The sequence below is a fragment of the Microbulbifer aggregans genome, from assembly GCF_020524005.1.
Taxonomy (GTDB): domain Bacteria; phylum Pseudomonadota; class Gammaproteobacteria; order Pseudomonadales; family Cellvibrionaceae; genus Microbulbifer; species Microbulbifer aggregans_A.
On record NZ_JAIVKK010000006.1, the window covers coordinates 57,672 to 173,014 of the forward strand.

85 protein-coding genes (2 of these 85 cut by a window edge) are annotated in these 115,343 nt (G+C 57.6%); 38 read left to right on the forward strand and 47 right to left on the reverse strand.

The window, feature by feature from the left end:
* A protein-coding gene (locus tag LC093_RS12495; protein WP_226665128.1) for a pyridoxal phosphate-dependent aminotransferase crosses the window boundary here: on the forward strand, positions 1–382 show its 3' portion. The gene continues 764 nt to the left of window position 1, outside the view; only the last 382 of its 1,146 coding nucleotides appear in the window; its start codon lies off the left edge, out of view; its stop codon occupies positions 380–382.
* A gap of 144 nt (positions 383–526) precedes the next feature.
* Here LC093_RS12495 and LC093_RS12500 read toward each other — a convergent pair whose 3' ends face one another.
* Positions 527–3,088: a TonB-dependent receptor plug domain-containing protein gene (locus tag LC093_RS12500; RefSeq protein ID WP_226665129.1), complete on the reverse strand. Its 2,562-nt coding sequence runs from the start codon at positions 3,086–3,088 to the stop codon at positions 527–529.
* A gap of 276 nt (positions 3,089–3,364) precedes the next feature.
* Here LC093_RS12500 and LC093_RS12505 point away from each other — a divergent pair, with 276 nt between their 5' ends.
* From LC093_RS12505 to LC093_RS12515, 3 genes are all read left to right on the forward strand, one after another.
* On the forward strand, positions 3,365–4,195 hold the full coding sequence (locus LC093_RS12505) for a DUF2884 family protein (protein ID WP_226665130.1): 831 nt from the start codon (positions 3,365–3,367) through the stop codon (positions 4,193–4,195).
* Positions 4,196–4,405: 210 nt separating this feature from the next.
* Entirely contained in the window at positions 4,406–5,545 is a 1,140-nt protein-coding gene (locus LC093_RS12510) for a hypothetical protein (protein ID WP_226665131.1), read from the forward strand.
* Positions 5,546–5,549: 4 nt separating this feature from the next.
* On the forward strand, positions 5,550–6,398 hold the full coding sequence (locus tag LC093_RS12515; RefSeq protein ID WP_226665132.1) for a hypothetical protein: 849 nt from the start codon (positions 5,550–5,552) through the stop codon (positions 6,396–6,398).
* A gap of 105 nt (positions 6,399–6,503) precedes the next feature.
* Here LC093_RS12515 and LC093_RS12520 read toward each other — a convergent pair whose 3' ends face one another.
* The 5 genes from LC093_RS12520 to tkt form a co-directional block, all read right to left on the reverse strand.
* The gene (locus tag LC093_RS12520; RefSeq protein ID WP_226665133.1) at positions 6,504–7,022 is read right to left on the reverse strand and encodes a peroxiredoxin; all 519 of its coding nucleotides are present in this window, start codon (positions 7,020–7,022) and stop codon (positions 6,504–6,506) included.
* A gap of 78 nt (positions 7,023–7,100) precedes the next feature.
* Positions 7,101–9,401: an Ig-like domain-containing protein gene (locus LC093_RS12525; RefSeq protein WP_226665134.1), complete on the reverse strand. Its 2,301-nt coding sequence runs from the start codon at positions 9,399–9,401 to the stop codon at positions 7,101–7,103.
* Between the two features lie 604 nt (positions 9,402–10,005).
* Positions 10,006–10,485, reverse strand: a complete 480-nt coding sequence (locus LC093_RS12530; RefSeq protein WP_319004927.1) for a tRNA-uridine aminocarboxypropyltransferase — start codon at positions 10,483–10,485, stop codon at positions 10,006–10,008.
* A gap of 8 nt (positions 10,486–10,493) precedes the next feature.
* The gene (gene gap / locus LC093_RS12535; RefSeq protein WP_226665136.1) at positions 10,494–11,498 is read right to left on the reverse strand and encodes a type I glyceraldehyde-3-phosphate dehydrogenase; all 1,005 of its coding nucleotides are present in this window, start codon (positions 11,496–11,498) and stop codon (positions 10,494–10,496) included.
* Positions 11,499–11,603: 105 nt separating this feature from the next.
* The gene (gene tkt / locus LC093_RS12540; protein WP_226665137.1) at positions 11,604–13,604 is read right to left on the reverse strand and encodes a transketolase; all 2,001 of its coding nucleotides are present in this window, start codon (positions 13,602–13,604) and stop codon (positions 11,604–11,606) included.
* 316 nt (positions 13,605–13,920) lie between these two features.
* Between tkt and LC093_RS12545 the strand changes: the two genes are divergently transcribed.
* The 4 genes from LC093_RS12545 to metF all read left to right on the forward strand — a co-directional run bounded on the left by LC093_RS12545 (position 13,921) and on the right by metF (position 19,040).
* Positions 13,921–14,886 carry a metalloregulator ArsR/SmtB family transcription factor gene (locus LC093_RS12545; protein WP_226665138.1) on the forward strand — a complete coding sequence of 322 codons (966 nt, stop codon included), beginning with the start codon at positions 13,921–13,923 and terminating at the stop codon, positions 14,884–14,886.
* Between the two features lie 461 nt (positions 14,887–15,347).
* Positions 15,348–16,568: a methionine adenosyltransferase gene (metK, locus tag LC093_RS12550; RefSeq protein WP_226665139.1), complete on the forward strand. Its 1,221-nt coding sequence runs from the start codon at positions 15,348–15,350 to the stop codon at positions 16,566–16,568.
* A gap of 121 nt (positions 16,569–16,689) precedes the next feature.
* On the forward strand, positions 16,690–18,066 hold the full coding sequence (gene ahcY / locus LC093_RS12555) for an adenosylhomocysteinase (RefSeq protein WP_413231508.1): 1,377 nt from the start codon (positions 16,690–16,692) through the stop codon (positions 18,064–18,066).
* Positions 18,067–18,203: 137 nt separating this feature from the next.
* Positions 18,204–19,040, forward strand: coding sequence for a methylenetetrahydrofolate reductase [NAD(P)H] (gene metF / locus LC093_RS12560; RefSeq protein WP_226665141.1), 837 nt, complete (start codon positions 18,204–18,206; stop codon positions 19,038–19,040).
* A gap of 89 nt (positions 19,041–19,129) precedes the next feature.
* On the opposite strand, the gene LC093_RS12565 is transcribed toward metF, so the two are convergent.
* Positions 19,130–19,753 (reverse strand): OmpA family protein, encoded by a 624-nt coding sequence (locus tag LC093_RS12565; RefSeq protein ID WP_226665142.1) that lies wholly within the window; start codon positions 19,751–19,753, stop codon positions 19,130–19,132.
* A 151-nt stretch (positions 19,754–19,904) separates the two neighbouring features.
* Here LC093_RS12565 and LC093_RS12570 point away from each other — a divergent pair, with 151 nt between their 5' ends.
* A complete protein-coding gene (locus tag LC093_RS12570; protein ID WP_226665143.1) occupies positions 19,905–20,642 on the forward strand; it encodes a hypothetical protein in 738 nt (245 codons plus the stop codon).
* Between the two features lie 46 nt (positions 20,643–20,688).
* On the opposite strand, the gene LC093_RS12575 is transcribed toward LC093_RS12570, so the two are convergent.
* The 6 genes from LC093_RS12575 to LC093_RS12600 form a co-directional block, all read right to left on the reverse strand.
* Positions 20,689–20,856: a hypothetical protein gene (locus LC093_RS12575; RefSeq protein WP_226665144.1), complete on the reverse strand. Its 168-nt coding sequence runs from the start codon at positions 20,854–20,856 to the stop codon at positions 20,689–20,691.
* Positions 20,857–20,896: 40 nt separating this feature from the next.
* A complete protein-coding gene (locus LC093_RS12580) occupies positions 20,897–21,556 on the reverse strand; it encodes an HAD family hydrolase (RefSeq protein ID WP_226665145.1) in 660 nt (219 codons plus the stop codon).
* A gap of 50 nt (positions 21,557–21,606) precedes the next feature.
* Positions 21,607–21,972: a hypothetical protein gene (locus LC093_RS12585; protein ID WP_226665146.1), complete on the reverse strand. Its 366-nt coding sequence runs from the start codon at positions 21,970–21,972 to the stop codon at positions 21,607–21,609.
* A gap of 33 nt (positions 21,973–22,005) precedes the next feature.
* Positions 22,006–22,743 (reverse strand): 16S rRNA (uracil(1498)-N(3))-methyltransferase, encoded by a 738-nt coding sequence (locus tag LC093_RS12590; RefSeq protein WP_226665147.1) that lies wholly within the window; start codon positions 22,741–22,743, stop codon positions 22,006–22,008.
* A 394-nt stretch (positions 22,744–23,137) separates the two neighbouring features.
* Positions 23,138–26,272 (reverse strand): efflux RND transporter permease subunit, encoded by a 3,135-nt coding sequence (locus LC093_RS12595; RefSeq protein ID WP_226665148.1) that lies wholly within the window; start codon positions 26,270–26,272, stop codon positions 23,138–23,140.
* A gap of 2 nt (positions 26,273–26,274) precedes the next feature.
* The gene (locus LC093_RS12600; protein WP_226665149.1) at positions 26,275–27,537 is read right to left on the reverse strand and encodes an efflux RND transporter periplasmic adaptor subunit; all 1,263 of its coding nucleotides are present in this window, start codon (positions 27,535–27,537) and stop codon (positions 26,275–26,277) included.
* A gap of 314 nt (positions 27,538–27,851) precedes the next feature.
* Here LC093_RS12600 and LC093_RS12605 point away from each other — a divergent pair, with 314 nt between their 5' ends.
* A complete protein-coding gene (locus LC093_RS12605) occupies positions 27,852–30,200 on the forward strand; it encodes a Tex family protein (protein WP_226665150.1) in 2,349 nt (782 codons plus the stop codon).
* Between the two features lie 96 nt (positions 30,201–30,296).
* Here LC093_RS12605 and LC093_RS12610 read toward each other — a convergent pair whose 3' ends face one another.
* From LC093_RS12610 to LC093_RS12620, 3 genes are all read right to left on the reverse strand, one after another.
* Positions 30,297–30,755: a hypothetical protein gene (locus LC093_RS12610; RefSeq protein ID WP_226665151.1), complete on the reverse strand. Its 459-nt coding sequence runs from the start codon at positions 30,753–30,755 to the stop codon at positions 30,297–30,299.
* 137 nt (positions 30,756–30,892) lie between these two features.
* A complete protein-coding gene (locus tag LC093_RS12615; RefSeq protein ID WP_226665153.1) occupies positions 30,893–31,555 on the reverse strand; it encodes an RluA family pseudouridine synthase in 663 nt (220 codons plus the stop codon).
* A gap of 23 nt (positions 31,556–31,578) precedes the next feature.
* Positions 31,579–33,717 (reverse strand): winged helix-turn-helix domain-containing protein, encoded by a 2,139-nt coding sequence (locus LC093_RS12620; RefSeq protein ID WP_226665162.1) that lies wholly within the window; start codon positions 33,715–33,717, stop codon positions 31,579–31,581.
* Positions 33,718–34,043: 326 nt separating this feature from the next.
* Here LC093_RS12620 and LC093_RS12625 point away from each other — a divergent pair, with 326 nt between their 5' ends.
* Positions 34,044–36,788, forward strand: a complete 2,745-nt coding sequence (locus tag LC093_RS12625) for a TonB-dependent receptor domain-containing protein (RefSeq protein ID WP_226665164.1) — start codon at positions 34,044–34,046, stop codon at positions 36,786–36,788.
* 124 nt (positions 36,789–36,912) lie between these two features.
* Positions 36,913–38,214 carry an alkaline phosphatase gene (locus tag LC093_RS12630; protein ID WP_226665165.1) on the forward strand — a complete coding sequence of 434 codons (1,302 nt, stop codon included), beginning with the start codon at positions 36,913–36,915 and terminating at the stop codon, positions 38,212–38,214.
* A gap of 82 nt (positions 38,215–38,296) precedes the next feature.
* On the opposite strand, the gene LC093_RS12635 is transcribed toward LC093_RS12630, so the two are convergent.
* Positions 38,297–39,103: a DODA-type extradiol aromatic ring-opening family dioxygenase gene (locus tag LC093_RS12635; RefSeq protein ID WP_226665166.1), complete on the reverse strand. Its 807-nt coding sequence runs from the start codon at positions 39,101–39,103 to the stop codon at positions 38,297–38,299.
* Positions 39,104–39,113: 10 nt separating this feature from the next.
* Positions 39,114–40,856 carry a phytoene desaturase family protein gene (locus tag LC093_RS12640; RefSeq protein WP_226665167.1) on the reverse strand — a complete coding sequence of 581 codons (1,743 nt, stop codon included), beginning with the start codon at positions 40,854–40,856 and terminating at the stop codon, positions 39,114–39,116.
* Between the two features lie 167 nt (positions 40,857–41,023).
* Here LC093_RS12640 and LC093_RS12645 point away from each other — a divergent pair, with 167 nt between their 5' ends.
* From LC093_RS12645 to LC093_RS12655, 3 genes are all read left to right on the forward strand, one after another.
* A complete protein-coding gene (locus LC093_RS12645; protein ID WP_226665168.1) occupies positions 41,024–41,230 on the forward strand; it encodes a ParD-like family protein in 207 nt (68 codons plus the stop codon).
* Positions 41,223–42,005 carry a type I methionyl aminopeptidase gene (map, locus tag LC093_RS12650; RefSeq protein WP_226665169.1) on the forward strand — a complete coding sequence of 261 codons (783 nt, stop codon included), beginning with the start codon at positions 41,223–41,225 and terminating at the stop codon, positions 42,003–42,005. Before LC093_RS12645 ends, map begins: the two co-directional genes overlap by 8 nt.
* Before the next feature lie 202 nt (positions 42,006–42,207).
* Positions 42,208–42,852 carry a hypothetical protein gene (locus LC093_RS12655; RefSeq protein WP_226665170.1) on the forward strand — a complete coding sequence of 215 codons (645 nt, stop codon included), beginning with the start codon at positions 42,208–42,210 and terminating at the stop codon, positions 42,850–42,852.
* A gap of 55 nt (positions 42,853–42,907) precedes the next feature.
* Here LC093_RS12655 and entS read toward each other — a convergent pair whose 3' ends face one another.
* The 12 genes from entS to LC093_RS12715 form a co-directional block, all read right to left on the reverse strand.
* Positions 42,908–44,167 (reverse strand): enterobactin transporter EntS, encoded by a 1,260-nt coding sequence (gene entS, locus LC093_RS12660; RefSeq protein WP_226665172.1) that lies wholly within the window; start codon positions 44,165–44,167, stop codon positions 42,908–42,910.
* A 183-nt stretch (positions 44,168–44,350) separates the two neighbouring features.
* The gene (locus LC093_RS12665; RefSeq protein WP_226665174.1) at positions 44,351–51,691 is read right to left on the reverse strand and encodes a non-ribosomal peptide synthetase; all 7,341 of its coding nucleotides are present in this window, start codon (positions 51,689–51,691) and stop codon (positions 44,351–44,353) included.
* Positions 51,688–51,945: an MbtH family protein gene (locus LC093_RS12670; RefSeq protein WP_226665175.1), complete on the reverse strand. Its 258-nt coding sequence runs from the start codon at positions 51,943–51,945 to the stop codon at positions 51,688–51,690. Before LC093_RS12670 ends, LC093_RS12665 begins: the two co-directional genes overlap by 4 nt.
* Positions 51,946–52,152: 207 nt before the next feature.
* Entirely contained in the window at positions 52,153–53,379 is a 1,227-nt protein-coding gene (fes, locus tag LC093_RS12675; RefSeq protein WP_226665176.1) for an enterochelin esterase, read from the reverse strand.
* The gene (locus LC093_RS12680) at positions 53,376–55,049 is read right to left on the reverse strand and encodes a PepSY-associated TM helix domain-containing protein (protein ID WP_226665177.1); all 1,674 of its coding nucleotides are present in this window, start codon (positions 55,047–55,049) and stop codon (positions 53,376–53,378) included. The genes fes and LC093_RS12680 overlap by 4 nt, the downstream gene beginning before the upstream one ends.
* Positions 55,046–55,381, reverse strand: a complete 336-nt coding sequence (locus tag LC093_RS12685) for a hypothetical protein (RefSeq protein WP_226665178.1) — start codon at positions 55,379–55,381, stop codon at positions 55,046–55,048. Before LC093_RS12685 ends, LC093_RS12680 begins: the two co-directional genes overlap by 4 nt.
* Positions 55,371–55,634: a hypothetical protein gene (locus tag LC093_RS12690; RefSeq protein WP_226665179.1), complete on the reverse strand. Its 264-nt coding sequence runs from the start codon at positions 55,632–55,634 to the stop codon at positions 55,371–55,373. The genes LC093_RS12685 and LC093_RS12690 overlap by 11 nt, the downstream gene beginning before the upstream one ends.
* 99 nt (positions 55,635–55,733) lie before the next feature.
* Positions 55,734–56,549 (reverse strand): 2,3-dihydro-2,3-dihydroxybenzoate dehydrogenase, encoded by an 816-nt coding sequence (gene dhbA / locus LC093_RS12695; RefSeq protein WP_226665180.1) that lies wholly within the window; start codon positions 56,547–56,549, stop codon positions 55,734–55,736.
* 3 nt (positions 56,550–56,552) lie between these two features.
* The gene (locus tag LC093_RS12700; RefSeq protein WP_226665181.1) at positions 56,553–57,425 is read right to left on the reverse strand and encodes an isochorismatase family protein; all 873 of its coding nucleotides are present in this window, start codon (positions 57,423–57,425) and stop codon (positions 56,553–56,555) included.
* Entirely contained in the window at positions 57,422–59,107 is a 1,686-nt protein-coding gene (locus LC093_RS12705) for a (2,3-dihydroxybenzoyl)adenylate synthase (RefSeq protein WP_319004928.1), read from the reverse strand. The genes LC093_RS12700 and LC093_RS12705 overlap by 4 nt, the downstream gene beginning before the upstream one ends.
* Positions 59,104–60,519, reverse strand: coding sequence for an isochorismate synthase MenF (locus LC093_RS12710; protein WP_226665182.1), 1,416 nt, complete (start codon positions 60,517–60,519; stop codon positions 59,104–59,106). The genes LC093_RS12705 and LC093_RS12710 overlap by 4 nt, the downstream gene beginning before the upstream one ends.
* A gap of 229 nt (positions 60,520–60,748) precedes the next feature.
* Entirely contained in the window at positions 60,749–62,674 is a 1,926-nt protein-coding gene (locus LC093_RS12715) for a TonB-dependent receptor plug domain-containing protein (RefSeq protein WP_226665185.1), read from the reverse strand.
* Positions 62,675–62,938: 264 nt separating this feature from the next.
* On the opposite strand from LC093_RS12715, the gene LC093_RS12720 reads away from it, so the two are divergent.
* Positions 62,939–63,358 carry an organic hydroperoxide resistance protein gene (locus LC093_RS12720; protein ID WP_226665187.1) on the forward strand — a complete coding sequence of 140 codons (420 nt, stop codon included), beginning with the start codon at positions 62,939–62,941 and terminating at the stop codon, positions 63,356–63,358.
* A 147-nt stretch (positions 63,359–63,505) separates the two neighbouring features.
* A complete protein-coding gene (locus tag LC093_RS12725) occupies positions 63,506–64,036 on the forward strand; it encodes a M23 family metallopeptidase (RefSeq protein ID WP_226665204.1) in 531 nt (176 codons plus the stop codon).
* Positions 64,037–64,073: 37 nt separating this feature from the next.
* Here LC093_RS12725 and ampC read toward each other — a convergent pair whose 3' ends face one another.
* On the reverse strand, positions 64,074–65,306 hold the full coding sequence (gene ampC, locus LC093_RS12730) for a class C beta-lactamase (protein ID WP_226665207.1): 1,233 nt from the start codon (positions 65,304–65,306) through the stop codon (positions 64,074–64,076).
* A 220-nt stretch (positions 65,307–65,526) separates the two neighbouring features.
* Here ampC and LC093_RS12735 point away from each other — a divergent pair, with 220 nt between their 5' ends.
* The gene (locus LC093_RS12735; protein WP_226665208.1) at positions 65,527–66,099 is read left to right on the forward strand and encodes an NUDIX hydrolase; all 573 of its coding nucleotides are present in this window, start codon (positions 65,527–65,529) and stop codon (positions 66,097–66,099) included.
* 117 nt (positions 66,100–66,216) lie between these two features.
* Here LC093_RS12735 and LC093_RS12740 read toward each other — a convergent pair whose 3' ends face one another.
* The 3 genes from LC093_RS12740 to hutI form a co-directional block, all read right to left on the reverse strand.
* Entirely contained in the window at positions 66,217–68,670 is a 2,454-nt protein-coding gene (locus LC093_RS12740) for a TonB-dependent receptor (RefSeq protein WP_226665210.1), read from the reverse strand.
* A gap of 471 nt (positions 68,671–69,141) precedes the next feature.
* The gene (hutG, locus tag LC093_RS12745) at positions 69,142–70,095 is read right to left on the reverse strand and encodes a formimidoylglutamase (protein ID WP_226665216.1); all 954 of its coding nucleotides are present in this window, start codon (positions 70,093–70,095) and stop codon (positions 69,142–69,144) included.
* Complete coding sequence (hutI, locus tag LC093_RS12750; protein ID WP_226665224.1) at positions 70,079–71,308, reverse strand: imidazolonepropionase; 1,230 nt, start codon at positions 71,306–71,308, stop codon at positions 70,079–70,081. The genes hutG and hutI overlap by 17 nt, the downstream gene beginning before the upstream one ends.
* A gap of 399 nt (positions 71,309–71,707) precedes the next feature.
* On the opposite strand from hutI, the gene hutC reads away from it, so the two are divergent.
* From hutC to LC093_RS12805, 11 genes are all read left to right on the forward strand, one after another.
* A complete protein-coding gene (gene hutC / locus LC093_RS12755) occupies positions 71,708–72,436 on the forward strand; it encodes a histidine utilization repressor (RefSeq protein WP_226665231.1) in 729 nt (242 codons plus the stop codon).
* Between the two features lie 342 nt (positions 72,437–72,778).
* A complete protein-coding gene (gene hutU, locus LC093_RS12760) occupies positions 72,779–74,452 on the forward strand; it encodes a urocanate hydratase (RefSeq protein WP_226665238.1) in 1,674 nt (557 codons plus the stop codon).
* Positions 74,453–74,581: 129 nt separating this feature from the next.
* Entirely contained in the window at positions 74,582–76,132 is a 1,551-nt protein-coding gene (gene hutH, locus LC093_RS12765) for a histidine ammonia-lyase (protein WP_226665241.1), read from the forward strand.
* Between the two features lie 480 nt (positions 76,133–76,612).
* Complete coding sequence (locus tag LC093_RS12770; protein ID WP_226665244.1) at positions 76,613–77,005, forward strand: MerR family transcriptional regulator; 393 nt, start codon at positions 76,613–76,615, stop codon at positions 77,003–77,005.
* 52 nt (positions 77,006–77,057) lie between these two features.
* Positions 77,058–78,227, forward strand: a complete 1,170-nt coding sequence (locus LC093_RS12775; protein ID WP_226665248.1) for an isovaleryl-CoA dehydrogenase — start codon at positions 77,058–77,060, stop codon at positions 78,225–78,227.
* Between the two features lie 208 nt (positions 78,228–78,435).
* Entirely contained in the window at positions 78,436–80,043 is a 1,608-nt protein-coding gene (locus LC093_RS12780) for a carboxyl transferase domain-containing protein (RefSeq protein WP_226665254.1), read from the forward strand.
* A 200-nt stretch (positions 80,044–80,243) separates the two neighbouring features.
* Positions 80,244–81,041, forward strand: a complete 798-nt coding sequence (locus LC093_RS12785) for an enoyl-CoA hydratase/isomerase family protein (RefSeq protein WP_226665260.1) — start codon at positions 80,244–80,246, stop codon at positions 81,039–81,041.
* A 266-nt stretch (positions 81,042–81,307) separates the two neighbouring features.
* On the forward strand, positions 81,308–83,308 hold the full coding sequence (locus LC093_RS12790; protein WP_226665265.1) for an acetyl/propionyl/methylcrotonyl-CoA carboxylase subunit alpha: 2,001 nt from the start codon (positions 81,308–81,310) through the stop codon (positions 83,306–83,308).
* Positions 83,305–84,225 carry a hydroxymethylglutaryl-CoA lyase gene (locus LC093_RS12795; RefSeq protein WP_226665272.1) on the forward strand — a complete coding sequence of 307 codons (921 nt, stop codon included), beginning with the start codon at positions 83,305–83,307 and terminating at the stop codon, positions 84,223–84,225. The genes LC093_RS12790 and LC093_RS12795 overlap by 4 nt, the downstream gene beginning before the upstream one ends.
* A 108-nt stretch (positions 84,226–84,333) precedes the next feature.
* Positions 84,334–85,590, forward strand: a complete 1,257-nt coding sequence (locus LC093_RS12800; protein WP_226665278.1) for a DUF945 family protein — start codon at positions 84,334–84,336, stop codon at positions 85,588–85,590.
* A gap of 441 nt (positions 85,591–86,031) precedes the next feature.
* Entirely contained in the window at positions 86,032–91,287 is a 5,256-nt protein-coding gene (locus LC093_RS12805; RefSeq protein ID WP_226665280.1) for a S8 family serine peptidase, read from the forward strand.
* A gap of 113 nt (positions 91,288–91,400) precedes the next feature.
* Here LC093_RS12805 and LC093_RS12810 read toward each other — a convergent pair whose 3' ends face one another.
* The 4 genes from LC093_RS12810 to alaE form a co-directional block, all read right to left on the reverse strand.
* On the reverse strand, positions 91,401–91,754 hold the full coding sequence (locus LC093_RS12810; RefSeq protein WP_226665284.1) for a DUF4870 family protein: 354 nt from the start codon (positions 91,752–91,754) through the stop codon (positions 91,401–91,403).
* A 96-nt stretch (positions 91,755–91,850) separates the two neighbouring features.
* Positions 91,851–93,287 carry a response regulator gene (locus tag LC093_RS12815; RefSeq protein ID WP_226665288.1) on the reverse strand — a complete coding sequence of 479 codons (1,437 nt, stop codon included), beginning with the start codon at positions 93,285–93,287 and terminating at the stop codon, positions 91,851–91,853.
* Positions 93,288–93,565: 278 nt separating this feature from the next.
* Positions 93,566–94,258, reverse strand: a complete 693-nt coding sequence (locus LC093_RS12820) for an Asp/Glu/hydantoin racemase (RefSeq protein ID WP_226665294.1) — start codon at positions 94,256–94,258, stop codon at positions 93,566–93,568.
* 33 nt (positions 94,259–94,291) lie between these two features.
* The gene (gene alaE / locus LC093_RS12825) at positions 94,292–94,870 is read right to left on the reverse strand and encodes an L-alanine exporter AlaE (RefSeq protein ID WP_226665300.1); all 579 of its coding nucleotides are present in this window, start codon (positions 94,868–94,870) and stop codon (positions 94,292–94,294) included.
* A 289-nt stretch (positions 94,871–95,159) separates the two neighbouring features.
* Between alaE and LC093_RS12830 the strand changes: the two genes are divergently transcribed.
* Positions 95,160–95,714: a PadR family transcriptional regulator gene (locus LC093_RS12830; RefSeq protein WP_226665304.1), complete on the forward strand. Its 555-nt coding sequence runs from the start codon at positions 95,160–95,162 to the stop codon at positions 95,712–95,714.
* A gap of 45 nt (positions 95,715–95,759) precedes the next feature.
* Here the strand turns inward: LC093_RS12830 and LC093_RS12835 are convergent, their stop codons facing one another.
* The 4 genes from LC093_RS12835 to acs all read right to left on the reverse strand — a co-directional run bounded on the left by LC093_RS12835 (position 95,760) and on the right by acs (position 99,678).
* The gene (locus tag LC093_RS12835; RefSeq protein WP_226665309.1) at positions 95,760–96,137 is read right to left on the reverse strand and encodes a VOC family protein; all 378 of its coding nucleotides are present in this window, start codon (positions 96,135–96,137) and stop codon (positions 95,760–95,762) included.
* Positions 96,138–96,225: 88 nt separating this feature from the next.
* Positions 96,226–96,642, reverse strand: a complete 417-nt coding sequence (locus LC093_RS12840; RefSeq protein WP_226665314.1) for a hypothetical protein — start codon at positions 96,640–96,642, stop codon at positions 96,226–96,228.
* Between the two features lie 63 nt (positions 96,643–96,705).
* Positions 96,706–97,557: a universal stress protein gene (locus LC093_RS12845; protein ID WP_226665327.1), complete on the reverse strand. Its 852-nt coding sequence runs from the start codon at positions 97,555–97,557 to the stop codon at positions 96,706–96,708.
* A gap of 183 nt (positions 97,558–97,740) precedes the next feature.
* On the reverse strand, positions 97,741–99,678 hold the full coding sequence (gene acs, locus LC093_RS12850; protein WP_226665329.1) for an acetate--CoA ligase: 1,938 nt from the start codon (positions 99,676–99,678) through the stop codon (positions 97,741–97,743).
* Positions 99,679–99,977: 299 nt separating this feature from the next.
* On the opposite strand from acs, the gene LC093_RS12855 reads away from it, so the two are divergent.
* Entirely contained in the window at positions 99,978–100,331 is a 354-nt protein-coding gene (locus LC093_RS12855; RefSeq protein WP_226665331.1) for a cupin domain-containing protein, read from the forward strand.
* A 57-nt stretch (positions 100,332–100,388) separates the two neighbouring features.
* On the opposite strand, the gene LC093_RS12860 is transcribed toward LC093_RS12855, so the two are convergent.
* From LC093_RS12860 to panC, 4 genes are all read right to left on the reverse strand, one after another.
* The gene (locus tag LC093_RS12860) at positions 100,389–101,315 is read right to left on the reverse strand and encodes a histone deacetylase family protein (RefSeq protein WP_226665333.1); all 927 of its coding nucleotides are present in this window, start codon (positions 101,313–101,315) and stop codon (positions 100,389–100,391) included.
* Between the two features lie 2 nt (positions 101,316–101,317).
* Complete coding sequence (locus LC093_RS12865) at positions 101,318–103,222, reverse strand: bifunctional acetyl-CoA hydrolase/transferase family protein/GNAT family N-acetyltransferase (protein WP_226665334.1); 1,905 nt, start codon at positions 103,220–103,222, stop codon at positions 101,318–101,320.
* Positions 103,223–103,549: 327 nt separating this feature from the next.
* Positions 103,550–103,939 carry an aspartate 1-decarboxylase gene (panD, locus tag LC093_RS12870; RefSeq protein WP_226665337.1) on the reverse strand — a complete coding sequence of 130 codons (390 nt, stop codon included), beginning with the start codon at positions 103,937–103,939 and terminating at the stop codon, positions 103,550–103,552.
* Positions 103,940–103,965: 26 nt separating this feature from the next.
* Positions 103,966–104,814, reverse strand: coding sequence for a pantoate--beta-alanine ligase (panC, locus tag LC093_RS12875; protein ID WP_226665339.1), 849 nt, complete (start codon positions 104,812–104,814; stop codon positions 103,966–103,968).
* A gap of 205 nt (positions 104,815–105,019) precedes the next feature.
* Between panC and LC093_RS12880 the strand changes: the two genes are divergently transcribed.
* The 7 genes from LC093_RS12880 to LC093_RS12910 all read left to right on the forward strand — a co-directional run bounded on the left by LC093_RS12880 (position 105,020) and on the right by LC093_RS12910 (position 114,985).
* Positions 105,020–105,652, forward strand: a complete 633-nt coding sequence (locus LC093_RS12880; RefSeq protein WP_226665342.1) for a DUF6515 family protein — start codon at positions 105,020–105,022, stop codon at positions 105,650–105,652.
* Positions 105,653–105,974: 322 nt separating this feature from the next.
* Complete coding sequence (gene speA, locus LC093_RS12885) at positions 105,975–107,897, forward strand: biosynthetic arginine decarboxylase (protein ID WP_226665344.1); 1,923 nt, start codon at positions 105,975–105,977, stop codon at positions 107,895–107,897.
* Between the two features lie 402 nt (positions 107,898–108,299).
* Positions 108,300–109,493 (forward strand): saccharopine dehydrogenase family protein, encoded by a 1,194-nt coding sequence (locus LC093_RS12890; RefSeq protein ID WP_226665346.1) that lies wholly within the window; start codon positions 108,300–108,302, stop codon positions 109,491–109,493.
* 134 nt (positions 109,494–109,627) lie between these two features.
* Positions 109,628–110,821 (forward strand): carboxynorspermidine decarboxylase, encoded by a 1,194-nt coding sequence (nspC, locus tag LC093_RS12895; RefSeq protein ID WP_226665348.1) that lies wholly within the window; start codon positions 109,628–109,630, stop codon positions 110,819–110,821.
* A 401-nt stretch (positions 110,822–111,222) separates the two neighbouring features.
* Positions 111,223–112,092, forward strand: a complete 870-nt coding sequence (speB, locus tag LC093_RS12900) for an agmatinase (RefSeq protein WP_226665351.1) — start codon at positions 111,223–111,225, stop codon at positions 112,090–112,092.
* A 231-nt stretch (positions 112,093–112,323) separates the two neighbouring features.
* Positions 112,324–112,962: a DUF6515 family protein gene (locus LC093_RS12905; RefSeq protein ID WP_226665352.1), complete on the forward strand. Its 639-nt coding sequence runs from the start codon at positions 112,324–112,326 to the stop codon at positions 112,960–112,962.
* A 205-nt stretch (positions 112,963–113,167) separates the two neighbouring features.
* A complete protein-coding gene (locus tag LC093_RS12910; protein WP_226665355.1) occupies positions 113,168–114,985 on the forward strand; it encodes an adenosylcobalamin-dependent ribonucleoside-diphosphate reductase in 1,818 nt (605 codons plus the stop codon).
* Between the two features lie 263 nt (positions 114,986–115,248).
* Here the strand turns inward: LC093_RS12910 and dnaB are convergent, their stop codons facing one another.
* Positions 115,249–115,343: the final stretch of a replicative DNA helicase gene (gene dnaB, locus LC093_RS12915; protein WP_226665357.1), read on the reverse strand. 1,348 nt of this gene lie beyond the right edge of the window; 95 of the gene's 1,443 nt are visible here — the last part of the coding sequence; its start codon lies beyond the right edge, outside the window; its stop codon occupies positions 115,249–115,251.

A 115,343-nucleotide genomic window follows, 5' to 3' on the forward strand; every position in this document is an offset into this window, starting at 1 on the left:
GGAAAAAATCAAGGAAATGGAACGCTTCGGTATCGGTTGGTACGGTCTCAACCAGGCAGGTCTTGCTGCGGCAATCGCCAGCTACGAAGACCACCAGTTTATGGACTACTGCCGCAGCAAGGTAAAAGAAGCGCGCGAGATGGTGTATGCCGCGGTGAAGGAAAATGGACTGAGTGCCCTGCCCTCAGTTACCAACTTTCTATTCGTGAACCTGGGTGAACTCAACGCCGAAACTTTCCGTGCCGAAATGGAAAAGGAAGGCGTTCTTATTCGCGGCATTTACCGCGATTACACCAACTGGTCACGGGTGAGCATGGGCTACCTGGAGGACGTACAGAAATACACTTCCGCCATGCCCAAGGTCCTGATGCGCATGTCCTGATTTCTCTTACTGCAATTTTTGCAGTCGCTCTACTTCTGGCCAGCTTTGCTGGCCATTTTTTTACGCTGGATAAAGGCCATAATTTTCAGATAAAAAAATCCCCGCAGAGCGGGGATCAAGTTTTATAGAAGACGATATCGTCTTTTAGAAATTGTGATTCAGGCCCATATAGTAATAAGCGCCCTGCCAATCCACGATACTGCCTGAAGGATAAATGGCCCCACAGCAATAATCGCCGAGCTTGTCCTCATCCGGGTATTCGTCGAAGATATTGCGGCCACCCACACTGACATTGGTAGAGTCACTCAGGTGATACTTGCCTTCCAGGTCGACCTGCACCACAGAACTGTAGTCCTGAATTTCGCCACCCTGATAGTTTTCGGAGCTGCCATACCAGTTGGCGCGAGCCATCAGAGCAACCGGTCCAAACTCGTGCGTAGCAGTTACCGCGCCACGCAGTTTCGGGTCAAAGTTCTCGAAGTCGTGCTGGTCTTCCTCGTTCAGGTAGTCACTGGGATCCGAAGCAAACTCGTGTTTGTTGTAGTTCAGAGAAGCTGTCAGGTTGGTCACGCTGTCCGTCGACCATTCCAGCGGATAGGTCGCAACTACGTCCACACCCTCGGTGCGGGTATCAAAAGCATTGGTGAAGTAGAAGACACCACCGATGGATTCGGCGCCCACAACGCCCGCATCAACCAACGCCAGATAGTTGGCGTAGGCTGCCGGATCAGAATCATCGGCCGAGACATCCAGTGTGGAAATCGCATAAGTGCGGTCATCCACATCGATACGGTAGAAATCTACGGTCAGGTTGAGCTTGTCGAAGTCGGCGGTAAAGCCGAAGGTAAAGTTAGTGGAGGTTTCCGGCTTCAGTGCCTCAGCACCAAGTGCCTGTGCAACGCTGCTGCTCGCCGGGAACAGGCCAGTGGCGACCGGGAAGCCATTGGGCAGTCGGGTAGACACGTTGGTGGTCCCCTGCTGACCCGGAGTCGGTGCACGGAAGCCGGTACCGATGGACGAGCGCAGGCCGATGTTTTCCGTGAGGTCATATTGCATCGCAAACTTGCCCACCAGCTCGGAATCGAAGTCGGAGTAGTCCTCGAAACGGGCAGCCGCCTGCACAAACAACCTGTCGGAAAGATCCGTGCTCAGGTCGCCGTAGATGGCATAGGAGTCACGGGAATAACTGCCGCTGTATTCCGGTGAATAGCCAGGAAAGCCATTGGATCCGACGCCGACGGCGGTATAAACAGGGTCATTTGGATCAGCACAGTTCAAGTCGTAGCCCGCATCGATAACGGCCTGACCAGCAGCGGTTTCCGTCGCCGTCGCGACATCAGGATCGGGGTCTCCCTCACAGAACCCCCAGGGGTCCTGGGTGGCGTAAGGACCCGCGGCATACGAATCCGGATCACCACCGCTCAGCTCGTAAGACTCATCCATATAGCTGAGACCGAAGGCGGCAACCACCGGGCTGTTCAGGCCCAGCTCCAACTCTTTGGAGAAGTCTGCCTGCAACTGCATTTCTTCGTTGGCGAGGGTACCCGGCTTGAACGAGGTAGGGCTGTCCGGTCCCATCGACGGGTTGATGGTGTTTTTCAGCGTATAGGCAACTTCCGAGAAACCGTAGCGGGCACTGATGTCATAGGTCACACCGGAGGACATTTCGCCCTTCAGCCCCGATACCAGCGAATAGTCGGTCACTTCACCAAAGAAGCGTGGGGTGAAGCCACCCGGGAATTTTTCCAGCGGGTTATAAATGGAGCCGTCTTCCTCGCGCAGATCCATAATGGTGCCATTGTTCGGATAGCGGTAATAGAAACTGCCGTCCGCTTCACTTTCCGAATAGTTACCGAAAGCATAAAGCTCCTTGCCACCACCCAGGTCATAACCCGCATTAAAGAACAGGCGCGCTGCCTCGGCATTTGGCTGCCCCCAGGGTTGCACCACGTCCCCCTCCAGCGAGGCATTTTTTGCGGCCTCGATAAAGTCGGCATCTTGGTTATCGAGACAGAACCAGGATTCACAGTACTGCTCGGAGCGACTGGTAAAATCCTGCTGAGAGACTTCACCGGAAATACTCAGAAAACCGTCGCTCCCCAGCGCCAGGCCGACGTTGCCCGCTGCAGTGGTCTGAAAACCGTCGCCTTCACTATACTCACCCGCGTTAACAGCAAAAGATCCACCTTCGGCATTGTCTTTCAGGATAAAGTTGATTACACCGGCGATCGCATCGGAGCCGTACTGAGCGGCCGCACCATCCCGCAAGACCTCCACGGATTTCAGCGCGGTGCTGGGAATCGTGGCAATATCCGGGCCCTGAGTGCCCGAACCGCCGATTTCGACCAGTGACGCGCGGTGACGCCGTTTGGAATTGACCAGTACCAGTGTCTTATCTGTTGGCATACCGCGAAGCTGTGCCGGACGAATGAAAGTACCACCGTCACTGATTGGCTGGCGGGAGACGTTATAGGAAGGCACCAGTGTCTTTAACACGTCATTGGTGTCGGTGTGGGATACGGATTCCAATGCCTCGCTGCCAAACACGTCTACCGGGACCGGAGAATCAGATACTGACCGCGGTTTACCCCGCACCCCCGTAACCGCGACCTCCTCGATCTCGTCGGCCATAACCGGTGCAACAGGTGCCAGTGCCGCTCCCGCGACTACTGCCATAACAGCACAACTCAGAGACTTCCGCTTCATAGGTTACCCTCTCTTTGGACAATTGCTTTATGAGTTATTTTTTTCAGGCAAAAGGATCCCGCACGGCGCACCAGAATGGGTTGCCACAGATAATTGAATAGTGCGGTTACGATTGCTTTTGGTGCAGAGAAACTGCGACTGCCGTTACCTGAAGTTGAGCAATAAGCGTGCCAGTCGTAAAAACCCGTCGACGTAAAAACTTTTTAAACTAGTGCATCTGAAGGCAGTTTCAGCGCGTCTTAAGCACAACTAAACCAATAAAGCGTTTTAAATCCCATGCAATATCGAAAGCTCATCGCCACGACCCTGCTCGCCTGCGCCCCCGCTCTGGCATCCGCAGACCAGGTTAGCCTGCACAGCAGCAGCGACCTGCAATGTTCGGTAAACCTGAATCATCAGGCCCGCATCGGTCCAACCAAGCTCGAGCTCATGAGCGAGAACAACAAAGAAACCCTACTCTACAGCCTGGAGAACCCAGCGGAGCTGTCGCTCAATGGCTCGACGCTTCCGCTGAACAGCAGTCAACAGGCTTTGCTGATGCGTTATCAGAGTGGCTTACATCAGTCCGCAAGAGATATTCACGCGATTACAATTGACGCCATTGATATAGCTATTGAAGGATTAGGCATCGCGCTGAGTACCCTGGCTGGAGAAGACCACCCTGATACTCTGGAGTTTTGGGAGGCAGCAAGCGAGCTTCGGCTACAAACCGAAAAGCGTCTGCTTAGCGCCGAAGACACCTATGTGATTGGCAACGACTGGGAGGGACATACCGGTCTGGAAATAGAGAAGGCCGTCAACGAACTGGTAGAAAATGAACTCGGGCCAAGAATTGAAAAGCTCGCCACCGCATCGGCAGGGACAATCGCCTGGCATGCACTCAAAGCTGTATTTACCGGTGGGCGCAGTATAGAACGGGATGCCGAAGCGGCAGCGGAGAAAGCCGAAGAACGCGTAGAGAAGCGCGCTGAAAAACTGGAATCCTATGCGGACGCGCTTTGTCAGAACCTGATTGCGCTGGATAGCACAGAGACTGAGCTGCAAGAGCAGATTCCGCAGTTCAAAAAACTGGACTTCATCGAAATCACTCAAGAGTCAGATGAGTGAAACTATAAACACCCCCCAAAGTGTTCGGCCGCGATTGCGGCCTTTTTTATCCCTCCCCTTCCATAATCGATTCGGCAAGCACCTAATAAGCACGCACGTACACAAAAAATTTTCTAATTACAAGAAATTACACCCATTTCACCATTCATCCACTGAATCGATAGAGATAAAATTACGCCTTTCGGATCAAACAACCATCAAGGAAAGATGATGCAGAAAGAAGTATCCCGGCGTTTCGACGAATACCTTTTCCTGAGCGATAAAACCGTCGGCAACGACGGTCGCAGGGTATTTATTAACCCGGATTTATTGGCCCCATTTTTGGAATTTGTACGGGAAGATTCTCTTCGTGGCCAGAAAAGTCTGAGCAATATGATTGGTCTGAAGAATTCAGCGGCCGGCCTTACCAGCCAATCCAACCAGAACAGTGCAAGCCAACACCGCTTAGATTGCGGTGGGGTGATAGTTACCTATTCAGTGCTTCAAGCAGGATCCCCCAACAGTTATGGTGAAGGGGTATATATCAGCCAAATACAGCAGGCGCTAAATGCTGGTGAAAAGCATGCACCCGGCCTTCACAAAGTACAGTACAGATCCGGAACTTGGATGCCATTTAAATCTCCGGACAATACAATCCAAGATACCGTGGCCACAGTAGGCGCCGAATATGAGGCAGAATCCCAAACTTACGACCTTAGGAATACCGCTGAAACCATTGGGGAATTTCTAGCAAAGAATATAAAAGGGAGTGATCTAGGAACAGAGTTTTCTCTTTACTTCAGCCCGACTTATATTATCGATGATATGGGAACTTGGAAAACACCCGAACAAAAAATAGAGTTCAAGAACTCAGGCTCCAGCGATCTAGCTGACGTGTTGATTGACACTCAAAAACAATACTGGGCTGACAGCGATAAAAAACATCTATGGTATGTTTTTGATCACGGAGCAAAACTCCTAGACGGAGCCTTAATGAAAGTAAAGGAAAAAGGAATAACCTCCCTGTCACAACATGAATTCAACTTCGTCAACCCCAGGGCAAATGTCGGCACAATACTTTCAAATATCGAAAAACTACAATCAACCTTCAAAAAAACTTTCAGCTTAGATGGATTTGGCTCCAGATATCATCAAGCAGCCAATATCAACGATACCATTTCTGGCCTACAAGCTCATGACAAGAGCTGGACAAAATTGGAAAGTCATCTTCGACCATGTTCTGAACTATTGTCTCGAGCAGAAAAACTCCAGGCGGAAATTGCCAGCAATCCACAAAATATCATGAATTATAAAAATCTAACTTTTACAAACCTCATCTATAAAGTTACATCCCAATTAAACTGGCAATAATCCGATGCTTGGCACTTCACCTGAAAATGTAAATATGAATATATGCTACACACCCTTCGAGGAAAGCCCAATTAGCTGCTTCAATTTATCAGGTACTCAACTAGTTTTTTCAGGGTTAAAAAAAGAAAGCGGCCCATTTAACAACCAAACCATCAGTTATCAAACCGACATATATGACCATAGAGTCTACGAACCATATATCTTTATCAACACTGAACGATCCTACAAAAATAATCGCCCTAAAATCAGCTATCTGAACATCTCAGAGCTATGGTGGCGCCATTTCTTGAGCTCTCGACAGGAAGCAATTGCCGTCGGCAACTGCTCGGTAAGAATACGAGTTATCTGGCCAGCACCAGATGCTTTTCCCGAAATCTCCAACTTCGAAGATTTCGATCAATTTGAAAAGGGCTGCTTTGAGGTATCAGCCTGTATTGATGAGGAATCGGAATATTTCTTATACCCGAAAGTGGCTAGCGACCTAATCCACCATGTAATTAACGAAAGAAAATGGATTCAGGCGAACCACGGAAGTTATTCAGTTGACAGAGAATATAGTTTTTATACGGCGATAACTCCCAGTCACTTACTGCATATTTCTTTTCGCCCACAGGGTTACTGGTCTCAAGGGGTCGAACCACCCAAACAGATACTAGACAAGGTATTCGCCAGCTTTTGGGACTTTATGGACAAGCTATCCATTATCGAAGATAAATCCCAGCAAACCAGAACTCCGGGCATTGAGTTGAGAGGAGAGATGCTTGAACGCCACCGGTTGAAACAGGAACAAGCTGCAAGCGAGCAACACGCAAGTGGCTGGGGAAGTGAGGATCACGAAATGAGTGGCTGGTAGTATTGCACGTCCAATACAGAAAAATGCTGCCACATAGCTCAGACCTTATTTATTCCGAACTAGTGGGCAGCAAATTTTTCTGTTCTTCGAAGACCAACAGCCAGCTCAGGACTTTTTATCCACCCCGAGCTCACCCAGAGTACGCGCCATATCTTCAGCACTGGTGGCAGGCTTGATATCACGATCGATCTTCAGAATATTGCCATCCTTGCCGATGTAGATCGTCACACGTTTCGCCATATTCAGCACCGGCATTTTCACATCGTAGGCTTCTGCAACCTTTCCGGTTGGATCACTCAGAAGCGGGAAATCCGCCTTTTGCTCATCCGCAAATTTTTTATTGTCTTCGACCTCATCGGTACTGGCCATAAAGTAAGCCACATCGTAGGCGCGGATGAGGTCGCCATTTTCCGCCAGTGACTTGCACTCGATTGTGCATCCCTTGGTAAACGCTTTGGGATACCAGGCAACCGCCACCGCCTGCTTGCCTTTGTAGTCAGACAAAGTGTAGGTCTTGCCATCCGAACCCTGCAGTGAAAACTCCGGCGCAGGATCACCCACTTCCAGCGCCATCGCCGGGGCGGCCAACAGTATCGCCGAGAAGAAAGCCAGTATCGTTCTCATATTTTCTTTCTCCCAAAATGAAAAAAACCATTGCCACCGGGTGGCAATGGTTTTCAAGGTTACACCTTTAGGCAGGGTTTAACCATTTTCGGGGGTCGGCAGTGTGGGGTAAGCTACAATACGCGTTTGAGCAGGGCTCACGGCACGATTGACTTCCGGGTTTGCCCAGTCGCGATAGATATTGATACGCGGCGGGAACAGTAGGCCTTCGAAGTCGCGGAAGGACTCACGCTCCAGGATGATGACCTCACCCTCTGACGCCTGCAGGCCCAGCCACTCACGCTTGCGACAAGCTTCGGTCGGACAGCGGGTTACTGTCAGCATATTGTCGGAGACAGTCCAAGTGCCCGGCAGGCGGAAATCCATCACTTCGGAGGTATTGCCGTCACCGTCTTCATCGCCCAGGTCGAAGTAGAACTGCACGTTGTTAGAGGTACCATCCTCGTTGAACTCCCAGCCAAAACCGGATCCCTCAACGTACTGGAATTCCCCGTCTTTCCAGAAGTCATTGATCCAGCCATTGACGAAGGTTGCCCAGTGGCGGCCGGCTTCGGTTACCAGTGTTTCCGGAGTCAATACTGCACTCTCGTCCTGCCAGGTACCGAAGTTGTAGCTGAAGGCGATCAGCTGGCCTTCGCTATCGAAGGTGCGCAGTGAAAATGCACTCAGCTCGCCCGCTTCGTCAATTTTTTGCGCGGCAAGCGTGGTGCCATCGTTAAAGGTAGCCTGTATCTCATTGTCCACCAGCTGCCAGTTAAAGGTACGTTCAGACAGGTGCGCAATGCCAGTACCGCCTTCGACGAATTCCAGCAGGTCACCAGCGTAGCTGGTTCTGGCCTCCGGGCCGTTGTAGGTAGACACTTGATACTCGTAGTAGCTGTCAACCGCCCAGCTACTTTCCAGGTCAGCAGCAACAATCGGCAACGCTTTGGACGCCGTCGCATCGCGCAGTAACTGCTGGCCACTGCTAACTTCGTCCGTTTTATCCGGAGCAGTAAGGCCGGTATCGAGCATATCGAAAGCGAGGTCGTAGATGCTCTCGAAAGAGACAGTATCGATAATCGCGCCGTCTACCAGACGAGTGAACTTGATGCCCTTGTCGCTGCGATTGGCACCGATCTGACCAGAACCAGTCACTTCCGACCACTGAATCGCCAACTCTTCACCCAGCAATTCTGCAGAAGCCGCGTAGTAGCCATAAGTCTCCAGCGGCTGGTCGTAGGTCACCACAATGGAGCCGTCTTCCAGGTCCCAGGAAAAGCTCTGCGTACCCTGTTCACTGGCGATGCTGCCGGTGCCATCGGTATTGAACTGGTAGCGATCACCGCCGCGGGACAGGAAGCCCGGTGCCGCTGCGAAAGTACCGTAATAAACATGGGCAAGCTTGTCAGCGGTGTAGCCTTGCACCAGCGCCGGGTCTTTTACGATCTGGTCCATGGCCTGGGTCAGGGCGTTGTCGTCCGGGTTTTCGCTGGTTACTTCGGCAACAAAGTTGTTGTACGCCTCGGTGTCTTGCACCAGGTCCACGACGCTTTCCTTGCCTTCCGGCAGGCTGTATTCCGGGTTGTCCAGAATGACCTTGATCACCGCGGCAATTTCCAACAGCACATCGGCGTCGATGGACTTTTCCGCTTCCGCCATCGCTTCGTCAGATGCGATTTCTTCACCGCCGTTGGCATCTACGGCCAGAACGTAACGGGCGGTGGTCACGTTGGTTACGTTGGCCTGGGTATCGCCTTCACCACCCAGGGTGCGGTCTTCGCCGGCGGATTCGATCAGGGTGCCGATTTCGCCCAGCAGGCTCACCAGCTCAATACCCTTGCCTTCGCTACCGTCGCCGCCAGTAGCGCTGACTTTTACGTAGCTATCCAGATCCAGAGTGGAGATCTCAAGGGTGTAGTTGCCTTCCGCATCTGCTACCGCCTGAAAATCACGGCCACCCAGGGTCACCGTCACGATTGCGCCAGGAATCGGCTCATCGACGACCTGGCCAGACAGGGATACCTGCTGATAGGCGTTGAAAGTGATGGAGCCGGACACATCGTCGGTGCCATCGGTCAGGGTAACGCTCACGGTTTCGCTACCGGCAAACGCGTCTGCCGGATCGTAGGTCAGCTCGAGACCATTGGCAGTCAGGGTGCCATTTTCCACGGAACCGATTGCTTTAATAGACAGCGCATCGCCATCCGCGTCACTGGCGTGCTCGGACAGATCCAGCTGCACAGCAGCGCCGTTCAGCGCATCGACGCTAACGGTGTTAAATACCGGAGCGGTATTTTGCGGAGTAGGGGTGATGCCCCCCTCATTGTTGCTGCCACTGCCGCCCCCACAGCCAGTGACAACGGCCGCCAGCGCGACGCTCAATATTCTGAGTTTCATTGTGCCCCCAATTCGCATGAACTAATTATTTTGCGGATAAAAAAGACGCAGCCCAAACGGAACTGCGTCACAAAACAAATGGTACACAAGTATCAGTTTTCAGCGCTAGTCTTTTAGGGCTAATTCGAGTGAATTCTTTTTTATTGGCCTTGCGATACCACATGGGCATAAAAATTAGCGCACAAAAAAAACGATTTGCATGCTTTTTATCTACGTATGGATTAGCAAATTAATGGCAGATTTATACAGGGAGTAAATCACTTCGCGGGGGAGAAAGAATCACGGGCTGGAAACATTTCAGGCTGCGATAGAAATAAATACCCAAAAACCCTACTGCAAGAAAAATAAATTATGAAATAAAGCTAAAAAACTCTGAAACGGAAAATATATTTCTAGTGCTTACAGTTATCGGCCACCGACGCCACATCATATCTTTACGAGCTGCTAAATCAGCTCATGTTGATGCCTACTGCTGATTAATTTTCTGCCACAGGATTCAGGGGGGACACTTTGGCGTTACCGTCACCCCAGGGAAAATGCAGCAAGCTCCTATAGAGGGGATGGAGGGGATGGAGGGGATCGTTCGTTATTGAAGATGACGAAATCAATTCGTGCGAATATTGAACTCGAAAAATTCAGCTTCAAGGGCGGCGGCGAGCGCCTGCTGTCCTTTCACACGCAAAATTTCCACAACACATTCTGCGGTGCAAAGGCCACCGGCCTTCTGATTACGCCGCAGCCGGTAACGGGAGCTCTGAGCAGAACCTAAACTGACACGGCTGACGCTTTGCAGATAAGGGCTTCGGTTGTACATTTTGCGTGCCTCCTGCCAGGTGCCGTCGAGCAAGATAAAGTTTTCACACTCTGCGGCATTGATCTCCTCTCCCTCAACCTCCGTAGTTGGATACAGCAGGCCGATGCCAGGCTTGTTCACGTCAGCCAGCAGCTCCTGGTCAGGAGCGGTACGGCTCCATACGATGCGCCGCACCAAGCCCACCCCGCCGCCGGCCACAGAGACTGCCAGGCTTCCGGTATTCGTCGGGCGATCTAGTTCGCGCTCATGTGTAAGCAGGATGATTTGCACAACCGTTGTCAGCAAAGTTTCCGAGAAACATCCAGCATACGATTGGCGAACCCCCACTCGTTGTCGAACCAGATCAGCACTTTCACCAGCTTGCCGCCGGCTACCCGGGTTTGGCTCGCATCAACGATGCCGGAACGCGGATCGTGGTTGTAGTCACAGGAAGCGAGTGGCTCTTCGGTATAACCGAGGACGCCGGCGAACTGGTTCGCGGCAGCCGTTTTCAACACGGAATTGATTTCTGCCTGAGTGACCTGTTTCTTTAACTGAACAGACAGGTCGATGGCGGAGACGTTGACCGTGGGTACACGCATGGCCTGGGCTTCGAATTTGCCGGCCATGTCGGGCAGGATGCGTTCAATACCACGGGCAAGTCCGGTATCCACAGGGATGATGGAATTCATCGCCGAGCGGGTTTTACGCAGGTCGGTATGGTGATATGCATCATTTACCGGTTGGTCATTCATCGCCGAGTGGATGGTCGTGATGACACCGGCTTCGATTCCGAAGGCTTTTTCCAGGGCCGCAATCACCGGTACGCTGCAATTGGTGGTGCAGGACGCGGCAGAGATGATCGCCTCGCTACCGGTAAGTGCGGTGTCATTAACGCCGTACACGATGGTGGCATCGACATCGCGGCTGGCGGGCTGGGAAAAGACCACCTTCTTCGCCCCGGCTTGCAGGTGCAGCTCTGCCCGCTCCCGCTCGCTGAAACTGCCAGTGCACTCCAGCACGATATCCACTTCGGTTTTGCGCCAGTCGAGATCTTCCAGGTCGCGATGGTGGGTCACCGCGATTTCATCCCCATTGACCCTGAGGCAATCGTTATGCACGGAGACGTCGCCGTGAAAACGACCGTGTACGGAATCGTATTTGGTGAGGTGGGCAATGGTGGCGCAGTCGGCCAACTCGTTGATGGCGACGATCTGCAATTGTTCGCGCAGGTTGGATTCGTAAAGGGCGCGAAGGACGCTGCGGCCAATACGGCCGTAGCCATTGATGGCAAGTCTTATCATAAATTCCGATCAGGGATTTGTCCCTGTAGGAGCCTGCTTGCAGGCGAATGAATCATTGTACAGATCTATTCGCCTGCAAGCAGGCTCCTACAAGGCGGCTACGGTTTACTTCACCAGGCTCTCAACCGCTTCAGCAACTTTCTCGGCAGTGATACCGAAGTGCTTCATCAGGTCGCCAGCCGGTGCGGATTCACCGAAGGTTTCCATACCAATGATCGCGCCGTCAAATCCGACGAACTTGTACCAGTAGTCCTTGTGACCGGCTTCTACCGCAACGCGGGCGCGCACGGAGGACGGCAGCACGGACTCGCGGTAGTCGGCGCTCTGGGCGGAGAAGGCTTCCGCACAAGGCATGGAAACCACACGCACTTTGCGGCCTGCCAGTTGATCTGCGGCGGCTATGGCCAGCTCCACTTCGGAGCCCGTGGCGATAATGATGGCTTCCGGTGTGCCATCGCAATCACGCAGGATATAACCACCCTTTTCGATCGCTGCCAGCTGGTCATCGGTGCGCGCCTGCGGGGCCAGGCCCTGACGGCTGAAGATCAGCGCGCTGGGGCCATCGTTGCGGGAAACCGCCATTTTCCAGCTTACCGCGGACTCGGTGGCGTCACAGGGGCGCCAGGTGTGCAGGTTCGGAGTCACGCGCAGGGCGGTGAGCTGCTCTACCGGCTGGTGGGTCGGACCGTCTTCGCCGAGGCCAATGGAGTCGTGGGTGTACACGAAGATCACGCGCTGCTTCATCAGCGCGGCCATGCGCACGGCGTTGCGAGCGTATTCCATAAACATCAGGAAGGTTGCGCCGTAGGGCACCAAGCCGCCGTGCAGGGCGACGCCGTTCATGATGGCGCTCATACCGAACTCACGAACACCGTAGTACACGTAGTTGCCAGACGCGTCATCTGCGGAGACACCCTTGGAGCCGGACCAGATGGTGAGGTTGGAACCGGCGAGGTCAGCGGAGCCGCCAAGGAATTCCGGCAGCAGCGGGCCGAAGGCGTTCAGAGCATTCTGGCTCGCCTTACGGGAGGCGATTTTCTCGGCGTCGGCCTGGCATTGCTTGATGTATTCATCAGCTTTCTGCAGGAAGTCCGCCGGCAACTCACCTTTCATGCGGCGCTCGAACTCAGCGGCCAGCTCAGGGTGGGTTTCCTTGTAGTCTTCGAAGATATCGTTCCACTCATCTTCCTGGGCTTCACCCTTGCCGCGTGCATCCCAGGCGTTGTACAGCTCATCCGGAATTTCAAACGGCGCGTACTTCCAGCCCAGGGTTTCGCGTACCAGGGCGATTTCGTCAGCACCTAGTGGTGCACCGTGGCACTCTTCACGGCCCTGCTTGTTCGGCGAGCCGAAGCCAATCACGGTCTTGCAGCAGATCAGTGTGGGTTTGGAGGTCTCCGCGCGGGCTTCCTCGATCGCAGCCTTGATCGCCTGCGGGTCGTGGCCATCTACACCGGCAATCACGTGCCAGCCGTAGGATTCGAAACGCTTGGGCGTGTCATCAGTGAACCAGCCTTCCACTTCACCGTCGATGGAAATGCCATTGTCATCGTAGAACGCCACCAGTTTGCCCAGGCCCAGGGTACCGGCAAGGGAGCAGGCTTCGTGGGAGATGCCTTCCATCAGGCAGCCGTCGCCGAGGAAGCAGTAGGTGTGGTGATCCACCAGCTCGTAACCTTCGCGGTTGAACTGGGCCGCCATGACTTTTTCTGCCAGCGCCATACCTACAGCGTTGGTGATGCCCTGCCCCAACGGGCCAGTGGTGGTCTCAACGCCCGGCGCATACCCATACTCCGGGTGACCTGGGGTCTTGGAATGCAACTGGCGGAAGTTCTGCAGCTCGTGGATGGACAGGTCGTAGCCTGAGAGGTGCAGCAGTGAATACAGCAGCATGGAACCGTGGCCATTGGAGAGCACGAAGCGGTCGCGATCTGCCCATTCAGGATTGGCCGGGTTGTGTTTCAGGTAGTCGTTCCACAGCACTTCGGCAATATCAGCCATACCCATGGGCGCGCCGGGGTGGCCGCTATTGGCTTTTTGGACTGCATCCATGGACAGGGCGCGGATGGCATTGGCCTTTTCTGTGCGAGACGGAGTAGAAGACATAGGGAATTCTCGGTTTGGGGATCTTCGGTTCATCAGATGCGCTGCGGGCCCGGCTCTGACGGCCAGTTTGCCGCTGTCTCCATATTTGCCGTTTACGATTCGACCGGGCGGCAAAACGGGGGACGTATTTTCCCGTAATCCTCCCCTCGGCGCAAAGGCTCTCGGCCCAATTACCGGTTGGGGACAGCAACATTTTCCTAACAATGCGCAATCTGATCACTCAGATGTTGAATGCTTACACGTTCATCAAATATTTTTAATACACCTAAATCAAAATACTTTGATATAGGCAGGCGGCACTGCTAGACTCCCCGCCATGCCTGACTCCAGTAATGCCCTCTCGGGCCAACAACCGCTTCACCGCGACCAGATTCCGCAACTTGCGGCGACCCTCAAGGCCGCTGGCGATCCGTTGCGCCTGGAAATTCTGCGCCTGCTGGCCCAGGACTCCTACAGCGTGCTGGAACTGTGCCGTATCTTCGATTTACGCCAGCCCGCACTCTCGCACCACCTGAAGGTACTCGCGCAGGCGGGACTGGTCAGCAAGCGCCGCGAAGGCAATAACCTCTTTTACCGCCGCACGGCGGGCAGTGAGCTACTGCAGCAGCTGTTTGCCGGTCTCGACCTGTTGCCACTGCCGGAATTCCGCGCAGAGACGGTCGCTCTGATTGCCGCCGAACGCGCCGAGGCCTCGCGCCGTTTCTTCGCCGATTACGGCAACCGCTTCCGCGAACAACAGGAACTGATCGCCAGTTATAGCGTGTACGGTCCCCAGGTAGCACAACTGCTGAAACCGGGCCGTCACGCGCTGGAAGTGGGCCCTGGCGAAGGAGAGTTTCTGGAAGAGTTGGCGAGCCGCTTCGGCACGGTGACCGCGCTGGATCTGTCGGAGAACATGCTGGAGCGGGCGCAGGAATTTGCCGATGAGAAAGGCCTGCAAAATATTGAGTTTGTGTGCGATGACACCCGCGCCGCAGCATCCCGCCCGGAGAGTGCGGACTGCATTGTGGTGAATATGGTGTTGCACCACACGCCGGAACCCGCGCAGATTTTTCACGATCTGCAAAAGTCATTGAAAGTGGGTGGGCAACTGTTGATTACCGAGCTGCACGATCACACCCAGGACTGGGCCCGAGATGCCTGCGGCGACTTGTGGCTCGGGTTTGCGCCCCAGCAGCTGGTTGAATGGGCTGCGGAAGTTGGCCTGCAGAAGGGGCGCAGCGTACACAGTGCCTTACGCAATGGGTTTCAGATTCAGATTCAGGAGTTTGTTAAGTCCTGAGCTTCGCAGCCCTTTAGTGAAGAGCTCTGCTTTAGCTCCGGGCGCCTGATCACCGGGTAGACCTTTTCAGAACCGCTGTAAACCCATCCCTGGGAGCTGCGGCGCAAACATCCTGTTTGCGACGCTTCTGAAAAGGTCTACCCGCTGCTCAGGCTTAACGAACGACCACTGGACTATGTAAGCGGCTTTGTAAGCGGCTTTCGTCCCGGGGTGCGAAGTACAGCAGTACAAATAGAAGGTCGAGGGGCTGGTGAAAGGTTTTGGAACCGTCGGCGACAGGACGTCGCCGACGGAGCGTACAGGGACGTATCCACAGCGATTCCAAAACTTTTCACCAGCCCCTTGGCCGCCACAGAACCAGGATCAGTGCTCAAAGCCAAAAAGCGACGAAGCACGAGAAGTTTTATCACCGCCAGCAGCGGAATAAATGGAGCGCAGCAAGCGCAAAGGAGAAACTCACAATGAGTGAATACAGCATCTTTACCTCGGAGTCCGTTTCCGAAGGCCATCCGGACAAAATCGCCGACCAGATTTCCGATGCGGTTCTGGATGCCCTGCTGGCGCGCGACAAGAACGCCCGCGTGGCCTGCGAAACCCTGGTGAAAACCGGTATCGCCGTCATCGCCGGTGAAATTTCCACGTCTGCCTGGGTCGATCTCGAAGATCTGGTGCGTAAAGTCATCACCGATATCGGTTACACGTCCTCCGACGTCGGTTACGACGGCGAGACCTGCGGTGTTCTGAACGTCATCGGCAAACAGTCCGTGGACATCGCCCAGGGTGTGGACCGCGTCAAGCCGGAAGACCAGGGTGCTGGCGACCAGGGCCTGATGTTCGGTTACGCGACCGATGAAACTCCAACTTTCATGCCCTCCCCGGTTTACTACGCCCACCGCCTGGTAGAGCGCCAGGCGGAAGCGCGTAAATCCGGCCTGCTGCCGTGGTTGCGCCCGGATGCGAAAAGCCAGGTAACCTTCCGCTACGACGAAAGTGGCAAGCCCTGCGCCATCGACGCGGTTGTACTGTCCACCCAGCACAACCCGGAAGTGGGCCAGGAAGACCTGCGTGAAGCTGTGATGGAACTGATCGTACACCACGTGCTGCCGGCCGACCTGCTGCATGAAAACACCAAGTTCCACATCAACCCCACCGGCAAGTTCGTCATCGGCGGCCCGGTAGGCGACTGCGGCCTGACCGGCCGTAAAATCATCGTTGACACCTACGGCGGTTCCGCCCGTCACGGCGGCGGTGCTTTCTCCGGCAAGGACCCATCCAAGGTAGACCGCTCTGCAGCCTACGCTGGCCGTTATGTAGCCAAAAATATCGTGGCCGCCGGCCTCGCCAGCCGCTGTGAAATTCAGGTCTCCTACGCCATCGGTGTAGCCGAGCCGACCTCCGTATCGATCAATACCTTCGGTACCGGCAAAGTCAGCGACGAAAAACTGATTGAACTGGTGCGCGAAAACTTCGACCTGCGCCCCTACGCGATTTCCAAGGCACTGGACCTACTGCACCCGATGTACCAGCTCACCGCCGCCTACGGCCACTTCGGTCGCGAGCCGTTCGAGCACACGTACAAGTGGATCGACAGCAACGGTCACGAGCAGACTGAAACCTTCACTGCCTTCCCGTGGGAAAAAACCGACAAGGCGGAGACCCTGCGCGCACAGGCCGGTCTCTAGTCAAACCCCATACACGCAGTCGTCATTCCGGCGCAGGCCGGAATCCAGGTGCCACTAAACTGGATACCGGCCTGCGCCGGTATGACGATAATAAAATTCAGAGAATCAGGTAATGAACCAAATGAGCACCGAATTCAAAGACTTTAAAGTCGCCGACATCAGCCTCGCCGACTGGGGCCGCATGGAAATTGAAATCGCCGAAGGCGAAATGCCCGCACTGATTACCCTGCGTGAAAAATACCGCGCAGAGCAACCGCTGGCCGGCGCCCGCATCATGGGCTGTATCCACATGACCATCCAGACCGCAGTCCTGATCGAGACCCTGGTTGCCCTGGGTGCTGAGGTACGCTGGTCGTCCTGCAACATTTTCTCCACCCAGGATCATGCCGCCGCGGCTATCGCTGCCAGTGGTATCCCGGTCTTTGCCTGGAAGGGCGAAACCGAAGAAGAGTACGAGTGGTGCCTGGAACGCACCATCGGTGCCGATGTGGCCGGCTGGCAGCCGAACATGATTCTCGACGACGGCGGCGACCTCACCGAGCTGCTGCACCGCAAATACCCAGAGCTGCTGGACAAGGTTCACGGAATTTCCGAAGAAACCACCACCGGTGTGCACCGTCTGCAGGACATGCTGAAAGCGGGCACCCTCAAGGTTCCGGCAATCAACGTCAACGATTCGGTCACCAAGAGCAAGAACGACAACAAGTACGGCTGTCGCCACAGCCTGAACGACGCCATCAAGCGCGGTACCGATCACCTCCTGTCCGGTAAAAAAGCGCTGGTTATCGGTTACGGTGATGTAGGTAAAGGCTCTGCCGCTTCCCTGCGTCAGGAAGGTATGATCGTGAAGGTCACCGAAGTAGACCCGATCTGTGCGATGCAGGCCTGCATGGACGGCTACGAGCTGGTTTCCCCGTATATCAACGGCGTCAACACCGGTGAAGCTTCCTGCATCAACAAGGAACTGCTGGCCAACACTGACCTGATCGTCACCACCACCGGCAACGTCAATGTGTGTGACGCAAACATGCTGAAAGCGTTGAAATCCGGCGCGGTGGTTTCCAACATCGGTCACTTCGACAACGAAATCGACACTGCTTTCATGCGTGAAAACTGGGAGTGGCAGGAAGTGAAGCCGCAGGTACACAAGGTTGTACGCAATGCGGAAACCAACGATCACCTCTTGCTGCTCTCCGAAGGCCGCCTGGTGAACCTGGGCAACGCGACCGGCCACCCGAGCCGCATTATGGACGGCTCTTTTGCCAACCAGGTACTCGCACAGATCCACCTGTACAACGAAAAGTTTGCCGACCTGCCGGCGGACCAGAAAGTTTCCGCACTGTACGTAAAAGTACTGCCGAAACACCTGGACGAAGAAGTAGCCAAGTACATGGTGGAAGGCTTCGGTGGCGTGATCACCCGTATGACCGACAACCAGGCCAAGTACATTGGTGTTTCCGTGGACGGCCCGTACAAGCCGGAAAGTTACAAGTATTAATAACCCTGGTTGCTGGATACCGCCCCGGATCAAGTCCGGGGTGACGGTGAAAACACCGGCATGACGATGAAGAAACCTACACCGTCATCCCGGGCTTGACCCGGGATCCAGGCAGGCCGAGGGAATGGAACAGAGCAATGAGTGATTTACGTATCAGTTTCGAGTTTTTCCCCCCAAAGACCGAAGAGGGTCGGGAAAAGCTGTATAAAACCCGCGAAGAACTGCAGGCATTCAACCCTGAATTTTTCTCGGTGACTTACGGCGCGGGTGGAACTACCCGTGACACCACCGTCAATATCGTTACCGGACTGCGCAAGGATGGTATTTCCATCGCACCGCACCTGTCTTTTGGCGGCGATAATGAAGAGGCGGTACATGGATTACTGGACCGCTATAAAGAGGCTGGCGTAGACCGCATCGTCGCACTGCGCGGCGATATGCCTTCCGGTATGGGTTCGGTCGCGCAACTGGTCTATGCGAACGAGCTGGTAGCGTTTATCCGCCGTCACAGTGGTGATCACTTCCACCTGGAAGTGGCAGCCTATCCGGAAATTCACCCGGAAGCCGACAGCTACGACGATGATATTCGTTTCCTCAAGGGCAAGTTCGAAGCCGGCGCCAACAGTGCACTGACCCAGTACTTCTACAATCCGGATGCGTATTTCTATTTCATCGACCAGTGCGAAAAAGCCGGCATCGATAACCCCATTTACCCGGGTATCATGCCGATTACCAACTTCGCCAACCTGGCGCGCTTCTCCCGCAACTGCGGCGCGGAAATCCCGCGCTGGCTGAAGTACCGCATGGAAAGCTACAAGTCACCGGAAGATGTTAAAAAGCTGGGGCTGGAAGTGGTTACCGACCTGTGCGAGACCCTGCTGGACGGCGGCGCACCGGGCCTGCACTTCTACACGATGAACCAGGTGGAACCGACAGCGAGCATCCTCAACGCACTAAACCTGGACAGCGAATAATCGCTCTTCTCACCTAAAAAAGGCCCGCGTAGTTGCTGGCCTTTTTTATTACAGCCTTTCTTATTCCAGCACAGCCTTTCTCGCAGTCGCTATTGCGCTGTCGACCGCCCTTCTGACAGTTTTTCCCGCTGGCGTTTCAGGTGGACATTAATGGGCTTGCCGGCATAGTTCACAATCCGCACGACCAATCGGCGATTTTTTTCTCGCCCTCGTTCCGTGGCGTTATCGGCTATGGGAACGCTGTCACCCAGGCCTTCAGCCGCAATCCGGTTATCCTCAATCCCGCGCTCGAGCAAAAACTGTTTTACCCAGTTTGCCCGCCACTGCGAGAGCTTCTGATTTTTCTGGGCATCGCCTGCGTTATCCGTGTGCCCCTCAATGGTGATTTCGAGGGATGGGAAATCGCGCATAACAATTAGCAGTGCTTCCACATCACCAATCGTATCCATCACCGGTGCGAAGCCACCGGGCTCAAAATCGACCCGCAGGATAAACTCATCGCCGCCACTGCGGGACTTTCCGAGCAGATAGCGCACCAGCTCATCACCGAACGGCGCAGCGGCGCGCGCAGATTGCTCATCGAGGCCATTGGCTACGAGGGCACGGGGGTCCAGTGAGTATTTCTTCATAGGGTCCGGGCAACCCGCAAGCAGCAGCGCGGCAATGGGTAGAAGTGCACGGACCAGGACGGGCTTTCGCCGAACGGTGGACATGTAGCGGGTTGCCTCCGTCAGAGCAGTCGTCGGATTGGCGTTTAATTCATTGTAGACCAGTTCCGCAGAGTGCAAGGGCTGTGAGGTTTTTCTCCACCCCCGATCACGCTAGCATTGAGTCAATTCGATACCCGATTACCTGGAGAACATTGTGGCCAGAAAATTCTTACAAATGCTGGGCCTTTCACTGCTGGTGACTGCCGGTTCCGCAGCTGCACAGCAGATCGTCACCGTCGACCCCGGCGATGCCTGGCTCAATGCCAGTGATGGCTACCGCGAGGAAATCACCTGGCGCGTTGCCAGCCGCGGTGGCGCTGCGTCACCACGGGGAGTGTTCGTAAATCTGGACAACAACAAGGAACTCGCGGCGGTAGACAAGATTCTGGAATTCAGTGGTGACCGCGGGGAAGTCACCGAGGTGCTGCGGATCTCCCCCGAGCAGGTACGGCAATGGCATCGCCAGGGCGTACGCCGGGTTGGTTACCGGCGAATATTTGCCGGTGCAGCGGGCAGTATCTCCAACCACATCCTGTTTGACCTGGATTCCAGCGGCCGCCTTGCCCAGGTGGAAGCAAGCCCTCCGCAACAGACCCTGACCGGTAAATCCCGGCAGATGATGATGTCGTGGAACCTCGATGGCGATCTCGGCAGCATCAGTGCCTACTCCGTCAGTGGGCAGTTTCTGGTTGGTGACCGGGTCGTCTACGAGGTACCGGAACCGATCATCGCCAAAGCCGGCCAGCCCATGCGCGAAACCGTAAAGCTGCCTGAAGGGCTGGTCAGTGAGCTGGTTGCCAACGGCATCTACAAGGTGCGCTACACACGTACCTTTGTGGATGACAAAGATACTCGTCGCAGCGCGTCAGTGGAGCTGAACCTGACGGAATAGCACCGCACCGGGAATAGAGCGTGAAATTTGCGAAAACGAGGCGCGATCAGCGATTGTGATTGCGCCGCCGGGTCAACTGGAACCAGAACATACCTTCCAGCAACATGCCTAACACCAGAAAAATGGCTCCGCCGACGGGAATACCGAATACGTAGCAGGCGATGGCGGCGAACAGGCAGGTAAAGGCTATAAGCAGCCGTTTCAAAAGATGCATAACAAATTCCCTCTCATTTTAAGCCTACGTAATTCCTGAATCAGAAGTAATCCAGCAACAACTGCATATCATGGATCACCCGCGCACCTTCGGCTTCCAATTGCCGCGCGCGGTTGCCATTGTGACTGTAGCCGACAACCGGCATCCCGGCCGCCACCGCAGCTTTTACTCCAGCGATCGAATCCTCCACCACCAGACAGTGCTCCGGGGCCACATCAAAATGGCGCGCGCTGTGCAGGAACAAATCCGGCCAGGGCTTGCCACGCCCGACATCATCCGCACTGAAAATGCGCCCATCAAAATAATCCCACAGACCGGTTTTATTCAGCGTGATCTGCATTTTGGCGTGGGGACCGGATGACGCAACACAGGTTTGCAGGCTGGTATTCTGCAGTTTCTCCAATACTTCGCAGATACCGTTCACCGGCTCCAGTTCGCTGTGAAAGGCCTCGCGAATACGGCGTTCAGTATTGTGGAAGTAGGCTTCGGGCAATGGACCACCGTAGCGCGCCTCGATATCCATAATGCAGTCTTTTGACGGACGGCCACTGAACTGCTCATCCAGCTCGTCGACCGTCGCCGGCATGCCCAGCTTGGTCATCTCTTCCGCGAGTACCCGGCAGACGATGGTTTCGCTGTCCACCAACACCCCGTCGCAGTCAAAAATGACCAGCCGGGTAGATCCATTAAGTTTTACCATCTTACTTCCCAGTCCCGATTTTCCGATCCTATATCACTCAGCTGGATCACTCAGCTGGCGGAAATTAGCAGTATTCCAACCAATACACCCACGGCTCCCGCGACTCGCAGCAGGTTTTCGTCGCCGTGCACGATTCTCAACACCAGCTCCCGCGTGCGCTCATACCCCATCTGCAACGCATAGGCGCCGATCACCACCAGGAAAATACCCAGCACATTGAACAGCGTTGACCAACTGCGGGTGTCCGATACCAACAGGAACACAATGCCGATGACGACCCGGGCCCAGGCGCCAAAGTAATACATCTGCGGGTTCATGCGCTCAGAAAAATCGCGTGCGACTTGCGGCTTGAGGATCACGATAATCGACATCGCGGTCACCGCGACGCCCAACAGCCAGACAATGGTTTTGACCATGATGAAATCCCTTTGAGTGACGAGAGTGCGGGGCTAGAAATCACCCCATTGAAACTGCAAGACCGACAAAGCGGCAACCGGTGCGGTCTCCGTGCGCAGCACCCTCGGCCCCAGCCGCAGCGGATGGAATCCGCGGTTTAACGCGAGCTCGATTTCCTCCGCGGAAAGGCCGCCTTCCGGCCCAACCAACAACAGCGCTGACTGTGGACGCCCGAGTTTCTGTTCAAGCTGCGGCAGTGTTTCTTCGGTACGGTGATGCAGTACAAGGTTCATTGTGTCATCACCGGCACGATCAAGAAACTGCGGGAACTTCACCGGTTCCAGAATCTGCGGCACCCGGTTGCGCGCCGACTGCTCACAGGCGCTAACGGCGATCTGCTGCCACTGCCCAAGTTTTTTCTGCAGGCGCTCCCCAGACAGCTTGACCTCACAGCGCTCGGTAAACAATGGCTGGATATCCGTCACCCCCAGCTCAGTGGCCTTCTGGATCACCCAGTCGAAACGGTCCCCACGGGAAATACCAATGGCCAGGGTAATCGCCAGCGGCGACTGGCGGTCGTCCGCCGAGAAGTCACTGATACTCACCCGCACTTTCTTGCCCGCTTCCAGTAATTCCGCGGAGTACTCACCGCCCTCGCCATCAAAGAGGATTAACGGGCGGCCCGGCCCCAAACGCAGGACCTTGACCAGATGGCGGGAGGCGGCTTCGTCCAGTTGGACCTCGGATTTACCCGCCAGTGCTTCGGCGGAGAAGATACGGGGAATACGCAATGATTAGTCCTGAATACGGAAACAAGATTGCGTGAAGGGTAATACAGGCGGAGAAGAAGTTGTAGGCCGGAAGTGCCTTGTTCAGAGCACAGTGGCGGTGGCGCGCCGTGGATTCGTTTTCAAAACCGCGGTGAACCCATCCCTGGGCGCTGCGGCGCAAACATCCTGTTTGCGACGCTTTTGAAAACGAATCCCCGGCACTCCACCTTCAATTCAACTAAATCACTTCGTAAGCACTTGGCGCGTTGCCAATAAATACGAAAGCCAGATGCAAAGCGCCCTTATCGGGCCGGGGTGATTCGGTGCGAAACGATTGCCGACAGGTTGTTGAGTACCGGATTACCCCGGCTCGATAAGGGCGCGCCACCGGGCCAGCCGATGGCACGCTACACAATCAGACCTTCTCGAAACTCACCGGCAGCTCGTCGTGGATCTTGTCGCCTTTCACCTTGATACGCAGTGTCTCGATCACCTTGTACAGGTTCGGTACCAGCACCAGGGTCACGAAAGTCGCACACAGTACGCCGAATGCCAGGCTCACCACCATCGGGATCAGGAACTGCGCCTGGATCGAGCGCTCGAACATGATCGGTACCAGGCCCACAAACGTGGTAATGGACGTCAGGATGATCGGGCGGAAACGGTCACGACCGGCCTGCACCACCGCATCCATCACCGCCATGCCCTCGGCACGCAGCTGATTGATACGGTCCATCAATACCAGGTTGTCGTTCACTACCACGCCCGCAGCCGCCAGGAAACCGAGCATCGACATGATGCTGATGTTATATCCCATCAACAGGTGTCCCAGGATCGCACCGAAGAATCCAAAGGGAATCGCGGTGAGAATCAGCAACGGCTGGGAATAGGAGCGGAATGCAATCGCCAGCAGCGCGTAGATCGCAAACAGCGACAGGATGAAGAACGACAGGATCGCGGAACCGAACTCCTCCTCTTCCTGCATTTCGCCGGCCGTCTTGAGACTGAAGCCCGGGAACTGCGCTTCCCATTTTTTCAGGTTTTTATCCCGCAGCTCTTTCAGAATCTCGTGCGCCGGCGAAGTCCCCGGAATCAACTCTGCTGTAATCTGTACCGTACGCTCGCGGTCATTGCGACGGATAGTGGTATAGCCAGGTACATATACGGCTTCAGCCACGGCACTGAAAGGAACCTCCCCTTCGCTGGTGCGCACACGAATACGGTCGATCTGGTCTTCGTTGGCACGCTCTTCCTTTGGATAGCGCACCATCACACGCACATCCTCGCGACCGCGGGGAATACGTTGGACCTCTTCGCCATAGAAGCCCTGGCGTACCTGCTTGGCAACATCTGCCAGGCCGATGCCCATGTTGGTGGCGTGGGGCTTGAGCTGGATTTCGATATCCTGGCGCGCGCTGATCAGGTTGTCGCGGACGTCATACACCCCGGCAAAGCTATCCAGCTCGTTCTTGACGGCATCGGCCGCACGACGCAGCTCGTCCATTTTGCCCGACGAGGTACTGAGGTTCAGGGACATACCCTTGCCACCATCATTGATGGTGTGCTGGATATTCATTTCCTCAACACTCGCGGGCAACTCGCCAATGTACTCGCGCCACTTGATCGCCAACTGCTCCGAGGTCACGTCACGGAACTCGCCATCGGTGAGCTGCAGCATCACATTCACGTTGCCACGGTACAGGAACACCATCGTGTTCTGTACGAAGTCCTCTCCGCCGTTCAGTGCCAGCATCTCGGGGTCTTTCGCCAGCATCTCACCGGCGCGCTCGAACTTCTCCAGCACCCTGCGGCTTTCTTCGAAGGACTCCCCCTGCGCCATGGTGGTTCTCAGTTGCAGCAAATCGGAGGGCACTTCCGGCGAGAAGGCGGTACCGATATAGCCACCCTTGAATACGGCAATAGACAGCACCAGAGCCATGAAGAAGATCATCACCGTAGCGCGGCTGTTGCTCAGGGATTTCTCCAGTAGCGGCATGTAGTACTTGTCGCCAGCCACTTTCATACCGGAGGCGAACTTGCCGCGGATATTCTGCAGCTTGCGCCCAATACCCGAGGTGGCTGGCTGTTCCGGCTTCAGGTGCACCAGGTGCGCCGGCAGGATCAGCAGCGATTCAACCAGGGAGAAACTCAGGCTCAGCAGCACCACCACCGGCAGTGCCATCATCATCTGCGAAGTGGCACCGGGCAGGAACAGCATCGGCACGAAGAACACCATCGTCGACACCACAGCGAAAATCACCGGCGCGGATACGTTTTTCACACCTTCTTCTGCGGCCTTGAGGCCGGTAATGCCACGGTCATGGGCGGCGTGCACCGCCTCGCCGACGATAATCGCATCGTCCACCACAATCCCGAGAATCATCAGGAATGCGAACAGGGAGAGCATGTTCAGGGTGACACCGGTGATCGGCAGTAACCAGAAGGCACCGAGGAATGCGGTAGCAATACCGATGGTCACCCAAACCGCCAGCGCCGGGCGCAGGAACAGCATCAGCAGCACGAATACCAGCGCCAGACCGCCCACGGCGTTCCAGAACAGCATACTCATGCGGCTTTCATAGGCCTCGGAAAAATCGAACCAGGTTTCGAACTGCATACCCGGTGGCAGGGTTTCCCGCGCCTCGGCCATGAACTTGTTAATCGCCTCTGCAGTCGCCACCACATCCAGTGGTTCGCCCTGCATCACCCGCAGGTTCATGGCTGGCGAGCCATTGAAGCGGATAATCGACCCTTCTTCCTCAAAGCCGTCATTGATCTGGGCAACATCCCCCAGTAGCAGCCGGGTACCATCTTTGCGGCTCACCAGCGGGATACGAGCGAAATCATCCGCGTTGTAGGCCTGGCCGCGTGTCTGTACCTGAATGTCACCGCGCTCGGAACGCACCATACCCGCCGGCAGGTCCAGCGAGGAACGGCGTACTGCGCTGGCGACGTCATCGAAAGAAAGGTTGTAACGACGCAGGTTGACCTCGGAGACCTCGATCGAGACCTCGTCATCGCGATCGCCCCATACATCCACCCGGCGCACGCCCGGCAGTAGCATCAGCTTGTCGCGGAGATCCAGAGCCGTGTCCTTGAGCTGGCGCGGAGAGACGGGACCGCCAATGGCGATCATCATCATCTGCTGCTCCCACTCCTCCAGCGCAACGACCGGGCGTTCGATATCGGACGGGAAGGTGTTGACGGAATCCACCTGCACCTTGATGTCGTTCAGCAGGCGCAACTCGTCATAACCATCTACTGCCTGAATACGCACCGTACTGTGGCTGCGCGCGGACCAGGAGTTGATTTCCTTGATGCCTTTTACTTCGGAAATGGCCTGCTCTACCCGCAGGGTCACCTGCTGCTCGACTTCCGCGGGCCCAGCACCGGGGTAACTGATATCGACTTTCACCACACCCGGGTTAATGGCCGGAAACACCTCACGACCGACATGAGAGATACCGAACAGGCCACCGATGATGATCATGATCATCAGCAGATTGGCGCCCTTGCCGTTGCGAACGAACCATCCAATGATGCCCTGCATGATCAGAAGGCTCCTTTGGCTGACGCGGTGGAAGACCCGGTGGACTCTTCAGCGACTTCGGCTTCGTCCTCGGCGCTTTCCCCGGTATTGCTGTCACCAAAGATCAGCCCTGAGGGTTTCTCGTTCAACGGATTGGGGCTGAGCACCATGCCCTCGCGGGAGTAACCCAGGCTGGAAACAACCACTTTCTCACCACTGGCGATATCGCCGCGCAGCCACACCTGGTCACCCACAGCCTGAAGCAGCTCTACCTTTTTGAAGCCGAGCTGGTTTTCTTCGTTCAGCACCAGGATGTGATCACTCTCATGCAACGCCTGGCGCGGCAACAGAGTGATATCGTCGTAGGTCTTACCAGCAATCTGCGCTTCAACAAACAGGCCATTGATCAGGGGTACTTCGCCCTGGTAGGGGTTTTGAACCTGTGCCACGGCATAGATAAAGCGGCTGTTCGGATCGATCGCCGCCTCGGTGCGCACGATCTGGCCGCGCCATTCACGCTCGGCACCGGCGAGGTTGGCCGAGAAGCGTACGGCCGGGCCGTTTTCAATCCCGCGGCCCAACGGCAATTGCAGCAAAGACAGCTGATGGTCAGTCAGGGGCAGGCGCACTTCCGCCACACCCACACTGTGAATACTTGCCAACTTGGTACCTGCGGTCACGTACTGCCCCAGGTCCACCAGAGTTTCCACGACGCGACCGGCAAACGGGGCCTTGACCGCGGTGCGCTCCAGATCCAGCCTGGCCTGGTCGCGATCGGCTTTGGCCGCTGCCAATCCGGCTTCCGCGGCGGCCAACTGCGGTTTGCGCAGGAACAGGTCGTTGGCGGTTTTGGTGCCCAGGTCGCGCCACTCGCGCTTGGCCTGCTTGGCCACTCCCTGCTCCTGGGCCAGGGTTGCAGCGGCATTGGCGACCTGGGATTCGGTACGGGTCAATGCGTGGCGGTAGTCCGCCGGTTCGATCTGGATCAGTGAATCCCCCTGCTGGAAAAAGCCACCGGGGACGAAGGCGTCACTGACGCTCTCGATGACTCCACCAACACGGGCCACCACTTCAATTTCGTGGCGCGCATGTACGGAACCCTGACTGGGCACCAGCAATGTGTGGCGGCCCGGCTCGGCGTAGAGGACATCGGCCATGGGCGGCAGCGCTGCCTCGGAAACTTTTTCCTCTGGCTTTGGAGCCAGAGCACTAACTGCAACCACTGCAGCAACGCCTACGAGAACAACGATCCCTAAAACTTTATTTTTGCTTCTTGAAGGTTTCACTGACGCTTCCGTTGATCAAAATTTAACTAGTCGAGCATTCTACTGAAGTTCGACGCCAATTGAACTGTCCTTGGATGCAAGTTGTCGCAGCCAGATGCGCCTGAGCGCAAACGACAGTTACGGGCAGTGTTTCCCGTTCGCTGTCAATGTTGGTGACCGCCGCCGCTTGGCCCATAATGGCCGCCACTTTTTACACCGCCCAGCACCTGTGTTGGACATTTTTTGCTCGAACCCGATCGCCGCAGCCAACAAAAGCCACGTCATTTTTTCGTGCAGCAGGCGGCCAGAGATTTACCGAGGATGTAAATAACAAGATGTTGGATATCAACGCCCGTATCGCCGAAGAACTCAATGTGCGCCCACAACAGGTGGCCGCTGCCGTGGGATTGCTGGACGAAGGCGCCACCGTGCCGTTTATTTCCCGCTACCGGAAGGAAGTGACCGGTGAGCTCGACGACACCCAGCTGCGTACCCTGGAAGATCGCCTGCGTTACCTGCGCGAGATGGAGGAGCGCCGCGCCGCGATCCTTAAAAGTATCGACGAGCAGGGTAAACTTACGCCCGAACTGGCTGAACAGATCAATGCAGCCGATACCAAGAACCGCCTCGAAGACCTCTACCTACCCTACAAGCCCAAGCGCCGCACCAAAGGCCAGATCGCCATTGAGGCCGGCCTTGAGCCGCTGGCCGACGCCCTCTTCGGCAACCCGAGCCTGAATCCGGAAGAAGAGGCACAGAAGTACCTCAACAGCGACAACGAAGACGCCGCCCTGCATGTAAAAGACATCAAGGCCGCCCTCGACGGTGCCAAGTTCATCCTGATGGAGCGCTTTGCCGAAGACGCCGAGCTGCTGGGCAAGCTGCGCGATTTCCTGCACCGCGACGGTCTCGTTAAGTCCAAGCTGCTGGATGGCAAGGAAGAAGAAGGCGCGAAGTTCCGCGACTACTTCGAATACTCCGAGCCCTTCTCCAAGGTTCCGAGCCACCGCGCACTGGCCATTTTCCGTGGCCGCAACGAAGGCATCCTGGCCATCAACCTGGGCCTGGAAGGCGATGAAGAACGCACGCCAACCCAGGGCCACCCCTGCGAGGCCATGATCGCCCGCCATGTGGAAATCGAAGACCTGGGCCGTCCGGCCGACAAGTGGCTGGGTGAAGTGGTGCGCTGGACCTGGCGTATCAAACTGCTCACCAGCCTGGAAACCGACCTGCTGGGCCAGCTGCGCGAAATGGCAGAGGAAGAGGCCATCAAAGTCTTCTCCCGCAACCTGAAAGACCTGCTCCTGGCAGCGCCAGCTGGCCAGAAAGCCACCATCGGCCTCGATCCGGGCCTGCGTACCGGCGTGAAAGTGGCCGTGGTGGACGCCACCGGCAAGGTGCTGGATCACACCGCCATCTACCCCACCCCGCCGCAGAACCGCATTCAGGAATCCGCCGCGGTGATCGCCGCTTTCTGCAACAAGTACGACGTTGGCCTGATTGCCATCGGTAACGGCACCGCGAGCCGCGAAACCGACAAGTTTGTCGGCGATACCATCAAGCAATACAAGCTCACCGCGCAAAAGGTAATGGTGAACGAGGCCGGCGCCTCCGTGTACTCCGCCTCTGAATTCGCCGCGCGCGAGTTCCCGGATCTGGACGTAACCATCCGCGGTGCCATCTCCATCGCCCGCCGATTACAGGATCCGCTGGCCGAGCTGGTGAAGATCGACCCCAAATCCATCGGTGTTGGCCAGTACCAGCACGACGTATCCCAGACCCAGCTGGCGCGTTCCCTCGACGCGGTGGTGGAAGACTGTGTAAACGGTGTCGGCGCCGAGCTGAACTCCGCATCCGCACCGCTGCTGGCGCGCGTGTCCGGCCTCAGCCAGTCCATCGCCAACAACATCGTCACCTACCGCGACCAGAACGGTGCTTTCAAGAGCCGTGCGCAGCTGAAAGAAGTTCCGCGCCTCGGCCCCAAGGCATTCGAACAGGCGGCGGGCTTCCTGCGTATCAACAACGGTGAAGACCCCCTGGATAAATCCGGTGTGCACCCGGAGTCCTATATCGTGGTGAAACGCATCGCAGAGAAAAACGGCCGCGAGATCAACGGCCTGATTGGCGACTCCGGTTTCCTGCGCAGTCTGAACCCGGCGGATTACACCGATGACAAATTCGGTCTGCCCACGGTAAAAGACATCATCGCCGAACTGGAAAAACCCGGCCGCGACCCGCGCCCGGAATTCCGCACCGCCAAGTTCGAAGACGGCGTGGAAGAGATCAAGGACCTGCGCCCGGGCATGGTGCTCGAAGGTACCGTCACCAACGTCACCAACTTCGGTGCGTTTGTGGATATCGGCGTACACCAGGACGGCCTGGTGCACATCTCTGCACTGTCTGAGAAATTCGTGAAAGACCCGCACGAAGTGGTCAAGGCGAACGACATCGTCAAAGTCAAAGTGATGGAAGTGGACGTAGCGCGCAAGCGTATCGGCCTGTCCATGCGTATGTCTGACGAGCCCGGCGAACAGGGCAGCGGCGGCGTCAAAAAAGGCGACCACCGCGAGAGCCGCCAGGCGCAGCGCCACAACAACAAGAATCGCCAGCAACAGGGCGGCGGCAATGGCGGCCGCGGCAGCATGGGCGACCTGCTGGCAGCGGCGATGAAGGGCAAGAAATAAGCCTGGATCCCGCAAACGAAAATGGGCGGCCAGTGGCCGCCCATCTTTTGCCTGGGAATATTCCTTCGCCTGCGAGCAGGCTCCTACAACAAGCCCCTACTCGACAACAATAAACGGAATCTCTACCGTCGCTTCCGCCAGCCCCGGCACGCCACTGCAATACCCGTGAACCATGAGCCGCAGGCTGCCAGCTTTTATTCCCCGCACTTTACTTTCCGCTCCCCGCGTATCCACCAATTCCGGATCTTCATACAGACTGACCACCAGCGGCGCGCCCGGTACAAACCGGTTCTGCGCATCAAATGCGCGCACAACCAGCTGGTCCGGCTGCCAGGCATCGCCCACGCGTACTCGAATCTCATCAGGGTCCACTTCCAGCTGTGTAATTGACGGAGATTTCGCGCAGGCCTCCTGCCCCCTATAGATCGTGTACATACGCCCACCGGCTTCAATCGTGGCGTCATGAGTGACCGAGCTGCGACCCTCGGCGAGCACGCCCCCCCAGCCGGGAAGGCTCCACAGGCAGGCGCCTATACAGAGCAATGGGCGCAACATGTGATCCTCGAACTTTTACTGGGCAACGCCAAAGAGCCTAGCAGGTATCCAGGCTACACAGATGTGTCCCCCCACTTTCCGAGACGCCAGTTAAACACCTGTGTTCTGTGAGCCGTTGTGGCAAACCAGGCGGTCGGCTAAAGTTCGAATTCCGCGGCGGCGGGAGATGAAAACGCCATCCGTTGACCGGACAGCGGATGTTCAAAAGCCAGCTCGGTCGCGTGCAGTAACAGCCTCGATGCGGCAGCCAGCGCCTCGGGGTGGGCATAGAATGGATCGCCAAGAATGGGGTGCCCCATGGCCTGCATGTGCACCCGCAACTGGTGCGAGCGGCCGGTGATCGGGGTTAGCTCCAGCAAGCTCGTCTTTCCGTCTGTGGATAACTTCTTCCAGCGTGTGAGCGAAGGCTTGCCCACCTCCAAATCCACCTTCTGCCGCGGCCTGTTTGGCCAATCGCAAATCAGGGGCAGATCCACCTCGCCACTATCCTGCTCCAGCTCGCCCCATACCCGCGCCAGATAGGTTTTATCCACAGCACGCTGCTGAAACAGAGCACTGAGCTTGCGGTGCATATCTGCCCCCCGTGCCATGACCACCAGCCCCGAGGTATCCATATCCAGGCGGTGCACGATTAACGCGTCGGCATACGCTTCCTGCGCGCGGCTGGCAAGGCTGTCGCGGTGGGCGGGATCGCGGCCCGGAACAGAAAGCAGCCCGCTGGGCTTGTTCAGCACCAGCAGGGCATCATCGACATAAATGACGGAGAGGCGGGGATCCGCCGGTGGGTTATAGGGGCGCACGATATATTCGCATTCGACCGGGCTCAGTCATTGAGTTGGAACTGGTAAATATCGGACTGGTAGGGTTCCATCTGGGTAAACAGCAGCCAATTCTTTTCCGGGATATAACTGAACTCCCCAAACTTATCCAGGGAGTCCCGGGGCAACAGCGCCAGGCCGGATATCTCGCCGGTGGATAAATTCAGTTTCATGACTTTACTGTGTAAATCCGCATTCAGGTGAAAATACACCTGATCCCGATGGGCATCCCAGTTGTAGAGCGGGGAAAACTGATCGCCAGGCAGTATCTCGCGCGGATTTTTTAGCTCGGGGACACTGGGGTCGATTTCCGCCCGCCACAAGCCACTGCCCACAGCCTGGGTAAATAGAACCTCGCCTTTGCCAATAGGCCGTAGCTTCAATACCGGCATGTCTGCGATTGGCAGGCCTGTGCCCGCGTCCAGATCAAACTGGTAAGTCTGGTAGCCCTGGCCATCGGACACTGCCGCGTACAGATGGCTATCGTCTTCCGACCAGACCGGGCGGCGATAATCATGGTGTTTTGGCTGCACTTTCTGCACTTCGCGGGTTGCGAAATCAATGACCAGCAGCTGACTGCCCGCCGCAGAAGAATCGGCGGCAATAAATGCAATGCGCTCACCGTTATTGGACCAGCGCGGCATTTTCACCTCGCTCTTGAGGTTGGTGAGACGCTCACGCTGGCTGCCATCCAGATTGCTGACCCAGAGCTCCATAGCCCCAGACTCGTTCGAGCAATACACCAGCTTTTGGTGCTGGGTGGAATAATGAGCATTGCCCTGGTCGAAGTTCGCCTGCAATAAGGGGATAGCGGCCTTCAGGTCCCCCTCCAGGTCCAGGTAGCTGATGTAGGTATCCGTATTGCCTGCGCCAAATACAAAGGCGTCGCTGCCGGGTACCGGGTTGATACTGCTAATACCGGGCAATGCCAGTGGAGCGATCTTCCCCGACTGTAAATCCACCATCTGCGTCACGCGTTTTCCCGCCACTTCACTGGCGTAGACGATGCGGTCGTCCTTGCGGGACCACGCCAGCCCCTTGATATCACTTTCCGCGCTGGTGAGTTGCTGCTCTTCACCCGTCGCCAGGTCGCGTACAAATATGTTCTCCGACAGGAGGTCAGTACGGCGGGTCAGGGCGATACGGGATCCGTCATTGGAAAAAGCCATATCGCGGTCAGCGTAGCGGCACTCATCCCCGCATGACAGGCGGGTTTCGGGCAGTCCTTCGGCATCCGCCGCGGAAAAGACATCGCTGTCATCCAGGTCTACCAGGTAAACACCGCTGTTCTGAATACCCGGTCCAATTTTATTGACCGCCAGCGGGGAGCCAGATGGGTGAATCGCAAGGTGAGTATTCAGGTCGTAATAACAGTCGGTAATCGGCTTGCGTGTCAGTGTCGCGAGATCGAGGTGCTTCACCGCACATGTGTGCTGTGATTTGTCCCGCTCAACATAATAGAGACCCGCTCCATCCGCGGCCCATACCGGACCGTATTCGCTCTGCTCGGTAAAAGTCAGCTGCTTTGGCGGTGCATCACTTTTCAACGGGCGGATATAGAGGTCGGGGCTCTGATTCGGGCGCGCCCAGGTAAACGCCACCCAGTTGCGGTCAAAATCGACAATCGGGGTAAATTCACTGCCCGGGTAGTTGGTCAGGCGCGTAATAGAGGAAACCGTGTTAACCGGTGGGGAGCCTGCGACAAGGGCCTGAACCGCAAACCACGCCATTGGAAAGAGCACCGCAACACTCAGACCAAGCCCCAGCCACCTTGTGGCTGGCAGACTGCGGCCCTGTTCTGAATTGGCTTCAGGGACTCGCTGGACAGGCTCTACCGCCAGGCGATAACCGTGCCCCCGTTTTGTGACCACATATTGGACATCCGGATCCACTTCCGCCAGTGCTTTGCGGATATGCCAGATGGCGTTGTTGATCGCCTTGTCGCCGACAAAGTGGTTCCCCCCCCAGACCAGCTCGATCAGCTGCTCGCGGGTTACCCAGTTTGGATACTGCTCCACCAGGCACTGAAGTACATCAAAATATTTCTTCTGGGACAGCTCCAGACGCTGCTCGCCATGGGAAACGCTCTGCTCCTCCAGGTTTACCCGGACGCAGCCGATATCGTATTCCACATTGCTGGTCACTGGTTCACCCCTTTCCAAGTCACCCCATCCTTATTGTCATAGTCGCGATATTTGGGCAGGAATTATACCCAATGCCCCTGAAGGCAAAACCGGGAATAAAACCATAAAAGTGTGTAACTAATTGATTTTTGACCAAAAGATATTAATAGAGTTTGCGCAGACACTTAAAGACCCCCCTCTTCTTGTCCTCTTTTCTGCCCATCACATAAAAAGTCATTCCCATCTGATCGTCGCTCTGAGGCGCCCGTTTTCCCAGCGGCCAGACAGTCGATCCATTCGATGGCAGACAAATAACAACCAGGCAACAAACTTTAGGGGCAAACACTTTGAAAGCGAACAAGCTCGCGCTGATGATCGGTCTCAGCGTATCCGGTGCCCTGGGCACCATCCCAGCCAACGCCGCCCTGCAGGAAGCAGGCGCTGCCGCTCCCGCAGCAGAAGAGAACCTTTTGGAGCGGGTTGAGGTTACCGGCTCCCGCATCAAGCGAATCGACCTGGAGGGCGTAGCCCCGGTACAGGTGATTTCTGCGGTGGACATCGAGGCCAGCGGCCTCAACACCATCACGGAAGTACTGCAGACTTCAACGGCGAACTCCGGGGTCAACTTTACCGCTGACGGTTCCTACGTAGAGAGCGCCAGCTCGGTGAACCTGCGCGGCATGGGGGTCAACCGGACTCTGATCCTGGTCAACGGCCGCCGCCAGGCGTCCTTCCCCACCGCTTACGGCGGCTCCACCAACTTCACCGACGTTTCCGATATCCCCGCCAGTGCAGTAGAGCGCATCGAGATCCTTACCGGCGGCGCCTCGGCCATCTACGGTTCCGACGCGATCGGCGGTGTAGTGAACATCATCCTGAAAAAAGGCTACGAAGGTTCCGAGCTCGACGTCCGCTACACCGCCCCCGAACAGGGTGGCTACGAGCAGACCGACATCGCCTTCTCCCAAGGCTTCACTACCGAAAAGTCCAACACCATGGTGATGGTGGAATACAAAAAAGTTGAGGAGCTGCTGAACCGCGACCGCGACTTCCTGTACTCCCCGGAATACTACACCAACGAAGACGGCGAGCTGGCCTGGGGCAACGGCCCGGACCACACTGACAGCCCTTCGAGCACCGCAGCCTATCTGCGCGATTACGATGAGGTATTCGGCGAATCCCGCAACTACGCCAGCGAGGCCGTGTGCAACGATATCCTCGGTAAAGGTGCAGTTTACCTGCCCGAGCAGTCTTACGAGTGCTACTACGACAGCGACGCCACCGAAGGTGTACTGCCGGCAGACGAGCGTATCAACCTGGTGGTGAACACCGAGTATGAGCTGAATGCAGAATGGACTCTGTTCGGTAGCCTGCAAAGCTCCTACAAGACCTCTGACCGCTTCAAAACCGACAAGGGCATCGGCGAAGACATCTACATGGATTCCGTGGATGGCCGCCTGGCATATACCCCGGAAGGTATGGATGACTACCATCGCTTCCAGGTTCGCCGCCGTTTTGTCGATTTCCCCGGCGAGCGTATGTACAAGTCCACCGTGCAGAAGTACGCGCTGACTGCCGGCGCCTCCGGCCTGGTCTTCGACGATTACGACCTGGATATCTCCTGGACCTCAGGCCTGAACCTGTACGACCGCAAGAAGTACCACATGGTGAACGGCGCCGCGCTGCTGGACATGATCACCTTCGACCCCAACGATACCGCTTCTGATAAGTGGTACCCGCTGGACAAGCTGACCGACGAACAGGCCGCGCGGATCATGGATGTTTCGGTCACTGACTCCGAAGCGACCATCAACCAGTTCATGGCAACCCTGTCTGGCGACCTGATGGAAGGCTTCGCCGGCCCCATCGCGTTCGCGTCCTCGTTCGAGTGGGCCAGCGAAAGCTATGACGACTCACAGGATGAAGACACCGTAAGTGGCGGCCTGCTCGGCCAGGGTGGCACCAATGGTGGCGGCGACCGTCAGCGCAGCGCCGTTGCACTGGAACTCGCAATTCCGCTGCTGGACAGCGCCGGCGGCCAGTCTCTGGAACTGTCCACTGCGGCCCGTTACGACCACTACAACGACGACTCCAGCGTGGGCGGCGCCTTTACCCCGCAGGTGGGCCTGATGTATCACCCGTACGAAGACATGCTGATCCGCGGTAGCTGGGGCAAGAGCTTCCGTGCCCCGGATATGCACCGTCTCTACGCCGGTGACACCCTCGGCTTCGGAGCGGCTGATCTGACCCTGGATACTGGCGAAGTCATCGAAGATCCCTATGACTCCTACTCCGCCGGCAACCTCGACCTGGAAGAGGAAAAAGGCGATTACTGGAACCTGGGCCTGGTATGGACACCCACCGACGATATCGAGATGACCCTGGATGTTTGGGAAATCGAATTGCGCGGTGCCGTGCGCAGCGTCAGCAACCGGGAAATCATCGACGACCCGAACTACAACATGACTGGCAGTTACACCGGCTGTAACCAGTTCAGCGGCCTCGGCTACATCTACACCGTCGACGACGGCATTACGAACCTGCTGTGCATGCGCAAGGGACCAATCAACGCCGCGTTTGAATCCACCCGCGGTATCGACGCCAAGTTCAGCAAGGACTTCGACCTGGGCGAATTCGGTATGCTGGATTTCTCGCTCGAGACTTCCTACGTAGCGGAAAAACTCTATCAAGAGTACGAAGGTGGGGAAGTGGAAGATGCGACCGAGCTGTTCTACACGCCGAAGCTGAAAGCCAACAGCAGCGTCAGCTGGCACAAGGATGCGTACACCGTAAACCTGAGCTACTTCTACACCGGCAAAGCCAAGGGTAACGATTACTTCGAATACCCCGACGGTACCGAAGAACGCGCGTACGACACCCTGGATGCCTACAAGACCATCAACCTTAATGCCAGCTACGAGTTTGCCTGGGATGGCCGCGTAACGTTGGGCGTGAACAATGTGACGGACGAACTGCCGCCGCTGTTCCACGAGTACAACGTGTATCGCAATTCCTTCCCGTACCACGCGGACTGGCTGGGTTACGACGTGATCGGTCGCACCGTATACCTGCGCTACAAGCACAACCTGTAATGGGTTGCGACGGGGCGGGCACACCGCCCCGTCTTTTCAATATTTCCACAATTGGCCGGCACAATTTATTTGCTTCACGAAATTAATTGGGTAGCGCTGGCGAATAAGTATTACGGAAGTCTCTATGAAAAAGTTGTCTCTGTTGCTGCTGCTGTGTCTCGCCAGCCAGGCGTGCCAAACGCAGCCAAAACCGCGCAACGTCGTTTTTATGATCGGCGACGGTATGGGCCCGGCCTATACGACCGGCTACCGCTACTACAAAGACAATCCACAAACAGACTCTGTGGAAACCACCGTATTTGACCGGTTGCTGGTGGGTACCGCCAGCACCTATCCAGACGACGACACCTACGTGACTGACTCGGCCGCCTCGGCGACCGCCCTCGCCACCGGAGTCAAGTCCTACAACGGCGCCATCGGTATCGACGCCGCACACCAGCCGCTCGATTCCCTGCTCAAGCACGCCAAACGCCAGGGCAAGGACACCGCCATCGTCGTCACTTCAGAAATAAACCACGCAACGCCCGCGAGCTTCGTTGCCCACAACGAGTCCCGCCGCAACAAAGACGCCATTGCCGACCACTTTATCGATAACACCATCGATGGCCGGCCGGTGGTCGATTTGTTACTTGGCGGCGGACAGCAATATTTCGCGCGCAGTGATCGCAATCTGGTGCAGGAATTCGAAAGCTTCGGTTACCAGAGCGGCAACAACATCCAGCAACTTCAGGAACTGACCCGATTGCCCGCCATCGGCCTGTTCGCAGACACCGGGCTGCCGCGCGCCATCGACAGCGACACACCGCACCGCCTGTCCACTATGACCGAACAGGCCCTGCACCTGCTGCAAAAAAGTGACAATAAATCCGGGTTTTTCCTGATGATCGAAGGCAGCCAGATCGACTGGTGCGGCCACGCCAACGACATCGCCTGTGCCATGCACGAAATGGACGATTTCGCGCGCAGTATAGAGTTGGTGGAGAAATTTATTCAGGACAACCCGGACACGCTGCTGGTCGTTACCGCCGATCACTCCACAGGTGGATTAAGCCTCGCGGCCACTAAAGATTATCGCTGGCAGACCGATATAGTATCTAAGCAGAAACGCAGCCTCGCAGCCTTTACCGGTCTGATCAACGAAGACGCGGATCTGGAAAAACTTTGGCAGGAAAGTTTCGGCTACGCGCTGCAGCCACAGGATGTGACAGCATTACAGGAAAACCGTAATGACCGCCGCGCGCTCTACGAAACGACGGTAAAAATCAGCAGTAAGTATTCCAACACCGGCTGGACCACCAGCGGCCACGATGCAGTGGACGTTCAGGTATTCGCTACCGGTAAGGGACATGAGCTGTTTCGCGGTTTCCAGGACAATACCGCCATCAGTCAAAGAATCCTCTCGCTCATGGATGGCAAACCTCTCTAATTGTCATGTCACGACAATTGTTGTTTGCGCAGTCCGACGCATGATGCATCGGGCTGCGCGTTTTTTCACTCGACTCAGACCGTCACGTCCAGAGATACATACTCGCCCGCTTTCCCAGAATATTCAGCAAAAACGCCTCTGGCCGACGCTCTCCCGCCAAGCCGCAACACACATGCAACGGCAGCAGGTGTTCCTCCCTCGGGTGACAAAAACGTGCACCGGGCGCGCCCTCCCAATGAATAAGGCGGTCCCTGCGTTCATTTCCATCCAGCGCCTCACTGGTACAGGTTTCCTGAAGCCACCGTTCAAAAGCCGTATTCTGAGCTTGTGATTCGGATGTTTCCGGCGCAAAGAAAGCGCGCATGTTGTGAAAGGAAAACCCGGAACCGATGACCAACAGGTTTTCCCAATCCAGGTTTCGCAGCGCTTCGCCGATTGCCCAGTGCTCCGCCGCATCCAGGTTATTTTTCAGGGATAACTGCACACAGGGAATATCCGCTTGCGGAAATAATATTTTGAGAGGCACAAACAATCCGTGGTCAAACCCTCGGGTCTCATCCAGTGCTGCAGCAATTCCGGCACTGCGCAAAGTGGATTGAACCTCCCCCGCCAGTGCCGGCTCCCCGGGACACGGATACTGAATACGATACGACTCATCGGGAAACCCGTAATAATCATAAATCAGCGGCGGCGCAGCACCGGCCGTGATCGTCGGCGCTTCCTCCTCCCAATGTGCGCTGATCACCAACACCGCCGATGGCTTGCGCAGGCGGCCGGCAATTTTCGACAGGCAATCGACCATTTCTTTATGCCCGGGATCACCCAATAGCGGTAGCGGGCCACCACCGTGGGAGGCGAATAATATTTCCGGAGATGTATTTGCACTCATTACCAATCCTTTACCCTGAGGTTTGCCAGCGTCCTGCGGTACCCTCGTTGGCATTTGATCCAGTCGAGGACTGATCGATAAAGATTCGCTTCAATAGCGCGCCGCCCTTGCGCCACCCGAGCAGGCTTTGCGCGCACAGCACACCGCCAAACATCGCGCCTGCCACACCGCAACTCATGATGTCCTGTCCGGTCAGGTACAAGCCCTTGATACGAGTTTTCGGGCGAAGCCAATCCTGCTCAAAGCGCGACGGGTTGTGATCGAGCCCATAGATTTCCCCGCGGCGGTACCGGCAGAAATAGCGGGTCGACAGCGGTGTCGATAGCTCGCAGTAATCCACCTGCCCTCGCAGTTGCGGGAAATGCCGATACAGGTGCTCCAGTAGACGCTGACTGAATTGCTGCTTGATCGCTTCGTACTCTTCACCCCGCTTACCCCAGGTTTCACCTTTCCACTGTTCAAACCACTCATATTTTGCCGGCGCCACTATCTCGATGGTAGCGCGATCGGGATAGCGTTCGTTGAATGTAGGGTCTTTGGCCGAGGGAAAGGAAATATAAACCAGCGGTATTTCTGCATCGCTGTCGGCCATAAAGGCAGAAACATCCGTTTCGTAATCCGCACTGGGATACAGCCAGTAATTGGTTTTTGGCAACCCCAGTTCCACGGCGGTTTTCTTGAAACCGATATACAGGCAGAAATGTCCCATCGAAGGTTTTACATTGCGCAACTGGCGTAGATAGCCCGCGGCATACGAAGCACTTTGCGGCAGTAACTTTTCAAAAGTATTGAATACACCCGCATTGGAAATCACCGCCGGAGCAAAAATTTCCTGGCCGTCGCTCATCCTAACCCCGGTTACCTTTTTGCCATCCAACAGCAAAGTATCAACGCTGGCATAGGTAAATACCTCACCCCCGCCCTTCTGGATCTGGGGAATAATGGTTTCGGCAATTTTGCTCGCACCACCTACGGGATAAAAACCACCATGGAGATAGTGTTTGGCGATCAGCGCGTGAATGATGAAACTGCCAGTCTTGGGCGTCATCCCATTGTCGCCCCACTGGCCGGTCAACACGGCAATTAACTGCTCGTTATCCGTCAGCTCTCGCAAAACTTCGTAGGTGGTCCTGTTCAGGTAGCGTGGAGCACGGAGTTTGTTGACCGTATTCAGGATGGGGGAGCACCATGAAGGCAGCAGTTTTTGCAGCGCGGCCAACGGCATGGTTTTGGCTACTGCGTGCACCCGCTCCAAGTAGGCTTCAATGGCCGGACGTTCACTGGGGAAGCGTCGCGCCAGCTCATCGACGAACGCCTCACGCCCCGCTTTGAGATCGTATGCTTCATTCCCGAGGCAGATACGGTCATAGGTCTCGTCCATCGGCGCCCATTTGAGTTGACCTCCGGACAGGAAGTCGAACAGTTTGCGGGTCATTGTGGGATGCTCGCCAACATCCCCAATGTAATGGATGCCCACATCCCACTCGTAACCGTTGCGATCGTAGGCGTGGGTAAAGCCGCCAGCGGTGTAATGCTGCTCAAGCACCAGTACTTTCTGCCCCGCCGCGCTGAGCATTGCCGCCGTGGTTAAGCCTCCAATACCAGAGCCGACAACAATGGCATCGTAGGGGCCATTGAGGCGACCGGGGCGGTAGCGTTGGCCAATACGCAGGTGGCCAGGCTTGCCATTCTCTTTGTTGGGCGCCTTATTGGGCGCTGTGCTCCGGGCTGATACCTCTGTGCTCTCGCTCATGGGTGACCTCAGGCTTTATCTATTGTTATACGGCCACCATAGCTCCGGTCACAGCCAGATACAACGCATACCGATACCGCACGGCGATACCTTGTGACTGTGGCAAAAATATATAAAACGTATACACTTCATATATTATCGCCACCCCATAAAACGCGAGAGGCAAAATGGGTATAGTCAAAGTCTCCGATGCGCTGCACGATGAAATACGCCAGGCCAGTGCCGTGATGTCACGCTCGATCAATGCGCAGGCGGAATTCTGGATTCGCATGGGCATGCTCGCCGAGCTGAATCCGGACCTGAGTTACAACCAGCTGTGCAAAAAGCTGTTGCGAGAACCGGCACCAACCCTGGAGGCACTCATCCGTGAATGACATCCAGTTAAAGACGCCGCAGGAACAGGCGCTGATGCGCGAAGCCGGCCAACTTCTAAGCCAGGTCTTCGCCATGCTGGACGAATTCGTCGCGCCCGGTGTGACTACGATGGAAATTGACCGGCAGGTTGAGGACTTTATCGTCAACACCCTGAAGGCACGTCCGGCCAGCAAGGGACAGTACGACTATCCCTATAGTCTCAACACCTCCATTAACGAGGTCGTCTGTCACGGTATGCCCAGTGATAGCGGTATTCTCAACGACGGCGATATCGTCAACCTGGACATTACCCTGGAAAAGAACGGTTTTATCGCCGACTCCAGCAAAATGTACCTGGTGGGCGAGGTATCCCATACCGCCCGGAAGCTGGTGGACACTACCTATGAAGCCATGTGGCGGGGCATCGAATTGGTCCGCCCCGGCAGCACGCTGGGCGACATCGGCCACGCAATCCAGGCCCATGCCGAAGGCAACGGTTACAGCGTGGTACGCGAATACTGCGGTCATGGTATCGGTCGCGAGATGCACGAGGCCCCGCAGGTATTGCACTACGGTCGCCGTGGCACCGGCCCGGTACTGTGCGAAGGTATGACCTTTACCATTGAACCGATGATCAATCAGGGCGCGCGCAAAACGAAGGTCAAAAAAGATGGCTGGACCGTTGTCACCCGAGACAAAAAACTTTCCGCCCAGTGGGAGCATACAGTGCTGGTCACAGCCGATGGATATGAAGTACTTACGCTGAGAGCGGAAGAAAACAAGGGTACCAATTAGAAAATAGCCACGACCGTACCGACTTTTCCGCTTACCAGCACCAGAGAAACTGCGTAACATTGCGAAAAGCGCTGCGTTTTAGCAAGCATACCCGAAATTGGCCGACGAACTTGCGCAAAGGATCCGCGCAATCTGAAATTTATCGGCAAGAGTAGCTGTATCAGATTACCTATACCCGCAAACACAGAATAAGGAGATTACTGTGATTTTTTTTGGTTCCAAGGGGAAAACCGTTCCAGGTCAAATCATTGAGGGCATTGAATGTCCGAATTGTGAAAACCAAAAATTTCTCACCTTCGGTATCATCCGCTACTTCCACCTCTATTGGATACCAACCTTCCCGACCTCCAGAAAGGCCGGTGTGGAGTGCACCCACTGCAAGCGCACATTAATCGGCAAAGAAGTTCCCAAAGATCTCGGAAAAATTATAAAGTCCGAGGTATTCAACAAGAAAAACATTGCCCCGATGTTCTCCGGGACGATTCTGATTGCCTGCTTAATCCTGTTCCTCGCGGCTGCCGTGTCAACCAATGAATCTCAAGAATTCGCTTATATCGAACAGCCGGCGGTCAATGATCTCTACATCGTGCGACTTCCAGAAATATTCGAAGACGCGGATCCAGACTTTCAATACGGCCTACTGAAGATCAGCCGCCTCGATGCCGGCCAGGCAGAACTCCAGGTCAGCAAAACGGGCTACAACCGAGTCAAAGGTGTCCGTAAAGATATTCGGAAACAGAGAACCGCGGATAACAGCTATTTTCAAGAGCAGCCGATTTATATCGACACGGCAAAACTGAAAGAAATGAAAGAATCAGGGGCCATCTACGCAATCGAACGCATTTGACCGTACCTGGGTTTAAGGGTTGGGTTTTACCCCCGACCTGAAAGCCCTCTTTCAGCTAACCGGTAAGCGGCGGCGCTTCCGAGCGCCCCGTTTTTTGGTCCCTCCGCGGCAACCGGCGGTATGTCAGATACATCACAAGCGCGCCAACCAGACTGGCAGCGCCGATGGCAAATACACTGGCCAGCGCCGACAACCACTGCCCAAGCGCCCCCGCCCCAAGGCTACCCACCGAATCCCCCGACGCATCCTGCGCAGTCCAGATCGCATTTATTCGACCGAGGTAGTGATCCGGTGTTGCCTCCTGCACCAGACCGTACTGGAGCAGCGACGAAATCGAAACCAGATAGCCAAACATCGCCAACAACATCAGCGCCGGCACAAAATGTGTGTTCAGCCCCAACAGCGCCAAGCTCGCAAATGCCCCCATAGCGACTCCCAACATAACCTTGCCCGGGCACCGTACATGACTCGCCCAGCCGCTCAGCAAGGCCCCCAGCGTAGCTCCCAGCGGCACAGCGGAATAAATCAGCCCCAACTCAAATGCACCGCCAGCAAATACCGCTTCCACCAACGCGGGAAACAACACCCGCACCCCGGTGGTCAACGTCACCAGCGTACCCACCACCACCACGCCGAGCACAACGCGATTGCGCAGCACAAATCCCACCCCATCAGCCAATGCCCGCAATGGATTCCTCGTGTCCATTGACGGCGGCTGCATTGCCGGCAGGCCCAGTAGCGGAATCAACGTCAATCCCGTCCCAAGTGCCGCCACCAGATAATTCCAGCCCACATGGCTCGCCGCAATAATCGCCCCGCCCACCGCCGGCGAAATCACCGTGGCCAGGCGCATCGACACCATACTCACCGCCCGCGCCTGCACCAAATGCTCACGGCCCACGATAAACGGCATCGCCGCCAACAGCGCCGTCACCCCCAACGCGCCAAAAAAACCATCCCACAGCGCCAGCGCATAAATCGCCCACAACTGCGGCTCCGGCAACCAGGCATTCACCGCCAGCCCCACAAAACCGAACCCGCAGGTAGCGCGCGCAAATAAAATCAGCTTCTTGCGATCGTACTGATCGGCAAGCACCCCCCCCCACAGCAATCCGACAAAAAGGCCGATGCCTTCGACGGCCGTCACCATTCCGACATGGACACTGTCGTTAGTGAGCTGGTACGTTTGCAGCGGAATCGCTACCGACAACATACCGAGGCCAAGCAGTGAAATAGTGCGCGCAATAAACACGTTTCTAAAATGACGGTTGGATTTCAGGATACTGAAATCCACAAAAATACTTTTCTTAGGCATAACAAACTTAATCGTGAATTTTATTACGAAGTAAAAATCTGGGACGCGAAGGCAGAGTGACAGGTACCCGTTTTCAAAAGCGTCGGCGACATGGACGTCGCCGACGCAGCGTACAGGGATGTATCCACAGCGGTTTTGAAAACGGTTATTTGGCGCCCTGCCGCCACAAAATAAAAACAAGACTTACGCACTCTCCGACAGCGCAGCCTCATCAGAACCGGCAACCTCGGCATTCAATATCAAGCGATTAATCAAAGGCCCAAGCGTCTCCAGCGAAGAAGGCGAGAGAATGTCATCGTGGGCACGATCAACCAGACGATGTACATCCAGCGCGCCCACCAGGGGCTTCCAGTCCCGCTCAGGATCGATGTACTCCGGCAACGACTGCTCCGCCGCAAACAACGTCACCCGCCCGTTATACATCGGCGTACGTGCACGAGATAACAACCGCACCGCATCCTGATAATTCGCGAAAATCTGCTGCAAAATCGCCTCCTGCTCAGAACGCATCACCTCATCCTCGTCTTCAACGTTGTCACCACCGGCAAACGCGTCCTGTAACAACCGCGTCTGCTCTTGTTCTGCGCCGACCGCCGCCTCCGCGCCCTGCGGATCATCCCAGTCGTGCACCTCCGCGGGGTAAGTATCCAGCAGCCCCAGGAACGCAACCTCCTCGCCCAGGTCGCGCAGCGCCGCCGCTACCCCGTAAGCCACCGTGCCACCAAGGGAATACCCCAACAGGAAATAAGGCCCCACCGGCTGCACCCGCCGCACAACGTCCAACTGCCGCGCGATCAGCGACTCCATATCCGCACTGGTCGCAATCAACCCGCCCGGGCGCGGTGACTGCAACCCGATCACCGGGCGCTCCGAATTGATATATTGAGTGAGCACCGAGTACTGCCAGGCAAAACCGGAGCCCGGATAAAAGCAGATCAGCGGACGACCGCCACTGCCGGCGCGCAGCGGCAGCACCGCATCAAAACCCTCGCTGCCAAAATCACTCAACATCTCCGACAGCTTCAGGTTCGCCGCCAGCTGCGCCACCGTGGGCGCCGTGATGATCTGGCCCACACTCACCGGCCGCTGCAACTCGCGGCGAACCTCCGCTGCGAGGCGCATCGCCAGCAGTGAGTGGCCACCTAGGGCAAAGAAATCGTCGTCGGCAAATACCTGCTCGCGCTGTAACAGCCGCGCAAAAATATCCGCGAGGCGCGACTCCACACCCCGCGCCGGCAAGCGTCCCGCGCGCGTGTCATCCGCTACCGCATCCGGCAGCGGCAGCGCGCGGCGGTCCAATTTGCCATTGGCACTGAGCGGAAATTCCTCCATCGCCACATAGGCCACCGGCACCATATGCGCCGGCAATCTTGTCGCGAGGCTTGCAGCAACCGCGGTGGTATCCAGCACCTTGTCTGCAGAGGGAATCAGGTAGGCCACCAGCTGGCGGCTGTCCATATTTGAATTTTCCGCCGCGCCCAGTGCCAGGTTCATTGCGCACACCACCGCGTTGGCAACGCCCGGCTCTGCCAGCAGCTGGGTTTCGATTTCCCCCAGTTCCACCCGCAGGCCGCGGATCTTGATCTGGTCATCGGTGCGCCCCAGGTATTCGATATCGCCGCCGGGCAGCCAGCGCACCAGATCGCCGGTGCGGTACATACGCGCACCCGGTTTTGTTGCGTAGGGATCGGCAACGAAGCGTCCGGCAGTAAGCCCGGCGCGGCCGAGGTAGCCCAGCGCCAATTGCATGCCGCTCAGGTACAGCTCTCCGATCGCACCCACTGGTACCTGGCGCAGGCAGTCGTCCAAAACCCGCAAGCGGGTATTCCATACGGGCTTGCCGATGGGAACGCCCGCGCCGGCACCCGCGAAATCACCACTGAGTGCGGGGAAATAACTCACATCCACCGCCGCCTCGGTGGGGCCATACAGGTTGTGCAACTGCGCATCGAAACGGTGAGAAAAGGCCCGGGTCTGGGCGCGGGTCAGCGCCTCGCCGCTGGCGAATACCAGGCGCAGACTGGAGCAACTCTTTTCGCCCACGCCAGTAAAGTGTTCAGTGAATAGCGCGAGCATGGACGGCACGAAGTGCAGGCAGGTCACGCCGAATTCGTCGATGGTGTCCGCCAGCTGTTGCGGATCCCGGTGCGCTTCCGGTTCCGCCATCACCAGGCGCGCGCCCACCATCAGCGGCCAGAAAAATTCCCACACGGAGACATCGAAGCTGCATGGGGTTTTTTGCAACACCACATCGTCGGTGGTCAGCCTATATTCCTGCTGCATCCACAGGATGCGGTTGACGATGGCGCGGTGGGAAACCAGCACACCCTTGGGGCGTCCTGTGGTACCGGAGGTGTAGATCAGGTAGGCCGGGTGATCCGGGGTTAGCAGCGGTGGAACAAAATCCCCGCTCGGTAACGGCGCACGCAAGCCGTCGAATACCAGCAATGGCGACGGCGACAACTCCGCAAAGCGTGCGCACCGTTCTCCGTCGGTGATCAGCAATTGCGGCGCGGCATCTTCCAGCATGAAAGCGAGACGCTCATCCGGATAGCCAAGGTCCAGCGGCAAGTACGCCGCGCCGGCTTCGATCACCGCCATCAGCGCCAGGCTTAACCGCACCGAGCGCGGCAACGCCACCGCCACGATACCGCCGGGGCGCACGCCGGCTTCGATCAACTCCCGCGCCAGCGTCTGCACTTGTGCGCGCACTTCGGAATACGTCAGGGCATCGCGTGCATCGGCGAGCGCCGGAGCGTCTGCGGTGTAGCGCGCCTGCGCGTGCAAAAAATCCCGCAGGTTGCGGGCGGGCAGCATCTGTTCGGTACGATTGACCCGCTCGATCAGCGCCTGCTCCGCTGCCGACAGCAGCGGGGTCTGATCCAGAATACGCTCTGGCGCTTCCAGCAAACCCAGCAACAGGTCGCGGGCGCGCTCGGCAATCCAGCTAGCGTCCGCCACCGCTCCGCGGTTTTCCACCAGCAGGGTCAGCTCGTCGCCGGGAATCACCAGCAGGGCCAGCGGATAGTGGCTGTAGCCGCGATTGTGGATATCGCCTACCACCAGCGGCGCGCCATCGGTGCCAGTCATTTGCTGGTCCAGATAGCTGCTGTCGGGATAGTTCTCGACCACCAGCAGGGTATCGAATAGCTGGCCGCTACCGGCCAGTTGCTGGATTTCCACCAGGCCCAGGCCATCGTTTTCCAACAGTTCGCTGTGACGCCGCTGGATATCCGGCAATTGCGCCCACAAGCTGGCGCTGCGATCCAGCGCCACCCGCACCGGCAGGCTATTGAGGAACAGGCCCACCTGATCCTCGATGCCGGCGATGGCTGCGGTGCGTCCGGACACCGGCGTGCCGAAGACGATATCGCGGCGGCCGCTGATACCCGCAAGCAGTTGCGCCCACACCCCCTGCATAACCGCATTAAGCGTGAGACCGCGGGCGCGGATCTCGCGGTGCAAGCGCGCGGTTACGTCCGCCGGTAATTGCAGGGCAAATTCGGATACCGCGGCACCTTCCTCAGCCTGCTCAAACAGTACACAGGGCTGCACGCCATCAAGCACCCGCTGCCACAGGGCGCGGCTCTGCGCCTGATCCCGTGCGGCCAGCGCGCCCACCACCTGCGCATAGCCCACCGGCAAGGGCGGCAGAGTTGTACGGTCGTCGCGATAGGCCGCTATCAGATCCCGCAACAATAGTGGCGTCGACCAACCGTCGATGACCAGGTGATGAGTCACCAGCAACAGCTGATAAGCGCGCGCCCCGGTGCGCACCAGCGTCGCCCCCAGCATGCCGCCAAAGCGATCCGCGGGATAAGTCTGGGCCAGCATCTCGCGCTCGAGTGCGACCAGTTGTTGCGCGCACTGATCCGCGGCCAAGCCGCTCAGATCCACACTGCGCCAGGGCCATTGCATGGCAGACTTCGGCGGCAGCAGGAAGCGCGGTTCGTCGCAACTCTCACTGTCAAACAGGCCGGCAAGCTGGGGGTAGCGCGTGAGCAGTGCATTTAACGCCCTCTGCAGGCGCGTCTCGTCGAGGGCACCGATAAGGCTCAGGCGGGTGAAGGCGTTGTAGGTGGAAGAATCCGCAGTACTGAAAGACGTGGCCTGTACGTGGAACAGCATCCCCTGCTGCAACGGCAGTACCGGCGCCACATCCAGAAAATCACCGTGACGGGCACGCAGGGTTTCCAGGTCCATGGCCGGGAGCGTCCAGCCCGCGGCGGTATCCTCGGGGGCAACCGATTGCAGTTGCGGCGCCAGTTGCCGTGGCGTGCGCAGGGCGAAAATCTGGCTGGGTTTCAGCAGGTAGCCCGCGTCTCTCAAACGTGTGCAGAGTACGATGGCCGTGATCGAATCACCACCAAGAGCAAAGAAATCGTCCTCGGCGCCTATAGGCTTCGGCAGTTGCAGTACCGCCGCCGCCGCTTCACACAACAGCCGCTCGCGCGCATTGCGCGGCGGCTCGGCCGTATCCCCGCCGGGCTGAATACTGTCGCGCGCCAGCTGCAGCAGCGCGCGGCGATCCACCTTGCCGCTCATATTGCGAGGCAGTGTATCCAGCACCAGTAGCAAGCCGGGCACCGCATACTCCGGCAACTGCGTGCGCAGCAGCGATTGGAGTTCGGCGGCGCGCGCGCGGCATTCACCAGCGCCAACACCGGGAATGGCACAGCAGCCGATCAAACGGTGGGAGTGATTCACTGGCTCGGCGATCACCACCGCGCTCTCGACCTGCGGCAGCAGCGACAGCGCATTTTCCACCTCCCCCAATTCCACCCGGTGGCCGCGCACTTTGACCTGGTCGTCGGTGCGGCCGAGGAATTCCAGCTGGCCCTCGCCATTCCAGCGCACCAGGTCGCCGGTGCGGTACATGCGCTGGCCCATGCCAGCACCGCGGGCAAACGGGTCGGCAACAAAGCGGCTGGCAGTGAGGCCGCCCCGCGCCAGGTAACCGCGGGCCAGGCCGGCGCCGCTCAGGTACAGCTCGCCGATCACGCCCGCCGGCACCGGCTGCAGTGTTGCATCCAACACATAGACCGATGTATTCCCCACCGGGCGCCCCACCACCGGCTGCGCGCTGTCGGCCACGGGCGCGCGCAGCGCATCCACGGTGAATTCGGTGGGGCCATACAGGTTTTGCGCGTCGAGGTCGCGTTGCACACGCTGCTGGTTGCGCAACTGCTGCCACAGCGACGCCGGCGCCGCCTCGCCGCCAATGGCGAGCAGCAGCGGCCGATGCTTACCGGGCGCAAACAGGCCACAGCTGATCATCTGCGCGAGTAGTGATGGCGGCAGGTCGAGGGCGTCGATGCGCCGCTGCTGAATCGCCTGCACCAGTCCCTGCGCGTCCCGCCGCAATTCTTCGTCGAATACCTGCAACTCCTGGCCCAACAACAGCCAGAAAAACTGCACCCAGGACGAGTCGAACGAAAAGGTGTGGGTGTGTGCAGCGCGCAGGCTGCGGCCGCGCTCTCTGTCTGCGAGCCGGGCAATCGCCGGCAAAAAATAACTCTCGCGGTGAGACTGGAACAGGTTCAGCAGCGCGCCCTGGGTATTCATCACTCCCTTGGGGCGGCCGGTGCTGCCGGAAGTGAAAATTACATAGGCGATGGTGTCGGCGGTGATCGGAGCAAAGCGCTCCTTTTGGGTGATCGGCGCTGGGGAAAAGTGTTCGAGTTCTGTTGCCAGTTGATCCAGATCCAGGCGCGGCACCTTTGCCAACGCACAATCCGGGGCCTGCGGAAGGCTGGCCGCAGTGTCGGACAACAACAATGCCGGCTGCGTGTCTTCGCACATGGCTGCGATACGCTCCGCCGGGTATTCCAGGTCAATGGGCAACAGGGTCGCGCCACTGTTCAGCACCGCAAAAATTGCCACCACCGATTCCAGTGAGCGCGGCGCCGCCAGTGCCACCACCTTGCCCGGCCCCATACCGCGGCCGATCAACAGGCGGGTGAGCCGGGCCACCGCCTGTTGCAGCCCGAGAAAATCCAAACTCCTATCGCCACGACCATCGCTATCGCCACCGGCAAACACCAGTGCCCGTGCGCGCGGGCGCTCCTCGGCCTGGAATGTCAGCCAGTCGGCAAGGGTGTATCGCGTACCGTCCAGACTAAAGCGCCGCGCCCGGGCCCAGTGGGCAATCTGCGTACGCTCGCCGTGGCCGTGCAGATCCAGCTGCGCGATGGTTTGCGTTGGCTGCGCTAACCAGCGTGCGAGTCCAGCGCGCAGACGTGCGCCGTGGCGTGTGAGCTCTTCGACACTGTAGCGGCGGCTGTCGGCGCGCAGATCCAGCTGGACCCGTTTGTGATCGCCCTCGCCGTGCACCAGCACCCCGATTTCCAGATCATCCACCGGACCGGTGGCGAGCGCATGAGTATGTGCCGGGGCCCCGGCAAACTCCGCCGCGAGGTCGAAGGGTTTGTAATTGATCACCGGGCCATAAAGCGCCTGCCCGGCAGTATCTGCATCCGCCGCCTGCGCACGCTCGCGCTGGATTTGTTCCGCCGGGTAGCGCTGGTGCGGTCGCACTCTCGCCAGTGCTTTTTTAAATGCCGTGGCGCAACCGTACAGGTTCATATCCGCTTCCAGCGCCACAATAACGGGCAACACATTGACCACCGGCGCCAGCGAGCGAATCGCCACCGAGCCCATCCGCCCCATAAACGGCACACCCACGATTTGGTGATACTGGCCGCTGATACGCGCGAGATAAGCCACCAGCAGCCCCATCAACAGATCCGGTGCGGCCAGTCGTGCGCCACCGGCCACTGCGCACTGCTGCAATTGATCCATGGTGGCTGGCGGCAGATCGACACAATGCCATTGCAAATTCGCCTGCGGCAGGTTTTTACCGGAAACCGGGCGTGCGCTGACGCTCGCTGGTTGCGGGGCATTGTTTAAATAGCCCCGCCAGAATTCGCGGCTTTTTTCCCATTTTTCCGAGGCCTTGTATTCCGCCTGCTCGCGCACCACGTTTTCCACACCGGTAAACGGATTGGCGGGTATAGGTTTGCATTGCAGTTCCGCCGTGTAGATTTCCGCTATGCGGCGGGTGAGCGCGGCGAAGCTGTAGCCGTCGAGATTGATATGGTGGTAGCGCTGGTACCAGAGCGTTTTCGCCGTACCATCTTCATTGGCAACGCGATAAATACGCTGGCAAGTCAGAGATTCGGATTGTGTGCAATCCAGCGATTGACGTGTGTCGAGGCGGATTTCCGACCAGGCTTTCTCGGTGCCCTGTGCGTCTGCGATAAGATCAAAAAACTCCGGGCGTTCAATTTTCTCCGCTGTACACACAGAAATTTTTTGCCGCGGACGCTCGCAGTCAAACACGGCAGTGACGGTATCGGCTTCACTCAACCCATGGCGAATGGCATTGCGCAGAATATCCACGTCGATATCGCCCGGGAGTTCCAGACAGTGTGCAATGACATAGGTAGTGTGTTGCTCGGAAACTTTATCCGCATACCAGATACCTTCCTGGGTGCTGGTAAGCGGCATCCATTGTTTGTTCATGGCGCCTCCTCTTCCCTGACACGTTGCGAGGTCTGTTGCTGAGCCTTTTGACTGACAAAGGGATTGATGGAGAGCCAGTGGGTATCCACATAGCTGCTGCAGGCTTCGCGCGCATCGGGGCCGTGAACCGTTTCCCAGCCAGCGGGCACATCGAGAAATTCGGGCCACAGGCTGTATTCCCCGCTGGTGTTTTTCAAAACCAGAAACTGGTGGGCATCGCTGTCGAACGGGTTGGTATAGTTTTCGCTATTCATGCTGCCTCTCCGGGGTTGTTGGGCCAGCGATTGAAGCTGGCGCGGTGGCGGCAAAGCACCGGGTGCGGGTTTTCGGGACCGCTGTGAACCCATCCCTGGGAGCTGCGGCGCAAACTTCCTGTTTGCGACGCTCCCGAAAACCCGCACCCGCCACTTCGCCTTCACGTTGCAGATTTTTACTTCGTAAGAAAAAAGTAACTTGGTTGACTAGCTGGCTTTTAGCATTACTGCTATCCCCGCAACCAGATTGCGGCGCCAGCAGAGCCAATCGTGGCCAGCGGATACTTCGCGGTAGGTTGTGGGAAATCGTCTTTTCTCCAGCGCTTGCCGTAGTGCGCGGTTGTCATCCAGCATATGTGGTTCGTAAAGACCGACTTCGAGCAGAAATTCAGGCCGCGCTTCCTCTGTCGAACCCAAAATTGTTGTGTTCACCCAGTCATCAAGAGCGGCCAATCCATTGTTCTTGGAATGTTCAGCATGTTCGCGCGGCCACCAGAAGGAGCCGGACTGGCTAAAAGCCTTGCCAAATCTGTGCGGCCAATTCAGTGCGGCCCAGGTTGCCGCAAGGCCACCGTAAGACTGGCCAACAACCAGGGTCTGCTCGGCTTTTTCAGTAATTGATACGGACTGTGCAATCTGGGGCAACAGTTCCTGCTGAATCGCCAGCCAGAACGCCGTATTGCACGGCAGCTCCGTTGCGCGGTGTGTTTCATCAATGGCATCAATCATCAGGTAGGCCGCAGGCGGCAGGTCGCCGCTGCGCGTGCGCTGATCCAGCTCGCCCAGCAGGTTGTCCTGGGTATGCCAGTAATTTCCGTCCAGCAGCATTACCAATGGCAATGCTTGCCGCGGCTGTTCGCTATCGGTGCGGTAGACCCAGATATTGCGCCGGTTGTTCAGGCGCTCGCTGCGCCAGGTGAATTTCTGCAGCGCACTCCTGGGTTCGAAATCCAGCCATTGAGTATCTTGGGGATAAATACCGGACGCGGGGCGGCCCCAGGGGCCGTTGTGTGGTTTCACCGGGTTGAGCGGATCGAAACTTGCGCGGCGGTTTATCAGATCCAGCCACCAGTTTCGGCGATCACCGCCATCCGGCATTGGCAGGTCGGACGCTTGCGCAGGTAAAAAGAAGTAGCTCCCGCACCAGTCATTGGGCAGGCGAGTTTGCCAGTACCAGATATCGGTACCGGTAATCCGCTGCATTTCCGCGGGCGCTTCCCGCACCGGGTGTGGAGTGTGGGAATTAACCTCGATAAATGCAGTCTCGATTTCCGCAGCCGCACACTGCCGCCAGAAAAAAGTGCATGTGTGTTCGCCGGCGCGAACATCGGTTTTCAGCGGCAGGCCACGGCCGGCCAGAATTCGCCACCAGTCATCACTGCCGACGCCCTCCCCGCTCAGGGGAAGTGGTTCCAGGCATGGCAGTGCACTCATGCGGTCACTTCCTCGGATCCCGCACTTGCATCAACCCGATTGCTTTTCGGTTCCGCGCCGGCATTTGCATCCGCCGTCGCCCACACACTGTCTCGCCCGCCGTGCAGGGCGCGTTTGCGGTTGTGGATTGCGGCACAGGTAAATACCAGGGCGAACCCCAGTGCAGTGGCATCCACCGCTACGGCGCCGGCACTGGTGTTTGCCCACAGGCCTGATGCAGGGGCGACCACCGCCACCAGGGTAGTGCCCGGGATCAGCACGCAGCTGGCTGCGCAGGCGGCGAGCAATTGCCAGGTGGCCCGCCCGGCGCCACGCCAAAAGGCATAGGTCACTGTAAGCAGGAAGCTGAAGTAGTACACCCACAGGTAGATATGGTTGATATTAAACGCTAGGCCGCTCGCCCATTTCCCGGCGGCCATGGCGAGGCAAATGCCAATAATCGAACCGAAGCAGACTCCGACGGTGCCCGCGGCCATCCAACGCAGGTTGCGCGGTTGCCGGGGGATATCAGTATCGGTTTTGCGCAGTTTTTTACGGCGTGTTTCGATCCACAACAAATTACCCGAGTAAAACAGGAAGGCGCCACCGAGGCCGAGGCAGAAATAGATCCAGCGCACCAGATCACCGCCGAAGCTGCCGAAATGCAATGCGAAGAAATAATTCACGATTGCACCCCAGCCTTCAGCCTTGCCCGGCAGCATGGAAGTCATCAGCAGTTCGCCGGTGTATGGGTTCATCCCCATGTAACCAGTGACCGGGCCATGCACCAGGGCTGCCGGGTTATAAATAGAGACCCGCACAAACGGCCGCGAAGATTCCAGTCCCAGATACAGAAGCTCCGTGACAGCGAAATCCGGCGCTTCGGTGCGCGCCCGTGCGATCAGTTCGGAGGGCGGCAATAGTCTGTCTGCACTGTATGCCGGGGCCGGCGCCGTGTTCGCCGGTGGCGCCGACACCGGGTAAACCACATCCCGAAGCGCATCGTAGAACTGGTCGTGAAACGCAAACACGATAACCGTCAGGCTGATCACGATATGAAAAGGCAGGCTGGTGATCCCGACCACATTGTGCGCATCCAGCCAGAAACGTTTGTTGTTTTTGCCGCGGCGCAGCGCAAAGAAGTCCTTCACCAGGGTGGGCAACAACAGTATCAGGCCGGAAACCAGGGCGAGGAAATAAAGCACAGCGGCTACGCCAAGAATCCAGATACCCACATATTCACCGTCGAAATCCCCGGGTATTCCGCCCGTGCGGTGCAGCATGTCTACCAGCTCACCAAACAGTGACGGAGTCAGGCTTTCGGTGACGAGTTGCCCCTGCGCATCGAGACTCGCAATGTTTCTGGCTTCAGACAATTTCAGTCCGCGCCCGCCTCCAGACTCGCTCCACTGTATCGGCGCCGCCAGATCTTCGCGTTCGATGGGATACAGACTGAACTCCTGTCGCGCGTCCTGGTGCTGTTGCAGGGTCAGAGCGACCAGGCTGTCCAACTGCGCAGTATCGACCCAGGGCAAGCGCTGCTCCGGAGGACTGATCCAGCGATCCACCGGCTGTTTAAACATCGTAAGGGCACCGGCGAAAAAACCGATAAACAACAGCAGGCCAGTGGTGATTCCGACCCAGGTGTGCAGGCTGCGGTAGACCTTGAGAATATCGCTGCGTACTTTCATCCCAGAGCTCCCTTGACGAAAAACAGCAGACCGTAGGCCAGTACATTCAGCACACCCATTGTCAGTAGCGCGCGGCGCCCGGTGGGAATCAGGTACACAAGGCTGAACGCAATTACCCACAGCGGGGCGATGCTCCACATAACGAACTGGCGCTTGTCCGGCGCGTCGATGCCGCCCGGGCCGATCCAGGCAAACAGGCCAGACAGCGCCAGCGCCAGGGTCAATCCGAGTACGGCGCCAGCAATACTTTTGCTCCACCAATCAGACTGTAATTTGCTTCGCGCGCGCCTTTTCGTAGTTGCCGACGGGACGGCACCGGACTTAGTGTTCACGTTTTTTCACCACACGAACCAAAGGTACAAACGGCAACGCGCCCCACACCAGCATCAGCGCCGCCAACCAGGCGAGAATCGCGGTATTTAGCGGATAGCGAGCACAGGCCATCACCAGTGTTGTTACCAACATCAGGGAACCCAACCATCCCCACACCCGTGCGAGTGGCTTCTCGATCCAGCCCTGGTTTTGGTGACACAGATAAAGAAGTGTCGCACCGGCTAGAAAGCCCGTGGCAAGTAGAGTCAACATGGTGTTTCACCTCGACATTGATATTTTCTTTCCAAGCATTTTTATGGAGTGCTGTGTGTGGAATTTAGTTTTCGCTACTTCTTTAATCTGCCTCCAGAATTAGGCAGCCAGAGTTGCGCCACCATCTACCACTATGTTTTGCATGGTGATATGGCTGGCGGCATCAGAAGCCAGAAATAGAATCGCATTGGCTATTTCCTGCGATGTGGCGATTTTTTTCAGGGGTATACCGAGTTTGTAATCCTCCGGTAAGCCTTCGATGGTGCGCAGGTAGCCGGCGCTGGTGTCTCCGTTAACGTCGGTGAGCATGGTCTGGAGCATGGGCGTATCGGTGGAGCCAGGGCTCACCAAATTGCAACGCACATTATATTCCGCGAGTTCAAGTGCTATGCAGTGGCTAAGGCTTTGAAGTGCGGCTTTGGAAGCGCAGTAGGCGGCCATGTTTTTTCTGGGCACACGGGCTGCATTGGAGGCGATATTGACAATGGCGCCGCTGCGCTGTTGCTTGAAATGTGTTGCCAGATTCCGCAATAAATAGAAAACACCACTGACGTTTGTATCCAGACATCTATGCCAGTCGTCGATGGTGAGACAGTTTTCGGTTTGGCTGTCTATGCTGCCCAGGTGCAACGTTCCGGCTGCATTGACAAGGACTTCGGGACCGAGATTGTCTTGCAACAGCTCGCGTACCGTTGCAGCGACCAGGTAAGGATCGGCAATGTTAAGTTGGCGGATGACATATGGAACGTCGAAGTGCTCGAAGTCGCGATCGAAGCCAATCACGCGGGCACCCAGTTGCTGAAAATTGTCCGCGACAGCGCGTCCGATGCCTCCGGCAGCACCAACAATCCAGACGCTTTTATTCTTGAAATTCCAGACGCTACCATTGGCTGATCCGCTCTTTTGAGAAGACATTGTTCAAGCCTCCTGCTTTTGTTCGATGAGTTCCCACCAACCTTGCAATGTAGGCTCGCGGGCGAGGTCTTCGAAGGTCAGGTGGATACCCAGTGGTTGCCACTGGCCGATAAGCTGCATCACTTGTACTGAGTCGAGGCCGTAGTCGATCAGGTTGTCGTCGGCTTCCGGTTCGCCGGCGCCTTCTTCCAGCAGGGGCAGTATCTGTGCAGTGAGCCAGTGGTAGTCGAGCGCGTGATTAGGAATGGTGTTCGAGCGTAGAAGTTGTCCAGTGGTGATGACGGCACCGCAGCGGCCGGCGACGAAGTCGAGGGCTTGCTGGTGTTCCCCGCGCGAAAAATCGGCAAGGGCATCGGCGATCATGAACGGCTGAATATCGCGCATAAAGGCATCCAGGGCCGTGGTCATGCAGCCGATATGGGCGTAGACACCGCCAATCAACAGCTGGTCCCTGCCCCAGTCGTGCATCAGGGTTTGCAGGGGTGAGCGCTGGAATGCGCTGTAGCGCCACTTGACCAGCATGGTGTCATTTTTTTCCGGTGCCAACGGCCCAACGATGGCGGCCTGGTCGGGGTCGGCGGTGGTGAGACCGGGGCCCCACATGTCGTTGAGCAGTGCGCGTTCCGCGTCGGACTGCTCGGTGGGTTGCGCGGTGTAGACGACCGGCACCCGGTTTTCCCGCGCCCAGTTGCGCAGCGCAATCAGGTTGGCGAGCAGTTTATCCACCAGTGCGCTATCACTTCCGTAGTAGCGCAGGAAATAGTCCTGCATGTCGTGGATCAGCAGCACCGCGCGCGCTGGATCCGGCTGCCACTGCACACGATTTTGCGGCAGGTCTGTGGGCATTTCGTAGGCGGAGATGGCTGGGATACTCATGCGGTTTCCTGTAATTTTTTCTCGGACATCATGTTGCGCAGCGCGACCTTGTCGGTCTTGCCTACGGCGGTGAGCGGTAATGCACTCAGAAACTGGAAGCGGTCTGGCAGTTTGTATTCGGCGAGGCCTTTTTCCCGCAAATAGCGGCGCAGCTGTGGCGGTTTCAATTTGGCGTTCCCGGTAATGACACAGGCGCAGCTCTTTTCTCCCAAACCCTCGTCGGGAATGGCAACCAGCGCCACCTGCTGGATGTCGCCGTGGGTGAGCAGCAGGTTTTCCACTTCTTCGGCGGCAATTTTTTCGCCGCCGCGATTGATCTGGTCTTTTACCCGGCCCACTACTTTCAGGTAGCCGTCTGCGTTCTGTTGCACCAGGTCGCCGGAGCAGTAAAAACCATCGCGGTCGAAGGCGCGGGCGTTCTGCTCCGGCGCCTTGTAATAACCGCGGAAGGTGTAGGGGCCGCGGGTATACAGCAATCCGGTTTCGCCGGTAGCAACAGGCTGGCCCCGTTCATCCAGCACGCGCACCTCGTCGGCGTCGCTCATCGGGCGCCCCTGGGTGGTAAAAATTTTTTCGTCGCTATCATCGAGGCGGGTGTAATTCACCAATCCTTCGGCCATGCCGAACACTTGCTGCAACTGGCAGCCGAGTTCCGCTGGCACTCGACGTGCCATTGCTTCGGCAAAATTGGCACCGCCCACTTGCAGCAGTTGCAAGCTCGCCAGTGGCTGCTCATTCCTTTCAGCGCGATTTTTTTCTAGCCAAAGTGCCACCGCCGACGGCACCAACGCGGCCATAGTGACTTTGTGGCGGGCAATCAAGTTGAAACAGTGTTGCGGCTCCGGTGACTCCGCCAGTACCACGCAACCACCGGCGCTGAACACGCCGAAGGCGCCGGGAGAACTCAGCGGAAAATTGTGCGCGGCGGGCAGTGCGCACAGGTAGCGGGTGGCCGGTGACAGTCGGCAGATCTCCGCGCTGCGGCGCACGCTGTAGTCGTAATCGTTGTGAGTGCGGGGAATCAGTTTCGGGGTGCCGGTACTGCCGCCAGATAATTGAAAAAAGGCCACCTGCGACGGTGGCACAAAAACCGAGGGAGAGACTTCGGTTGAACGCTCGAGGGTACCCGTGTCGCTCTCCAGTGGCAGAAGAGATTGCAAATTTTCGGTGTACTCGGTGTCGCCCAACACAAGTGCATGCAGGTACGGGTGTTTTTTTTGTAATTGCGCCGTGAAGTCGCCGTTGGCAAACAGTTTATGGCGGCTACAGCCAATGAGTAGCGATGGCTGCAGCTGTTCCGCATAGGCGCCGAGTTCCAGCCACTGGTGGCTGAATAATGCATTCACCGGTGCCACACCCAGTTTGAGCAAGGCAAAAAACACCAGGTAGAACTCAGCGATATTCGGCAACTGCACCAGTGCGGTCTGCCCTGCGTGGAGCCCGCGCTCGGCCAGCGCTGCGGCCAGATGCGAAGAGTGTTGATCCAGCTCGCCGTAGCTAAATTTGCGCTCGCCACAAATGATCGCTGTGGCCCCGGGGTTACCGGCGCGCGTAAGCAGGTCGGTGAGCGGGCAGTCGACCCAATAGCCTCGTTCACGGTAGCTTTCCGCCAACGCCAGAGGCCAGGGCGTAAATTCTATCTGCTGGCTCGACTGGGACTTTTGCACGCTGATATCACTCACGCAGTGACCCCCGCTTTTTGCTCGGACTGTTTACGTGATGTGCGTGAGGCCTTGTGTGGGGTGTGAGCTTCCAGGGAAGCACAGGGTAATTCATCGGTACCGGCGCTTTGTTCCTGGCTGAGCTGCGCATCCGGTTCAATACCCAGTGCACTCAACATGGTCTGCAGTTTTGCCCGGGTTTCCTGCCACTCACTGTCCGGATCCGAGTCTTCAACAATACCGGCACCGGCAAACAGTTGCGCGTGATTGTCGGAGAAAATCCCGCAGCGAATTGCCACCGCCCACTCCCCATTACCGTCCCCATCGCACCAACCGACGATGCCGCCGAACAGGCCGCGCTCGAAGGGCTCCACCAGTTGAATCAGCTTGTGCGCCTCGCGGGTGGGGAAGCCGCACAGGGCCGGTGTCGGGTGCAGGCGGCAGGCAACTTGCAGCGCGCTAAGGGATGGATCCGCCAGGGTGCCGCGGATCGGCGTGGACAGGTGCCACATCGCGGAGGTGTGCATCAGCTGCGGTCCTTCCGGCACGTCCAGCGTGCGGCACAGCGGCTGCAGCTGCGCACGGATATCTTCGATCACCAGACTGTGTTCGTAGGCATCCTTGGCAGACTGGGCGAGTTTTTCGCTCACCAGCCGATCCTGCTCCGGGTCCGCAAGGCGACGCGCGGAACCCGCCAAGGGGTTGGAGAACACTTCACTGCCGCGGCGGCGCAACAGCAGTTCCGGGCTGGCGCCAATCAGCTGCGATCCATCGACCAGCGGCAGGCGGAAGTGGTAACCCGCGGGATTCTGCTGCAGCAGGTGGCGGAAGAAAGCATCCAGATCCAGGGGGCCGTCCAGTTCCAGCTCCAGTACCCGCGATAACACCGCCTTGCGAATATCGCTCAGCTGAAAATTGGCAATCACCTGCTGCACCGCCTGCTTGAAACGTGTCTCTTCCGGCACGCTCTTGCATTGGCGTACACGCTGGCAATTACTCGTGACACCAGCATGCGCAGGTGCTGGGTACACACTGTTACTCGCGGCCATATCCCGCTCGACTTCGAGCGCGCGCGAAAACATTTCGTAGCTGCGTGGAATCGACAACTGTGCCGGTCGCGACTGATCGAAGGGGATGGCGCCGATGGCGATGGGGTTGGCGATACCCGCATCGCGAGCGCGCTGGAAGGCTTCACGCAAACGAGTGTGGAACACGGCTTCGCAGGCTGTTGAGCGGGCGTCAGCCTCGCTCTCCGCGCGCAGGCGCGCGCGCCCATGTTCACCCGACTCGGCTATTGCGCGCACCGGCAGGCACAGGCGCTCAAAAATGCCACGGGCGCGGATGCCACAGTGGGAAGACATAAACAGGAATTCCGGCGGGCAATCGGATTCCGGTTTATTGATCGGGCTGTGCGTGCTGGCTACGCGGTTCATGGCGAGGCTCCCAGTAAATAAAACCGGCGATCAACCCGGAATTCAGCAAATTTCGGGCGAGCGCATCCACTCGTCGGCCCGGGCAATGTGATTGCCGGGGCGGACGCTCGATCGGACTGTGGAGAAATAACCCGGGACCTGACGGCTGCGCTTCCTGCGCAAAGGTCCCGGTATACATCCCTGTTACAGGCGGCCCGCGAACGGGCCGGGGGCTTGGATTTCGCGTTGTTTAAAAGGTGTAATTCGCACTCAGGAAGTAATTGCGGCCCAGCTCACGGGAATAAAAACTGGCGCTTTCTTCCTGCAGGTCCACGTCGGCAATATTTTTGATGCCGAAGCGCAGACCAAATGCGTCGTTGAGATCGTAGGATCCAGTCACGTCTGTACGGGTGTATGCCGGCAGTGCACTGCCAGACCAGTCAATCTGCTCACCCATGTAGTTGGCCGACACGTTGCCGTTCAGCGCGTCGTTGATCTGCCAGTTGAGCGAAAGGTTGGCCATGGTTTCCGGCTGGTGCTCGATGTCGATAGGGGCTCCGCCGTAACTGTATTCGGCCTCCAGCATATAGGTGAAGTTGCCGGAAGCGGTGACGGCTTCCGTTAATGCGACTCGCCCATCAACTTCAATACCACGGGTGTGGGAATCCGACAGATTGATCCAAACCCTGGAATCAGTTACCGCGCTATAACTGGCTTGAATCTGGTCTTCAACGTCGTTGTCAAACAACACAGCGCTGAGGCGCCAGGTTTCTTCACGAATCTCAATACCGGCTTCGATATTAACGCTGGTTTCCGGATCGAGATCCGGGTTGCCGGGGATAAAGCATGAGCCACCACAGCTGATAATCCGATACTGTTCGCTGGACTGGTAGGCATCCGGCGCCTTGAACGCCTCACTGACGCCACCTTTCAACACAATCGAATCACTCAGGGTAAAGGTGGCGAAAACTTTCGGCGAGAAGTGATTACCGAATAGCTCGTGATCGTCCACACGACCGCCCAGGGTCAAGTTGAAGCGCTCAGTAATAGCGATCTCATCCTGCGCAAACAGCGAGTTAGTGGCGACGGATTCGGAGCCGGTGGCGGTGTAGGAAACCGCATCCTTCAGTGATTGATCGCGGTATTCGATACCGGCGGTCAGCGCATTGATACTGAGTTCGGTGCTGGCGTAGGCCTTGAAGTAGGTATTTTCTTCGTCCAGGGTGCGATCCTGAGGCGCGTCGTAGCGGCTGTTGTAGTCCTGGATTTCGCTGTCTTCCTGTTTCAGGAATACCACCGTTTTACCCCAGTCCCAGCTGCCGTTGTGGCTCAGGCCGTAGGTGAAACGCTCGATGCTTTGTTCACGAACTGCAGAGGACGCACTGTAAATACCGTAGGGGCGATCATCACTGTTGTAGCTCAGGTCTACATCAAGGCTCTGGCGCTCGGCGAGTTTGATCCGGGTGGTGCTCACCAGGCTCGCAGACTCTTTGGCTTCCAGGCCCGGAACATCCGTGTCGGCGTCGCGATACCAGGCGTCGCGGTCATAGATTTCGCCGCTCAGGGACTGGGTTACGCGGTCGCCCAGCGCGCCGGAAACCGACGCATTCAGGCGCTGCTGGGCGCCCTCTTCACCGCCTTCAATACCGCGGTATTCGGCATTGATCGTACCGTGCCACTCCTGGTCCGGCGCTTTGGTGATGATATTCACTACGCCGCCAATGGCATCGGAACCGTAGAGCGCCGCCATCGGGCCACGCACGATTTCCACCCGCTCGATACTGCCCAAGGGCACGGAGCTGTAATCGAAGTCGCCACCGCGCCACAGGGCGCCGGCGGAGGACACACGCTTACCATCCACCAGAATCAGGGTGTAGCGACCACCCATACCGCGGATCTGGATTTCGTCGCGCCCCAGGGAGTCGGAGCGGTTGTTCACACCCACGGTGTCGCGCAATAGATCAGCGAGGCTGTTGACCGAAGTGCGGGTGATTTCTTCCGCGGTAATCACGCTGGTAAATGCGGGAGAGGTGGCGCTATCGCGGGCATGCAGAGTCGCGGTTACCACCACTTCTTCAGTGCTGTCCGCCTTCTGCTGCGCGTCTTGCTGGGCGTAGGCCGGCAGCGCCGCCACATTCAGCGCAATCAATGCCGCGAGGGTATTTTTCATGAACATGGGTCAGAAACCTCTCCGTATTTAAAATAATTTCCTTTTAATTCCATCTTTTAGGGAATTCTATTTGACGCGAATGGTAGTTGTTCTCATTTGCGCTAACAACTACAACTTTGTGACAAATGCACCAAATAACGGCACCTAACGCAGAAAAGGGCGCCAGCACTCAATATTCCACTTGTCAGCTACAGTTGAAGCGCTCCGCGCAAATTCCGGTTGGATTTCTGCCAACGACAATATCCATGAACAACCAAGGCGAGTTTTGACATGAAAATACTGTACAAGGCGGTGGCCACCGCCACCGGTGGTCGCGACGGCGAAGCCACATCAGACGACGGGCGCCTCAAGGTAAAACTGAGCGTGCCCAAAGCACTGGGCGGCGATGACGGCGAAGGGACAAATCCCGAGCAGATGTTTGCCGCCGGCTACTCCGCTTGTTTTATCGGCGCACTTAAAGCGGTTGCCGACAAAATCGGTACCGAGGTACCAGATGATGTAAGTATTCGCGGCGAGGTGGGGATTGGCCCAGTGGGCAATGGCTTCGGGTTGGATATCGATCTCTTTGTCACGTTGCCGGGTATGGACGCTGCGCAAGCCGAAGACCTGGTGAACAAAGCCCACCAGGTTTGTCCCTACTCCAACGCGACGCGCAACAATGTCGACGTGAGGCTGCACGTCGCGACCTGAGACTTCAGTACCCCAAAAATCTACGCGCGGGAAAATAGTGCTGCACAAATTGCTATGTAGCACTTCCGCACTCGCACGCTGATTTACCGCCGCGGCGATAAGGGCGTAACATGATGTCCTTTTGCTGCAATGGATCGCACCACCACCATGAAATTTGTTCGCAAATTCAGCCTAGCCATACTGGCGCTTCTGCTTGCAGGATTCCTGCTCCCGGAACGAAAAGTCGTACCGGTCGTGGGCGCCAGTGATCATGACTGGAACAAGAATTCGTTTTGGTATGAGCCGTGGGGATCGTCGGGCGTGCACAAGGGTGTGGATATTTTTGCCCGCAAAGGCACCGCCGCGGTAAGCACTACGGATATGCTGATTCTGTATACCGGGCAGGTGGGCAAAGGTGGCAACGTGGTGCTCGGCCTCGGGCCCAAATGGCGCCTGCACTACTTTGCGCATTTGGAGCAGATTGCCGAATCAACCGGCTTTTATGTATCCGCCAGTGAAACCATTGGCACCGTCGGGGATTCTGGAAATGCGGCCGGCAAGCAGCCGCATATGCATTACTCGGTGGTAAGCCTTATCCCCTATCTGTGGAAAATGGATAGCTCGACACAGGGCTGGAAGAAAGCCTTTTACCAGAATCCCATCGAGTACCTGCAGACCGCCCAAGCACACGCGCCTTGATACCTTGCAGGCAGTAACGCCAGTGCGAATAGACCGATCAGGTTGGCGCAATGACCTCCGGCGCCAGCTCCTGCAGCACATGCAGTAAAATCTGAATACGCGATTCATTGGGAAAGTACTTGTTGGCGAGGAGCACAAAACCAAACCGCTTTTCCGGGATAAACGCCACATAGGTGGAAAAACCGCCGGTGGAGCCAGTTTTGTTGATCAGGACGTTTTTCTGTGGCGGCAGTGCCGGGGAAATAACCGTAACCGGGTGATCCGCAGTAACCATTGCGCGCGCGTTGCCAGCCAGTAGCCGGTGCTTATCCAGCGGCAGGCTGTACTGCTCCCAAACCATATCCTGCACGTAGTAATCGGTTTTGAAGAGACCAGCCCTGGTTCTCTGCAGCGCCTGGTCAAGTTCAGCGCCCACCTTGATCATCTGCATCTGTGCAGCAAGGTAACGAGTGAGATCCGAAGCACTGGAGCGCACGCCATATGCCTCCTCACCGAGCAAGCCCATATCCAGGCGCACCGCCTGCTGCTTACTATTGTGCCCTTCGGCGTAGTCCCGCATTTTTTCGTCGGGGACATGAATATAGGTCTCGGCCAGCCCCAAACCGCGAAACACCTTTTCTTCCATCGCCTGCGCAAACGGCTGCCCCAAACTGCGCGCCGCTACCAGGCCCAGTAGCCCGCTGCCAGGATTGGAATAGGTGCGCTTACTCCCGGGTGTGTATTGCGGTTTCCAGTTGCGGAAATAATCGAGTAACTGCTCGTCGCTGCGCACATGCGTAGGAACCTGTAACGGAAAGTGCCCGGCGGTGTGGGTGGCGAGATTCAGGACGGATACGGAATCCATAGCGCTGCCTCGCAACGGCGACAGGTAGCTGCTGACCGGGCTGTTAAGATCCAGCGCACCGCTGGCCTCGGCGTACGCCGCGAGAGTAGCGGTAAAGGTTTTGCTGACCGAGCCGATCTCAAAAAGGGTGTGTTCGGTTACCGGTACACCGCCACCCAAAGCGGTCTCCCCGAGATTGAAGAAATAGGCCTCGCCATCGATAGTCAATGCCAGTGCCATACCCGGTACCTGGTATTGCTCCACTAATGGCTGGATGGCCTCAATAACGATGGTCTCAAGGCGTTGCGGGTCTACGGTAGTGAGGCTGGCGGGTTTTTCTTCCGCACGTACGAATGAACACATCAGCGCCAGGACGACCACTGGCAGACAAGCCGCACACTGGAAGATCACCTCGGATAACGGAGTTCGGGAATAATGTGACGACATGCTGGCCTTCCATTTATTTTGGGTTTTCGTTGCTGGCGCGAAAATACTGGCCGTAGACGCGGAGCCCGCCAAAAAGGGCCATTATTATGAATGTCTGACCTCTGGCCGGGCGCATAGTGCAATATTAGCCTGACCTGGAACTCGAAACCCCGGGCGCCGGTCGGATACACTTTACTGGTCATCGCCGTAAGGAACCTATTCCCGGATCATGCGAGTATTCTTGAAACGAGCCTTTCTTCTGTTGCTGGCGCTGGGTGTACTGGTTGCGGGGGCATTTGTCGTTTTCCCCGGACTCAAGTACGAGCTGTACCGCAAGCTGCCGCCGAAGATCCGCTGGAATATCTCCTATGCCATGACCGACAAATTTGTGGTGGGGATGGTGTATTTTGTAGAGCGCAATAACCAGCTGCTGCTGGTGCGCCATACCTACCAGGACAAGTGGGCCCTGCCCGGGGGCTGGGTGGAACGCAACGAGTCATTTGAGGAATCGGCACGGCGGGAGCTGGACGAAGAGTTGAATATCAAGATCGATGATTTCGAGGTGCTGGAGGTCAACAAGGTGCCACGCTCGGGGATCATCAATATCGCCATTCGCGGGCGCCTCAAGGATCAGGGCGTTGCAATTCGTGACGGTGAAATCTACGGCTATCGTTTTTTCGACCTGCATCGACTTCCAGAGGATGTGATCTATACCCACAAGCCCTATCTGGCACGCTATCTGGAGTCGCGCCGACCGCCGCGGCAGCCTCCAGCAGATCCGCAGCGCACCGAACCCAAGGTTCCTGAGCGCTGAATCCGCCGGCCGAGGCTCAGCCGAAAATCATCACCCCAAATGCCGGCAAAAAAAAAGCCGCCCGCAATGCGGGCGGCTTTTTTCGGTACCGATCACGGGCATCAGGCCCGCAACACTTTAGAAGTTGTAACGGACTTCAGCACCGTAAGTGCGCGGCTCGGAAATGGACGTATAAGGCGTACCAAACACTGCCAGGGTACGGCCGCTCGGAATCGCTGTGCGCTCGTTGTCCAGCAGGTTGCGGCCCCACAATGCCACTTCGTACTGGCCCTGCTCGCTCATCCACACCATGCGGCCGTTCAGACGTTTGTCGTCCTTGCCTACGCCTTTGACATCGCTGAAGCTCGCCAGGTAGCCCGGCTCCAGTTCATCAGTGTTTTCAGCGTAAATGTAGTCCAGGTGCAGGTTGAGATCGCCTACCGCAACCGCCGGAGCCCAGTCGAAGGTCAGTGTATAAGCCGTATTTACGGACCCCTTGGCACGCTCTGTCTGCAGCTCACCGGTGGAGTCGTAGTAATCTTCCCACTGGGACTCTTCATCACGCACGGTGGTCACCAGGCCCAGGCGCAAGGAGTCAGTCGGCAGCCAGTCGATGGTCGCTTCGACACCATTGAACTGTTGATCGCCATTGATCACACGCGGCAATGCATTGGCGGAACCCGGCGGTTTGCTCTCAATGCTGCGCTGACGGTTGTCGATCGCCATGTCGAAATAGCTCAGCTGCACCCGCAGGCTACGCAGCAGGTCACCCTTCACGCCCAGCTCGATGTTTTCCACCTCTTCCGGCTCGATCGGGTTATCTGCAGTGAGCAGGTTAAGGGAGTCGAAACCACCGGATTTGTAGCCGGTGGAGTATGACAGGAAGGCCATCCCGGACTCAGAGAACTCGTACTGGCCAACAAGGCGACCGGTAGTGGCGCTCCAGTCGTCGGAGGCGCGGCGTACGCCCTGATCCACGTTGTAATCATCCGCAGCAGAGAAGATCACGTTCTCCAGGCCATCACGCTGGCTGCCGAAGCTGGTCCCCAGGGTTTCCCAGGTGAACGTCTTCTCATCGGTGCTGTAACGCAGGCCGGCCAGCACGCTGAGCTTTTCAGTCAGCGCGTAATCGAGGTCGACATAGACACCGTAGTTGGTGAAGTCACCGGTGTTTTCTACGGTTTCAGTCCAGTATTCACCCGCGAAATCGGGGCCGAACAGCATGCCACCAATTCCGAGGCCCTGACTGATCATGTCGTAGTACATGGCTTCCTGAGGGAAAGGTCCCTGAGCACCGAATGCCGGCGCGATAAGGGTGGTAAAGGTATTCCAGTCTTCCTCTTCCCACAGGTGGTCGACGGAATCCAGCAGCGCCAGCCCCATGTCACCTGCAGCCCCTTCAATTTGCGCGCGCAGACCCGGGTCATTCACGATATTGGTGGTGACCAGACGGCTGATGGAATCCGTGGTAGCGGATACATCAGTGCGCTGATAGATATCTTCGCGGGAGTAGTTCGCACCCATCACCGCAGTCAGGCGATCGCCAGCGAAGTTAACCTGCAACTCGTGGTAAGTGATGTCAGAGTCAAAGACGTTATCGGTATCCAGATAGCGGGTGATATCTGCCGTACCGTCCTCGTCCTCGCGGTTGGTGGTTTCCCACTGGCGGAAGCTGGAAACCCACTTCAGGCTCCAGTTATCGTCGAAGCTGTGCATCAACTTGGCGTTGACGGTAGACATGGAGCGGGTTTCATTGCCGTCTACCACATCGTTTTCCACAACCGCATCAAATGGATTTTTGCTGTAGCTGTAATCGCTGACCCCGATCGCCTGGCGTGCAGCATTGTCGACTTCATCCCAGTCGTAAGAGAGCTGGGCGGAAGTACTGTCGCTGATCTGCCAAAGGGCCGCAAGGCGACCGGTGACGATATCTTCAGAACCCGCGTCTTTACCACCCGGATACACGTTTTCCAGAATGCCGTCGCGCTGGTAACTCATCAGGTTACCGCGTACGAAGAAATTGTCGCTCAGGGGCGCGTTGACCATGCCTTCCAACTGGGTGAGGCCAAAGTTGCCGGTGCGCGCGGAAACAAACGCATCAAAGTCTGCTTGCGGTGGATTTGGAACCAGGTTCACGGTACCGGCGGCGGCGTTACGGCCAAACAGGGTCCCCTGCGGGCCTTTCAGCACTTCCACGCGCTGCATATCCGCGAAAGACATAGAGGTGGCCGGCGCCGGGACATAGGCGTCGTCGTAGAACACCGCGACGGACGGATCGCCACCGGCGCTGATGTTGGAACTGCGGACGCCACGAATACTGAGCGCAGACTGGGTGATGCCGGATCCGACTTCAAAACCCGGAATATAGTCCGCCATGTCGGCGAGCTTCAGAGCATTGGTGTTTTCAATATCCGCAGTGGAAAAAGTGTCCACCGTTACCGGTACTTCCAGCGTATTCTGTTCACGCTTCTGTGCGGTCACGATGATTTCTTCGAGAATCAGTTCGTTGGCAAAAGCCGGGGTTGCGACACCCGTAGCAATGGCAACAGCGAGGGCAATCGGACTACGCCCGCTCAAGTGAGTTTTAGTCATAGGTCTTCCCACAGGTTTTATTTTTAGATCGAAGAACCTCAAATGCGCAGCAATACCACTCACCACTCTTACCGGCATCCCCACCCTGAGGCGATGTTTCGCTGCGATTTTCTCCGCCATATTGGCCTCGCGAAACTAGCACAGGGTTTGTTACCGAACTACACAGGCGTACCAGTCATCCCAATTTTTTATTCAAAATGCGCACTTTGTTCCAATTCACTGTGACATGAGCACATGCGTTTTTGTGATATGCAGCCCAAAATTTGGGAGAACCGCTACGTTCAGTCCGGCCCTAATAGAACAGCAATTAATACGCCAACCTTAAGGTCGACCAACAGCAGGCCGCCCAAGAGGGGTAGTGAAAAAGGGAAAAAAGCGCGCGAAGGGGAAGGGAAAAGAAAGCGAAAGGCTGAACTGAACGGCAATTATCACCGCAGTACCCGAGGGCACTGCGGTACTCAGAACCGGTTATCAGCCTTTGATCCCATTGGCAATCTGGAAGGCCACGCGGGCCGCGGTGCGCGCAGCGTGGTCTTCGATATCGAAATACGGGTTGAATTCTGCCAGATCCGCAAGACAGACCTTTTTCGATTCCAGCACGGTATCCAGCAGGGGCTCGAACAGCTCGAAGCCCACCCCGCGCCCAGCCGGGGCACTCACTGCAGGCATAATCGCCGCCGGGAAGACATCCAGATCGATGGTGAGATAGACAAAGTCCACCTTATCGATAAATTCAGCAATCTGCTTTTGCACCTGTTCAATCCGCCAGGGCACGATCTCACGATCAGAAATCACCTTCGCTCCCAGCTCTTCTGCGCGCTGATACAGCGCCGGCGTGTTGGCCGTGGCCGCCGCGCCGACACACAGGTAATTGAAGGCGCGACCATTGAGATCACACTGCTCGGCAATCTGGAAAAACGGCGTGCCCGAGGATCCCTGGGGAGCCGGCAAGCGCAGATCCAGGTGCGCATCGAAGTTGATGATGCCGAGACTTTTGTCACGATGCTGCTCACGCATCCAGCGCGCGATACCCTGGTAGCTGCCGTAGGCGATCTCATGACCGCCGCCAAGTACCAGCGGAAAATGTCCCCCGGTCATCAACTCCGTGATCCGGGCACCGAGCATGGCTTGCCCGGATTCCAGATCGTCTTTTTCCACCCGCACGTTGCCCGCGTCGTACAACGGTGCACTGAAGGTTTTGGGTAAATTTGCCATGGCCAGGCGCAGGATACGCGGGCCCTTGGCGGCACCGATGCGCCCTTTATTACGGCGCACACCCTCGTCGGAAGAAAACCCGAGCACGGCGATGCCCGGCGGGCTGTCCAGGTGTAATGGGACTATGTCCTGGTGCCAGCGCCGACCGATTTTGCCGTCTTCACTGTCGACGCGGCCGCTCCACAGGCGCATATCAGCCAGCTGTAACATGGCGACCTCCGAAAATTACCTCAGACGGTTTCAGTGCGCCCATTTCATAGGCGAGCTGATCCGGACTGTCCATGGGCCAGAGCACCATGTCAGCCACCAATCCCGCACGCAACACGCCGCGGCTGCAACAGATCCCCAGGGCGCGAGCGGCCGAGCGGGTTACACCCGCCAGGGCTTCCGCCGGGGTAAGGCCAAAGAAGTTGCAACTCATGTTCATCATCAAGCGCAGAGAGGCGATCGGGCAGGTGCCGGGGTTCAGGTCGGTGGAAATCGCCATGGGCACGCCGGCAGCGCGCAGCTTGTCCACCGGAGGTACACGGGTTTCCTTCAGGGTGTAGAAGGCACCCGGCAGCAGTACTGCAGCCGTGCCGCTCTCGGCCATTGCCGCAACGTCGGCATCGGAGATGTATTCGATGTGATCCACAGACAGTGCACCGGCCCTGGCCGCCATCTCGGTGGCGCCAGTGCGCGCCAACTGTTCCGCATGCACTTTTACCGGCAGGCCCAGCTCTTTCGCGGCGTCGATCACACGCTGACTCTGTTCTACGGAAAACGCGATGTTTTCACAGAACATGTCCACGGCATCGGCGAGCTGCTCTTTGGCAACAGCCGGCAGGATTTCGTTGCACACGAGATCGATGTAGTCGTCGGCGCGCCCATCGTATTCCGGCGGCAGCGCATGAGCGGCGAGGCAGGTGGTGAGAATGTTTACCGGGTAGTGCTGGGCCAGGCGACGAGCGACGCGCAGTTGCTTGAGCTCCGCATCCAGCTCCAGCCCGTAACCGGATTTGATTTCAACGGTGGTCACACCTTCGGACATCAGCGCTTTGAGGCGCGGTTCGGCGCTGTGATACAGGTCTTCGGCACTGGCGGCGCGGGTGGCGCGTACCGTTGAGAGTATGCCGCCGCCGGCACGGGCAACGTCTTCATAGCTCTCGCCGCCGAGGCGACGGGCAAATTCACCGGCGCGGTGGCCGCCGTACACCAGGTGGGTGTGGCAGTCGATCAGCCCCGGCGTCAGCCACTGGCCCTCGCCATCGATGATCTGGTCGGCGGCGGTCTCGGGCAATTCCCGGCGCGGGCCGATCCAGACAATTTTATTCCCGGTCACCGCCACCGCGGCATCTTCAATTGCGCCATAGGCACCCGGCAGAGACGGGTCCATGGTCGCCGCGTGGACATTGGTAATCAGCAGATCACAGCGTTCAGTCATATTGGCTCACTGAATTGGCGTTAATTGTAACGATAGCCCGATTGGGGCTGCTTGGCGCAGATTCTCACACTCACACTAGTGAGGAGCACTGCTCCAGTGCTAGTGGCGGCCGAGTACCGGGTTAGGGTTTTCAGGACCGCTGTGTACCCATCCATGGGCGCTGCGGCGGCGACGTCCTGTCGCCGACGCTCCTGAAAACCCTAACCCGGCACCCAGCCTTCAATTCAAGCTCCGTACTCCGTAGCTTCACAGCCTTCCCTCGTTACGCCTATTGACAGCCGAGGTGCCTGAATTCATAGTTGCGCCATCGCACAGCTTGTATATACAAGAATGTACAACCGGGTAGCCACTTTACCCGAGCAGGCAAAGACCACACAAGTTATGAGTCAGGCGTCACCGGTGTTAACAACAGAAAGACCAGACAGCGGCAGCCAACCACGCTACGCCGCCATCAAGGCCCATATCCGCAGCCAGATCGAAAGCGGCGAATGGCCCGCGCACTTTCGTGTGCCCTCGGAAAACCAGCTCGCCCAGGACTTCGGCGTAAGCCGCATGACCGCCCGCCGCGCCCTGTCGGAACTCACCGACGAAGGCGTGCTGCTGCGCTCCCAGGGCCTAGGCACTTTTGTTGCCGAACCAGTACCTGCCGGTTCCCTGCTGGAAGTGCGCAACATTGCCGACGAAGTCGCCGCCCGCGGTCACAGCTATGCCGCCCGTATCCTCAAGCTCGAACAGACCGAAGCGAGCACCGAAGTCGCCGTCGCCCTCGGCCTCGCCGAAGGTGCTGCCGTATATCACTCGATCATCGTGCACCTGGATAACAACCTGCCGATCCAGTTCGAGGAACGCTATACCAACCCCACGCTGGTGCCGGAATACCTGCAGCAGGACTTCAGCACGACCACGCCAAACGAATACCTCACCCGCGTGGCACCGCTCACCGAGGTGGACACTACGGTGGAGGCCATAGGCGCGGACGAAACCGTTGGCAACGCTCTGGAGGTCAAACCGGGTACCGCGTGCCTGCAAATCTGGCGACGCACCAAAAGCAGCGCCGGCACCGTCAGCTTCGCGCGACTGGTGCACCCGGGAAATCGATACCGGTTGGGCGCACAGCTGAGGTTTTAGCCCTCGTCATGCCGGACTTGATCCGGCATCCAGCAATGCTCTAGCGACAAGGAACTGGATCCCGGCCTTCGCCGGGATGACGAGAGACGAGAGACGAGAAACGAAGAACTGAAATACGAATTGAAGGCGGGGTGCCGGGGAAGGGTTTTCAGGAGCGTCGGCGACAGGACGTCGCCGACGCAGCGCCCAGGGATGGGTTGAAGGGGGGCGCCTAGCCCGGTCCTGAACACCCTTCCCCGGTATCCCGCCGCCACCGGACCAAAATCCGGAGCACCCAATATCACGGGGCCAAAAGCCCATGAGACTTTTTCAAACCAAGAATTTGGAAACGACGAGGCATCCATGACCGATAAACGCCACGATCCCAGCCGTAAAATTGCCGCCCCTACCGGCACCAAGCTGAACGCAAAAAGCTGGCTCACCGAAGCGCCCCTGCGCATGCTGATGAACAACCTGCACCCCGACGTCGCCGAACGTCCGGAAGACCTGGTGGTTTACGGCGGTATCGGCCGCGCCGCGCGCGACTGGGAGTGCTACGACAAAATCGTCGAAGTACTCAAGCGCCTCGAAGACGACGAAACCCTCCTCGTGCAGTCCGGCAAACCCGTCGGCGTGTTCAAAACCCACGCCGACGCCCCCCGCGTACTCATCGCCAACTCCAACCTCGTCCCCCACTGGGCCAACTGGGAACACTTCAACGAGCTGGATAAAAAAGGCCTGGCCATGTACGGCCAGATGACCGCCGGCTCCTGGATCTATATCGGCTCCCAGGGCATCGTCCAGGGCACCTACGAAACCTTTGCCGCAGTCGCCCGCAAACACTTCGATGGCGAAGCGAAAGGAAAGTGGGTGCTGACCGGCGGCCTCGGCGGCATGGGTGGAGCCCAGCCACTGGCCGCCACCATGGCCGGCTTCAGCATGATCGCGGTCGAATGCGATGAAACCCGCATCGACTTCCGCCTGCGCACCGGCTACGTGGACAAGAAAGCCACCAGCCTCGACGAAGCCCTGGCCATGATCAACGAAGCCATGGAAAAAGGCGAAGCCATCTCCGTCGGCCTGCTCGGCAACGCCGCCAACGTATTCCCGGAAATCGTCGAGCGCGGCATCCTGCCCGACTGCGTTACCGACCAGACCTCCGCCCACGACCCGCTGAACGGCTACCTGCCGAAAGGCTGGACCATGGAGCAGGCAGCCGAAATGCGTAAGCAGGACGAAGCCCTGGTGGTGAAAGAAGCCAAGAAATCCATGGGCATTCAGGTAGAAGCCATGCTTGCCCTGCAAGAGCGCGGCGCGGCCACCCTCGACTACGGCAACAACATCCGCCAGATGGCGTTCGAAGTAGGCGTAAAAAACGCATTCGACTTCCCCGGCTTCGTACCGGCCTACATCCGCCCGCTGTTCTGCGAAGGCATCGGCCCCTTCCGCTGGGCGGCACTGTCCGGCAACCCGGAAGACATCTACAAGACCGACGCCAAGGTAAAAGAGCTGATCCCGGACAACCCGCAACTGCACAACTGGCTGGACATGGCGCGCGAGCGCATCCAGTTCCAGGGCCTGCCCGCGCGTATCTGCTGGGTCGGCCTGAAAGACCGCGCGCGCCTGGCGCTGGCGTTCAATGAAATGGTCGCCAACGGCGAACTGGAAGCACCGGTTGTAATCGGCCGCGACCACCTCGACTCCGGCTCCGTAGCCAGCCCCAACCGCGAAACCGAATCCATGATGGACGGCAGCGATGCCGTTTCCGACTGGCCGCTACTGAACGCCCTGCTAAACACCGCCTCCGGTGCCACCTGGGTGAGCCTGCACCACGGCGGCGGCGTGGGTATGGGCTTCTCCCAGCACAGCGGGGTAGTGATCGTGTGCGACGGTACCGAAGCGGCGAAAAAACGCATCGCACGCGTGCTGTGGAACGACCCGGCCACCGGCGTGATGCGCCATGCGGATGCGGGCTACGACATTGCGAAAAACTGCGCGCGCGAGCAGGGCCTGGACCTGCCGATGCTCAAGGATTAATTCCGCAACCCAATAATTTCCTCAACGTAGGAGCCTGCTTGCAGGCGAACAATCCGGGCATTCCCATGAATTCGCCTGCAAGCAGGCTCCTACTGGCAAGAAGCAAATTTAGATTTCGGTGAAAATTTTATGTACCAACTGGAAATCAATCCCGGTCAACTGAGCCTGGAACAACTGCGTCGCGTTGCCCGCGAGCCAGTGCAACTGAGCCTCTCCAAGGACGCCCACGCGGCCATTCACGCCTCCGCCAAAACCGTCGCCGACGTACTGGAACAGGGCCGTACCGTTTACGGAATCAATACCGGCTTTGGCCTGCTGGCCAACACCAGCATCAAGAAAGAAGACCTGGAAACCCTGCAGCGCGCGATCGTTTTATCCCACGCCGCAGGCACCGGTAACTTCATGAGCGAAGACACCGTGCGTCTGCTGATAGTGCTGAAAATCAACTCCCTCGCACGCGGCTTTTCCGGTATTCGCCTGGAAGTGATCGAAGCGCTGATCAAATTGGTCAATGCCGGAGTGTATCCGGCCATTCCAGAAAAAGGTTCTGTGGGCGCTTCCGGCGATCTGGCACCGCTGGCACATATGAGTGTGGTGCTGCTCGGCGAAGGTGAATGTTTTATCAACGGTGAGCGCAAGCCTGCATCCGAAGGTCTGCGCTTTGCAGAAATGCGCCCGGTGGTGCTCGCACCAAAAGAAGGTCTGGCGCTGCTGAACGGCACCCAGGCCTCCACGGCTTTTGCCCTGCAGGGCCTGTTCTCTGCCGAAGACCTGTTTGCCGGTGCCGTGGTAACCGGAGCACTGACACTGGAAGCTGCCAAAGGCTCCCGCCGCCCGTTCGACGATCGTATTCACCTGGTGCGCGGTCAGAAAGCCCAGCGCGATGTGGCCGCGAGCTATCGCGACCTGCTGGGTGAAGGCAGTGAGATTGGCGATTCCCATGTCGACTGCGAAAAGGTACAGGACCCCTATTCCCTGCGCTGCCAGCCTCAGGTTATGGGCGCCTGCCTGCAGCAGATCCGCTTCGCCTCCGAAGTGTTGCTGGCCGAAGCCAATGGTGTTTCCGATAATCCGCTGGTATTCACTGACGTAGAAAATCCGGAAAACTCCGACATTATCTCCGGCGGCAACTTCCACGCCGAACCGGTGGCCATGGTTGCCGACAATCTGGCGCTGGCGATTGCGGAAATCGGCTCCCTGTCCGAGCGCCGCATGGCGCTGTTGATCGACTCCAACCTGTCCGGCCTGCCGCCGTTCCTGGTGGACAACGGCGGGGTGAACTCCGGTTTCATGATCGCGCAGGTTACCTCTGCGGCACTGGCCAGCGAAAACAAGACCTTCGCGCACCCGGCGAGCGTCGACTCCCTGCCCACTTCCGCCAACCAGGAAGACCACGTGTCCATGGCTACCTTCGCCGGCCGCCGCCTGCGCGATATGGCCGACAACACCTGTGGCATTCTCGCCGTGGAACTGCTGGCCGCCTGCCAGGGCCTGGACTTCCGTGCACCGCTGAAGACCACTGAGAAGCTGGAAAACGCCAAAGCTGCCCTGCGTGAACGCGTACCCTTCTACGACAAGGACCGCTACTTCGCGCCAGATATCGAGGAAGCCAAGCAGCTGCTGGCAAGTGCTTACTATCGTGAGTACCTGGTAAACGAAATGCTGCCGAGTAACCAGTAAGCTTCACCCAAACTACCCAAGATTCGCTCACGGAGCGCGATGCTCAAGAGCGAAGGCCCGCGGCTACCGGGGCCCGTTTCTAAAGCTTCACCGCCAGGGATGGCAGTGCGGAGCCCCCTGGGATGGGCATAGGGCTACGCCCAGTCCGCGCCCTGGCAGCAGGGCCGCCACTCCCCTACGTCCAAGCCACCCGAGCCTTCGATACCGCACTGTAGCGGCAAATCGGCAGGAGTCTTCTCCCGGGACCACTGTAAATTCATCCCTGTACGTTGCGTCGGCGACGTCCATGCCGCCGACGCTCCCGAGAGAAGACTCCTGCCGCTTTGCCTTCGCCCCCAGATCCTTTACTCCGTTAGGTCAGTCGCTCACCAAAACCATAACATCAGTCACAATTCGACCCAGAGCAATGTTTACGTTTACGTTAACGTAAACTATCCTTCAGACACTTCTGAGGAAAGGCCCAATGAGCATTACAAAAGCATGAGCACTGCGAGCGCCGACAGCTACAGCATCTCCGAGCTGGCCCAGGAATTCGGGATTACTACCCGCACCATCCGCTTTTACGAAGACAAAGGGCTCCTGAGCCCTGAGCGGCGGGGTCAGACACGTATTTACAAGCCCGAGGACCGGGTGCGCCTGAAGCTGATCCTGCGTGGCAAGCGGCTCGGTTTCTCCCTCGACGAGAGCCGGGAAATCATCGATATGTACGACCCGGCGCACGGCAATGTGGACCAGCTCAATCGCCTCCTCGATCGTATCGACGCCAAACGCCAGCAGTTGCGACAGCAACAGCGAGACATCGAGAAGATGCTCGCCCAGCTGGACGATGCGACCGCCCGTGCCCAGGCGGCGCTGAAAGATCAAACAGACTGAATAAAAACCTTATTTCATAAATAACTCTGACGAATCCAAAGCGGAGCACGCGATGAATACTCCTTACCCAACCCTCAACTTCGGCCTCGGTGAAGACATCGATATGCTGCGGGACATGGTCTACAAATTCTGCCAGGCAGAACTGGCGCCGCGTGCGGCGCAGATCGACGAGGACAACCTGTTCCCTGCCGATATGTGGAAAAAGTTCGGCGAGCTGGGCCTGCTGGGCATGACGGTTGAGGAGGAGTACGGCGGCTCCAATATGGGGTACCTGGCCCACGCGGTGGCGATGGAGGAGATTTCCCGCGCATCCGCTTCTGTCGGCCTGTCATACGGCGCGCACTCCAACCTGTGTGTTAACCAGATCCGCAAGAACGGTACGCCGGAGCAGAAGGCGAAGTATCTGCCGAAGCTGTGTTCCGGTGAACACATCGGTGCGCTGGCGATGAGTGAGCCGAATTCCGGTTCCGATGTGGTGAGCCTGCAGCTGAAGGCGGAGAAGAAAGGCGACCGCTTCATTCTGAACGGCAACAAGATGTGGATCACCAACGGTCCCGACGCGAACACTTACGTGATCTACGCGCGCACCGAGCCGGGCATCAGCTCCGGCGGTATTACGGCGTTTATCGTGGAACGCGGCTTCAAGGGTTTCTCCCAGGCGCAGAAGCTGGACAAGCTGGGCATGCGCGGGTCCAACACCTGTGAGCTGGTGTTCGAGGACTGCGAGGTCCCGGAAGAAAACATTCTCGGCCAGTTGAATGGCGGTGTGCGGGTGCTGATGAGCGGCCTGGATTACGAGCGCACGATTTTGTCCGGTGGCCCGGTGGGGATCATGCAGGCGTGTCTGGATATCGTGGTGCCTTACATTCACGACCGCAAGCAGTTCGGTAAGGCGATCGGTGAGTTCCAGCTGATGCAGGGCAAGGTTGCGGATATGTACGCGGACCTGAATGCGAGCCGTGCGTATCTGTATGCTGTAGCCCGCGCCTGTGATCGCGGTGAGGATTCACGCAAGGATTCTGCAGCCGTGATCCTGTTTACTGCAGAGCGTGCGACGCAGATGGCGCTTCAGGCCATTCAGACCCTGGGCGGAAATGGTTATATCAATGAGTACGCCACTGGCCGCCTGCTGCGCGATGCCAAGCTGTACGAAATTGGCGCCGGTACTTCCGAGATCCGTCGCATGCTGATTGGGCGTGAACTGTTTAACGAGACTCGCTGAGCTTCTCCGGGTCCGCGAGAGCTTCGTTGCGAGTTCCGTGGCGGCCCTGCTGCAAGATCGGGTTGCGGGAACACGGACTAGGCGTCCCCCCTCAACCCATCCATGGGGGCTCTTCTAAAACATCCCTGTTTTAGAAGGTCCTGCAAACCAATACCGGCATCAGTGCCTTATCTTCTGGCATTGAGCACGAATCAACTTCGTATTTTTTATGAACCAGATTCAGAGCAAGATTAATTCCCGCGATCCTGCATTTGCGGAAAATCGTGAACAGATGCAGCAGATCGTCGATGACCTGCGCAACAAGCTCGAAGGCATTGCCAAAGGCGGTAGCGAACGCGCGCGGGAAAAACATGTTTCCCGCGGAAAGCTGTTACCGCGGGATCGCATCGATACGCTGCTGGACCCCGGCAGCCCGTTCCTGGAATTTTCGCAACTCGCCGCCTATGACGTGTACGGCGAAGACGTGCCCGCAGCCGGCATCCTGACCGGTATCGGCACCGTCGCCGGCCAGCCCTGTGTGATCGTGGCCAACGATGCGACGGTGAAAGGCGGTACCTATTACCCATTGACCGTAAAAAAACACCTGCGCGCACAGGCGATTGCCGAGCAGAACAATCTGCCGTGTATTTACCTGGTGGATTCCGGCGGCGCCAACCTGCCGCGCCAGGATGATGTATTCCCGGACCGCGAGCACTTCGGGCGTATCTTCTTTAACCAGGCCAATCTGTCTGCGAAGAACATTCCCCAGATCGCGGTGGTGATGGGCAGCTGTACAGCTGGTGGTGCTTACGTGCCGGCGATGGCGGATGAATCCATCATGGTGAAAGAACAGGCCACGATTTTCCTCGCTGGCCCGCCGCTGGTAAAAGCGGCGACCGGCGAAGAAGTCTCAGCAGAAGAGCTGGGCGGTGCTGAGGTGCACTGCAAGACTTCCGGTGTCTCCGATCACTTTGCCAATAACGATACCCACGCGCTGCAGATTGCGCGCAATTCCGTGGCGCGCCTGAACCGGGTGAAGAATCCGGGGCTGGATGTTCGCAAGCCTGTTGAGCCGATCTATCCGCCAGAAGAGATCTACGGCATTGTGCCGAAGGATTCCCGCCAGCCATTCGATGTGCGCGAGATCATTGCACGGGTTGTGGACGGTTCCGCGTTCGATGAATTCAAGGCACTGTACGGTACGACCCTGGTAACAGGCTTTGCGCGCATTCATGGTTACCCGGTGGGGATCGTGGCGAATAACGGCATCCTGTTTGCCGAGAGCGCACAAAAAGGCGCGCACTTTATTGAGCTGTGTGCACAGCGCAATATTCCGCTGATATTCCTGCAGAACATCACCGGTTTTATGGTGGGCAAGCAGTACGAAGCCGGCGGCATTGCCAAGCACGGCGCGAAGATGGTGACCGCTGTGGCGACAGCAAAAGTGCCCAAGATCACCATTTTGATCGGCGGCTCTTTCGGTGCCGGCAACTACGGCATGTGCGGTCGCGCTTACGATCCCAACTTCCTGTTCATGTGGCCCAACGCACGCATCTCCGTAATGGGTGGTGAGCAGGCGGCTGGTGTTCTGGCACAGGTGAAGAAAGACCAGATGGCGGCACAGGGCGAGGACTGGAGCGAGGAAGAAATCGCCAGGTTCAAACAGCCGATCATCGACGACTATGATCACCAGGGTCACCCCTACTACGCCTCGGCGCGATTGTGGGATGACGGGGTGATCGACCCGAAAGATACGCGCACCGTGTTGGGCCTGTGTCTTGCGGCAGCAACACACAAAGAGCCCGAGGAGACCAAGTTCGGGGTCTTCCGGATGTAATTGCTGTGTCGGAGTAAAACACTCGAAGCGAAGGTTCTGATAGCGTGGCTACTTTGCGGGACCTTCACCGGCATGGATGCCGGTGCAGAGCTTACAGGGATGTATTCACAGCGTGTCCCGCAAAGTAGCCACGCTAGCAGGACCGCCACAGGACCAGCTCCAAAGCCCAGAACCATAGAACCAATTTGAGCGAGAACAACATGACCGAAAAAATGCTGTGCGAAATCGATAGCGAAGGCGTCGCGACGGTAACCTTAAACCGCCCGGAAGTTCATAACGCCTTCGATGACGACCTGATTCGCCAGCTCGGCGAAACCTTCGACAACCTCGCTCGCAGCGGTGGCATCCGCGCACTGGTACTCGCCTCCAACGGCAAGAACTTCTCCGCCGGTGCTGACCTGAACTGGATGAAGCGCGTGGCGGAATACAGCGAAGAAGAAAATCGCAAAGACGCCGCCACCCTCGCCGCCATGCTGCACAAGCTCGACCAGTTCCCCGCCCCCACCATTGCCCGGGTTCAGGGAGCTGCGTTCGGCGGAGCCGTAGGCCTCGTCAGCTGCTGTGACATTGCCGTCGCCGCCCAGCGCGCCAGTTTTTGCCTGAGCGAAGTAAAAATCGGCCTGCTCCCCGCCACCATTAGCCCCTATGTAATCAACGCGATCGGCACGCGCCAGGCGCGGCGCTACTTCGTGACCGCCGAGCGCTTCAGCGCAGAACGCGCGAAGGAAATCGGCCTGGTGTCCGAAGTGGTACACGAGGGCGAGCTGGACCTGACCGTGCAAAAGCTCGTGAACAGCATTACCGACAACGGCCCCAACGCCGTCACCATGGCCAAGCAACTGGCCATGTCCATGTCCAACCGCGTGATCAACGAAGAACTGCAGGGGCAGACCAGTGCCCTGATTGCTGCTGTTCGGGTTTCACCCGAAGGACAGGAAGGGTTGAGCGCATTTTTGGAAAAACGTGCGCCCAGCTGGATGAATACCAGCGAGGAATAAAGCTCGCAGACTGGATCCCGGCTCGAGGCCGGGATGACGACGAACTGTCACCCCGCTACCGGATTAATTCCGGCAAGAAAAAGCGATTTGGGTTCCAGTAGCTACGACGTACAAAAGTTTAAATTGAAGGTCTGGTGCCGGGTGAGCATTTTCAAAACTGTCGGAAACAAGGACGTTTCCGACAGAGCGTACAGGGATGTATTCACAGCGGTTTTGAAAATGCTCACCCGGTGCCAGACCGCCACAGCCCCTAAACAGAGCCAGTTATGATTCGCAAACTGCTAATCGCCAACCGCGGCGAAATTGCCTGTCGTATTATCCGCACTGCACGCCGCCTCGGTGTTGGCACTGTTGCGGTCTACTCCGATGCCGATGCCAACGCCCTGCATGTGCAGCAGGCGGATGAAGCCGTACATCTCGGCCCCGCACCCGCCAGGGAATCCTACCTGGATATCGACAAAGTCATTGCCGCCGCAAAAAAAACCGGCGCCGATGCGATCCATCCCGGTTACGGCTTCCTGTCGGAAAATGCCCACTTCTGCCGCGCCTGTGAAGAAGCCGGCATCATCTTTGTCGGCCCACCCGCCACCGCCATCGAAGCCATGGGCTCCAAGTCGGCCGCCAAACGCATTATGGAAGACGCCCAGGTACCGCTGGTACCCGGCTACCACGGCCACAACCAGGACGCCGGAATTCTCGAAGGCCACGCCAACCGCATCGGTTACCCGGTACTGCTCAAAGCCGCCGCCGGTGGCGGTGGTAAAGGCATGCGCCGCGTCGACAAACCCGAGGAGTTTCACGCCGCCCTGGAAGCCGCCAAGCGCGAAGCCCAAAACGCCTTCAGCGATGACCACATGCTGATCGAACGCTACGTGGTCAACCCGCGCCACGTGGAAATCCAGGTGTTCTGTGACAAGCAGGGCAAAGGCGTTTACCTGTTCGAGCGCGACTGCTCCGTGCAGCGACGCCACCAGAAAGTCGTCGAGGAAGCGCCAGCGCCTGGCCTGCCCGCAGAAACCCGCAAAAAAATGGGCGAAGCCGCCCTGCGCGCCGCCCATGCCATCGGCTACGTGGGCGCCGGCACCGTGGAATTCCTGCTCGACGCCAGCGGCAGTTTCTATTTCATGGAAATGAATACCCGCCTGCAGGTGGAACACCCGGTAACCGAAATGATCACCGGTCAGGACCTGGTCGCCTGGCAACTGGCGGTCGCCGCCGGTGAATCCTTGCCACTGGAGCAGGAAGATCTGCATATCGTCGGGCACGCCTTCGAAGTGCGCATCTACGCCGAAGACCCGGACAACGACTTCCTGCCCGCGACCGGCAAACTGCTCCGGCACCAGCCGCCGGCGGAAGACCGCAGCGTGCGCGTGGATACCGGTGTACAAACCGGTGATGAAATCAGCGTGCACTACGACCCGATGATTTCCAAACTGATCGTACACGGCAGCAACCGCCGCGAGGCCCTGGCCAAGCTGGACCGCGCCCTGCAGCAGTACCAGATCGCCGGGCTGCGCCACAATATCGAATTCCTGCGCCGGGTGATCAATCACACCGCCTTCGTCAACGGCCGGGTGAATACGCACTTTATCGAAGACTACGAACCGGAAATCCTGCAGCAGGAGCAGCAACTGCGCTCCCAGCAGTGCGCAGCGATTGCGGCCTTCCTCCACCACAGCGAAACCCGCGCACAACACCGCTCCGCCCCCAAAATGGATGCGTTTTCCCCCTGGCACAATGGCAGCAACTGGCGTAACGGCCTGACCGTGTGGCGCAGTCAGCGCGTCGAGGTACACGGCAAAGAAATCGAAATCCGCTTCTCCGGTAGCGAAGACAAGCTGCAGTGGCAATGCAGTACCGCCGTCGACGCCCAAGCTGGAGAAATCACCGCGCTGCACGGCCAGAACATGGCGATCATCGACGGACGCCGCCTGAGCTACAGCAGCGTGGCCAGCGGCAACCAGGGCACCGTGTTTATCAGTGGCGAACAAGTGGACTTTGCTGTACTGCCTGCGGACATCGGTGAGGCCAGCGAAGCCGGCCACGGGCTCGAGGCACCCATGAACGGTACCATCGTCACCCTGCTGGTCGAACCCGGTGCGGCGGTAGAAAAAGACCAGCCCCTGCTGGTGATGGAAGCGATGAAAATGGAGCACACCTTGCGGGCGCCCACCATCGGCACCGTGAACCAATTCTTCTGTTCCGCCGGCGAGCTGGTGGCTGGCGGCAGCCTGCTGATCGACTTTGAAGGGGAGAATTCACAATGAACCTGCCTGATCGCGTCAAGATTGTCGAGGTGGGCCCCCGCGACGGCCTGCAAAACGAGAAGCAACCCATTTCCGTGGACACCCGGGTCAAACTCATCGACCTACTGAGTGACAGTGGCCTGCAGGTAATCGAAGCCGGCAGTTTCGTCAGCCCCAAATGGGTACCGCAAATGGCGGCCAGCGAAGAGGTGCTCGCCGGCATCCAGCGCAAGCCCGGCGTTATCTACAGTGCCCTCACCCCCAATATGCTCGGCTACGAGCGCGCACGGGAGGCAAAGGCGGATGAGGTTGCGGTATTTGGCGCGGCCTCCGAGAGTTTTACCCGCAAGAACATCAACTGCTCCATCGAGGAGAGCCTGGAGCGGTTCCGCCCGCTGGCCGAGCAGGCGCGCAAGGATGGTATTCCGGTGCGCGGCTACGTTTCCTGCGTATTGGGCTGCCCGTACGAAGGCGACATCAGAGCCGACAAGGTGGCCGAAGTCAGCGCCGCGCTTCTGGAGATGGGCTGCTATGAAATCAGCCTCGGCGACACCATCGGTGTCGGCACGCCCGAAAAAGCCAAGCGTATGATCGAGACTGTTGCGCGCAGGATCCCCTTGGAAAAGCTCGCAGTGCACTTCCACGATACCTATGGCCAGGCGCTGGCAAACCTCTATGCGGCACTGCAGGTGGGCGTAAGCGTTATCGACTCCGCGGTAGCCGGCCTTGGCGGCTGCCCCTATGCCCGCGGAGCCTCCGGCAACGTGGCCAGCGAAGACGTGCTCTACATGCTCGATGGACTCGGCATTCACACCGGTGTGGATCTCGGCAAACTGGCCGTGGCCGGTAACTTTATCTCGCAGGCGCTGGGGCGGGAAAACGGCTCCAAGGTGGCCCGGGCCATATCCGGGGAATGTGGCAAAGTCGAGGGAGACTGATGGATACCCCGATCAGGGCTTTCAGTTCTTAACGCGGACAAGGTCACGGGTTTCTCTCTGATCTGCTAACATCGGGCGCTCAGTTTTTCAGCGCCCGATAATGAACCAATGAAAGCTTTACGACTCCTTCTGATCTCCCTGACTGCCCTGCTATTGCTGGCTGCCCTGGTGGCGCCAGGCCTGATTGGCCCGAAAGTGGAAGAAACCCTGCAACAGCAGCTGGCCAACCAGCCCAATATCGAAATCACCGGTTACCAGCGCGGCTGGTTCGGCGCAGAAGCCCTGACCCTGCTGAAAGGCAAAGACGGCGCGACCGAAATCCACAGTGCTATCCAGCACGGTCCGGTGGTGTTTACCCGCAACGGCCCGCGCATCGGGGTCATCTACAGTAAGACCCGCCTCAGCGGCCAGCAACTGGAACCGGCGTTGCGCCACCAGCTGGAAGCCTATTACGGCCCGCTCAGCGCCGACGTTGAGCAAAGCCCGCTGCTACTCGAAACCCTGGTAGCCACCGACAACCGGGTAATCAACACCCTGCACCTGCTCCCCATTGATCGAAAAGAGGGCGACCAGGCACTGCGCTTCGAGGGTGCCGAAATCCAGCTGATCACCGATTATCAGGGCCAACAGCAGGACAGCCGCTTCGAGCTCGGTGAATTCGTGCGGATGGATGGCCACCGTGAGGCGCTTTACCTGCAGTCCGCCACCGGCGACTTCAATCTCGATGGCAACGGCGCAGGCACTCTGCAGCTGATGCTGCCACTGGTACGCGCCAACAACGATTCCGGCCCACTGGAGTTGCGCAACGTCACAGCGGATTATGCCGGCGAGCTGGCAGGGGCACGCACGCTGAAAGTGCAAACCAATATCAGCCTGCCAGAAATCCAGTCGGCCACCCCGGCAAGCGCACTAACGCAACAGATGCACCTGCCTGCCATTGGCTATGACGACCTGCACCACTATCTGTACACCCTGTTGCTGACCCCATCTGCGGAGCGCAACTGGGCACAGGTATTCGATCGCCCGCTGAAGATGCAGCAACAACTGGATATCCAGACCGCGAACGGGCCGATGCAGCTGCAGATGGACGTGGACTGGCAGGGCATGCCGCGCAAGCGTCAGCCCAATGACAAACTCTTCTGGATGGATGCGCTCACCGGCGAAGCCAATATCAACGCTGCAGAGCAGGCGCTGATGCAATCCCCGGCAATCATGCAGGCGAGCACACTGAAACAGTATGGATTGCTGATCGAAAATAACGGAGAGCTGACCATGCACCTGCAGCTGGATCGCGGCAATCTTCTGGTCAACGGCCAACCGCTTCCCGCCGACCTGTTTATGCTGGCCATGCTCGGCAATTTCTAATCCCCTGATTTCCCGCCTGTTTCCAAATCAAAAGAAACAGGCGGGATGCCCCCGCCATCTCCAGTCTGACTCCGCCCCCTCTCCAAACAGCCCGCCTCAATTTAGTACGCCAGTGTTTTTGTGACTGTCTAGCACGCTTTCCCCCAAGCTTATCCAGCATTTGCCGCAGAATATGCCAATACTGACAAAACAGCATTTCTCGATATTTTTGCGCACACAAAACCAGCGTAAACCAACTTTTATCCCGGCATATCCCCATGCTGCAGAATGGGGCGCAACGTATCAGTTTGTCACAGGCAACAGAAATCTCTGGAAATAGACCGGCCGGTATGAAAAAACTCGTCGGGCAAATGGCATTTGGCACAACCGTCTCCATAAAAAAACACGCACCCGGGTTGCGTGAAAGCGCCATGCCAAAAAATAACCAGATTAGGGTTCAACATGTTTAATAAAAATAAGATGGCTGTGGCTGTTGCCTCGGCCCTGTGTATCAGTGCGTCTGTCGGCGCCACACAGTCCGGTTTGATTCCGGATAATCTTGCCCAGTGGGCAGCCCCCGACGAGCAACAGGCCATCCAGCCCATGCAGCAGTATGACTGGGATGGCAAAACCAATTTCCAGGTGAAAAAGCAGAACCGCGTTTTCACTGAAGAATCCGGAATTTACGGCGCGCACACTTATATCGTGCAGTTGGAAGAAGCGCCCATCTCTGCCTATGACGGCGGTATCGCCGGCCAGCCGGCCACCCGCAGCCTGGTGCAGGCCGCACGTACCCAGAGTGGCCCCCTCAACCTGAACCAGCCGGAAATCGCCAGCTATCGCAGCCATCTGGAGCAGTCCCGCAACAATGTACTGAACAACGCAATGCAGCAGCAGGGTCTGTCCCTGCAGGTGAAAGATGCGTTCTCCGTTGCCCTGAACGGCTTCACCACCGAGATGACCCAGGAAGAAGCCAAACGCCTGGCCAAGGTTCCGGGCATCAAGCGCATCACCCGCAACACCATCAAGCAGCTGCAGACCTTCAACACCATCGAGCAGACTGGCGCCCAGGCCACCTGGGAACAGGCGGCCACCGCAGCCGGCAAGAACATGGGTGAAGGCATTGTTGTCGGTATCATCGATACCGGTATCAACACTGACCACCCTTCCTTCGCTGCCGAGGGCGGCGACGGCTATGTACACACCAACCCGCTCGGTAACCAGTATCTCGGCGACTGTGTCGACCAGCCCAACCTGTGTAACGACAAGCTGATCGGTGTTTATTCCTACCCGGAAATTACCGCGGCCTACAGCGACCCGGTGTTTGAGGAAAGCCGCCCGGAAGTCGGTGAGGACTACAACAGCCACGGCTCCCACGTAGCGGGTACCGCCGCGGGCAACGTCCTGCACAATGTGCCGTACAAGCTGAGCGAAAACACCGCGCAAGGTAGCGGTATGGAAACCGATCTGGCATTCGACCAGGTTTCCGGTATGGCGCCACACGCCAATATTATTTCCTATCAGGTGTGCTGGCCCGGTGGCTCCGGCGACCCCTACGCGGGCTGCCCCTCGATCACCCTGATCTCTGCGATTGAGCAGGCGGCCATCGACAACGTCGATGTGATCAACTTCTCCATCGGTGGACTCGAGGAAGACCCCTGGCTGGATCCCATCGAGCAAGCGTTCTACAACACCGCCAAGAGCGGCGTATTCATCGCCGTAGCCGCGGGCAACAACGGTCCCGAGCTCAAGAGTGCCGACCACTCATCTCCCTGGCTGACCACCGTTGCGGCGCACACCGCCCAGTCCAGGGTCGACTTTACCGACAAAGAACTGAAAGACATGACCGGTGGTGACACCACACCTCCGGAAAACATTTCCGGCCGTGCGATCACCTTCGAAGATCTGACCGGTCTCGTAGTGAATGCCGCCAATTTCACCAACCCCAACAACAGCTCCACCTACACGCAGCCCAACTGTGACACTGCCTATCCGGAAGGATTTTTCGACTTCGAAGACGACCCGGAAACCGCGATTGACGAAAGCCAGCAACCGGTCATCGTTCTGTGTAAGCGCAGTTCCAGCCCACTGTATAACAAGGGGCTCAACGTTGCTGCGGGCGGCGCCGAGGGTGTAATTGTTTATAACCAGTCGTCTTACTATGACAACTACACGACAATTCCTGACGTCCCTTACACAATCCCGGCTATCCACATCAAAAACAGCGATGGCCTCAAACTGGTGAACTGGTTGGCTTCCGGTGCTGAGCACACCGCCACCATTACCGGTTCCTCTGCGCTTGAAGGCGACCTCGAAGAACAGTACACCGCGTACTTCTCCAGCCGTGGACCGTCCTACTTCGGCATCGACACCCTGTTTGTCGATATCGGTGCTCCCGGTGTAGACATTTACGCTCCGGGTTCCGACGACCAGCCGTTTACTGCCAACCCGAGCACTGCCGACTGGATGTCCATGTCCGGTACCTCTATGGCCAGCCCGCACGTGGCCGGTGCTGCCGCGCTGTTGCGCCAGTCTCACCCGGAATGGTCCGCCATGGAGGTCCAGTCCGCGCTGCTGATGACCGCCAGCAACGACCTGAAAAACTCGGTGTTCCTGAACAATTACAAAACCGATGGTTTCGACTCCAGCCTCCAGGACGCGGGCGCCGGTCGTATGCGCGTGGAACTGGCCGATAAAGCCGGCCTGGTGCTCGACGAGTCCATCGAAAATATGGAAGCGGCCAACCCGAACCTGGGCGGGTTCCCGAAACGCCTGAACACCGCGTACATGGTCGATAACACCTGTACCGAAGAGTGCTCCTGGGTACGTACCTTCACTGCCACCGAAGACGGCAGCTGGAACGCGAGCGGAGAAACCTTTCTCGGCAACTTCGAAATCTCCGTTGCGCCGGCAAGTTTCACCGTGAAGCAAGGTGAGCAGGTCACCCTGACGATTACTGCCACTCACCGGGATACCGCATCGGAAACCCAGTACATCAACCTGAGCGGCAACCAGGGCCAGGTAGTGCTGACCCCGACTTCCGGTAACTCCCCGGTACTGGAACTGCCGGTATGGACCTTCAACGACGCCACCGGTTTGCCGGACTTCGTGAAGGTAGATGCACACCGCACTTCCGGACGCGTGCCCGTTGGCCCGCTGACTACCGACGAGATCAGCGATTTCACCGCCCGTACCTACGGCCTGGTGAAAGCGGATGTGACCAGCCAGCTGGTCTACACCGACACCACCGGCGGCGATCCCTTTGATGACGCAGAACAGGTCATGGTCACACTGACCGAAGTACCGGAAGGCAGCGCGATGGTCGCCTCCCACGTGATCGGGGAAAACACCAACCGTGCACTGGTCTTCATGGGTATGGACAGCAACGGCGACGGCTTGCCATCTGGCGACGAACTGCTGTGCCAGTCCACCACTTATGAAGCGGCCAACTTCTGTACCGTCAACGCACCGCTGGCGGGCACCTACTGGACCGTGGTTTCCAGCCTGGTAAATATTGGCTACAACCAGACCGACGAAGGTCGTGAAATCCAGCTGGCAACCGCCGTGGTCGACCAGGACAACGGTAACCTGACTATCTCCGGCCCGAGCCAGACTTCCGGTTATGAAGAGTTCTCTCTGGACCTGAGCTACAACCTGCCGGAAATGGAGATTGGCGACTACTACTTCGGCGGTTTCGATATCGGTACCAACGCCAACGACGCCGGCAATATCGGCTTTGTGCCGGTCATCGTGAACCAGGTAGACGACGACGTCAGCTTCACTGCGAGCCAGGCCACAGCCAAAGCCGGCGACGTTGTCGACTTCACCATCAGCGTGATTGCCAACAACGAAGCCGAAGCGCGCGCGTTCACCCTAGATACCACCTTCCCGGAAGGCCTGGAGATCATCCCTGAGTCCATCAAGCCGACTGCCAGCACCCCGGCGGAGCCGATGCTGGACAGCAACACCCTGACTCTCGATGGCATTCAGGAAACCACCCGCGACGTGGAGCGTACCTACAAGGTCACTACCTCGCAAAACGACAGCATGTGTGACCTGACGGCAGCCAACTCTCCGTATCCCGATTACCTGGATCTGCGCGAACTGGGCTGGCGCACGCTGGAAGGGGTTGAAGGCAACTACCGCAATTACTTCGAGTACTCCCTCAAGGACCTGATGGCCACGGACCAGGATGTCACCATCCCGTTCCTGAACACCAACCACTTTGACTCCATCAAGATCAGCCCGGCGGGTCTGGTGTACTGGGGCAACCGTCGCCTCTCCTCCATGCACCAAGCATTCCCGGACGGCAACGGCCTGGGTATGCCGGAGCACATCCTCGCGCCTTTCTGGGTCGGTGATAACCAGGTAACGCGCTACAACTCCGGTTACGGTGAGCACGAGCTCAATGCGGGCGTAACCCAGAGTTACACCTACAGCCGCGAGTGGCTGGTACTGGAGTGGGATAACATCGAGCGAGCCAACGCACCAGGTCAAATGGTGGACTTCGAGATGATGCTGCGCACCCAGATCAACTACGAACCGGGTGAGTACGAGATGCTGTTTGCGTACGACAACGTCAACCTGGTGGATGATGAAGGCTCCATCGGCTTCAAGTCCTACCTGGGCACTGTTGTCAGAGATGGCGATATTGCAATGGATGTTTCCGTCGGTACCAATGTTGCCTTCGACAACGTCAGCGACGTGGCGGACGGCAATACGGTTGTGTGTCTGGACTACACCGGTCCGGAAATTTCCAAGTTTGCGGTGAATTTCCAGGCTTACGTTTCCCAGAAAGCAGCGGGTGCCGTGCACACGATTGCCCTGAACAACGGTCTCGCGGGCTCTGAAAACGAAGTGCTGGAAGTGACCCTGGATGTGACCGGTAATATCCAGCTGTCTCCGGTGGATGACATCGAACTGGATGAAGGCGAGTCCGCCGAGTTCATCGTGACTTATGCTGACGAGAACAACGTCAGCAATGTCATCGAACTGATGGGTGAAGGCTTCACTTATGAAGTCAGCGGCCATGAGTCCGGTAGCACTGTCACCATTACGGCCGACGAAACCGCTAATGGCACCCATGAGGTTGAACTGGTGGTTAAGGACTCAGAATCCTCCAACGACCAAGCGGTGCAGCCGTTTACCCTGACCATCAATAAGGTGAATACCGCACCAGAAGCCATGGCTTCCGCCACAAACGGTATGGTCGGTGACACCATCGAGCTGGACGCCAGTGCTTCCACCGATAAGCACGGCGACTCACTGGTATTTAGCTGGACACAGGTTGATGGCCCGGTGGCAGTGCTGGAAAACGCCGCTCAGGCTGTTGCCAGCTTCACCGCCAGCGAAGCCGGGGAGTACCTGTTCGAAGTGACCGTAAGTGATGGTGAGCTGAGTTCCAGCAAAACCGTTACCGTCGCAATTTCCGAAGACGACAGCGACAACGGTGATACCGGCGATACCGGTGACAATGGAGATTCCGGCGACAACGGTGATTCCGGCGATACCGGTGACAATGGAGACTCCGGCGACAGCGGTGATTCCGGCGACAACGGTGATTCCGGCGATACTGGTGACAATGGAGACTCCGGCGACAACGGCGACACCACTTCTGACACCCCCAAGAAGAAGAAATCCGGTGGTTCTACCTCCGCATGGATGCTGCTGATGCTCGGCATCGCCGGCGTCCTGCGTCGCCGCCGTTTCTTCCGTTAATCCCCGCCATGGTTACCCGGCTTCGGTCGGGTAACTTTTTACTGGCAAAAAAAGAGCGGCCAACTGGCCGCTCAACTTTCTCTCACCGTTTACCGGTCTTACCTCAAACTCTTTCAGGAATAGGCGGGACGATTATCCGCCAACGCCAGCCAGCCCCGTACCACGCGGTAAATCACCCAGATCTGGTTCACAAACAGAATCACCATCCCGATCAGGATGACCCAGGTCACGGTACCAATCACCAACCATAGCAACCAGTACCAGAAGGTGCGGATCTGCCAGCGGAAATGCGATTCGGCCAATGTGCCCCGCACATCGTTGCGCTTCACGTAATTGATAATCACGGCCACAAAAAACGGCACCGCTGTAAGCAGGCTGATCGCCTGGATCAGGTATACAAACGTCGTAATATCCCGCGCGGATTGTTCGCGCTCCTTGTCCACAGGACTCGGGTACTGCTCGGACATGGCTCGGTTTCCAGTCAGTCAATCAACAATCAGTGTACGGTGAAATGATCGAAATACACATGCGCGCGCCGCAACTGGTCGCAGCGGCGCTGGTATTCATCTCAACGCCCACTCCGTATGAACATTTTTCTCCCGCCACGACTTCAATTGCTGGATTGAATTGCGCATCAGGCCGAGGATTTCGGTGCGCTGGTGGCGGCAATAATCCCGTTCGCTGTCGATCGTCAGGCGCGCAGCCATGGCCTTGAGGCGGCTGGCAACCATCTCCAGCCCGACGCTCTCCGCCTCGGCGGCGATGGCCTGGGCCTGATGCTGGGCATCGAGCCAGTGTCGGCCAGTCAACGCGCTGGTGAATGCGGTAATCTTCTTCGGCAGCGACGCCAGGCGATCGCCCAACAACTCGGCAAAGGCCAGGTGGCCCAGAGTGTCCCGCTGGCGCTCGAGGGTAATCGGGTTGAATACCTTGGAAGAGCGCCCCGATTTTCCCGCTGGTGCGCTGCTGCGGGTCTTTTCATCCACCCAGCCGAGCAACTGCAGCAGCTGATTGTCGCTGGGACTGACCGGCAACACACCACTGAGACCTCGCGCCACCAGACGCTCACGATCGGCTGCGGTGGGATTCTCCACCATGCCAAAGATCAACAGCGATTCGTTGGCGTAATCCCCGCGGATTTTGCGCGCTGTTTCCACGCCGTCGATCAGCGGCAAGCGTATATCCACCAGTACCAGGTCAAACTTGCCCCGCAATGCCGCATCCGCGCCATCCACACCGTTGGTTTCCCTGCGCACCCGGTGTCCAAGCGCTTCGAGCCGGGTTCGCAGCGTCGGGTGGTTACTGTTCTCAATCAGCAGGATGTCCAGCTCACGCTGACTCTCCTGACGCGTGATTACCGACTCAGCCGCCTCGTTCCCACTGACCTGCCCCGCTCTCTGAATATCCTCGATACCCCCCCGCAGCATTCGGCACTGACCCAAGGCAGCTTCCGCCAACTGGCGGACATCACTGTCCTCAACCCGTGACAGCAGGTTCAGGGTGCTGACCAGGGTTTCCAGCGGTTTGCGCATCCGGTGCCCGGAAATAGACAGAAAATCCCGGTGCTCCTCCTCCTGCTGCTCTGCCGCCGCTTTGGCCTCATCCAGCAGCTTGTCGCGGGTCATCAGCTCATGCACGCGAGACTGCACCTGCCGGAACAGCTTGGCATTCTCTACCTGCAGATCAGCGGCCTGGGCCGCGCCAGACTCACGCGCGGCACTGGCCTGGGCGCTGCCCCTTACGGCCGCCGCTATGGCAACAACCGCAATCACAGCGGAGACCAGTACCCACGCCAGCGGCAACTGGATGCCCAGCAGCCACTCTTCGCCGGGAAAGGCACTGGCGAGCGACGGCACCGTCAATAGTCCGGGAGCGGCCAGCGCGCGCAGGCACAGGCTGCGCGTCGGTCTCAACGCACCAAAACGGGGAAAATCTATGGGGAATAGCGCACCCGCAAGGGTGCCATACGCCGAACGGCGACTGACAATGGTCCTGTTCATCCTTGTAACCACTTGGTGTTGCGCGGGTCAATCCTGCGACCCGGTTGCTGAATAGCGCGTTATTTTTACTATTAACGCCTGCATTCATGTTTCCATGAAGACCGCTCTAACCTCGAGCCACCCTGGCCCTAAGGGGCCATAAATAGCCACTCCGTCGGTCTCTGGCGCGATTGATACTGCAACTTCTCGCGTCAAACAAGTCTATTGTACGCCATTTCACAGAAAAAGCAGTGGAATCCGAGTTACCAGACACTAATTCCACTTACGGCAGACGATATTCAGGCTGCCACTTGCAGCCGCTCCTGCAACATCGCCAGCATACGCTCGGACGGCAGGAACAACCGTATCCCATCACAGTGGCTTAACAACTCTTCATAAAAGTAGTCGAAATGTGTGCAGCCGAGGATAAGAATTTGCACCCCGCTCTTCACCAGGGCGGCAGCAAGATCATCCAGCGCGTGCTGTTGCACGATAACCGCCGGGGACAGCCCGTCCTCAATGTCCTCAACAATCTGCAGGTTGCCAATGCCGATCACCTTGGCCGATGGATTACCGGAGAGAATCTCCCGCTCGATATTGGCGCAACTCTGGCAGTTGGCCGCCAATAGACCGAAATTGCGATAGCGGCGCGTCAGCTCTGCGTACACATCCAGCGGGGAAATAACGGGCACGGTTACCGCCGCGTGTACCGCCTGCAAATCCACAGCGCCGGACAGCGAATTACAGTAAATCATGACCGCTTCGGCGCCATTCTCCACTAGAGACTTAATCGCCTCGATCAGGCGCTCGGTCAGTTCAGCCCGCCCCAGCGCCTGCAGCTGGGTTTGCGCCTGCGGGGAGCTGGATATGGACACACCGACGCCCGCCACCTGGCGGGCAGCGAGGAAATCCAGACCAAATCGGGTATCGGTGGGTGTGCCAGCGACAACACCAATGGTCAGGGAGCTGTGTTCGATATTGTTACGCTGCATTATTTTTCTCCTGCGAACCGCCCCCTCGGACGATCAACTGGCGGTAGCACGCTCCACCGCGGGGCGCTTATTCAGCCACAGCCGGCGCAAACAGTCGAGATACATGCCGTATGGGCGCCCCAGGGCACCAGCAATCAGCACGAATACGCCACTTGCCGTAGCGATCTCCACCAGTGAAGCGCCGCCCAGGGCCATGTTGATGATATACAGCGGCAGCTGGAAACTCAGGAAGACAAAGGTATCCACCATGTAGTTGCGCAGCGCACCAGTGCCGCCCATGTGGCTTACCACCCAGTTGCGGTAAAGACTGAACGGGCGCGCAATCACGGTATTGAAGAACACCGCCAACAGGCGCACCTTCAAATGCTCATTCCAGCTCATACCCGCCAGCAGCAGCTCGATGGGAATCGCAATCGCCCAGGAAAAGCTGTTCATGGCAAACACATCCAACAGCCACTCGCGACGACGGGAGGCCGGCTTTGCCGGGGTGTCGCAAATGTCCGGCTGATCTTCCTCGATCACCATGACGGGCGGTGAAACCGGGATAGCTTCAGTGGCTTTGGAAAGAGGTTGGGGGGACATGGCTACATCTGTCTCGCGCTTATTGCTCATTATTTGCTCACATTGATGAGCAACGCGATTATATCCGCTGGATCGTTAAAATCTAGGCTAGACCTACCATACAGAAGTAATTTCCATACAAAACATCCTAACCGGGGCTTATCGAGATAATAAATATCCTAATAAACCCCTGGCACAGCCAATTTCTCTCCCTTTTTGTAGGCGCAGGGGGTTTCAGCCGGCAGGATCCGCATTAGACTGGCCTTGTATGCAACCTTTTGCATAGCCCTACCCCCTGATTCAGGGCCACCCCCCGGGAACCCACTGACAGCGAGCCCCTATGTCACTGCGATTCGCCGTACTCACCCTGCTGGATATCGAACCTGGCAGCGGCTATGACCTGAAACGCCGCTTTGCGCGCAGCGTTACCCATTTCTGGAGCGCCAGCCACCAGCAGATGTACCGCGAGCTGCACAAACTGCACGAAGAGGGTCTGCTGGACTGTATTGAGCAGGCCCAGGAAGGCCGCCCGGACAAAAAGGTCTACAGCCTGACCGACGCCGGTCGCAAGGCTCTCAAGGCCTGGGCCGAACAGCCAGCCGCGCCACAAAAAATCCGCGACCCCCTGCTGCTGCAGGTGTTTGCCGGCCACCATGTGGATCCGCCGGTAATGCGTGCAGAGCTGGAGCGCCACCTCGCCGAGCACCGCGCGCTGCTGCAAACCTATGAGGAGCAGAACCAGCGTTTCTACAACCGCGACGCCGCCTCACAGCAGCACCTGTGGCTGGCACACCAGCCACTGCTGCTCGGGATTGAAACGGAGAAAACCTGGATTCGCTGGGCGGAGCAGCTGCTCGCGCGACTGGACGATGAGAAACACCTCACGGGCGATTAATTATCGACGGCCCACTAGAGAAGGGACAACAGGTGGTATCACCCGTTATTCAAAAGCGTCTTCGGGAATATGGCATACCACCTCAACACTGTGCCCATCCGGGTCGATGACACAGGCGCTGTAGTAGCTGTCATGGTATTCCGGTCGCAACCCGGGCCCACCATTATCCTTGCCTCCAGCCTGTTTCGCAGCATCGTAAAAGGCCCGTACCGTATCCCGGTCTTCCGCACGAAACGCGATGCTTACTGGAGGCTTGGTTGTGGAGCCGCCCTTGATCAGGAAGTCGGGCTTATCGCCCCAGCCAAACCCGGCCCACTCGGCCATTTCCATGACCAGCTCGTAACCCAAGGGCGCCAGCGCCGCCTGGTAAAACGCTTTACTGCGCTGGTAGTCGTGCACAGTCAGTTTCAAGTGGTCCAGCATTTCGCCCTTCTCCAAAGTGTTGCCGGTTGCTCTGGAGCTCAGTATAGAGTCCCAAAGCCCCGCACCGGTGAAGGGCGAGGCCCGTGAATCAGATAAGCGAAAAGAGGCGCAATAGGCCGTAGAGAACCACACCGGTCCCGAACAGGAACTGCCCGAGAATCAGCGCGCGAATGGCAAAGGTATAGCGCACGATGCGCCCGTGACTTTGGCTGTCGCGGATAAACAGGCGCGATTCCGCGGAGAGCTGCTGCTCCAGTGCCTTTAGCCCGGGAACCGATAGACTTAGCAACTGGCGGCTGCGCGCATCGACGATCCAGAAAACCGCCGACACAATAACAATGAATCCGCCTACAAGAACCAGGATCAGCGGGTGAAACCCCTTCTCCACTGCGGTAAAAACACCACCGTCGGCAAACATCGACAGCACCACAAAGAAATTAAACCCCTTGAGGCGCTGCTCGGCATTAAAGCGATAGTGCTCACACAAGTACTGACGTTCGTCCACTGACAACTTTCCTTCTACAACCGGGCGCGCTCCACGCGCCCCTTTAAAAGCTGGCTCTGACTATCAGGGCACAATCAGCACATCGGTATTGGAACGACCGAGAATCCGCTCGGCGGTATTTCCCAGTACAAAACCGCGAGCGCCTTTGCGTATCCCACGTCCCACCATAATCATGCGCGCCTTGTTACGATCGACAACACGGTTCACTTCCACTGCCGGCTTGCCGGTTACGAAGTGGGTCTTTTTACAGTCGACACCACTATCGGCGATAACCTTGTCGAGCGCGTTCATTAGTGCGCCGGTCTGCTCTCGAAAGGTGTCCAGGTCCGCAACCACATCGGGAACCGGCATACAGGCTACTGCTTCAAAATCGGCACCGAGTGCCTGCGCCGTGGTTCCAGCCAGTTTCAGAACCCGCTGGTTTAGCTCTACATGCAGCGCATTGTTCACCGCCGGATCCAGTGCCGCCACAATTCGGTCGCGCTTGATCCAGTGGGTATTGACTGCAAGCCACAGAGGCACCGGCAGGCTTTCGATAAGACGCCAGTCGATCGAACCGAAACCGCCTTTGCCGAACTGTTTCTGCGCGGTTTTTACCACCAGCGCAAATGCATGTTCTTCCAGGAAATCGTGAGTCCAGGACGGAATGTCCGGATGCCACACCACTTCGCTGGTGGTGCCGTCCGGCAGCTCGGTCTCTTGTTTGAGTGTTTCCAGCCAACTTTCGCGTTCAGTGCGAATGCGGGCGGAAATATCATTGGCGGGATCCTGCACAAACGGCAGCCATTGAATCGGCTCGTAAACAAAACTGACCAGGTGCAGTTGCACCGGCTCTTTACTGGCCAGTTCCAGCGCGCGTCGCAGCGCGATCTGTTCGTGCTTGGGCTTATCGAGGATGACGAGAATTTTCTGCATGACACTTCCTGTATCGTCAGTGGAACGGTCTTATCAACACCAACACCTTGCGATCAGAGAGCATTTAATCACCCGACGCGGTTTTTGTCTGCACCAGTAGTACTCAGTTTCCGGGGGACACAAACAACAAAGCCGGGCAAAAGCCCGGCTTTGTACCGATCACTATACCGGTCACTATCGCACTCAGCGATTGGCGCGGTGATCGATCAGCTCGTCCACAACCGCCGGATCGGCCAGAGTGGAAGTATCACCCAGGGTATCCAGTTCGTTGCTGGCAATCTTGCGCAGGATACGGCGCATGATCTTGCCCGAGCGGGTTTTCGGCAGACCCGGCGCCCACTGGATAATATCCGGTTTGGCGATGGGACCAATTTCCTGCACACACAGGTCGATCAGTTCCTTGCGCAACTCTTCTGACGGCTCACGCCCGTTTTTCAGTGTCACGTAACAGTAAATGCCCTGCCCCTTGATGTCGTGGGGATACCCCACCACAGCGGCCTCGGCGGTATCTTCGTGCAACACGATGGCACTTTCGATTTCCGCAGTACCCAGGCGGTGGCCGGACACATTCAGCACATCGTCGATACGGCCGGTGATCCAGTAGTAGCCATCGGCATCGCGACGCGCACCGTCACCGGTGAAGTAGTAACCGGGGAATGTGGAGAAATAAGTATCGATCATGCGCTGGTGATCGCCGAAAACGCTGCGGATCATGCTCGGCCAGCTGGCCTTCATCACCAGTGCACCCTCACCTTCACCCGCAATCTCCTGACCCTTGTCGTCCAGCAGCGCCGGCTGTACGCCGAAGAAAGGACGCGTGGCAGAACCGGGCTTGAGGTCCGTAGCACCAGGCAGCGGGGTAATCAGGTGCGCACCGGTTTCGGTCTGCCACCAGGTATCCACGATCGGGCAGCGCTTCTCACCCACAACTTCGTAATACCACTCCCAGGCTTCCGGGTTGATTGGTTCGCCCACGGTGCCAAGCAGTTTCAGTGTGCTGCGGTCGCACTTGGTGACGAAGTCATCACCGGCGCCCATCAGCGCGCGGATGGCGGTGGGTGCGGTGTAGAAAATATTGACCTTGTGCTTTTCCACAACCTGCCAGCAGCGGGATGCGTCCGGGTAAGTCGGGACACCTTCAAACATCAGAGAAATGGCGCCGGCACACAGGGGGCCGTAGACAATGTAGCTGTGGCCGGTAATCCAGCCCACATCGGCGGTACACCAGAAGACATCACCCTCTTTGTAATCGAAGGCGTATTTGAACGTCATGGTGGACATCAGCAGGTAGCCCGCGGTGGTGTGCATCACCCCCTTGGGTTTGCCGGTGGAACCGGAGGTGTAGAGAATAAACAGCGGATCTTCCGCATTCATGGACTCCGGTGCGCACTCTTTGCCCTGCTCGGCAACGGACTCGGCGTACCAGATATCGCGCTTGCTATCCCAGTCAATGTTGGCGCCGGTGCGCTTGACCACGATAGCGGTATGCACATCCGGGCAGCTGGCCAGGGCTTTGTCCACATTCGCCTTCAGCGGCACCTTACGGCCACCGCGCAGGCCTTCGTCGGCGGTAATTACCAGGCGGCAGTCGGAATCGAGGATACGGTCTTTGAGAGAGTCGGGAGAAAAGCCGCCAAAAACCACCGAATGCACGGCACCGATACGCGCACACGCAAGCATGGCATAGGCCGCTTCCGGGATCATCGGCATATAGATGCACACGCGGTCGCCCTTGTTGATGCCGCGGGCCTTGAGCAGGTTGGCCAGGCGGCAGACCTGTTCGTGCAGCTCACCGTAAGTGATGTTTTTACTGTCCGCGGGGTCGTCCCCCTCCCAGGTCAGCGCGGTCTGGTTGGCCCGTGCCGGCAGGTGACGGTCAATACAGTTGACCGATACATTCAGCTCACCATCGGCAAACCACGCTGCCTGGCCTTTTTTCAGGTCTTCCTCGCAAACCTTGCTGAAGGGTTTGTTCCACTGCAGGAAATCATTCGCCTGCTGCGACCAGAACGCCTGCGGATCTTCCACAGACTGGCGATACATGCGCTGGTAATCATCGGCGGTAACGAGGGCATCGGCGGCAAAGGCTTGCGGCACCGGGTAAGTGTGCACTTCAGACATTGTTTTCTCCCTTATTAGTATTATCGGGGTGCGCGCACCGCCCTTCGCTGAGGGACGCGCGAGCCGGGACAATGCCCGGAGCAGCTTCAGATACGCGCTTGGGGATGAATTATGACTCCCCATTTCCCGACAAGTTATACCACTGGCAGCGGCTTAATGACAACGCTGTCACAAATGCTTTCACCCCATCATAGCCTGCCCGCTTTTGCGATTCCCACCCCGGCGACCGGATTCCCGTGCCTTTTTTCTCACTCCCATGCACAATAGCCAAAAGTGATCACATTTCTGGAGTTGCAATTATGGCTGCGAAATTACTGCGTATCAGCGAAGGCCGCGGGGAGAAAGAAGCGGGGCCGATTGCCCCGGATAAAGTGCTGGCGGGCATGCCCCAGCAACTCACCGAGCATTTCTTTACCAACAGCAAAGGCAATTTCTTCTGCGGCATCTGGTCGTCCGATACCGGCAAGTGGACACTCACTTACAGTGAGGACGAGTTCTGCTACATCATCGAAGGCGAGGCCATCATTACCGATGCCGATGGCACCAGCGAAACGGTGACTACTGGCGACGCCTTCTGTATTCCCGCTGGCTTTAGCGGCACCTGGGAAACCATCGGCAGTGTGAAGAAGTTTTACGCGATTTACGAAGAGTAAGTTGCGCGAAAACCAAGCACCGCGCGAACCGGGAGCTGGATACGGCCAACGCCGTATTCAGCTGCCGATCAATCCATTCAGGTGTGCAACCACACTGCGCCCCAGCGCCGACAGCGCGTAACCGCCTTCCAGTGTCGATACGATGCGCCCGTCACAGTGCCGCTCGGCAAACATCCGCAATTGCTCGGTTACCCAGCGGTAGTCATCTTCGCGAAAACGCAATTGCGCCATTGCATCCTCAATGTGGCCGTCAAATCCCGCGGAGATAAACAGCATCTGCGGGCGGAAAGCTTCCAGCGCAGGTAACCAGTCTGTCTCTACCAGCGCGCGCAGTACGTCACCATTCGCTCCCGCCTCCAGCGGCGTATTGACGATATTGCCCGGCACGTCGCCGGTACCGGTGAACGGATAAAGTGGCGCCTGAAAACTCGAGCACAGCAGGTAGCCCTCGCGGCCAGAAACAAAATCTTCAGTGCCGTTGCCGTGATGCACATCGAAATCCAGGATCGCCACGCGTTCAAGCCCATGCGCGGAGCGGGCATGAGCCGCGCCAATGGCAATATTGTTAAACAGGCAGAACCCCATAGCCTTGCCCATTTCCGCGTGGTGCCCCGGCGGGCGCACAGAGCAGAAGGCCGAATTCAGTTCGCCGGCCATCACTTTATTCACAGCCGCCACCGCGGCACCGGCCGCGTGCAGGGCCGCCTCCAGGCTGTGCGGGCACATACGGGTATCCTCATCGAGGACTTCCACCCCTTCCTGCGGCGCACGCTCGAATATCGAGGTGACATACTCCGGCGTATGCACCAGCTCCAACTGCGCGCGGGTTACTTTCGGGGCGTCGAAATGCCGCAGCACAAACTCCAGGCCACTGCTGAGCAGTTGATCCTGGATCGCACTCAGTCGCGCCGGGCTTTCCGGGTGCTCATTCCCCATATCGTGCAGGCCACAGGCCGGGCTCGAGAAAAATCCCACGGTCGACATGACTATTCCTTATTGTTTCCTGGGGCTTCCGACTGGTCTTGCGCGTCACTACCGCCAAGCAAATCGAGCTCGAGATACAGTTCATCCATGCTGTCACCCGGACGGGCCACAAAGCCATTATTTTCAAATATCGACAACATCGGTTTGTTGTCCCGGCGTACACAGGCAAACATTTTACCGATGCCGCGCTTGCGCGCGATCAGCTCCATTTCTTTGAGCAATGTGGTGGCAATACCCTTACCGCGGCGGCTTTCCTTGATCACGAAGGCGACTTCGCAGCTGTTGTCCGCTTCCAGAAAATAGTAACGCCCAACCCCCTGGATCACTTCGCGTCCGCCATCGTTATCGATAAAGCAAAGGGCCAGGTCACGCTGTTGATCAACGCTGACCAGGCTGCAGGATTTCTCCCGCGACATCTGCGTGACGTGGTGGTTGTAACGCATCATCAGGGTTTCTTTATTGTGGGTGTAGAAGAACTCCTGCAACCTGCGCTCATCAGCGGGACGCAGGGGGCGCAACGTATAGCGAATCCCGCCAAAGGTGTAGCGCTTCTGCTCCACCGCGCCCAGCTCCGGCACCGAGGTGGGCGCCTGTTCCTGATACTCTGGCACCCAGTAAAATTCGCGCACTTTTTCCAATAATTCGCGCCGGAAATCCGGGTGCGCGATGCGAATCATCTCCAGTGTTCGCTCCCGCACGCTCTTGCCGCGCAGGGATGCGATGCCGTATTCGGTGACAACGTAATGCACGTGTGCGCGCGAGGTTACCACCCCGCTGCCGGGCGTCAGGGCGGCAACGATACGCGAGATCAACTTGCCGTCTTTATCCCGCGCGGTGGACGGTAATGCAATGATCGGCTTGCCACCCTTGCTCAGGGCCGCGCCGCGAATAAAGTCCACCTGGCCACCGATCCCGCTGTACAGCAGTCGTCCGATGGAGTCGGAAACCACCTGCCCGGTCAGGTCGACCTCGATGGCGCTGTTGATCGCGACCATTTTGTCATTGCGGGCAATTTTCACCGGCGAGCTGACATGCTCTGCGGGGTACAGCTCCACATGGGGATTGCCGTCGACAAAGTCGTACAACATTTTTGAGCCCATGCAGTAGCTGGTGATGGTTTTGCCGGTGTGGAAGGTTTTCTTGCGGTTGTTGATCACACCGCTTTTCATCAGGCGTGCAACACCGTCGGAAATCATTTCGGAATGGATCCCCAGGTCCTTGTGGTTTCCCAGGTAGCGCAAAACCGCATCGTGAACTTTGCCCATGCCAATCTGCAGGGTCGCTCCATTCTCCACCAGCAGTGATACATACTGCCCGATCTGTTCGACCGCCTGATCCATTTCCGGCGGCGGCGATTCTGGAATAGGCACTTCTGCAGTCATCCACGCATGGATCTGATCGCGGTGAATAAAGCTGTGACCACTGGTACGGGGCATGGCCGGATTGACCTGGGCGATCACGATGCTGGCATTTTTTACCGCCGCAGAGACGACATCAACGCTGACCCCGAGCGAGCAGTAACCGAGCTCGTCCGGCGGGCTGACCATGATCAGCGCTGCGTCCAGGGGCAGCACGTGATCCCGGAACAGTTTCGGAACCTCGGACAGAAACGTCGGGGTGTAGTCGGCACGCCCTTCGGCTATGGCATTGCGAACGGCGGTGCCGCCGATGTAGAGGGCATTGATGCTGAACAGCTCGGCGTATTTGCGGTCGGCCCAGATGTTGTCGGACAGGGTGAAGACCTGGGTGACCTGAATATCATTGAGCCCGCGGCTGTTGTCGATCAGGTCGGCCATCAGGGCGTCTGGCACGGCGGCGTGTGAGCCGATGAAAATACGACAGCCGCTCTTCAGCAGCTGATCCCAGTGGAGGTGTGCACTGGTTTTTGGATCAGTCAGGGATGACATTTTATGGCTGGCTTCCTACCTTGGTTGGGTCATGGTAGGCGGATGGACTCAGGGTCACAAGATCGACTCTGGAATTCGGGGTCCCGTCTAAGCAAATCCAGTGGCGACAAAGCACTGGGGGTTAGTTTTTGAAACCGCTGTGGATACATCCCTGTACGCTGCGTCGGCGACGTCCCTGTCGCCGACGCTTTCAAAAACTAACCCCCAGCACTTTGTCTTCACATCGAGTCTGAGCTCGGATCACATAAGCTAACGAAGAACATAATTACGAATAGAAGGCAGAATACCGGACCAGCTATAAACCACCACCTCTCCGAAGAATACTATCTAAGCCGGCTCAGCCATCTGCACCGGAATAGTATTGGTACTACGCTCAACCCGGTTTTTCTCATCCAGATAAACCAGCTTCGGCTTAAAAGCATCCGCCTCGGATTCAGACATCTGCGCATAGGCCGCAATGATGATCCGGTCACCAACTTGCACCCGGCGCGCGGCGGCGCCGTTCATGGAAATGATCCCGGATCCGCGCTCGGCCAGGATCACATAGGTGTGGAAGCGCTCGCCGTTGGACACATTGTAAATATCGATCTTCTCGAACTCGCGCAGCCCGGCCAGCTCCACCAGGTCTTCATCGATAGCACAGGAGCCGTCGTACCACAGTTCTGCCTGGGTCACCGCAGCCATGTGCAGCTTGCCTTTGAGCATCTCAATTTGCATTTTGCGACCTCCCGTTACATCGCCCATTACATGGAGAGAGAAACATTGTCGATCAGGCGCGCACCGCTGGTGTACATCGCGCCCAACAGCGTAATCTCGCGGTCGTCGTGTGCTGCTGGCTGCAGGTCGCGGCTGTTGCAGATGGAGAAGTAATCCACCTTGAAGCCCGCCTGCTCGATGCGAGCCTTCGCTTCGTCTTCCAGCGCAGTGAAGTCCCGGCGGCCGCTTTCGATCGCCTCGCGCGCCCAGTTCAGTGACTGGTTCAGGATTGCGACCTTGGGACGTTCTTCTTCGGTCAGGTAACCATTGCGCGAGCTCATCGCCAGACCGTCGGCCTCACGGTGCACCGGTGCCGCAACGATCTCCACCGGGATACACAGGTCTTCCACCATGCGGCGGATCACCGCCAATTGCTGGAAATCCTTGGCCCCGAAGACGGCCCTGTCCGGCTGCACAATGTTGAACAGTTTGGAGACTACCGTGGTCACCCCTTCAAAGTGGCCCGGGCGGCTGGCGCCGCACAGCACATCGGTCATCGCCGGGCAGACCACGCGGGTCTGCTGATCCATACCGTTGGGGTAGATTTCGCTCTCATCGGGATGGAACAGATAGTCACAATTGGCCCCGCGCAGGCGCGCCATATCCTGCTCCATGGTGCGGGGATAGGTGTCCCAGTCTTCGTTGAGGCCGAACTGCAGGCGATTGACGAAAATAGAGACCACCACGACATCACAGGACTGCTGGGCCAGTTTGACCAGCTCGATATGGGCGTCGTGGAGATTGCCCATCGTGGGCACGAAGCCGATGGTCTTGCCATCGCGGCGGGCCTCTGCCAGCGCCTCGCGCAGGCTGGCCACATGGTGAAAGACTTGCATTGCCGGGGATCCGCCAGATGTTTACTCGCGCGGCATCTTACCCCTCACTCCTATTGACGACAAATCGGGAAACATTGGTCAAATTCGGTTTTCTGTGAAGATTTCTCCCCAGGTTCAGGAAGGATTCAGTGAAAGGTGGGCAAACTGGCCCCCAAGTTAGACGAGAGTTCACAGAAAGCCGCACCAGCGGCCGCGGAGAGCGACCATGAAAACACTGATTACCGCCCTAGCTACAGCCGGCCTGCTGCTTACCGCTGGCCCCGCCCTGGCAGACCGGGACGACCGCCACCACACCGGTGATCGCGGCAAGCATGTTCAGCAGCATCGCGAACGCGACAAGAAGGGCCACGACAACGAAAAACGGCGCCGTTACGACCACCAGCAGGATCGTCGCGACCGCCGTGACCACCGCGGGGACCGGGATCGCGGCCACAACTACCGCGGCGACCGTCGCCACGGTGATCGCTACAGTCACGGACATGGGCACGGTCGCGGGCACTACAAACCACATCGCCCGGTACATCGTCCACACAAGCACCGCTGGCGCCCGGCCCACTACCACTATGGGTATCACTGGAAGCGCCTGCCCAGCTCTTACATCAGCCTGTCTTTTGGCGGATTGGGATACTACTTCAGTGATGGCATTTTCTATCGTCCCTACGGTCCCGGCTATGTGGTATCCCAGGCACCGGTAGGCGCAATCATCTACAACCTGCCCGGTGCTGCGGTCAGTGTCAGCTTCGGCGGCCTCAACTACTTTGTCGCCTACGACACTTACTACCGCTGGGACAGCCACCGCGGCGGTTACCGGGTAGTGGCAAATCCCGGATTTTATTGAGTCCGCTGAGCACAGGGTATCCGTCAGACAGTTTGACCTTCCAATGAACCGAAGTTTTATTCGGTTACTTGCCCCTCTGGCGACTCACTCCGAGTCGCCTTTTTTATTTTCAGCCCCCGCACCGCGAATTGTTCATACACCTTGCGTATAAATACCCACTTACACATATGAAAAACAGCGATAAAAAACCGAATAAAAATTTAATTTTTATTCGGTAAAAAAAGCTATTTTTCTTTCCTATAGTTATTGCTTTCACCAAACGTTGGCCCCAAGATTCGCGCCCCTGAACACCAACAGTTCTCCAGCCCAATAACGAGGCGCCATGAAGCAGCAACAAATCGAAAACTGGACCTGCGAAGACTCCGCAGAGCTCTACGGCATCCGCAACTGGGGTGCCGGCTATTTCAATTTGAACCAGTCCGGCGAGATGACTGTTGAAGTTAAAAACGAAGCCGGTGAAATCCATGCCGTTTCGCTATTGGATATTGCCCATGGCGCGACTGAGCGCGGACTGGGTATGCCACTACTGGTGCGTTTTGAGAATCTGCTCGACGCACAGGTAGCGCGCATCAACAATTCTTTCCGCAGCGCGATCGACAGCTGTGGCTATCGCAATGTTTTTCGCGGCGTGTTTCCAATCAAGGTAAACCAGCAATGCCAGGTGATCGAGGAGATCGCCAAGGCCGGTCGCCAGTTTGGGCACGGTCTGGAAGCCGGCAGCAAGGCCGAGCTGATCGCGGCCCTGTCGATTCTCGACAACACCGACGCACTGATTGTCTGCAACGGCTACAAGGACGAAGAATTCATTAACCTGGGCCTGCAGGCGCAGCGCCTTGGCGTGCAGGTATTCTTCGTGGTGGAAACGCCCTCAGAAGTGGACACCATTATTCACTGCGCGGAACGCGAGCAGGTGGAGCCGAATATCGGTGTGCGGGTAAAACTCGCGAGCAAGGTTGGCGGCTACTGGAATGCCACCAGCGGCGACCGCAGTATTTTCGGTCTCGGCAGTAATGACCTGATCGCGATGGTCGACAAGCTGCGCGACCACGACATGCTGCACTGCCTGAAACTGCTTCACTACCACCTGGGCTCACAGGTACCGAACATCCGCGATATCCGTACCGGTGTGCTGGAAGCATGCCGCTACTACGCGGACCTGGTCGAGGAAGGCGCTGCGATGGGTTACCTGGACCTGGGCGGCGGTCTGGCAGTGGATTACGACGGCTCCAAGACAAACTATACCCACTCCAAGAACTACTCCCTGGACGAGTACTGTGTGGACGTGGTGGAAGCTATCATGGGCACGCTGGACAGCGAGGGCGTCGAGCACCCGGTGATCATTACTGAGTCCGGCCGTGCAACGGTAGCTTACTCGTCGGTTTTGCTGTTTAACATTCTGGATACCACCAGCTTTGAGCCGATCGAACTTGAGGAAGGCCGCATTACGGACGCCTCACACCCGATGCTCAAGAATCTGCAGGATGCGCTGAGCAGTGTGACAGCAAAAAACCTGCAGGAGAGCTACAACGACGCGCTTTATTACCGCGATGAAATTCGCGCGCTGTACCTGCATGGCCAGGTGAGCCTGCGCGACCGTGCGCTGGCGGAGAACCTGTTCTTGCAATGTGCGCAGAAGATTCGCAAGCTGCTGGACGAGGTGGATCAGGTGCCGGTAGACCTGCAGGCGCTGCCGGAAGTACTTTCTGACATCTATTACGCGAACATGAGTGTGTTCCAGTCGCTGCCAGACATCTGGGCAATCGACCAGCTGTTCCCGCTGCTGCCGGTACACCGCCTGAATGAAGCGCCAACACGTTCGGCGATCATTGCGGATATTACCTGCGACTGCGATGGCAAGATCGACCGGTTTATCGACCGTCAGGATGTGCGCAAGACTCTGCCACTGCATCCGTTAAAGGAAGGTGAGGAGTACATCCTCGGAACTTTCCTGGTCGGTGCGTATCAGGAAACATTGGGCGACCTGCACAATCTGTTTGGCGATACCAATGTGGTCAGTGTGCACATTGAGCAGGACGGTCAGGTGAATTACAGCCGTGAGATTCACGGCGACAGCATTGCTGATGTATTGAGTTATGTTGAGTACTCGCCGCAGGATCTGTTTGAGCGGTTCCGCAAGTTGGCGGAGAGTGCGGTGAAGAGTGGGCGAATTACTGCGCAGCAGCGTAAGGATATTTTGCACACTTATACTGCGAGCATGAGTGGGTATACCTACTTCGAGAAGTAAATAGTTTGTTTTTCAGGTCCAGTGGTAGGTTCTATTGCTGGCTCTGTGGCGGCAGAGCGCCGGGTATTGGTTTTCGGAACCGCTGTAAACCCATCCCTGGGAGCTGCGGCGCAAACATCCTGTTTGCGACGCTTCCGAAAACCAATCCCCGGTACTCTGCCTTAACTTTATATTTCTGCACTCCGTAGCTACCTCGAAGTGCACAACTTGATGCGAAGAGTCTGTTGCCGGGGCCCTTTTGCTGGACCGTCTGCGGCCAGGACGGCCGCAGCCGAGCCCCCATGGATGGGTTAAGGGGGGACGCCTAGTCTGTGTCCAGCAAAAGGGCCCCGGCAACAGACTCGCAACATAACTACCTAGCAGGTTCCACGGAGCCTGACAGAACCCCAAAGGGAGAAAAAAATGGCCAACGTTCTGATTGTCGGCGCCGGTGGCGTCGGTCAGGTGGTAGCGCACAAGTGCGCGCAGGTTGAGGAAGTTTTCGAGAACATCACTCTCGCCAGCCGCACCAAATCCAAGTGCGACAAAATCGCAGACATGCTGCCGCGCAAGATCAATACCGCGGAAGTGGACGCCGATAACGTGAGCGAAATGGTCGCGCTGATCGAGAAGGCCAAGCCCGACATGGTGATCAACGTCGCGCTGCCCTACCAGGACCTGCACATCATGGACGCCTGTCTTGAGACCGGTGTGCACTACCTGGATACTGCCAACTACGAGCCGCCGGAAGAGGCCAAGTTCGAATACAAGTGGCAGTGGGCCTATCAGGAAAAATTCGAGAAAGCCGGCCTGATGGCACTGCTCGGCAGCGGTTTTGACCCGGGTGTGACCAGCGTGTATACCGCCTACGCGAAAAAGCACCACTTCGACACCATCAAGACCCTGGATATTCTCGACTGTAATGCGGGCGACCACGGCCTGCCGTTCGCGACCAATTTCAACCCGGAAATCAACATCCGCGAAATTACTGCCAACGGTCGCTACTGGGAAAACGGCCAGTGGGTAACCACCAAGCCGATGGAAGAAAAGCGGGTTTTTGAGTTCCCCGAAGGCATTGGTGAAAAAGACCTGTACCTGCTGTATCACGAAGAGCTGGAATCCCTGTCCAAGCACTACCCGGAAATCGAGCGCGCGCGCTTCTGGATGACCTTCGGTGCCAGCTACCTGAAGCACCTGGAAGTGTTGCAGAACGTGGGCCTGACCAGCATTGAGCCGATTGAATTCCAGGGCCAGCAGATTGTTCCGATCCAGTTCCTGAAAGCGCTGCTGCCGGATCCGGCGAGCCTCGGCCCGCTGACCAAGGGTAAGACCTGTATCGGCAACATCATCAAGGGTGTGAAAGACGGCGTAGAGAAGATCTACTACGTGTACAACATCTGTGATCACCAGGAGTGCTACAAAGAGGTCCAGTCCCAGGCCATCTCCTACACCACCGGTGTACCGGCCATGATCGGTGCCAAGATGATGATGGAAGGCAAGTGGATGAAACCGGGCGTGTGGAATATGGAGCAGCTGGATCCGGATCCCTTCATGGACGATCTGAACAAGTACGGCCTGCCCTGGCAGGAAACCTGGCTCGACAAGCCGTTTGTATAACTTCTGTTTCTCTGGATGCCGGCCTTCGCCGGCATGACGATGAGCACCCTGTAGGAGCCTGCTTGCAGGCGAATGAAGCCGGTACTGCGCCCCATTCGCCTGCAAGCAGGCTCCTACGACAATAAAGCGAAATTATGGATCTGACTCCCCGCAAAGACTACTTCGGTGATTTCGACCCCAGCCGCGTGTCCACACCCTGCTTCGTAGTGGATGAGATAGCGCTGCGCGACAATCTTGAAGTTCTTGCCGATGTACAAAAGCGCAGTGGCGCCAAGGTACTGGCGGCCCTGAAGGCGTTTTCCATGTTCAGCATCGGCCATATCGTGGCCGAGTATCTTTCCGGTACCTGTGCCAGCGGCATCAACGAAGCGCGCCTGGGATATGAGGAATACGGCGGTAAGGATCTCGGCAAGGAAGTACACGTGTTCAGTGCCGGCTACAAAGAGCAGGAACTGAAAGACATTCTGGAGTTTGCCCACCACGTTATTTTCAATTCGTTCTCGCAGTGGAAGCGCTACAAATCCCTGTGTCTGGAAGCGCAGAAAAAGCGCCCGGAGCTGCAGTTTGGCCTGCGTATCAACCCGGAACACTCCGAGGGCCACACACCGATCTACGACCCCTGCGCGCCCTGCTCGCGCCTGGGTATCGTGCGCTCACTGTTTGAAGGCGAGAGCCTGGAAGGGATCAGCGGTCTGCATTTCCACACGCTGTGCGAACAGGATTTCAAACCGCTGGAGCGCACCATCAAGGCGGTGGAAGAAAAGTTTGGCGACCTGATCCCGCAGATGGAGTGGATCAATTTCGGCGGCGGGCACCATATCACCCGCTGCGACTACCAGGTGGAAGAACTGATCAGCGCGGTAAAGGCGTTTTCAGAAAAGCACGACGTGCAGGTTTATCTGGAACCGGGCGAGGCCGTGGCACTTTTCTGCGGTGTGCTGGTGGGCGAAGTCGTGGATCTGGCGTGGAATGGCAAAGACCAGGCCATCCTCGATGTCTCCGCCACCTGCCATATGCCGGATGTGATCGAGATGCCCTACCGCCCGGAAATTACCGGCGCATCGCTACCGGGAGAATTACCCCACAGCTATCAGCTTGGAGGCCAGAGTTGTCTCGCTGGCGACAGGATTGGCGAGTACAGTTTCGCGGATCCACTGAAAATCGGCGACCGGATTGTGTTTGAGGAAATGGCCTATTACACCATGGTCAAGACCAACACCTTCAACGGTATTCCATTGCCGTCAATTGCGCTGTGGAATTCCGATACGGATGAACTCCGGATGATCAAAGAATTTGGTTACGAGGATTTCAAGAACCGGCTTTCGTGATATTCCCGAGCCCGCCGCTTGTTGCTTTGATCTGAGCGCAGTGGCGGTGAAGCACCGGGTGAAAGGTTTCAAAACCGCTGTGGATACATCCCTGTACGCTGCGTCGGCGACGTCCCTGTCGCCGACGCTTTTGAAACCTTTCACCCGGCACTTCACCTTAATTTTCTGAATTTATCACTTCGTAAGCAGCATGTATTGAACAACCGTTGGTTGCTACGAAGTCCACTACTTGACGCGAAGGCAGAGTGCCAGGTGCGGGTTTTCAGGAGCGTCGCAAACAGGATGTTTGCGCCGCAGCGCCCAGGGATGGGTTCACAGCGGTCCTGAAAACCCGCACCTGGTACTCTGCCGCCACCATTGGCTAAACATGGCCTCTATGGGCCGACCGCAGAGCTAGAACTATGCACACCGAAGACCCCAACATTTTCCTGGGCTCCGAGATTGAACAGCCGAAGCCAGAAGAAGCCCTGTTCCACATCCTGCCGATTCCCTATGAGGAAACCGTCTCCTATGGTGGCGGCACCGGCAAGGGCCCGGCCGCGATTATCGAAGCCTCTCACCAGCTGGAAACCTTCGACAACTTCTCCTCCCCCTGCGAGCTCGGCATCTATACCCGCGACGCCGTGGATGTCAGCGGCCCGGCGGAACAGGTGATGGAAAATATCGCCAGCGCCACCCGCGAGATCCTCGCCCTGGGCAAAATGCCCGTCGGCATCGGCGGTGAACACTCCGTCACCTGGGGCATCATCAAGGGCTACCTGGATGCAGGCATCACCGACTTCGGCGTCGTACAGATTGACGCCCACGCCGACCTGCGCGACCGCTACGAAGGCCACAAGCACAGCCACGCCAGCGTCATGCGCCTGGTGTGCGAAGCCGGTATCCCGCTGTTCCAGCTCGGCATCCGCGCCTACTGTGAAGAAGAAATGGATGCTCGCAAACAGTACAACGTCGGCTACCTGGACGCCCACGAGCTGGTCCCCACCCAGGTGCAATCCTTCGAACTGCCGGAAAACTTCCCCAGCAAGGTATTCTTCACCCTCGATATTGACGGTATGGACCCTTCCGTCTTCCCGTCCACCGGCACCCCGGTACCCGGCGGCCTGGGCTGGTACCAGACACTGAACCTGTTCGAATCCGTGGCCAAACAGCGCGAAATCATCGGCTTTGACCTGCTGGAATTCGCTCCCATCGAAGGCTTCCACGCCTACGAATTCGGTGCCGCTCACCTGCTGTACAAACTTATGGGTATCGTACAGCGCAACCAGTAAATCGAGCCCATCCCTAAAGAATCCGGGAAAGAATCCGGGGTCTCGACCCCGGTCACAACTGCCCCATCAGTCACTGCCAGCCGATACGGCAGGCTGACAGTTCTTTGCGCCCAATGCGTTCAGTGGCGTAGCGCAACCAATCGCAACCGGTTATTATTTGCGCAAAGTAAGTACTCGCTTCGCTACGGAGGTATAGACTGTGAAGGGGACAAATTTGGGGAAGGACGCACAATGAAAACAACTGCAAAAGTAGTTCTGTTTGCCGCCGGGTTGTTAACCCTGCTGTCGTTTGCCTTTGCCAAGCCTGCCGAGGCTCGTGGCTATCATCACGGCCACGGACATCACCACGGTTACTGGGGCCCCCGCTTCCGCGGGCCACGTATCGGCATTGGGCTGACCGTACCCATTCTGCCTGTGGGTTTCGTGAATCTGGCTGTAGGTGGACATCCGTATTACTACCAGGGCGGCTACTTCTATCAACCGGCACCCACTGGCTATGTGGTGGTATCCGCACCGCTCGGCGCTTCCGTACTCACCCTGCCGGCCAGCGCAGTGCGGGTTCAGATCGGTGGTTTTACCTACTACCAGTATGACAACGCCTACTACCAGTGGCAGCCGCGCGCGAGCCGCTATGTTGTAGTGCCGCCCCCCGCCGGGGTCGCCACCGTAGCCAGCACCGGCCCGGTCGTAGCGGGCCCGATAGCAGGAACTACCCAGGCCGCCTATAGCCCCGGGCAGGTGGTTGAATCCCTGCCGGTGGGTTATACCGCCGAGGTGATCAACGGGGTGCAGTATTACCGCTACGGCGGCCATTATTTCATGCCCACTCAGCGCGATGGCCGCGAGGTCTATGTCGTGGTGCAGATCTAAACAGTTATCCACAACCCCGAAAATGCCGCGGCCAGTCACCGCGGCATTTTTGTTTCCGCCCCAATCACCTGTCCCGCGTCACACGTCCCCGAAACAGGTATCCCTGGTCATTTGCTAGGCTAAATTAATCTCGCCCCATCAAAAGAGGAGCCGTGTCCAACAGGCAGGGCAGGCTCAGCTGCGCTCACGCTAGCGGTCACAGCGTATGAATGACTTCGACACCGAGATTTCGCGCTTTATCTGGGAAACCAAGTATCGCTACAGCAATGGCGACCTGATCTGCGAGGCATCGGTGGAGGATAGCTGGCGGCGTCTGGCGCGGGTGCTCGCGCGTACCGAAAAGCGTGATCGCGGGCGCTGGGCCATGCGCTTCTTCCGCAATCTGGTGGATTTCCAGTTCCTGCCCGGGGGGCGCATTCTCGCCGGTGCCGGCACCAACCGGCACGTGACCCTGTTCAACTGCTTCGTCATGGGCACGATCGAAGATTCCATGGCGGCCATTTTCGAGCGCCTCAAGGAGTCGGCGCTGACCATGCAGCAGGGGGGCGGTATTGGCTGTGACTTTTCCACTCTCCGCCCCGCCGGTAGCCACGCGCAGCATACCGGCACGATCGCCTCCGGGCCGGTGTCCTTCATGCGTATCTGGGACGCGACCTGCGCAACCCTGCTTTCTACCGGCAGCCGCCGCGGTGCCATGATGGCTACCCTGCGCTGTGACCACCCGGATATCGAGCGTTTTATCGAGGCGAAGCGCGACCCGCGGGAGCTGCGCCACTTCAATCTTTCCGTGCTGGTCAGCGACGAGCTGATGACCGCCGTGGATCGGGATGAAGACTGGGCTCTGGTGTTTCCAGAGCAGATGCTCGATGGCAGTGGCAGCGAGCAGGTCATGCGCCTCTGGAGCGGATCCGCAACGCTGCAACCCTGCCGCGTACTGAAGCGGGTACGGGCGCGCGACCTGTGGCGGAAAATCACCCGTGCCACCTATGACTATGCAGAGCCCGGGGTACTGTTCAGCGACCGGATCAACAGTCACAACAATCTCTACTACCGGGAACAGATCACGGCGACCAACCCCTGTGGCGAAATTCCGCTGCCCGCTTACGGTGCCTGCAACCTGGGCTCGGTGAACCTGATGCGGTTTGTACGAGCGCCGCTCACCAACCGCGCCGAAGTGGACTGGTCAGGCATCGCGGCCTGCACCGCCGTGGGTGTGCGGATGCTGGATAACGTGATCGACCTCTCGCACTACCCTCTGCCCGCACAAAAGAAACAGGCGCACGGCAGCCGCCGCATCGGTATTGGGATCACCGGCCTAGCCGATACCCTGATCGCCCTAGGATTGCACTATGACAGTGATGCGGCACGACGCCTAGCCGCTCAGGTGATGCAGACGGTGCGCGATTCAGCCTACCAGGCGTCCATTGAACTGGCCGGAGAGAAAGGAGCTTTTCCCTATTTTTCCCGCGATGCCTACCTTGCAGGGGCGGATTTGAAGGCGCTGCCGGACACCCTGCGTCGGGGAATCGGGATCCACGGCATACGCAACAGCCACCTCATCGCAATCGCGCCAACCGGCACCATCAGCCTGCTGGCCAATGGCATATCCAGCGGTGTGGAGCCCGTGTTTGATTTCGAGCACCGGCGGCGGGTTTTGACGGAAAACGGCGATTACCGGGAGTTCGACATTGTCGACCCCATCTACCGGATCTGGCGAGAGCGCGGCGGCGATTCGCAACAGCTGCCAGCGGCATTCGTATCCGCGCGCCAGCTGTCGCCACAAGCGCACCTGCGCATGCAGGCGGCGCTGCAGCCCTATGTGGACAACGCGATCTCCAAGACTGTCAATGTACCGGAGCAGTACCCCTTCGCACAGTTTGAATCACTCTACCGCGAGGCTTTTACCCTCGGTCTCAAGGGATGTACCACATTCCGCCCCAACCCGGTCACCCAGGCGGTGCTCACTGCCGGCGAGCCAACACTTACCAGTCATTGCTGTGATATCGAACGGGAGGGAGAATAGGGAGAGTACGAGGTAAAGGGAGGCTTGAGCTGCAGTACGTTCAGAGAGGCGACGGATTGAGCTGGGAACCGGCCAAGCCTCTGAAAAATAGGCGCCTGAGTTTACCCTTCCTTACATACCGGCGCGGAACCGTCACCGCCTATGGGGTTCAAAGTAAGCAGAAGTTAGTTGCTCCTCTCAAACCCCCTAAGCTTCTATCACCCCGATGCTGCCCCCAACATCGGGTTTTTTTTTGACCTGGGTTTTATCCCGCGCCTTCGGAATTAGTCGCCCTGGTAGTACTCGGGCGCCAGGTTGTCGAAGCGCGTGTATTTACCCACAAAGGCGGCGCGGCAGGTACCGATTTCACCGTTACGCT

Excerpts from the sequence above, each read along its gene's own strand:
- LC093_RS12500 (WP_226665129.1), bottom strand. The coding sequence starts at position 3,088 with ATGAAGCGGAAGTCTCTGAGTTGTGCTGTTATGGCAGTAGTCGCGGGA.
- LC093_RS12505 (WP_226665130.1), top strand. The coding sequence starts at position 3,365 with ATGCAATATCGAAAGCTCATCGCCACGACCCTGCTCGCCTGCGCCCCC.
- LC093_RS12510 (WP_226665131.1), top strand. The coding sequence starts at position 4,406 with ATGCAGAAAGAAGTATCCCGGCGTTTCGACGAATACCTTTTCCTGAGC.
- LC093_RS12515 (WP_226665132.1), top strand. The coding sequence starts at position 5,550 with ATGCTTGGCACTTCACCTGAAAATGTAAATATGAATATATGCTACACA.
- LC093_RS12520 (WP_226665133.1), bottom strand. The coding sequence starts at position 7,022 with ATGAGAACGATACTGGCTTTCTTCTCGGCGATACTGTTGGCCGCCCCG.
- LC093_RS12525 (WP_226665134.1), bottom strand. The coding sequence starts at position 9,401 with ATGAAACTCAGAATATTGAGCGTCGCGCTGGCGGCCGTTGTCACTGGC.
- gap (WP_226665136.1), bottom strand. The coding sequence starts at position 11,498 with ATGATAAGACTTGCCATCAATGGCTACGGCCGTATTGGCCGCAGCGTC.
- tkt (WP_226665137.1), bottom strand. The coding sequence starts at position 13,604 with ATGTCTTCTACTCCGTCTCGCACAGAAAAGGCCAATGCCATCCGCGCC.
- LC093_RS12545 (WP_226665138.1), top strand. The coding sequence starts at position 13,921 with ATGCCTGACTCCAGTAATGCCCTCTCGGGCCAACAACCGCTTCACCGC.
- metK (WP_226665139.1), top strand. The coding sequence starts at position 15,348 with ATGAGTGAATACAGCATCTTTACCTCGGAGTCCGTTTCCGAAGGCCAT.
- ahcY (WP_413231508.1), top strand. The coding sequence starts at position 16,690 with ATGAGCACCGAATTCAAAGACTTTAAAGTCGCCGACATCAGCCTCGCC.
- metF (WP_226665141.1), top strand. The coding sequence starts at position 18,204 with ATGAGTGATTTACGTATCAGTTTCGAGTTTTTCCCCCCAAAGACCGAA.
- LC093_RS12565 (WP_226665142.1), bottom strand. The coding sequence starts at position 19,753 with ATGTCCACCGTTCGGCGAAAGCCCGTCCTGGTCCGTGCACTTCTACCC.
- LC093_RS12575 (WP_226665144.1), bottom strand. The coding sequence starts at position 20,856 with ATGCATCTTTTGAAACGGCTGCTTATAGCCTTTACCTGCCTGTTCGCC.
- LC093_RS12580 (WP_226665145.1), bottom strand. The coding sequence starts at position 21,556 with ATGGTAAAACTTAATGGATCTACCCGGCTGGTCATTTTTGACTGCGAC.
- LC093_RS12585 (WP_226665146.1), bottom strand. The coding sequence starts at position 21,972 with ATGGTCAAAACCATTGTCTGGCTGTTGGGCGTCGCGGTGACCGCGATG.
- LC093_RS12595 (WP_226665148.1), bottom strand. The coding sequence starts at position 26,272 with ATGCAGGGCATCATTGGATGGTTCGTTCGCAACGGCAAGGGCGCCAAT.
- LC093_RS12605 (WP_226665150.1), top strand. The coding sequence starts at position 27,852 with ATGTTGGATATCAACGCCCGTATCGCCGAAGAACTCAATGTGCGCCCA.
- LC093_RS12610 (WP_226665151.1), bottom strand. The coding sequence starts at position 30,755 with ATGTTGCGCCCATTGCTCTGTATAGGCGCCTGCCTGTGGAGCCTTCCC.
- LC093_RS12630 (WP_226665165.1), top strand. The coding sequence starts at position 36,913 with ATGAAAAAGTTGTCTCTGTTGCTGCTGCTGTGTCTCGCCAGCCAGGCG.
- LC093_RS12635 (WP_226665166.1), bottom strand. The coding sequence starts at position 39,103 with ATGAGTGCAAATACATCTCCGGAAATATTATTCGCCTCCCACGGTGGT.
- LC093_RS12640 (WP_226665167.1), bottom strand. The coding sequence starts at position 40,856 with ATGAGCGAGAGCACAGAGGTATCAGCCCGGAGCACAGCGCCCAATAAG.
- LC093_RS12645 (WP_226665168.1), top strand. The coding sequence starts at position 41,024 with ATGGGTATAGTCAAAGTCTCCGATGCGCTGCACGATGAAATACGCCAG.
- entS (WP_226665172.1), bottom strand. The coding sequence starts at position 44,167 with ATGCCTAAGAAAAGTATTTTTGTGGATTTCAGTATCCTGAAATCCAAC.
- LC093_RS12665 (WP_226665174.1), bottom strand. The coding sequence starts at position 51,691 with ATGAACAAACAATGGATGCCGCTTACCAGCACCCAGGAAGGTATCTGG.
- LC093_RS12670 (WP_226665175.1), bottom strand. The coding sequence starts at position 51,945 with ATGAATAGCGAAAACTATACCAACCCGTTCGACAGCGATGCCCACCAG.
- fes (WP_226665176.1), bottom strand. The coding sequence starts at position 53,379 with ATGAGTGCACTGCCATGCCTGGAACCACTTCCCCTGAGCGGGGAGGGC.
- LC093_RS12680 (WP_226665177.1), bottom strand. The coding sequence starts at position 55,049 with ATGAAAGTACGCAGCGATATTCTCAAGGTCTACCGCAGCCTGCACACC.
- LC093_RS12690 (WP_226665179.1), bottom strand. The coding sequence starts at position 55,634 with ATGTTGACTCTACTTGCCACGGGCTTTCTAGCCGGTGCGACACTTCTT.
- dhbA (WP_226665180.1), bottom strand. The coding sequence starts at position 56,549 with ATGTCTTCTCAAAAGAGCGGATCAGCCAATGGTAGCGTCTGGAATTTC.
- LC093_RS12700 (WP_226665181.1), bottom strand. The coding sequence starts at position 57,425 with ATGAGTATCCCAGCCATCTCCGCCTACGAAATGCCCACAGACCTGCCG.
- LC093_RS12710 (WP_226665182.1), bottom strand. The coding sequence starts at position 60,519 with ATGAACCGCGTAGCCAGCACGCACAGCCCGATCAATAAACCGGAATCC.
- LC093_RS12715 (WP_226665185.1), bottom strand. The coding sequence starts at position 62,674 with ATGTTCATGAAAAATACCCTCGCGGCATTGATTGCGCTGAATGTGGCG.
- LC093_RS12720 (WP_226665187.1), top strand. The coding sequence starts at position 62,939 with ATGAAAATACTGTACAAGGCGGTGGCCACCGCCACCGGTGGTCGCGAC.
- LC093_RS12725 (WP_226665204.1), top strand. The coding sequence starts at position 63,506 with ATGAAATTTGTTCGCAAATTCAGCCTAGCCATACTGGCGCTTCTGCTT.
- ampC (WP_226665207.1), bottom strand. The coding sequence starts at position 65,306 with ATGTCGTCACATTATTCCCGAACTCCGTTATCCGAGGTGATCTTCCAG.
- LC093_RS12740 (WP_226665210.1), bottom strand. The coding sequence starts at position 68,670 with ATGACTAAAACTCACTTGAGCGGGCGTAGTCCGATTGCCCTCGCTGTT.
- hutG (WP_226665216.1), bottom strand. The coding sequence starts at position 70,095 with ATGTTACAGCTGGCTGATATGCGCCTGTGGAGCGGCCGCGTCGACAGT.
- hutI (WP_226665224.1), bottom strand. The coding sequence starts at position 71,308 with ATGACTGAACGCTGTGATCTGCTGATTACCAATGTCCACGCGGCGACC.
- hutU (WP_226665238.1), top strand. The coding sequence starts at position 72,779 with ATGACCGATAAACGCCACGATCCCAGCCGTAAAATTGCCGCCCCTACC.
- hutH (WP_226665241.1), top strand. The coding sequence starts at position 74,582 with ATGTACCAACTGGAAATCAATCCCGGTCAACTGAGCCTGGAACAACTG.
- LC093_RS12770 (WP_226665244.1), top strand. The coding sequence starts at position 76,613 with ATGAGCACTGCGAGCGCCGACAGCTACAGCATCTCCGAGCTGGCCCAG.
- LC093_RS12775 (WP_226665248.1), top strand. The coding sequence starts at position 77,058 with ATGAATACTCCTTACCCAACCCTCAACTTCGGCCTCGGTGAAGACATC.
- LC093_RS12780 (WP_226665254.1), top strand. The coding sequence starts at position 78,436 with ATGAACCAGATTCAGAGCAAGATTAATTCCCGCGATCCTGCATTTGCG.
- LC093_RS12785 (WP_226665260.1), top strand. The coding sequence starts at position 80,244 with ATGACCGAAAAAATGCTGTGCGAAATCGATAGCGAAGGCGTCGCGACG.
- LC093_RS12790 (WP_226665265.1), top strand. The coding sequence starts at position 81,308 with ATGATTCGCAAACTGCTAATCGCCAACCGCGGCGAAATTGCCTGTCGT.
- LC093_RS12795 (WP_226665272.1), top strand. The coding sequence starts at position 83,305 with ATGAACCTGCCTGATCGCGTCAAGATTGTCGAGGTGGGCCCCCGCGAC.
- LC093_RS12800 (WP_226665278.1), top strand. The coding sequence starts at position 84,334 with ATGAAAGCTTTACGACTCCTTCTGATCTCCCTGACTGCCCTGCTATTG.
- LC093_RS12805 (WP_226665280.1), top strand. The coding sequence starts at position 86,032 with ATGTTTAATAAAAATAAGATGGCTGTGGCTGTTGCCTCGGCCCTGTGT.
- LC093_RS12810 (WP_226665284.1), bottom strand. The coding sequence starts at position 91,754 with ATGTCCGAGCAGTACCCGAGTCCTGTGGACAAGGAGCGCGAACAATCC.
- LC093_RS12815 (WP_226665288.1), bottom strand. The coding sequence starts at position 93,287 with ATGAACAGGACCATTGTCAGTCGCCGTTCGGCGTATGGCACCCTTGCG.
- LC093_RS12820 (WP_226665294.1), bottom strand. The coding sequence starts at position 94,258 with ATGCAGCGTAACAATATCGAACACAGCTCCCTGACCATTGGTGTTGTC.
- alaE (WP_226665300.1), bottom strand. The coding sequence starts at position 94,870 with ATGAGCAATAAGCGCGAGACAGATGTAGCCATGTCCCCCCAACCTCTT.
- LC093_RS12830 (WP_226665304.1), top strand. The coding sequence starts at position 95,160 with ATGTCACTGCGATTCGCCGTACTCACCCTGCTGGATATCGAACCTGGC.
- LC093_RS12835 (WP_226665309.1), bottom strand. The coding sequence starts at position 96,137 with ATGCTGGACCACTTGAAACTGACTGTGCACGACTACCAGCGCAGTAAA.
- LC093_RS12845 (WP_226665327.1), bottom strand. The coding sequence starts at position 97,557 with ATGCAGAAAATTCTCGTCATCCTCGATAAGCCCAAGCACGAACAGATC.
- acs (WP_226665329.1), bottom strand. The coding sequence starts at position 99,678 with ATGTCTGAAGTGCACACTTACCCGGTGCCGCAAGCCTTTGCCGCCGAT.
- LC093_RS12855 (WP_226665331.1), top strand. The coding sequence starts at position 99,978 with ATGGCTGCGAAATTACTGCGTATCAGCGAAGGCCGCGGGGAGAAAGAA.
- LC093_RS12860 (WP_226665333.1), bottom strand. The coding sequence starts at position 101,315 with ATGTCGACCGTGGGATTTTTCTCGAGCCCGGCCTGTGGCCTGCACGAT.
- LC093_RS12865 (WP_226665334.1), bottom strand. The coding sequence starts at position 103,222 with ATGTCATCCCTGACTGATCCAAAAACCAGTGCACACCTCCACTGGGAT.
- panD (WP_226665337.1), bottom strand. The coding sequence starts at position 103,939 with ATGCAAATTGAGATGCTCAAAGGCAAGCTGCACATGGCTGCGGTGACC.
- panC (WP_226665339.1), bottom strand. The coding sequence starts at position 104,814 with ATGCAAGTCTTTCACCATGTGGCCAGCCTGCGCGAGGCGCTGGCAGAG.
- LC093_RS12880 (WP_226665342.1), top strand. The coding sequence starts at position 105,020 with ATGAAAACACTGATTACCGCCCTAGCTACAGCCGGCCTGCTGCTTACC.
- speA (WP_226665344.1), top strand. The coding sequence starts at position 105,975 with ATGAAGCAGCAACAAATCGAAAACTGGACCTGCGAAGACTCCGCAGAG.
- LC093_RS12890 (WP_226665346.1), top strand. The coding sequence starts at position 108,300 with ATGGCCAACGTTCTGATTGTCGGCGCCGGTGGCGTCGGTCAGGTGGTA.
- nspC (WP_226665348.1), top strand. The coding sequence starts at position 109,628 with ATGGATCTGACTCCCCGCAAAGACTACTTCGGTGATTTCGACCCCAGC.
- speB (WP_226665351.1), top strand. The coding sequence starts at position 111,223 with ATGCACACCGAAGACCCCAACATTTTCCTGGGCTCCGAGATTGAACAG.
- LC093_RS12905 (WP_226665352.1), top strand. The coding sequence starts at position 112,324 with ATGAAAACAACTGCAAAAGTAGTTCTGTTTGCCGCCGGGTTGTTAACC.
- LC093_RS12910 (WP_226665355.1), top strand. The coding sequence starts at position 113,168 with ATGAATGACTTCGACACCGAGATTTCGCGCTTTATCTGGGAAACCAAG.